We start from the raw sequence: 86,993 nt of genomic DNA, 5'->3' as shown, positions 1-86,993 counted from the left end.
TGTCGAATGCGCTGTTCCCTGATAAGGTGTGGCACGGGTAACCTCCTTCCTGGTTGGGTGGACGAGTTGGACGACCACCACTCTTCTACCACAGGGGGGAGTGTTACCCATGTATGATAACTCTACTATTCCGTTCCATTTTCCTGTTGACCCTCGGATGCTTTTTCTGTTATGGTGTTGTGCGCTTTTCGGCTCAGCGGCTGTCCCACCTGTGATCTGTCGAGGTTAGGATGTCGGGATCGACCCATCACCACTGGACACGAAGATCCTTCCTGAAGGCTTCTCTTGCTTCTGCCTTCTTGCTGGTCGGCAAGCCGGCGTGGGCGCAGGACCTGATCGTCCCGCCGGTCCCGGAGGGAAGGCTTGCCCTGTATAACACCCACACAAGTGAGCGGCTGGACATCACCTACAGGGATCCATCCGGTCAATATGACCCGGATGCTTTGAATGCCCTCAACCATCTCCTTCGCTGTCATTATACGAACCGGGCGACCGAGATGGACGTCCGGGTAATTGAGTTTGTGAACGCGGTGGATAAGCAGTTGGGTGGGGACAATGAAATCCACGTCATATCGGGTTTCAGGTCGCCTGAGTACAATCGACTGCTGGTCAGAAAAAGGAGGGGAGTGGCGAGGCATAGCCTCCATCTGGCTGGTAAAGCCATAGATTTCCGCATCCCGGGGGTTAGCCCGAATCTGATCAAGAAGGCTGCGCTCGATCTGAAATATGGTGGCGTGGGCTATTATCCCCGCAGAGGGTTTGTCCACCTGGATTCCGGAACATTCAGGCACTGGTGAGCGGCCGGTGTCGTTGGCGTGCTTCCGCTCTTATTTGCTTCTTCCTGTTTTCCGCGCCCGGTGAACTCTGGAGCGCAAGCTCCTCCGCACCCCCTTCCCGCTGTACTATTCAGTACCCCAGTGATGCCAAGGTAGAATGGGAGTGCCAACGTCTGCGCGCCCGCGAGACGCTGGAAACCCTCTTTGGAAGCCGGTGGGTGGATGTGGCCCGATTCAACCGGATCGACCGACGTCATGCGTATTCCGGTATCTCTCTGAAGGTCCCCAAGCGCCTCGAGGATGTGGCAGGCTTCACACCGATGCCTCAGGAGTACCCCGCAGCAGCCGGTGAAGCCAAGTTCATCCTGATCGATCTCGCAGAGCAGTTCCTTGCGGCATATGAATATGGTCGACTGGCGTTTTCGACGCCGATCGCCACAGGCGAGAAAAAAAATGAGACCCCGGCAGGCGAATTTGCCGTTACCGCGGCTCACCGTCACCACCATTCATCCCGCTATACCATCGAAAAGACCGACATCCCGTATCCGATGAACTACGCCCTTCGATTCCATATCAATAAGGAAGGCGTCGCGTTCTGGATTCATGGGCGCGATATTCCCGGATATCCAGCCTCGCACGGCTGCATCGGGCTGTATGACGAGCCAATGCAAAAAAAGTATTATGGGTACCCCCGCAAACCGATCCTTGAGGATGCCAGGACCCTCTACAACTGGGTTCTGGCGCCTCTGCCTGAGGACGAGAAGTATCGGATCCTGGACAATGGGCCACGGATGCTGATTGTCGGCCGAGCGCCGATTCCGCTGCGACGATCAAGCCGGACCCCCTCAGGAGTGAAGTCTCTCCTCCCTACCCCTCCTGAAGCGGCACATTAAGAGAGGGCTTCTTGGCGCTTGGAATCCGGCGCCCGTCCATGTAAGATACACCTCCGATGAAATACCGCTGGTTCGTCCGAGGCGACATCGACGGCTTCTTCGGCCTGTTTATCGATAACCTGCTTCAGCTCATGGTGATCAGTGTGCTGGGCCGGTTGGTGAGCGGGCTGCCCACCGAGCTGATCACCGGGCGGATCCTTCCAGGCGCTGCCGTCTCGATCCTGATCGGCAATCTCCTTTATGCCCGGCAGGCGAGGCGGCTGATGCGCGAGAGCGGCCGGACCGATGTGACCGCCCTGCCGTACGGAATCAATACCCCAAGCCTCCTCGCCTTTCTTTTTCTGATCATGGGACCCGTCTATCAAGAGACCGGCAATCCCACCCTGGCCTGGCAAGCCGGGTTACTGGCCTGCCTGCTCAGCGGAATCATGGAGACTGCGGGAGCCTTTGTCGGGGACTGGTTGAGACGCCATACACCACGGGCAGCGCTGCTGTCGGCGCTCGCGGGTGTGGCGATCACCTTCATCGCCATGGGCTTCACCTTCCAGATTTTTGCCGCCCCCGCAATCGCACTGCTCCCGATGCTCATGATCCTGATCTCATATGCCTCGCATGCCCGCCTGCCGCTTGGAATACCCGGAGGCCTGGCCGCCGTCCTCGTCGGGACCGGCCTAGCGTGGATCCTGCGCGCGGCGGGTCTGCCGTACTTCCAGCCCTCAGCGGAACCTTATCATCTGGCCCTCTATCCCCCCAGCCCTGCCATCGGGGATCTCCTTGTCGTGCTGCAAGGGCCGATGGGATGGCGGTTTCTCTCGGTCATCTTCCCGATGGGGCTGTTCAACGTGATCGGCTCACTTCAGAATCTGGAGAGCGCAGAGGCGGCCGGCGATCGATACCCGACGCGATCGTCGCTCCTGATCAACGGGATCGGCAGCGTGATGGCGGCCCTGTTCGGCAGCCCTTTTCCGACAACGATCTATATCGGGCATCCCGGCTGGAAAGCGATGGGCGCCAGAGCAGGCTACTCGATCCTGAACGGAACCATCATCGCCGCCCTGTGCCTGCTCGGAGGAGTTACCCTGATCCTCCACTATATTCCGATCGAGGCGACCCTCGGCATCCTGTTGTGGATCGGGATTATCATGACGGCCCAAGCCTTCCAAGAGGTGCCGAAACGACACGCCCTGGCCGTGGCCTTCGGCCTGGTCCCGTCACTTGCGGCCTGGGCGCTGACTTTGATCGAGACGAGCCTGCAGAAGGCAGGCCGGACTCTGTTCGAGGTAGCGCCAGCCTTTGGGCGCGACCTGCATATCCACGGCATCATCGCCCTAAGCCAGGGGTTCCTGCTCAGCTCAATGATTCTCTCGGCCATCCTGGTATCGGTGATAGAGCGGGAATTCCTGAGGGCGGCTGTCTGGACAACGATCGCTGCAGGGCTGTCGATGATCGGCCTAATCCATGCCTACAATCTGGTCCCATCAGGGGTACAGAACAGGTTCGGCGTGGCAGCGGCGCCGGAGTTTGCCCTCATGTACGGGCTGAGCGGCCTGTTCCTGTTAATGCTGCATCTGAGCAACAATCCGCGTCGCTCATAGCCGACGCCCCAATCTCTTGCGCTTTGCACATGGTTACATTAGTATGGGACTAATCACGCGGAACGGCCCTGTTGGACGTAATGGCCGTGTGGCGCGCGAGCGCCGGGAGAAGCGCCATGAACATCCTGCTGCTCTCCATGCCCGATTCATTCGAGCACATGCCGACGGTCACCATCCGGATGCCCAACGCCGCCCTCACGTCCCTCGCCGGCAATATCGATCCCCATCACCACGTTGCTGTAGCAGACCTGATTCTCGTCCAGCGGCGCGTCCGCGAGACCATCGAGCGTCTCGTGCGCGAGATCAACCCCGATCTGCTCGGGCTATCAGTGATGACCTTCCAGCGCAAGACCGCGAGGAAGATCATCGACCTCGTGCGTTCCCTCAGCCCCGATGCGCGCGTTGTCGTCGGCGGCTACGATCCGAGTATGGCCACAGAAGCATATACCGATATCTCTTGGGGTGGTGTTGACTTCATCGTGCGGGGCGAGGGCGAGATCACCTTTCGCGAGCTCCTGCGCGCCATCGAGAATCAGAGCGGGTACGATCGGATCTTGGGCCTATCGTACAGGAGCGGCGACCGCTTTTCTCACAATCCGGACCGGCCGGTCAACTCCCTTGAAGATGGCGAGATACGGCTGTCCAACCGCGACGCGAGGGTGCTGGCCGGGTACACCGTGCTCGGCCGGCAGGTCGATGTCATCGAAACATCACGCGGCTGCACGTTCGATTGCAGCTTCTGCTCGATTATCGCAATGCGCGGCCGCAATTTCCATACGTACCCGCTGGATCGGGTGATCGCGGACATCCGCGATGCACGCAACCACGGCGCGCGGGCGATCTTCATTGTCGATGACAATGTCATGCTCAATGTGCGGCGGTTCGAGGCGCTCTGCCAGGCCATCATCGATGCCGGGCTCCACGATATCGACTACACGGTGCAGGCCATGACCTCGGTCATCGCTAATCATGGCGAGCAACTCGCGCCGCTTATGCGCCAAGCCGGTTTCCGCTATGTCTTTCTCGGCATCGAGAACATCCTCGATGAGGACCTGACATTCCTACGTGCCCGCCGCAAAAATATCAAGCGCGAGGACGGTCACACGGCCGGCAATGCTGCGATCAAGGCGATCGACTTTCTGCACCGACATAAGATCTACGTGGTCGGCGGGCTGATCATCGGCAATCCAAACGATACCCGCGCCTCCCTCGAGGCCAACATCGAATTTGCCAGAGCGTATATTGACTGGCCGTACATCCAGCATCCGACACCGTATCCGCGCACGCCGATGACCAAGGAGTTTCGTGACCATGGGCTGATCATCAACGAACGGCTCGAAGAGTACGACGGCACGACCGCTATCGTACGAAGCGAGCACCTCTCGGCTGAGGAGATCGAGTTCAGGCGGTGGCGGGCCGACCGGTGGATGAAGCTTCGCCACCTGCCGGCCGTATTCTGGCACAGCCCACTCTTCGTGCTCCGCAATACGCCAAGGATGATCGCCCATACCTTTCGCGGCAGTACCCTCAAGTCGATCCTTGGTCTCGAAGACCCGCGCCAGGCCTTCGAGCGCTATCGCGCCATCCGCCAGGCCGAGCGCGAGTATCTGTGACCCTTTGGCGAATGTTCATCGCGGGGGTTGCCTGAAATCCCCACAATCTCCCCTGTCATGCCCTTGGTCCCGCTTTTTCCTTGACATCTCCGACGTGGCAATCACAATAACCATGTCACATGGTCACGTGACTGTGGGTGACGGACTACACATTCGAAAGAGAGAAAGTGAAACCGCTTATGAATGAACATGAGGAAATCCTGCCGGGACACGGACTGCAAATTGATAAGATGCCGGGACACTGGCTGCTGGCGCAGATGGGAAAGCGGGTGTTGCGTCCCGGTGGCCTTGAATTAACGCACCGGATGCTGGACGCACTCAATATCGCGCCAACGGATAGGGTGGTCGAATTTGCGCCAGGGCTGGGTGTGACGGCGCAACTGGTGTTGGCGAAATCCCCGTCCGGCTACACCGCGGTAGAAGCCGACGATGCCGCCGCGAAACGAGTACAGGGCTATCTGAAAGGCGATAATCAGCGTTGTGTCGTCGGGCAGGCAGAACACTCAGGCTTACCGGACGGTAGCGCCACGGTGGTGTACTGCGAAGCGATGTTGAGCATGAAAACCCCTGAGAATAAGGCCAAGATTATTCAAGAGGCCAAGCGTTTACTGACGCCAGGCGGGCGTTGTGGCATCCATGAACTATCTGTGGTTCCTGACGACATCGATAGTGTCACCAGAGACGCCATCAACCGCGCGCTCTCGCAGTCCATTCATGTGGGGGTGCGTCCGCTGACCGTATCGGAATGGAAAGCGCTGCTGCAACGTGAAGGGTTCATTATCAAGGCGCAGGCCACCACCCCGATGCACCTGCTTGAACCGTCCCAGATGATCCGAAATGAAGGGCTGGCCGGGATGGCGCGGATCGCCTGGAATGTTCTGCGAAATCAGGCGGCGCGCCAGCGGGTGCATGCCATGCGGCGCGTATTCCGTCAGTACGACCGAAACCTTGCGGCTGTTATGCTGGTTGCTGAAAAGGGAAATTAATGGCGCCCGGGATCAGGAAGCCGGGACCTTGGCCGCTTCTTTCGGAAGCAGGCGGTGCCCTTGAAACTGAAGCGTCGAGACCTCGATCTTCCCCCCTTGAGCAACGATAATCACACGGGACTTGGGAAGCCAGAACCCCTCCACCTCGACGTATTCATCAGTAAAGACGGTGCTGTTTGCAAGTGACCCCTTTTCGTCGAACTGAAAAACGGCCACCTGCTTGGGCAAGAAGCCGTGAAGCGTCGGAACGTACTCTAAGACGTTGAGGCTCAACCATCCTTTTTCTGTCTTCTGGTTGACCTGGAGAATCTGTCGATCCTTGATGCGGTACGTCGATGAGGAGCGGTCGCCTTTCTTCACCAGGCGTCCCAGTGGATGCTGATCCTCAGGGCCGAAGGCAACCGGCGCCTCCTCGTGCTTGTGTGTGTCCAGTTTCAGTCGATGGTTGACGATCGACTTCAGAATCCTGCTGGCCCATTCTGCTGACGCGCGGCCTTGAAGCGCAACCTCCACCTTTCCAGAAGGGAGAACCGTCAATTCACCACTCGATCGTTTTCCATCCTGGTCCACCTCCAGTTTCGCTTTAAAGCCTGGGAAGCGATCCCACACGACTACGCGCTGACGGGCCTCCTCCAGAAGGGTACGGGCCTCAGGATCGTCGTGAATCTCCTGAGCTTTCAGGGGATCGCCTGTAAAGGCGAGAAGAAGGATGGCAAAACACAGGCTTTGGATCTCGCGTGACCGTCTCTTCATGGCTCTCACCTCCTTTTCAGCAAAGAAACAATAAAAGGTTCATGGTGAAGTGTAGGCCAGGTGAGAACTCGCGTCAAGCCGTCCTCAAGCGTCTTCTGGGAACAGAGGGGTAAGTTGTATTTGAGCAATGAGTCTGCTAAGCTGAGACCAATAAAGGCGTAGAGCGTTATGGCCGAATGTGGGAAGGTTCTACTAAACGCTCTCGCATTTACCGTTACTAATAGAAGGTACATATCTGGGCGTATCGAACGGGGAACGGATCAAGGCGACAGCATTGCAGGGGGATACGATGCGTAATGGACGGTTTAACACCAGAACGTTGATAGCAGTGGCAGCGTCCTGTTTGATTCTTGGAGTTCTGATCACGGCCTCCTTGAATCTCGTCCCGCTCTCAAAGGCCACGACGTCTCAATTTTGGACTGAAAAACGAGAGAGCGGGGTGTTTAGCTCGAGTCCGATCTCAGATGGTAAGCTCTGGGTTCGGTTGGCGAAGGAGCTGACTCCGGCTGTGGTGAATATCAGCACCACCCAAGTCATCAAGGGAAGGGGCGTCCCGTCTCACGGCCCTTTCGGTGAAGACGACCCCTTCAACGAGTTCTTTAAACGGTACTTCGGTGAGAGTCCGCGGCAGTTCAAGGCGACCAGTCTTGGATCCGGATTTATTATCAACAAAGACGGCTACATATTGACGAATAACCACGTGGTCGAGAATGCCACGGATATTACCGTAAAGCTGGGTGACAGCCGAGAGTTCAAAGCGAAGGTAGTCGGGAGGGATCCGAAGACTGATATCGCCCTCATCAAAATCGAGGTCTCCAATCTGCCGGTGATCCCGTTTGGTGACTCGGATAAACTGGAGGTTGGTGAGCCGGTCATGGCGATCGGCAATCCCTTCGGCCTGAACCAGACGGTTACCACCGGCATCGTCAGCGCCAAGGGACGGTTCATCGGCGAAGGCCCGTATGACAACTTCATTCAAACCGATGCTTCTATTAATCGGGGCAATAGCGGCGGACCACTGCTCAACACCAACGGCGAGGCGGTGGGAGTCAACAGCGCCATCCTGAGCCCAACGGGCGGTTCGATCGGGATCGGTTTTGCGATTCCCATCGCGATGATTAAGGAAGTTCTACCGCAGTTGAAAGAGCGGGGGCAGGTCACCCGGGGATGGCTTGGCGTGGCGATCCAGTCGATTTCTCCGGAGTTGGGCAAGAAATTCTCCCTCAAGCAGGCGAATGGCGCCCTGGTGTCGGATGTCATGGAGGGATCACCAGCCGAACAGGCCGGAGTCAAACAAGGGGACGTCATTGTGGAGTTTGGAGACAAGAAAGTCAAGTCCTCTACCGAGTTGCCCCACATCGTCGCCAGCACCCCGGTGGGGAAAGAGGTCGCCATGAAGGTCATTCGCGACGGGGCCGAACTCACGTTGCAGGTCAAGGTTGGCGAACTCAAAGAGGAACAGGTAGCGGCCATGGCGTCGTCCTCTCCAAAGACGAAGTTGGGAATCGATATTCAGGAACTCAATCCGGCCCTCTCCCGCAAGTTTGGAATTAAGGGTGAGAAAGGCGTTGTGATCACGGAGGTTGAACCTGAGAGCCCTGGTGACGCGGCTGGGTTACAACCTGGAGATCTGATCCTGGAGATCAATCGTGTAAGGGTCACAACAGTGAACCAGGTCCGGCGGATCTTGGAGAAAACCAAGCCGAATGAACAGACCCTGCTCCTGGTCAAGCGGGAGGGTGGGACGCGGTATGTAGTGATCGGAGCCGAAGGGTAGACGCATCGGGCTTCTGGATTATCTGGTGGGCAGGCTTTCGCTTGGCATATGAGAGGAAGCCTGCCCATTGTATTTGTTGGTCGCATCCTAACGTCAGGGCGGTTATGAGCCTCCGCGTAAACGAGATCTTCTACAGCATCCAGGGGGAATCGACCTATGCCGGCCGGCCGTGTATCTTTGTCCGCCTGACCGGGTGTAACCTTCGGTGCCGGTGGTGCGATACGGCCTACGCGTTCCACGGGGGCGAGCAACGGTCGGTCGAACAGGTGCTGGAACAGGTACGAGCCTATAAGTGCCCGCTGATTGAGATCACCGGAGGGGAGCCGCTATTACAGGAAGAGGTGTATCCTCTGATTGGTCACTTACTTCATGATGGGTACGAAGTCCTGATTGAAACAGGGGGAAGCCTCAGCGTTGATCGCCTCGACCCCAGGGTAGTCAAGATCCTGGACCTCAAGGCCCCTGGAAGCGAGATGGATCCATGTAACAATCTTGAGAACCTCCGGTATCTCGATAGGAAAGACCAGATCAAATTCGTTGTCGCGGATCGCCAGGACTACGAGTGGGCGAAACGATTGATGGCGGAGCATGGCCTAGCTGACAAGGCTCAAGTCCTCTTCTCCCCGGTATTCGGTGAATTGCACCCTGGGACGCTGGCGGAATGGATCCTGACCGATCGACTTGACGCCAGACTCCAGATCCAGCTCCATAAGTACCTGTGGGATCCGAATCGGCGGGGGGTGTAGTGAGCAAGCGTGCTGTCGTCCTGCTGAGCGGTGGGCTTGACTCCGCGACGGCAGCCGCGATGGCAAAGGCCGAGGGGTATGAGCTTTATGCCCTCACCTTTCGCTATGGCCAGCGTCACGCGCGCGAGGTGGAGAGCGCGAAGAGGATCGCGGCCGCCCTCGGTGTCGTCCAGCACCTGATCCTTGACCTCGGCCTTCGGCAGATTGGCGGTTCGGCCCTGACTGCTGAAATTCCGGTGCCGAAGGGCCGCGGGGTTGAGGAGATCGGAGCCGGTATCCCTATCACCTACGTCCCCGCCCGCAACACGATCTTTCTCTCTTATGCGCTGGCCTGGGCAGAGGTGATCGGTTCGGAAGCCATTGTGCTCGGGGTCAACGCGATCGACTATAGCGGGTATCCGGATTGTCGGCCGGAATACATCGCGGCCTTCGAGCAGATGGCGAATCTGGCGACCCAGGCCGGCGTTGAAGGCAGATCCAAGTTGACCATCCACACCCCGCTGATCCACCTGACCAAGGCCGAGATCATCCGGCGAGGCGCTGTCCTTGGGGTCGATTTCCAACTCACCTGGAGTTGCTACGACCCGACCCCGGACGGACAGCCGTGCCGCGCCTGTGACAGTTGCATCCTGCGAGCAAAAGGCTTCGCCGAAGCCGGCATCCCGGACCCCGGCCCTACTGCCTCGTAGGCCGCCTTATAATGAGGGAAATCTGACCATCCCTTCTCGGGGAAGAACTCCGGGGACGCATGATGGTTCAAAGAGGAGTCGTCTTTCCGGCCGCGTGATCCCGAAGCGCCTTATCCGCCAAGACATCGAGTTTCCCGGCTGCAACGTCGCGATCGAACTGCTGATCCCAAAGCGTCCAATCGAATTCGAGAAACCACTCTCGAAGCGTCGCGACCTCTTCCGCCGACAGCGTCTTGATCTATTCTTCGATCGACTCCACTCTACTCATGGCTGACACCTCCGATTAGCCGCGTTTATGTGAGGAAGATATCCTTCCCTCAACGTGGCTTACCTCGCTATACTTCAAGTCCACAGAAAGCCTCGGACTTCAATAAGTCGATGTAGATTGCGTTGATCTTCCTCATACCATTTCTGTTCCAGTCGCGCCTCTTGTCTTAAGGCGCGATAATATGCTGCATACCTCTTCCTATCCGGTTCAACCATCTGATGCAGTTCGGAGTCAGGTATCTTCTTGAACCTGAGCGACGGGATAATCAGTTGCTTGTCGTCGAAAGGACTTCGCCGTGCGGGCCGCTTCTCTCTCCACCACTTGTACAGGTGCTTGATCTCGCGCCAGGCGTGTTTATGCAATGCGTTCGCGCTCCAGTCGATATATCGGTCGGGCTGTTCCTTCTCGATAAAGTCTGCCAGCACTTGGAAGGCGGCGTGAAGCAGAACTTCGTCCTTATCGTGCCATCTGTGGTCGAGTGAGTGTATCTTCAAGACCTGAGTTCGTCGTTTAGTCATCTGTGTACTTATACGCTACCGTAGGCCTGGTCTCCAGGGACCCGCCGGATAACAGCGTATTCGTCATATGACTCTCGCTAAGAGCTGAGGCGTGTTAGGCAGCTTCACCTGACACGCGCATGATCCATCGCGGTCCACGAGACGAAACCCTTCGCCCCGCCTGGATCTGATGGGCGCGTAACAGCTCGCACAACTTGTGAAGGTCATAATCGACCTCGACGAGTAATGCCTCGCGCGCGGCGCGCACCTCAGCCACAACCGGATCGACCCACGGCTCCTTGGTATCAAAGTTCTGAGCAGTCATAGTTCCTCTTCTGCCATCAGCTCGTCCGGAGTACAGAGAACAGGGGGCTCAAAACCCAAGCTGCGGCATACGCGCTCGACACGAGGTCGGATGAGCGCATTGGCGATGTGGGTGGCGTTCCGAGATCGGTGATTCAGCCAAATCCTATACGCTTATCTAGTGCTTAGCAAGAAAGTTCCAACGATCCGGTTGAAATGCTGGCCGCGAGCAATAGCAAGGCGATGAACTACCCCGTAGCTTGCTGCGGGGCAGTTCATTAAGCCTCGATCTACGCCACCCTTACGCGCCATACTGCCTCCCTACCGCCCGACCTTACCGAACCCGGCTCGACTTCCGTCAACGTTGAAGAACTCCGCCGTCCCGCCTTGCACCTTTCCATAGCCGAGATGCTTGCCACTGGCGTCGTAAAACTCGATGGTCTGCGAGGGTGCGCCTCCGGCTGGAACCTGCTCCGGGATCACATGCCAGCGCCCTTCGGCCACGTCTCGAAGCGCCTGGTCGCGCCACTGTGCGAATCCACACCCGGAGAGGATGTAGATCAAGAACGCGAGCGCCACCAGCCCCACGATCAGCCAAACGCGGGTATGACGGCGTGTCGGTGTGGACGGCTCCCCTCCCTCCTGGGGCATGGACACATCCCGCCGATAGCCGATCCCTGTTCCTGGAATCCCGATCTGCATCCTCGCCCGCTTGGGGTTGACCGAGAGCTTCGCGCCCGGAGGACCGACACTGAGCCCCAGCCCCGACTTGCTCACGTTCAGGGACAGCCACTTGCTGAGCCGTAAGCGCTTACGAAAAAGCAGGCCCATGCCGTTCTCTCCCTACGCCGCCAGATGTTCTTTGACCCACATCCGCAGCAGGGTGGTGTAGCTCAAGCCCTTGGCCTCTGCCATCGCCTCGACCTTCGCAATATCCTCGGGATCAAGGCGGATGCTGATTGCCCGCTTCGGTCGCCTGACAAACCGGATACCGGCTTCGGTGGTTTCCTGGGCGTGCTCCGCGAAGCTGTGCGTGTCCCAGTATGCCGCCGCCTCTCGATCTGTCGGGAGTGATGGAATTCGTTTCGTCTGCTTCTTCATTTCCCACGCCTCCGGTAATAGCCTCGCTCTTTGGTGTCCATGTCTCTCGCCGTCACGATCCGCACCTCACCATGCCGCATCTCGCGCACCACAATGAACAAATGCCACTCGCCTGCAGAACACTGGGACCCGCCAGTCCCCCCTACGCATGTGCGTGCGCTTGTTTTCGGCCCGCCGGTTTGGAGTCCGGCTCGTCTTCGGCGATACCGGACAGAGCGACCGGCGGGCGGTCAGGGAATTCCGCGACAAGCGACAGCGTCCCGCCCATTGCTTTAACGGTCTTCCGCAACGTGGAAATCATCAGATCAGCGCGTTTTTCAAGTTTGGACACGCCATCTTGTCCGATGCCGAGTTCCTTGGCCATGCGAACCTGCGTGAGCTTGCGTGCGCGCCGGAGTTCCTGTAATGTCATTTCCTCCGCGATGAGCTGGGCTGCGCGAGCCTCGATCTTCTTGCGCCGGGCCGGGCTTAATTCCTTCCTTATTCGTTCGAGGTGTGTCACGGTCTTTACTTCCTTTTCTTTTCCTTCTGCTTTTTGACTGTGGCCAGATGAGCGTCAAAACGCGCATCGGCCTTGTCGATCAGTTGACGGTAGAACCGCTTGTCGCTCACGCCGGACTTATCTCCGGCTACCAGAATAATGGCCTTGCGGTGTGGATCAAACGCGAAGGCTACACGCCAGACACCCTCAGCGGCGTCGAACCGCAATTCCTTCATATGTGCATGACGTGAGTCCTTCAGAGTGTCCGCATGGGGCCGCCCTAGCTGCGGGCCGAACTGTTCAAGCAGTTCGATGTGGGCCAGTAGTTCGTCCTGCACGTCCTTATGCAGACCGCGGTACTCGGGGACGAAATCGTCATGGAGATCAGCTTCCCACTTCACGTATGCAGTATGCACTATAATAACTATTCCGTCAAGTGCATGTACGTCACTATCGTCATCGGTGTGAAGGGCAAAACGAAGGAAGTGATCGGCACCACTGATCTGCTGCTAAACGAGGAGCAGCTGGCCGATGGTTTTGCTGACGGCATCCGCCCCGCCGCTGGTTCCCGATGGCCAAATCCATGCGTGGCGAAACCGATACCGGCGTTGCGTACCGCGCACATAACTGTGTATGGCTACGGGATTGTGTTGCGTTGCCGCAAGGTTAGAAAGAGGGTGGTGACCCGTCCGGGACTCGAACCCGGGACTCCCTGCTTAAAAGGCAGGAGCTCTGCCGACTGAGCTAACGGGTCGTCATAGTTGCTTAGTCCGCTTCCTATAAGCTGTAAGCAAGGCTGCGAGTCATTGATCAAGCTCCAGAATTTCGACACGTCTGCAGTATCGTCTGCAGTAACCGGCGACTCTCACCGCTTGCTGAGCCAAAGGCACCGCCTATGCTTTACCTTGCCGGTTCGCAGATATCAACTGGTTTGTCGAAGGCTCAAGAGCAAGATAGGGCACCAGGGTGCTCCAGAGCGCCTGAAGGGCATCAACCACCAGCGGCTCCCGTATATGCCGGTACCGCTCCATAGCGGCTGTCGAACGCCAGCCACCGATCCTCTTGATCATCCCCTCATCGTAACCCAGCTCGTAGAGTAGCGTAGCCCCCTGGTGCCGCAGGTCGTGGAAGCGGAAGTCCTTGATCTCTGCCCGGCAGCACGCCCGGCGCCAAGAGGCCTTTACCCCCGCGCTGGTATACGGTTTCATGGTGGCGGGATTGGTGAAGACCCACGGCCCCAGGTGGGGCAGCCGTGACAGCAGGCCGACAATCGGGGGGGTCAACGGCAGGCGTTTAAGCCGTCCGCCCTTCACCGGAACCTCCAACACGGAGCTATCGAACTGGTCCCAACGGACGCTCAAGAGTTCCGACAGCCGGAGAAGGGTAAGACAGGAGGCGAGCGCCAGCACCTGGAGCGGCAGCGTCAGTTCGGCCAGGATCGCCCGAAACTGAGCGGGCTCCAAATAGCGGACCCGTTCCGGGGGCTCCGGGAGCGGCTTGAAGCGGGCAAGGGGATTGCGAGGCAGCCACTCCCAGTCCACGGCGCGGTTCAGCATGGCTTTGAGGACCGAGACCTCTCGGTTAATCGTGGCATTCGAAACCCCCTCCTGACGCCGTGTGACGCGGTAGGTCTCCACCAACTGTCGGGTGATCCGATCTACGCGGGATGGCAGGAGGCGGAGCAGATGCGGAATGCGGCTCTCAAGGTATTCCACGCCGCGCGGCCTACAGCGGAGTTTGGCCGTCTGGAGATAGGCGTCTGCCAGGGCCTTAAGAGTCTGGCGCTGCGCCGAGGCCTCGCCCCGCTGAAGCTGAAGCTTGAGATGGGCTTCCAGGAGTCGGGCTTCCCGAGGCGGCGAGGAAGGATCGGGGCGGCTGCGGGGATCAGGGAGAAGCCGCGAGAGCCGCTGCCCTTGGGAGAAGACCTGGATCTCCCATTTTCCTCGGACCTTGTTCCAAAAGATGCTCATCGTCGTCTCACCAAAGCGAAGCTGCGCGTCAGCACATCGAGCGCAACTCTCTCCCGAATCAGGCCCTCCAGCCTGTCCCTCCCTTCAACACAGACGGTGATATCCCCGTATTCCTCCCGCAGGTAGCCTCTGATGGCCGTCCGGGACGGATAGCCCTTCTCCCGGATCAGCTGCTCCAAGGCTGGAGTGGGCAGGATCGCACAGAGCGCAAAAGCGTTCGCCTCCTGCTCGATCTTCCCCCGGCTGAAGAGGGTGCGCTTGAGCAGCGAGAGGTCGAGGCCAGGGTGAAAGAAGTGGTGTCCCAGCTCGTGGCCGAGGAGGATCGTCTCCAGGAAGGGTGGGAGTCCCTGCTTAACAAGGACAAAGGACCGTCCCCTGTACGAGCAGAGGCAGGAGAGGCAAGGGATCGGTTGCCGAAAGATCAGAAGGCCTTCATGGTCGGCGATCATCTCGAGATCTTCAAGGCGCAGGGGAGTCTGGTTGAAGGGCGGATACTGCTGCTCCAGCTCCCGAAGCAGGCGCCGCATGGGTCTCCCTAGAACCGTTTGATGATCTGAAGCAGCACCTCAGCCAACTGTCGCTTCTCTCCCGGATTGAGCTCCCGCTTCCGCTGGAGTTCGAAGTAGATCTTCGCGAACTCCGGGTCCTCCAGGAACCGCTGCTCTTCCTCGGAGATGACACCCGTCTCCTGGAGGAAGAACTGAAACGACTCGTCCAGGCCAGCTACGATCCGGCGGAGGAGCTCGAAATCGGCCTTCCGCCCCCGCTCGATCCAGAAAAGGGCGCTGTCGCTACACCCCGCTTTCTGAGCGAGCTTAGCCAGCGAGAGTTTCTTCGCCTTCCGCTTGACTTTGATCCATTCACCTACAGGCAGCGTCATGCGTCTATGCTATTTCCATTTGGCAACATTTGTCAACTGAAAATATATAAATAAAAAATATCTTGACAAATAGAAACGATATAATTAATAGTATTTCCTATTAGAAATGTATTGGAGCATGAAAATGCGATCTAAAGTGCGAGGAGATCGGATCCAGTCAAAGCGAAAAGCCCTCGGCTGGAGCCTACGGCGGCTGGCCGAGGAGGTTGGAGCGGATCCCGTGACGCTGTGGCGGATCGAACGAGGTCTCCGCACCCCCAAAGTGGACCTCTTCTACAAGCTTGCCCAGGCGCTCCGTCTCAAGCCGGAAGAGCTCCTTCGATAAAGGCTGTCCTCGTCGTGAGGTGGAATCATGGCCAGAGATTCCAGCCCTGCTGCTCTCGCCTGTCGCCTGATCCAGGGGGATTTCCCCTACCAGGAGTTCTTCTCCCTTTCGCCCGCCGAACGGAACGAGATCTACGCCTTTGCCCTAGCCTTGCTTCAAGCCAACATCGCGGAACTGAAGGCACAGCTCAAGGAACGGGATGGGATCGAGTCTGTTGGGGCAGTGAACGGAGGCGAACGACCGAGGGGATCCGCGGACTGAGCCTGGCGCATCCAGGTCTCGGCTTCGAGCAAGGGGACGACGATGCCGGAGGGAATAAGCACCCTGCATCCTGATCACCTGGCCGATCTCACACAGAGCGGCTTGACGGAAGCGACCATTTTCGCGCTCGGTCTGCACTCCGCCCGTCCCGGCGACATCGCGAGGCTCGTGGGTTTCGATCCCAACGGCGTGCGATCCGCGCTGGTCTTTCCGTATCCAGGAGAGAACGGATTCTGTCGAGTGAAGGTCTTTCCACCTTACGAAAAAGATGGGCATGCCGTGAAGTACCTGCAACGTCCGAAGAGCGGCGCTCGCCTGTACCGGCCCCCGTTGGCGGCGCAGGTCCTCCCGGATGCCACGGCACCTCTGGCCTGGACGGAGGGGGAGAAGAAGGCGGCCAAGGCGTGCCAGGAAGGTCTCCCGTGTCTGGGCCTGGGTGGACTCTGGAACTGGCTCGCGGACGGCCAGCCAATCGCCGGGCTCGACACCATCGCCCATGTCGAGCGGGAGGAGATGCTCTATCCCGACTCGGATGTTTGGAGCCGGCCGGAGTTGTTGAAGGCGGTCTATGCGTTGGGGAAGGAGCTGGAGGCCCGAGGCGCGATCGTACGCATCGCCATCCTCCCGGCCGGCCCGCATGGGGAGAAATGGGGGCTGGATGATTACCTGGTGGCGATGGAGCGAACAGGGACTCCGGCGCAACAATCGCTCGGGACGCTGAAGGGCATCCCCCTCAAACATCCCACCTTCTCCCGGGCGGCCCAGTGGTGGAAGGAGTGGACAGGGCGGCGAGAGGCCGAGGGCGGGCCTATCCCCGATGCCGTAGCCGTCCTGGAGCGGATCGGGCAGCCGCGCTTCATCCATCCGGCCCAGGACTTCCTCAACGGCGCACTCTCCTTCGGCATTCCGGCGGGGGATACTCTGCTCTTCGTCACGTCCGGGAGAAAACTCCTCAAGGCCGCCCAACTGCCGGACGGCGTGCAGGTCGATCACCGGGGGTTTGATCTCTGCCGGTTCAGCCGAGGGGGGATCATGCGTTTCCTCGCGGGGGAGACCGTCACCGGGTCCACCCTGTTACGGGAGCTGACGGCCTTCTTCCACCGGTTCGTCATCTTCCGGGATGGGCGTCTCCCCCTCCTCCTGGCCGCCTGGACCGTCGGAACGTACGTCTACCGGATCTTCCGGGTCTTCCCCTATCTCGTCCTGCGGTCACCGACGCGGCGCTGCGGCAAGTCGCGGGTGCTCGACCTCCTCGCCCTGGTGGCCTTCAACGCCTCTCCGCGCACCACCAACCCCACCGAAGCCCAGGTCTTCCGGGGACCCTCGAAGAACGGCGGAACGCTGCTGCTGGATGAGATCGAACATCTTCGGGGAGAGAAGGAGACGTTTCAGGGCCTGCTGGCGGTGTTGAACAGCGGCTTTGAACGGGGAGGCGTGGTCCAGCGGCTGGAGAAGCGCGGCGACCGCTTCATGGAGATCAGTTACCCGACCTACTGTCCGAGGGCGCTAGCCGGCATCGCCCACCTGGCCGAGACCCTCGAGGACCGGAGCATCATTGTCTTCATGTCGCGCAAGCTGAAGCAGGAACCGGTCGAACGGTTCAGCCCCGGCCGGCTGGAAGAGGAGGCCCAACGGCTGCGGGATGCCTGTTACACCTGGGCACTGACCCGGGCGGCGGATCTGACCGAGGCCTACGAGGGGGAGTTTCCGCAACTGCAGGCGTTGGACGACCGGGCCAGGGACCTGTGGGAGCCCCTCCTCGCAATCGCCCTGCTTGCCGATGCTGAAGCAGACCGCCTGGGTACGTCAGAGCGCCTGGCCTCGACCTTGGTGGCCCTGGCCCACCACCTCTCTGGGGTGCGGGATGAAGGGGACACCACGACCGTGAAGCTGATTGAAGCCTTGGAAGCCATCGTGGAGACCGAGGGGCGGGACGTCTTTGCCCCCTCAGAACTGCTCGAACTCCTCCGTGCGCACAACCTCGAGTGGGTAAAGTCCCCGAAGGCGTTAGCTGGACTCCTGAATCCCCTTGGGCTGGTTTCGACCTGGCGGTGGCATGGTGGGAAGAGTGCGCGGGCCTATGCGGTGACACCGACCCTCCTGATCGACCTCAAAGCCCGGTACGGAGGCGAGGCACCATCCCTTTCTTCCCCCATTGCAAAACGTGATGTGTAGAGAATGCAGGACCCATGCGGGCTCTCTACGGATCGGGAAGCGTGATGCATCACGGATTCCAATCCGTAGAGAAAGCAGGCCAGACGCGGGTTCTCTACACATCACAGATCAAAAACGAGGGGAATGAAAAAAGTGCGGAAGTTGAGCGATAGCACAACGCCGATGAGCATCAGCACGAAGAGAACTGAGTGGCGATGAGCTTGGACCAGTACACGCCCCCTGCTGGCCGGATCGAGGTGCCGGATCTCCCGGAGTGGGAACCCCTTTTCCGGCTGGTGGGCTCCGCCCTCTGTGCCCAGTTCATGGCAATGGGACAGGTCCGGCAGGGGGGGACGACCATCTTCCTCTACAAACATATCCGGACCCGTCGGTATCTGAACCTGGCCTGGCATGGTCAGGCCTACCGCTACACCCGGGAAGGGGCCTACACGCCGGTCACGCTTGCTGAGGCGATCCTCTGGGTGTGGGCGGAACACGGGGCTGAAGACCCCATGGGAGGGACAATGCGATGTTGACCTTGGCGCTCGATCCTAGTTTAGCCGAAACGGGAGTAGCCCTTGTGGACCAACAGACAGAGCGGGTCGTCACCACCCTGGCCATCAAGACCAACCCGGCGTACCCGGAGCAGGACCGGCTGCAGGTGCTCCAGGAGAGCCTGGCCAGACTGATCAAGAAGCTGAAGCCGGTGGACCTGGCTATCGAGTTGCCGTTTGTCGGGGTTAACCCTGACACGGCCCTCAAGCTGGGCGGGGTGCGAGGGATGATTCTCACCCTGGCGAATCTCCATCACCTCCGGGTCCATGAGTACACCACCTTCGAGGTGAAGCAGGCGGTGTCGGGCAACCGGACGGCGGACAAGGAGCAGGTCCGGCAGATGGTCAAACGGCTGACGGGAATCTACGTCGCCAACAACAACATCAGCGATGCCGTCGCCGTGGGCCTGTGCCATCTCCGTCATCAGCGGTTTGAGCAGGCACTGGCGACGGCGGAGAAACAATGATGCCGAGCAATAGCTCGATGAAACGCGGCACGATGCCCTTTCTCCTGCTGTGGCTCTGTCTCGCCCTGGTTCCCTGCGCCTTCGCTGCGGAGGCTCCCTCCGATCAGACGATCATCGCCTTCATCGTGCAGCACTCGCCCCGGATCCGGGAGGCCCAGGCCCTGCTCCCCACCCCGGGGAACCTGCTGAAGATCGAGGCCCGAGGCCGGGTGCTGCTCCCGAACGCCGGACTGGAGGGCCAGGGCGTGGGGGTTGTCGCCTCGCTGCCCCTCTTGGACCGGCGGGAGAAGGCCGAACGCACGCTGAAGGTGCTGGAGGTCGAGCGGGAGGTGCAGCGGGAGGCCGCCGCGCTGCTTCAGGAGCTTCGCGCGCTCCAGGCCCAGGTCAGACTTGGCGAGGAACTGCTGAAGGAGATGGACGAGCAGCTTCAGTGGACCGGCCGGCGGGTCCGGGAAGGGGTGGAGTATCAGAAGGAGGCGAACCACTTCCTTTTGGAGCTGTACGGCAAGAAGGTCGAGATCGAGCAACGGCGGGCGCAGATCGGCTCCCTCATCGAGAAGCTCGCGGGGCTGATTCCGCCAGCCCAGCAGCCGACGCTCCGGGCGATGCTGAACGGATCATGATCTGCCGGCGGTGTAGACAGGAGCCGGCCTATCCCGGCCAGAGGTGGGGACGGGCCTGCATGACGGCCTATGTCCAAGCCCGACGTAAGGGTTTGTCGTGTCCTCGGCCAGGACGACGCCGCTACCCGTTGTTTAACAGCCTGTTAAACCGGCTCACGAGGCAAGCGCCCAGGCCCCACGCGGGAGGCGCGGGTGCCCGCTTCGGCTTTCGGGTCCGGCGGCTCTATGGCGCCGCCCGTCTCATTCTCCGGGAACAGTGGGGAAGCGAGCGGCGGGAGAGCTACCTGAAGGATGGCCAGCCACTGATCATCGAGGGGGGACCCAACACAGGCAAGAGCCAACGGCTCCAGGCGCTGGCAAAACAGTTCGAGGCGAGCGGGGAGCGGGTGCTGATCGTGGACGCGCTCCTGCCGCTGGGCGACACCCTCGTCGATCTCCCTGGCAAGCGGCTCTCCGACCGGATTCCCCTCTTTCTCCGGCAGTGCGAGGGGTCGGTGCTCCTCCTGGACAATGCCCACCTCGCCGCCGCCCAGGGGCGGAAGCTGGATCTCCTGGTCCGGGCCGTCGAGCGGGCGAAGCGAGTGGTCGTCACCTGCTCCAGAGTGGGGGAGCTTCCGTGGAGGCTGAGAGCGAGGCTCGAGCCAAAGAACCCGAAGGCAGTCACACTGGGCGGTGGAGGAAGAACCTTCGATATCACCTATATTCTGGTGGCCGTGGTCGTCGTCTTCTTCATGCTGGCCGGCCTGCACTCCTTGGTCTTCCTGGCGGCTGCCATCCGGTATATCTTCTATGGCATCAATCGAGGGGGACGCACATGATCCCGTGGGCGTTCCTGATCCCCATGGCCAAGGCCTTGTGGGAACGGGCGCAGCGTGAGAGTCCCGAGGTGACGAACGTTACGGACGAGACCCCGGATCAAGACCAGGGTCTCCTGCTGGGCCAGGCGCTGGGCAGGGAGGTCCGGTGGGATCCCCAGGTCCTCCCCAACCCTCACTTTCTGGCCGTGGGCGGAAGCGGGGCGGGAAAGAGCCAGACCTTGAAGGCCCTGATCCACGAACTCAAGCGAGCGCTGCCCTGGGGCCTGATCCTGGACCTGCATGGAGATCTTCACGTGGGGGGAGTGAAAGATATGCCTCTCCACTTTCGCTCGCCCTGGGGCCTCTCTCTTTTCGCCTTCCCAAAGGATGAACGGGCCGGCGGCCCCAACGGGGCCATCGAAGTAATTCGAAGTCGCTTAAAACGGGCCTTCCCTCCCATGGGGAGCTACCAGCAGGGGGTGTTAACCGAGTTGCTTCAGACAGTTTATCAGGCGCAGGGTATCACGCAGGAGCCGCGGACGTGGAGGGAGCCGCTTCCAACCTTTCAAACCCTCTGGGCGCTCCTCACGATGCAGGAGGCAGAGGCCAAGGGCAGGGCGCGGGAGTCCCTCGCCTCCCTGCATGTCAAATTTCGGCCGCTCGTTGTTTGCGGTCTGTTCTCCCGGAATCGGCTTATCCCCCTCCCCCCGAAGGGCTGGATGCGGGTGGACCTGTCCGGCCTGCCCCATGAGCTGCAGTACCTGGCCGTGGATGTGCTTCTCCGGCAGCTCTTCTGGACGATGGTCTTAGCAGGACAGAAGCCCACGCTCCGGGGCGCCATTATCCTGGACGAGGCCAAGCTGATCCTGGCCAAGTCGAAGAGTGACCCCCTGGCCATCCTGAATCGCCTGGTATCGGAGGGGCGAAAGTTCGGGTTGATGGTCCTCCTGGCGGCGCAGGATCTCCGGCATTTCTCAAGCGATATCTTGGACAATGTGGCCACCAAACTGGTCCTGATGCATGCAGAGACAGCGATTCGCTCGACCACGTCAAAGCTCCTCTTGAGCGAAGGGAGCCTCCTGTTATTGAAGCAGCCCTTCGAGGGCTATCTGAGAAAGGGAGGCCGTGGCTGGGAGCCGGTCACGGTGACTCCCTACTTCGCGAGGGAACAATGATCTGGGCATCGCACCTGACAGTCGGCTATGCACTCGCTCATGTCACGGGGATGAACCCGGTCGCCGTGGGGATCGGCACGATCCTGCCTGATCTCGTGGAGAAGATACCAGGCACGAACCTCCGGCACCGTGGGATCTCCCACTCGTTGGCGCTGCACGCGGTCATCCTCACCCTCTTCGCGTCGATCCCGCCCCTTCGGGACGCCTGGATCGGGGTCGTGGTGGCGCATCTGCTCTGCGACGCCCTGTCGCCGACCGGCATTCCTGTCTTCCTGGAAGGGGGGCAGAACCTCGTGCTCTTCAGTGGGCGGCTCCGGGTTGGCTCACCGATGGAGCTGGCCCTGGCTGCCGGGATCCTGCTGCTCGCCCTCCTCGTGGTCCAACCGGGGAGCGAGGGAAGCTTCATTAGGCGACCATGGGGCAAGCTCTACGAGGAACAGGTGATCGATAAGCGGGAGTACCTGGAGCATCGGTTCTCGATGTTCTAGCACACGAGACCTGTCTGCGTGCGGAGACGCACAGGCAGGGCTGCGTACTATCCCCTCTACTATAAAGGCGATTTTTCTTCCTACTGATCATGTCAGCACGGCTGTCCACCGGACTGAGATTTGCCTTAATCGCCTATCGGCCCTGCTTGATACCTGAGTTCTCCGAACGCCCGCTCAGCTCGCCACTCTGGCGCTCCATCGGCGCGAGATGAGCCATATCCCGCCATCTTAAGGCGCGTCACGCCCCATGCATACCGCTGGCGGCATGGGCCGCGCCGCGCCGTCCCCGCATCCACCGCTTTGGTGTGCGATCCGAGCAGGGAGCCTACCGCAAGATTTCCACGTCGCCGGACCAATACATTTCGGAAGCGTCCTGAAGAGACCCTGTAGGATGTCGTAGAGGCGACGATCGTGATCGGGCCGGCCTCACATTCCCCTAATGCCATACCTCCTCTCTTCCTCTGGATAGTCGGACGCTGGTTGCCAGGGTGGGCCGCGCTGGGGCGCGGAGTGCCATGCGAAAAGCGGTGTCGATAGGCGGGGATCATATCCCTACAACACACCTACCGCCCGGGCCGTAGTCTTACGAGCTTGTTGGGATGACCGGACGCTGGTTGCCTTGTGATGGCGGCCTGGGGGCCGCGGTGGCCGGCGAAGAACGGTGTCGACTGGCCCACGTCTTGTGGCGGGGGGCTCGCCTCGCACGCAGCTTTTCTGATTGTACCGCCCCTTTCGCCTGCGTCAACCTCCGGCCCTCGTCACGGCGCTTGCGAAAAAGCAACCGCCGCGCCGACCGCCCCCTGCGGCATAAACGGCCTCCTCCCCAGCGGGTCCCCTCCATTTATTCCTCGGGGGCTGGGCCGGAGGTCCTCCACTTCGTTTCGGCCTTCGGTGACTCCGGCGAAACCATTCCGCAGCGGCCTTCCGATGGTTGCCGATCCCCACCAATCCGGCCTCCCTCTATCTGTTGCCATAGCATAACTCTCTCTTCCGAACATCGGCCTTGCTCCACCTGGGGCGGTCTCCTTTTTATACCTGCTTGCATTGGGCTTGCGGGTGGTGTCGGGGCTGGTCCCGGCCGTTGCTTCGGGAGGTGCGTCATGGCTGCTGGTCGTTACGTTGCGGTTGTTGGTTCGCGGTCGCTTCCGTCGTCGTGGGAACCCCGGGTTGCTTCGGTGGTCCGCTCCCTCCTGGGTCGTGGCCTCGGTGTCGGGTCGGGCGGGGCGGTCGGGGCTGATCTGTTCACGCTTCGGTCCCTTGTCAACGCGGGTGGCGGGGCCTGCGCCACGTCGGTCGTCACCCTTCCCGGCGATGTCTCCGTTGCGCCTCGGGATTGCCGTGGGTCCCTGGCCCGGTTCTCGGCGCTGGGGGGCTCGGTGGTGTCCGGGTCGCTCGTTCGCGGGGCTTCGCGGGATGTCGCCGTTGCCGCCCTTAAATCACGCACGGCGGCCTTGGTGGAATCGGCGGCGGGGGTCGTGGCCTTCCTGCACGGCCCGTCACGGGGCACTCACTTCACCCTCCGTTGTGCCCTGGCTCGGGGCCTTCGGGTGGTGGCGTTCGTCTGTGGCGGGGGCGCGGTCCTGCCGACGTTCGATGGGGGGCGCTGGGTTCCGCTGCGGTGTTCTTCGGACGCTTGGGCGGGTGGCTTCCGGTGGGTGCCGGATCCCCCCGAATCACCCTCGCCTTTCAAATCGTTGCCGGAGATCGTTCGTATCCCCGCCGAGGGCGGCTGCCCCATTCACGAAACCTTCGTCCATGTCGCGTCGCTGTCGCAAGGCGACCGGCTCTGGTTCGAGCGTTGCGAGGTGGCGGGTGACACGATCGTCGCGCCGCACTTGAATGACTCGGACGGTCGGCCCGCGTTCCTCTCGGTCCCGGCGCTCCGAAAACGGTTCGGCTGTGACGCCGCTACGGCGGTGGAACTGGGCGAACTCTTCCTTGCGCTCGATGCCGATGAACAGGTCGTTGCCTACTACGTGGCTGAGGCTCTCGAATGGGGCACTGAGACCGTCCGGCGTGGGCTCTTCCGCTTGGTGGTGCAACTGGCCATGCTGGAACAGGCCGACGATCCTATGGACGATGCCGAACCGTACCAGGAGGAGGGTGAGGCCGAAGAGGAGACCCCCGTGCTGTCCTCCGTCGGCTATCACGTGGTCGGGCATCTCGGCCCCGAACCCGATGTTACGCCATGGCTCGAGACCCAGCCGGCCTGGTTCCGTGACCTTGTCGGCCGGATCGATGCCTGCCCATCCCTCCCCGATCTGGCGGAACTGGGTCGGGCGCTCTACGGAATGTCCCTCACCCACGATCAGGCGGGCGCGGCCTGGACACGCTACCGACAGCGCAAGGACGAGCTTCACCGTGGGATGCGTCTCTCGACCCACGCCGCGGCGCTGCTCCGTCGGATCGCTCGGGCTCACGAGCACGACGTGCCGAAGCTTGGAACCGAGCTGCACCGGCGCCAGCGAAACGGTCTCGGATCGCTCCCTTCGCACGAATGGGCCGTCCTGTGGGGCGCTTACCAGAGCCGCAAGGCGGCCATGACCCCGGCGACCTGACCGGGGCCTTTTTTGTGCGGATGGTCCTCTTCCCCCGCCCTCCCGCCACCGCCCCCTTGGGGCTCCCCCTGCCGCCGATCGGGCGCTCCACCTGGGTACGGCGCGGCATCGGCTGCCGCGAGATCCTGACGGACCTCGCTCGGGCTGGGGGTCCTGCGCCTTGCACCTAAATACCGCAATGCTTGGCCGCCCCGCCTTCCCTCGCCGCGCCTCACGGAACAGGCTCCGCCTGATCCGTGCCCCCAGACTCCGCGCCCTGATCCCTCCCACTTTCCACTCTCCTTTAGTTCCCTATCGCTGGGGTCGTCCCCTCTCCGGCTTCGCCGGATGGGATCGGGTCTGTTGTGGGGTGAAAGGAGGTGAGGAGGCATGGGAAAGCACGTGCAATTAGCGCTCTTGCCAAGTGTAAGGTCTGAAGCCCCAGCGACCCGCTACAGGCTTAAGACCGCAACGGTGACACTGGAGGTCAGAGAGCCCGGGCTCGATGAGCGTTGCGGATCGGTAGGGGAGGCGGTTGCCATCCTTCAGGCCATCTACCGGCAGTTGGATGCCGACCAAGAGCATTTTGTGGTGCTCTGCCTAAACTCCCGCAGCCGGATCACGGGCTATAAGGTCGCTGCAAGCGGCGGCCAAGACCAAACCACTGTTGATTCAAAGATCGTCTTCCGATTCGCCCTGCTCTTTGGTGCAGCGGCGATCATCGTTGCCCACAACCACCCCTCCGGCAACACCCAGCCAAGCCAGCACGACCTCGATCTCACCCACTTGCTCGTACTTGCGGCCGAGACGCTGGCGCTGAAGCTCCACGATCACATCATCATCGAGCCGGCCGGAAGCTACTACTCCATGGCGCAGCATCAGCAGGTTTAGAACTGCTTTCCCCTCGCATGGTCGGGGCAGCGAGCGTCAGGCTCTTGTTGTCTGCGATGCCGTCAAGGAATGGGATCGGGTCTGTTGGGCTGGTGAAAGGAGGTGATGGTCATGTACAGCCCACGGATCGATGAGGCGCTCATCCCGCCCCTGTACCGACTGGCCAAGGCCAGGCGCGTTCCCATGACGCGCCTCGTGAGCGAGATCCTGCAGGAGGCATTGGCAAGCGTTGATGGCGAGCAGCCCCAGGCCGGTCATAACGGCGCTGGGACGGTGAAGGGAGGTGAGAGCGATGCCGGGTGATTACGAGGGGTATGACGAGTGGCTCGATCAACTTGAGGCCATGCCGTTGGACGAGGCGCTCGACCTCGCCCGCAGCCGCGAGATGGAGAGGCGGCTTGCCCATGCCCTTGATGCCGAACGCGAGCAAGAAGGAGGGAGAACATGATCGAAGAGAGCTTGGCGGACCCTGTCTGCGTCGCGCAGGCGACTGGCAGGGAGAATTCCACCGACAATGTTGAACCTTGCGGAGCCGTCGAGTACTGGGACACGGTACTGATCTGGATCTCCTTCGAGACCCCGGCTACTCGATGGCTCGCGAGCGTCAAGGTTCCGGATCCGGATTCAGAAACTGATAGCTGAACGCTGATTGGTTAAGAAAGGAGCTCACGATGAATCGCGAACTTTTGCAGAAACCCTTTGAACCTGCCCAGATCAAGCAGCGCAAGGGCAGGAACGGCATGCTGGACTACGTGGAGGGCCACTCCATCATCCAGCGCCTGAACGATGCCTTCGAGGGCGCCTGGTCCTTTGAGGTCCTCGATCACCAGATCGTCGAGGAGAAGGATGAGATCCTGGTTCTGGGGAAGCTGTCCGCGGAGGGAGTGGTCAAGATGCAGTTCGGCAGTACTCAGATCACCCGTGACCGTGACAGCAAGTCGATCATCTCCATCGGCGACGACCTGAAGGCGGCGGCGACCGATGCCCTCAAGAAGTGCGCCACGTTCCTGGGCGTAGGTCTTCACCTCTACGGGGAGCGCTCGGCTCGGTTGGCCGGGCGAGAGAACGGCGCCGGCCAATCGCAGGGGACGACCGCTCGCCGTACGAGCCGGGACGCTGGAACCAAAAAACCTGAGCCCACGAACGGTCAGTCCGACCAGCCAGAAGGATCGAACACCAATGGCCGCCTGACCAATGCCCAGCACAGCGCGATCCTGACTACCGCCAAACGGCGCGGGCTCTCCCCGATCGAGCTGAACCAGGATTCGCTCAACCGGTATGGCGTTCAGGTCCCGTACCTGACCTACCAAAGCGCCGCCGACTTCATCCAGCATCTGCAGTCGCCTGCATAACCATCAGGCCACCGGGGTGAGGAGCAGGGGGACCAGAAGGAAAAGCGCTTAACCCTTACTCCTCACCCTTCACTTCAGAACAGGAGGGATCACCCATGACCGTCAACGAGTTCAGCAACCATCTGCACACCTCCCACAGCCAGCTTGACACCTTCCTGGGGTGCCCCCAAAGGTACAACTACCAGTACGTTCAGGGGGCACCCTGGGAGCACCTGCCCGCCTCGCTCGCCTTTGGCCGGGCGATCCATGCTGCCGTCGCCCACTACTACCGGCACCTGAAGCAGTTCGGGGAGCCGCTCATTGTCGGGGTCCTGAAGGCTTGTTTTCATGCGGAGTTCAAGGAGGCTATCCCCAAAGACATCGAGGTCCTGTACAAGGATGGCGAGAGCGAGCGGTCAATGCGGGAGAAGGGCGACGGGCTCCTGGAGGTCTTTCACGCCAAGGCCCGTCCCCAGACCATTGAGGCGGTGGAGATGCCGTTCCTGGTGGACCTGATCGATCCCGCCACGGGCGAGATCCTCGAGACGAAGCTCGCAGGGATCTTCGACCTGATCGAGAGCGATGCCGACGGAACCATGACCATCGCGGATCTGAAGACCTCCGCACGTCGCTACACCGAGAACCAGGCCGACAACCACCTTCAGTCAACACTTTACGCCTATGCCCTCCGGCGCCTGGGTTACACCACGGACGGGCAGAACGTCCTGATCCGGTTCGACGTCCTGCTGAAGACCAAGGCGCCCGATATGGAGAGCTACTACGCCGTCAAGGCCGAGGAGGACGAGGCCTGGACCCTGGCGCTGATCCGACGCGTGCTGTATGCCATCGAGGCGGGAGCCTATTACCCTGTGCGGAGCTGGCGGTGTCCCGAGTGCCCCTTCCGCCGCCGATGCGCCGCTGACATCACCTGACCTGAACTCCTATTGCGAACGGGACCGGTCTGGTGGATACTGGGCCGGTCCCTTCACCACAACCCGTGAGTTTTAGGGAGGTTGCTATGTCTGAACGGATATTGTTTGATGAGAGCGCGGCGCTGGCCAAGGTCGGTCGGCGGATCAAAACCCTGGTCGAGTTCTCCGGCGTACCGAAGGATACCCTCGGCGAGGTCACCAGGGCCGATAAGAGCGGCGAGGGGTACACCCTCGCGATTCAGTGGGAGCTGCCAGAGCACTGCGAGAAGCCGTTGGTCGATTGGTTTACTAGGGGCGAGTATGAGCGGTATCTTGAGGAATTGTGAGCGCCGTCAAGCCATTGCTGACCGGGACGGAACCATGGTAGACCGACAGGGAATCCCGATGATATCACGTTCTGCGGCTCTATGTAGCCTAATCGGGGTAGAAAGGGGCCTCATGGCCCCTCTACCTATCAAATTCGGCCTCCAATACTTCTAATGCAAGTCCGAGTTGCCGTGCGGCTTCCTTCATCGCCTTCAATGCCGGATCGTTCTCGCTCAACGTCCCTCCCTCAGGAAGCTCCATTTCGAACTGCACGCCCAAGTGGAGCTTCTTGAGGTTCATCCGCGCAGCAGGCCCGACGAAGCATCGGAAGAGCTCCCCCCAGTTTTCGATCGGAACGTTACCGCGGACAACGAACCGCCGAACGGTGCTCTTGACCCCGCCCTTCGCCGCGATGGCCGTTCCCGAGGTGTCCCTGCTGGCCGCGTCTGGGCTTATTCCTCCTATAGCACCAGATTCTCCGGTACCGACTCTGGCGCCTGTAGCCTCTGCGCTCTCTGGATACTTCGCCGGCTCCGGTGTAAACGGCGGGATGATCCAGAGACCATCCTCGCTCGGGTCCAGTGAGACCGATTCCTTGCAGTACCGGGCGAGGAGCGTCGAGAGGCTCCCACCACGACCGACGCCTACCAGTCCATCAGCGCAGGCTTGCGCGAGCCCGGTCGTCACCGCTTCCCTAGTCGCGACCATCGGCTTGTCGGTAAACCGCAGGAAGGCCTCAACAGCATCCTTCAATCGTAATCCGCCTTCCTTCGGGATCAGGCCCGTACTCTCCAACGTCACCGAGCCGACGCTTCGCAGAATCCATTCCTCATCCTCGACGAGCGTCGTCCACAGATAGCCGAGGTGTTCCTGCAAGGTACGCCGCGCATCAGAAAGCGAACACGCCTCTACCTCGTGTCCGCGTACTCGCAGAGCAACCGTGTACGCGGGACCCAGCGCCTCCATGGTAGCCCGCCGTGCTGCGTCCAGACGCCTCCCGAGATCCTCGCGTTGCTCTTCGTCAAGCTGTCCCCAGTAGTCCGTCCGTACCCCATCCAGGGCTGTCCACTCTCGATGGACTTGCCGCAGCTTATTGAGCCCCCGAACAGTTCCCAGCAGAAAGAGAAGGGTGTTACGATAGATGCGATCCTTTGCTCCGCACCGGAGACTGATCGACTTGACATGTTCACGGATCGCCTCCTTGGTACCCCCGTTCTCGTCCCAGGCCAGCGACGGCGGTAAAATCAGAAGGGTCAGCGACTTCTGCTCCGGCAGATCCTTCGCTGGGTTGACGATCACACGCCATGTGGCCCCAGCCAATGCGCCCTTCTGTGCCTCGGCCCGCAGGTCTTCCAGGATCTCTTCCTCGAAGTTCTCCTTGGCCATCTGCTGGCGGTACTGAACCACCAACATGGTGAGTGCGGGTTTCGTACCGAACCAATAGCGTTTACCCAGGCTTCCGGCCGAAGTCGTGTGGAGGTAGAAGCTGCGGTTCTCCAACTCCAGCAAGGCCCCATCGACATAGTTCCAGTTCAGACCATGCCGGGAGCACGCCAGTTTCAGATCCTTGGAGCTAAACCCGCTCCGACCGCCCTGACCGCCGAAGGAGCCAAGGAGTATGGCGGATGCCAGCCCTTGCCCAATAGCCTCGCTCCGATAGTCGCCGCCACGCTCCTCATCGAAGATACCGGCATTCGACCGCTCCCCAATCACATCTGCAGCGGCAACGGATTGGTACGGCGGCCCCCATAGGCGTGTCAGAGCCGCCTGCAGAGCATCGACGGACCAATGGACATGACACGGCTGGATTAAGTGCTGCGTTTCGGTATTCCCCTGGCGGCGCTTCCAGAGGTCGCCGACGATACTCGCGAGCAGTCGCAATACGCCCCGCGTTCGCTGAAAGTCAGGATGGCTGCCCCAGCGGGTATACAGCGCATCGATGAGCAGCGGATGAAATGGATAAGCCCGCTGGAGCTGCTCGCGGTACGTGTTCCTCGCGACCTCCGAGGGCACCTCTCCGGCGTGGGCCGCGTACATCCCCTGATAGACCTGGGCGACCTTCTTCGGATAGTCCGACTCGCTGTCTGGCGCGATGGACTCGAACAGACGAGCGCGGACGACGTCGTAGATTTCCTCGTCGGAGACCGGTTTGATGTCGGCTCCGAGGCGCTGGAAGCGCTTCTCCAGCGTTACGAAGGCCTCCTGTCCTTTCTCACTCTGGGCGACCTCGTACTTGCTCGCCGGCAGCGTGGCGACCACGACCGCGCCCGGGACTTGCTGCACGGACTCGGTCAGTTGCTGGATAAAGGAGACGGTCTGATCCGCCAGGCTTGTATCGCCGACCGGTACCGCCGCCGCCCCCACGCAGTAGTCCGCCAACTCGTCGAGCAGGATCAGGCACGGGGAAGCGGCCTGCAGAACCTCGAAGAAGAGCCCCTGCGGCACGCGCTGGCTCTCATCGTTCGCCCGCACACGTTCGTAGAGAGCCTTTCCACCAAGCTGGAACGCCAACTCTCCCCACAACGTGCGTAGGTGAATGCCTTCTGGGGCCTTACGTCCCTGGGTGGCATCGCAGGTCTGGTTCGTAAAGACGGCAACGCCTTTCACCTTCTCCGGCAGTCGCCCGCCGACGGCCTTCCGAAGTCCCTCCGCGTGAGGTGACGCCTTCAACCGATCCGCATGTTTCGCCAGATGCCACAAGGCAACGAGCGTGTGCGTTTTGCCGCCGCCGAAGGCAGTCTGCAGACTGATAATGCGGTCTCCGGTCTCCCCGCCGCGTCGCAGCGCCCCCGCGACCCGATTCAGGACGGTGGACAGTCCGGTCGTCAGATACGTTTTGCGGAAGAACTCCTCGGGGTCAAGGTAAACCTCCGGCGCGGTGCCCTGGACGACCGCCCAGACGTTCGCGGCGAAGACGGCCTCTGCGAGACGTCCTTCGCGGATGTCCTCGTGAGGTGTCGCAACGGCGTACCAGGGTTTCAGGTTTTCGCTCATGATCGTTCTTCACCTCCTTCGTCGAAGGACAGATCCCGTTGCGCGTTTCTGAACGCCGTACGCTTGCCCTCAGCTCGCAGTGTCTGGCGCTCACCGAGCAGGGCGTTGACCAGTTTCCAGTCCTCCAAATCGCGGGGGAGGACCTCGAAGAGCGCCTGTGCCAGTTTCCAGAACGGGCCGTCCTCCAAGAGGTCACGCTCGGCGAGATAATCGACCAGCTCCCCGCGCTTTTCTTCCTTCCAGAAGAACATGCTCCGATGGAGCGCATCGATATGGGGCGGGTTCTGATCGATGCCCAGCCCTCGGCGGCTGGCACGGTCTTCGAGAAGGGCAAGTCGGCACCGGGAACCATCCACCACAAAGATCCCGTGCCCGCGGGCGATCTCCATGGCGTTATCTTCTTCTCCCCCAATCTGTACGACCAGCCTGGCGTCATCCCACGCTTGCTCCGCCGCGCCGTAAAGATTGGCCCAGACGTAGTAGAGCGTGGAGAGATTATCGCCACGGAACTCACCCGCGATGGCATCTCGTGCCGCCTGCTTAGCAAGCTCCAGAAGTTCGGGAATCCCTACGGGCGTACCGTCGGCCTTCTCCACCCGCTCGTACTTTCCGAAGACACCGACTGCGGGGCCGTAGCAGGCGACGATAAGGTCAGCGCCCCGAAAGCCGTAAGACCAGAACCGTTTCACGGAGCGCTTCACGACATCTTCGATCTCCACCCGAACCTGTTTGAAGGCAATTGCGCTCCCAACAACCCGCGGGCGGCAGGCAACGGTCACCGATGTCTCCAACGACGCGGTGCCCAAAGCGAGAGCAGTGTTGAGCATCTCCGTCGCAATCGGCCACGTCGCATCAGGCGAGAGCCCTGCGTCAAAGAGTGCGGACAGCAAAGCAGTCCAGGCATCCGTGGACTGGTGCGCGAACATGATCGTGACGAGTTTCGGATCCTTGGCCGCCCGCTTGCTTTCCCTGAAGCTCTCCGTGAGGAGACGTCGGTAGAACACGTTGGCGCGTTCTTGAGAACCATTGTGGCGGTGCTTGTGGCTCGTCGTCTCTTCGTCCTTCGGCGTCTGGGGTGTACGGAACAGGTCTGGCCATAGATCGCCGAGGCTGCGCTTCAACCACACGTAGAAGAAGTCAGCAAGATCAGCGTACGCGATCGAGTTTCCGTAGGGAGGATCGGTAACAACGCAGTCGGACGACAAGGACTCGACAGCGCCCATCTTCGCCGCTGACCCTAAGATAACGCGAGGGGTGGGCACGAAATCGTGCGTCTGCTCATGGGAGACAACCCTGAGCATATACGCGAGCTGTGTCGAGGCGGTACCGGAAGAGTCAGCAAACGGGTTTACCTCCGGGTAGTCCCACATCATCGGGATCGACTGACCGCTGAATGGCGTCTCACTCTTCTCGTGGCTTGCACGCCAGCGCGTAAACGTGTTTCCGAACGCGGCAATGCGGTCGATCCAAAGAGCTAAGTATGTGGCAACCGCACGCCGATACTCGAGGTCTGGAATCGTCCGCTCCATCTCCGCAACGGCCTGATGAAGGCCCTTCACCAAGTGGTCCAAGACCACGAGCTGGCGATGGCTGAAGAGCTGACCCCAGCGGGTAAAGCCGTAGAGCTGCACTCGAATGCTTGCGTGCCCGCCGGCATCGGCCGAGGCGTTCGGCCCCGTGATCTCAGGGATTACGTACTCCCCGGGGCCAGCCGTCTGAATTGTCTGCGCCGTGATCACCGCACGGAGGTCGGCGTCCTCGACCGCCCGATAGTGCTTCTCGCCCTTTCCCTGGACAACTACAGCCATCATCTGTTCGCCCATTCTGCCAGCCCGGCCCGCCGCGCGAATCTCCCCTTCAGAGGTCGGCTGCTCGCAGAACGGGCAGATCGCAGGGCCCCGTTCCCGCTTCGTTCCCTCCGTCCGCTTGATGGCCTTACCCTTGGCGACGCCGAAGCAGACCTCCTTTCGCGCCTTGTCCACGTTCATCGTGAGCGCGGTTTTGCTGCCCTTGCTGCACACGACAAGACTACGCATCAACGGGATCTGGCCCTGACACGAAGGATTGGAGCAGGGAGCCGTCCTCGCCCATAGGTAGGCAAGGGCGGGGCGGCCGTCCTTGCCAGCAGGGTACAGATGCTCGATCTTCCGCCGCGTGCTCTCCAGAACCCAGTTCGCCCATGTCTCCAAGTCATGTACGAGGACGTTCGGCACGTCGATTTCTCGCTCGACCTTCTTACCGAACTCCTCGACCAGTGCCTTCCTCTTGCCTGGCTTGCCGTACTTCTGCGGGAACTCACACGTGGCCCGCAAGATCAGATGCGCGACGGGGTTATAGTCATTGGCGAGGGCCCGGCAACCGAGCCGTCCTACTTCCAACGGAATCGCCCCGCCGCCGGCAAAGGGGTCCAGAACGCTTGGCGTCCTCCCGCCATGGGCGATCCTCACGAGGTCACGAGCAATCCGAAGAACTTCCTGACCCTGATTGTTCTCGGGATCAGAGGTCTCCCACTTCACCAGCGAGCGGTCGTCGAGGAGTTCCTTAGGCGGGGCAGCGTTCTGTCGCTTTCCGGCATCGAACGCCAGGGACTCCGGGGACCACTTGGCGATGAACATCAGGAGCCGGTTCCGCAGCGTATCCGGCATGCCGTCGTAGGGACGGTAAGGGTCCTCGTCCCGGCGGGTTTCTCGGCCACGCCGGTAGTGCTTCAGTTCCGAGGGCACATGCGTTTTGAGATGGCGCTCGACGGCCGCCCGGAAGTCCGCCTGGCACTGGGGATCGTCCGGATCGGGAACCAGAGAGGCGAACACCACCGCGCGTGAAGCCGCCAAGGGCCGGCGAGCCCACCAGATGTGCAAGTGGCTGATGTGGGCATGGTGAATGTTCTTGTCCCGCACGCTCTCAGCGGAGATCTCCCGAATCGGCAGCGCTACCTCAATCAGGCGCGGGCAAAATTCGGTCATGCATTCTTCCGTGATGACCATTCTCGCGCGAGCCGCGTCAAACATTCGGTAGCCCGTCTCAAACTGTCACATTGCTCGACGGCGACTTGCGGGCGCCAGTAATTCGCAGCGAACTCGATGAGTCGTGACGAGTAGGCGGGACCTACCGACCTGCCGCTGCCGGGACGAGGAACCATGTCTTCTCGCACGTCCCGTCGCCTCGATTGAAGCGCAAGGTTGACCATCGTCTCTTTGGGATTCTCCAAGCCTTCCGGGTCGGTTGGAATCCTTTGCCTGGCCACCCGTAGAAACGAGGCTATGCGCTCACCATCCGCGAGTAGCCATGCTTCCACAGCCCGGACCGCGACGCGGAAGCACATATAAGGTGCGGGGTGGGACAGCCAAGCGCGTCGCAATGGTGGTGCGCAGTCGGCATCGCGGTCAAGATCAACGAGAACGATCCAGGGCGCATGGCGTGCCGCGTTGTTGTAGCCTGGAATCCTCTGACACAAATGCGCCTTGCCGTTCTTTCCGTGGACATCTCCGGGAGTCACGCCGACATGGTTGAGTAGTGTGCGCACCACTGCTTCATCAACGATTCCCTCCACCGCAGCCGTGACGACGAACTCCCCGGCCATATCAAAGATCCCCAAAGAGCGACAGTTGCTCCGCCTTCTCCGGCCGGGTCTTGGGGATCACAGCCTCGGCAAGCGTCACCCCGCCCTCGAGAAGGTGGCGTATTTCGTCGAAGTCGCTTGCAGGCCTGACCGCAGTTCCCTCCAGGCTGGGGCTTAGCAATAGCACCTCGTCGAGCCCGATTCCCTCATCCCGGAGCAAGTCCGGCGAGTGGGTGCTCAGGATGATCTGTTTCCCCGTTCGTCGTTGAACGCGGGCGAACATCTGCGGAAGAAAATGCACGATTTCGGGATGGAGTGAAAGCTCGGGCTCCTCAAGCAAGACCGGACCACTACCTTCCATCACGGCCCAGAGAAGCCCCATCAGTCGTAGAGTACCGTCCGAGAACTGCTCCTCGGTCTGCCATGCTCCTTGGGGTCTCCAGTGCTCATACTTGCCGCGCAGATGCGGTGTGCCCCGAGCATCACGCCACAACTCGATCTCCTTGAGCTGCGGGACGGCCACACGAAGTGCATCCTGAATACGCCTTAGACGCGCCATTCTGGTGCGCTCCTGCGTTTTCGCCAACTGTTCCAGGAAGTCTCCACCATATGGGTCGTTGGGTCGCCCCACCGAGCGATCTGGTTCCCGCACGAGCTGCGGAACGATGTGCAGGTAACGTACCGACTCGAAGTAGCTCACAATCTCTCGAAATGATCGGTTCACGTTGACCTGCTCCAAGTGCGTCTGGGTTAAGCGCTCCGGGTCTTTCTTATCATCTTCGTCAGGGCGATTCAGCAGTACGTTCCCGTCCAGAATCACTTTCTCCTTGCGGACAAGCGGCCGGCGCTGATTATCTTGGTAAAACCTCAATTCGTATTCCCATCTCGCCGATCCGTCGCCCGCCTCAACGATTACGCTGACCGCAACGTCAGGATAGCGCCTCGCCGCCAGACACCGAATGGCGCTGACGCCACCGCGCCGCATGATGGCTTCTCGAAAACCTCCGCCTGGAGACGCCAGATGACCCAGGAATCGGAATACATCGAGAAAGTTTGATTTTCCTGAAGCGTTCGGCCCCACTAGAAAAACGCGCCGCTGGAGTGGTACTTCAACACGCGCAAAATTCTTCCAGTTCTCAAGCACAATCTTGGAAAACCGCTTTACGTCTTTCGACTTTTCGCTCACGGCACCTCCTGCACGACAATACCCTGTCGGCTCCGGTCTTCCTCTTCAACCAGGTACTGGACTTGCCGGTACAGCATCTCCAGGTTGAGCTTCGAGATGGGGTCCCGGATAATGCGCAACCGCGGCCGCCAAAGGTGTAATGCCGAGATGTGCCCACGCTGCGCCTTCCTCTGATGCACACTCTCCGCCGAGATCTCCCGCATCGGAAGCGCCACCTCGATCAGGTGGGGACAGTCGTTGTTCATGCCATTGTACTTGGACATTCCTTGATCATATCGTCAATAGCATTAATCGCTGTCCGTGCTTCCATTACAGATACATGTGGTTTTAGCGCATTGACGCGCTGGGCACGTGTCTCAGCATCCATCCCAGGATCTTCCTTCGTGACGTAGAGCGCCGTTGCTAGGCGCTCAAGCTCCGTCACTCTAAGTGGACCGAGACGATTTGCCACAAACTCGATCCGCTTATGATTTCGCTTCAGCGTCACTGGCCAGCGGCGCATAAGCTCCTCTCCATTGTTCGTTGGCTTCAACGAGGGACCATATGGCGGCTGTTGAATGCGCATTTGCAGTAACCCATCGGCCTGCATAGCCGTTAGCTCATCCCGCAAATCGAATGAGAACGGGCCATGTTTGTAGAGAATGAAATCCAGTTCCAGTGGAATTGCTGTGAGTTCTTTCAAAAAATAGGCCGCCTTCTGCACATGAGTCTCTCCGCACCAACTACCATGCTCACTCATGCCATTGACCAGTTGCAACAATACGGCTTGCCTTTGCCTCGGTTTCATGCTCATCCTTCCTCCTCCCCCTCCTGTTTCGCGAGGATATCGTCACGATTCCCTTCAAGCCACACCTTGGCCTTTTCTCGACAATCCCGGTTGATAAAGACGTAACCCGTTGCAACAACAGGTAGGTTCCTCAAGGGTTGCGACTCCGCCAGTGACGATACAATACGTCCGTCATTCTCTAGCACTGGGAACTCAGGTGCTCCTCCGCTCTGAGTATAAGTGTCTATTCTGACGTTCGCTTCACCAAAACGCTCGCTAACAGCTGTGTGAATGGTGGCAACTGCGTCGGGATTCTTTTGTGTGTCGTCTGGGTTCCTTGCGTATAGAACCTTGAAGTGTTTCCGGTGCAGGATGAGCTTTGCGTGCTTATGGCCCGCAATTGCCTCGTCACAACAAGCGCCGCGCAGAGCGTGCATGACTTCGATATCCGTCATGGCTAAGTGTTGTTCGATGTCTGTGCTGAAGGTACTGTGCGGTAGCCACTCTTTAAGGAAATCCCGTAGGTGGATATCATAGATGCGGCGTACCGGGTGGCAATAGACCTGCATAAACATAAAGTACCGCGCCAACAGAAGTGACTCGGCTGAATGTAGACCACCGACCTCTATCCCCAGCATTACTTCCTTGCTGTCGTCTGCTGATCGCCCTTCAGCCTCCATCCGCTCCGTTTTCTTAACTGGCGGCGGTGTAAGAATACGCAACGTATCGATCAAGCGATAGTGGTCAAACTTGCCATAGGTTACACCAGCGTGATACGAATCTCGAAGAAGATAGTCCATTCGGTCCACGCCGAAAGCATCCCCAACGATGATTTCAGCGAGAATTGCTTCCCAATCGGAGAACGCCTTAACCCCAACCTTAGCAGCTTTCTTCGGGCCGATTGCTAGCTTGACGATGTCCTCAGCCCGGAGCGGTGGCGTCATGTTCTGCCAGATATCCTGCATCTCTGCACTCTTGATGATCTCCGCCGTCAGGATTTCGTGAGTCCAGCCCGCTGGGAGAAGGTCTTCCGATGTATGCGAGAAAGGCAAGTGGCCAATGTCATGACAGAGAGCGGCCATCCGCAGAACACGTTTCCAGTAAGCAAGCGCATCCGTACAAGATATCTGGGGAAGCTGTTGCTTAATCTCATCGGTTATTGCGTCTTGTTGTGTAATGACATCGAAGACGCGACCGGCTAGCTCCATAACACCGAGCGAGTGTTCGAAACGCCTGTGTGTGCACCCCGGGTATACGAGGTGAGACAACGCTAGCTGGTGGATATGCCGAAGACGCTGGAACGGACGTGAGTCAAGGACCTGACGCTCGTGTGAATCCAGCCTCACAAATACGTGGATCGGGTCCCGAATCTCATGAATGTTCTTTGCCATTTCCTGCCTCGATCTCGTAGCGTTGCCAGTTGCTCTCGTCAACCAAGAACTGCAACTGCCGGTACAGCATCTCCGGGTTGAGCTTCGAGATGGGATCGTGGATCATACCTCTCCTCATCGGCCACGCCTCTCTTCCCTCAACACGTACGCACGGTACGGGTCCTTGGGACCGCTGCCAACCTCGACAAGCAGCCCGTCATCAACCAGTCGGCGCAGGCGCCTTCTTGCCGTACGGTCGGGAATCTTCCACAACTCTCCGGCCACCCGAGTGGAGATTCGATTTTTCTTCGCGAGGTACCCCAGCAACTCAGACTGCCACTCCGGCTGCGCTGGAGCCTTCACGCGCTCCCCGAACAAGGTGACCCGGAAGTTGGTGCCCAGTTCCTCGAATCGCGGGGCAGGCTGGCCGGCGTTTGCGCAGGCGACCGTGATCCGTCCGAGACCTGAGCCCCACTGCTCGATGAGTCCCAGTTCGCGGAACGTTCGGCCAATCACGCGGTTGCGGAGGCGTGAGACACCTGCCAGAGCGGCCTCCAGCGTCAGTCCAAACGGGAGCAAGCCAGGGTTCGTGATCTCGATCCGGTCGTCGAAGATGGCGATCTTCGTACCGGCCCCGCCAATGCTGTAGTCGGCGTGGACGATAGCATTGATGATCGCCTCGCGCACCGCCTCGACCGGGTACTCCGGCACGTCGCGCCGTCGAACGCGCCCAATCTCGATGCCCTGCCGCGTGTGGCGCTCGATGAACGCCACCGCGCTGTCCACGGACTTCGGCAGATACTCATCAATCTCGGTTTGATCCAGGAACTTGGCTGTGTCCTTCCCGAGGAATCGCGCGCAGCGTATCGTAGCCGAGGGGAACAGGCGCCCCCGCGTCTTGCCGAAGAGGAGTACGGCTCCGATACTCGGCACTGCTCGTGTACCTTGTCCCACCAGCAGCCCCAGGGACCGCTGTTTTGCCGGGCTCAGCGGTCTGGAGACGGCCGCGAAGAACTCGGACGCTGCTCGGACGTCAATATCGTCCGAGTTCGTTTCCGAGCAGGGTTGCTCGTCAAAGAACGTGTTTCGGGCCAGGCGTTGGAGTTCTGCGAGCAATTCCGGTCCCGCCGGGCGGTTGGTCGATCCGAGCCGGATATAGACACCGGCTTCAGACCCTTCGGAGCGGACGTAAAACGGTCCCACAGCATGCGGCACCGTCACAACAAGCAGTTGGCGCTTTCGCCAGGCGTGGATTTGGATGTCGGGAACCAGCAGCGGGCGGATGCCATCAGCAAAAGCATTGGCCAGCCGCTCCTCGTTCAGCAGAGGATCAGCGATGCCGATCACCTCTTTCGTTTTGTCCTTCACGCCGATGACAATAGTACCACCCGCAGTGTTGGCAAAGGCGACGGCAGTCCGCACGATACCCTGGAGCGGGCGGCAGTTCTCCTTGAACTCCAGCGTCTTACCCTCGTCACGGGCCAGGAATCCTTCGATCATTCCGACCATCCGTCCGGTGCGACTTCAACCCCCTGTCCCGCCCAGTCGTTCTCTTCAATGAGGTACTGGATCTGTCGGTACAGCATCTCCGGGGTGAGCTTCGAAATTGGGTCTTGGATAATCCGTAACCGCGGCCGCTCACCCTTGCAGAAGGTAATGACGTAGAGCCAAGCCCGCTCGCCGAGCTGACCCAACTTGTCCAATTCTGGACCCGTCAGGATGATAGCGCCCGACTGGGCTCGGCCTTTGACCTCGATGAACCGTTTCTCGCCACCCGGCCCCTCAGATCGAACGTCGTAGTGCTCTCCATCCCGGCTCACGTCTGTGGGCGTCCATCCACGACTGCGCTCGTAGCGCATAGCCACATCCATCGCGATGGCCTCGACTTCGTCGTCGCGGCGCATCGGGAAGCCTTTCGCCGGCGCCTCCTCCTCGCTTTCCACCGTCGCCACAGGAACCGGGGCGATCACAGCCTCCGTCAGAAGATCGGGAAGGTTGGCGGTCAACTTCATCATAAGCTCCAACTCCTTGAGCCGTTCCACCTTCCGAGCCTTCAGATCTTCAACTCGCTGTTGAAGTCGCTCACGTTCCTGAGCATCGTCGTCGCCGTACAGTAGTGCCTGCTGAAGGTCGTTCAGTTCTCCCTGCAGGTCGAGGATAAGATCCGTGAAGGCCGTGTTCAGGTATTCCCGGCGCAGGTCGCACTCCTCAGTGCGGATAGTTGTCACCTGGTCGAGCTGCCGCTCGGTGATCTGCTCGTAGGCCCATGCCTGAATCTCCTCGGCGGACTTCGATACCACATCGGGAACCGGGATGGCAGCCTCCGGAGCCGTACAGTTGAGCAAGTACGACGGTGAGGTCGTGCGAAGACCCATATGGTCGTGAACCACTATGGCCAGCCGCTCATGGGCCGGTGGCTTACGACGATCCTGACGCCATTGCCGACGTCCATCCTCAATGGTTGAACGGACGAGCCAGACTCGCTGTGGCTTGGCGATATTGGGGTCCACGAGGGTTGCCCCTTTGGCAAAGGCTTGACGCGCCTCACGAATCGCCCACTCGATTAGGGTATCGAACAGCGGGTGCCCGGGTCCCATGAGCTTCGTGCGCTCAGGGGTACGCACTTTGCTCGCGACGCTCACGAGCTGCTTGTCGAACACGAAGGGAGTACCGTAGTTCTCGGATAGAGCCTGTCGCTGCTCCCTGGCGAGTTCGAGCAGGGCGGTTGGCGTAGAGCCGATGTGCCAGACCGGACAGTGATCGTCCTTACGGACGGTGCCCCCACTTGCCGTCCACGCACGTTCAAAGAACCGCTGGATAAACAATGGCTGAAGTCGGCGCTCGTCCGATGCGTCGCGCAGCTCGCGGGCGGATCTCAAATCGAGGCGTGAAGCAAGCGAGATCTTCTTCTGGATAGCCATGAGCTGCTCGGCCCTCTCGCGTGATGCCGCCGCCAGCGCAACGTCGGTGTCTCTGGAACTCGCCGATTCATCGTCCGCATCAATGGCACTTTCAATCAGTCGTACCAGCGGCACATCCTCCAGCCACTCGTCGATCACGTCGTAGACTCGGTCAGACCCCATCTGTTCGCGCATGATGTCCAGTTTCGAGAGGATCTTCTGGAGGACCGATCCCTCCCGAGTATTGCTGGCAACCAAGTTGTAGACCCACACGTCATCGGCCTGGCCATACCGGTGGATGCGCCCCATCCGCTGTTCAAGTCTGTTGGGATTCCACGGGATGTCCCAATTGATGAGGTAGCGACAGAACTGAAGGTTAATGCCTTCACCTGCCGCGTCGGTGGCGACCATGATCTTGGCCCGCGCGCGAAACGTGCGCTGGGCCTGTTTGCGCGTATCCACGTCCATGCCGCCATGGATCGTAGCGACGGTGTACCCCTTTCCCTCGAGGCGCTTGGCAAGGCTGTTGAGCGTGTCGCGGTGTTCGGTAAAGATCAGGAGCTTTTCATCCTCTGCTCGGATCACATCGGAGGAATCCAAGACGGTGAGAAGCTCGACAAACTTCGCCTCCTTGTGGTGCTTTAGGCTGTCGGCCAGCCGGAAGAGCCGTTCGACTTCGTCGCGTTCTTCCTCGACCTTGTTCGGATCATCCGTTAGGACCTGGCGGAAGATCCGCCGGTCGACCCGCTCGCGTTCCTCCTCGGTCAGGTCCTCGTATTCTGTGATATCCCGCGGATCGCTTGGGTCTGGAGTCTCCCGGAACAGTCGCTTTTTCTCCGCCTCTGAACGGCTGGGATCTCTGAGTATGGAGAGGACCTCATTCAGAGCCCGGAGTCGGTTATCAAGGGTCCGCGTGATGGCGTAGAGGCTGCTGGCCAGGCGGCGCTGCATGACCATGAGGGTCAACTCGACGTTCCGGTTCTTCTTCGCCTTGGCCTCCTTGCGCTTTGAGCGAACGTAGCTTGTCACCTCGTTATAGAGGATCTTTTCCTCCGGTGTCAGATCATAGCCGGTCGTCTTCGTATGGCGATTCTTGAAGAGCGCTTGGTTGTCCCAATCAACCATCTCCTCTTTCAGGCGACGAAGGAAGAATCGATTCCGCGCCTTGCTGATCGGGCGCTCGGTGTCGAGGTTTTCTTCGCTGGATGCGCCGTAGGGTGCCGCCTGCTCGCGTACCCGGTCGGCAACATGCTCGTCCTTCTGGAAGAGGTCCTCATCGAGAAGCAGGAGTAGCCGGCGGAACGTGTCCTTTCTTCCGCGGTGCGGAGTCGCCGTAAGGAACAGGAGGTGGTCAGTTTTGCGAGTGAGCGCCTTCACCGCCTTGTACCGCTCGCTCTCTTCCAACTTCGTGCCGTACTCGTAGGCCGAGAGCTTATGGGCCTCGTCGACCACCACGAGATCCCACTGGGTTTCAGCGGCGGCCTTGAGACAGCCTTCATTACGGGCCAGGAAATCGATGGACGTGACGAAGATGCCGTCTTCATACCGGGAGAACTGGCCCGGTTCTGCTTCGAAGGACGCGCGGTTGACGAGCCGTGCGTAAAGCCCGAACTTCTCTTGGAGCTCCTCTTCCTTCCACTGCTTCGTCAGGCCGCCTGGAACAATGATCAGGACCTTCTGAAGCACTCCCCGGAATAGCAGCTCCTTGATCAAGAGCCCAGTCATGATCGTCTTACCCGCTCCTGTGTCGTCGGCCAACAGGAAACGGATTCTCGGCAAGGGGAGGAGGTACCGATAGACCGCCTCCACTTGATGCGGGAGTGGGTCAACGATGCTGGAGTTGACGGCGAAGAGCGGATCAAACTGGTGAGCGATGCGGATACGTTCTGCCTCGGCGCAGAGAAGGAAGAGGCTGGCATCGCCGTTGAACGTGTGCTGCCCGCCGCGTACCTTGACGAGTGCTGCAAGCTCTTCCGTGGCCAAGGGGCGCTTCACCAGTCGGCGGGACTGAAGCCCGACTCCCTCAAGGAGCGTCTTACCGCCGAAGGGGGCGACCCGCTGAATCTCGACGAGTTCGGACGCGTCCAGCCCCGCGACCACGTCACCAGGGGCGAAGTCTTTATCCAAGTTGCCTACCTCAATCCTACCTTCTTGATTCTGTCTCTTCACAGTACTCCAGAGGCCGTTGGTCGACGCATTCCGCAACTCATGTCCCCGCCACTGAGAGGATTGCTGCCAGGTTCAAGGTGTTGTAGCCACGTCACTCAGCCAAGTGCCCCTTTGCCGCCTGCCTGCCGCATTCAACTGCGCAAAAACACGTGTCGGTACAAGTGGACTGGAGTTTAAGCAGAATCGGTAGCGCTCCTGCTGAAGCTATGTTCCCTGGCCTGGGTTTCCGGCGCGATCATACGCCTCTGCGCGTTCCGATACTTTGCCAAGCTTAGTAAGTCGGGCAGCTATGGCGCCTTCAGTACGACCGTGCTTCAGAGCGAGATCCTTCAACGAGGCACTGCCGTCGAATGCTTCCGCGAGCAGGCGATCCTCCTCCTCGGTCCAGGGTTTTCCGGCATAAGGGGGGAGGGTGCGCTGGCGCCTTCCTCTCTCATTAAGGTGTTCCAGAGCTTGGAGGGCCTGAAACAGCGCCCTGATGACCTGTGGGTTATTATAGGGGCTCGATTCCGGTAGCAGTTCGCCGGTAACAGGGTCTGCACCATTGGCCAGCGCCTCAATGATCCTAATCGCCTCAGAGGTCTCCACTATCTCGCCCTGCTCCCTCTCATGACCGAACACTACCCGGGAACTTATCGAAAAACCCCCTGAAAGTCCAGGCTCTTGTGAAAAAGTAGGCCTATCGAATCGCGCATCCGTTGAGGTAAGGATCAGGGGATCTGGCCTCCTTCCCCGCGTTCGTGAACTTGAGGGTCAGGGGGAAGATGAGCGGGTCTATCAGACACGCAAGCATATCATGGCCGGAGCCCCGGTCCTATCACCCGCTCTTACGGGCCACCATCACCTTTGGCGGCATCGACTGCGAGGTGGTTGGGGCATCCGACTTTCATCGTCTCTGAGAACAGCCGTTACAGCTCCCCCAGAACGGACGCTCTCGGCCGATCCATAGCTGAAGAAGCATCCCTCTTGACGTTTCGCAACGTCAGGTCTAAATTTGCACCAACGAAAAAGCAGCCGCAAAGCCATCCCTTCCAATAAAGGAGGTTCTTATGGCCACCATCCGAATCGGCACCTTCAACGTCGAGAACCTCTTCGCCCGTTACAAGTTCAAGAAGAACATCGATCCCCAGAAGGCCGTCATCGACGGCTGGCGGGCCGATCAGCGCCACTTCGACATCTACGACGACACCAGCAAGAAGCTGACGGCCCAGGCGATCCTCGCCGCCAAGGAATCTCATTGCACACCTTCAACCATTTGACGTGTTGGTTGAACATCGAGTCCACGATGTGGATGAACGCCTCGTAGCAGGAGAAGAGGCCGTGGCGACCGGTGAGCAGGTACCCCTTAGCCACCCCTGGCAGGTATGCTCGCTCAGGATCTCCATCACGCGGCCGTCCGGCGCGAGGTGGTCGTCCTCTGGCAGCGTCTCGGCCATCCAGGTCCGATCAGTTGCCTCGAAGAGGTCGCCGAGGCGATTTGATGCGGTCTCGTCGGGACCGAATACCCGGAAGTTTCGGGCGTCCATGTTGAGTTTCATAACGTCGCGTAGGAAGCCCCCGAGGACGCGTGTCGCCTCGGCAACCAGCACACCCGGCTTGGTCACCTCCACAGCATAGTCATGGAAGTCGGGCAGCGTCAGACCCTTGAGCAGCAGGCCGTCGTTGGCGTGGGGATTAGCGCCCATGCGGCGTGCGCCCGTTGGCGCGAGGGTTGCCAACTCGGGCCTCAGTGCCCCGTTCCCGTCGAAGAGCTTCTCCGGCCGGTAGCGCTTCAGCCACTTCTCTAGGAGCCGGAGGTGTTCGGGGTTGTCGGCCATGTCGCCGAGCGGTACCTGATGCGAACGCCACGAGCCTTCGGTGTTCTGGCCGTCCGCCTCGATCCGCGAAAGGCCAAAGACGCCCGTCAACTCTCGGAGAAGATGTCGGACACCGCCCGCGTCGTCGTCCACGGCGATCGCCTTCCGCAGGTCACCCGCCTCGGTGCGCAGCACCATCACGGGATCCTCCGGAACGCCTCCGACCGAGCCCTCCGCCAACACTCGTACGGCTGCCGGTTGTTGGTGGTTCGTCGCGTCGAACACTCGACACTTCACGGACGAACTGCCGCAGTTCACCGTAAGGACGATCATTCCCGAATGCCTGCGGGGAGCCTACGCGTGATCCTCATCTTCCCGGATGCCTCACCGTTGAAGCGCCAACCGGTCGACGCCTTCCCTCGGGGTGCCATTATAACTATTCCGGCGCGTCCGCAGGGCGTCCACACCCGCAACGTTTCAGCTGACCGCCTTGGCCGCGTGCTCCTCATCGAACACTCACGTCATCGCTGACACGTGCCGGCCCAGCGCCTTACGTCGCCCGCTGCCGAAATCGGGCCCGACGTAGATGCAAACGCTGTAGACAGTGAAGGGTTTTCTGCTACTTGATCGAACCAGGCTTGTGGATCTGTTCCATAAGATCGTTATTCCATACCCCTTCTACTTTGATATGGGCGGCTGCGCCCAGCAACATCGCTTCGATCAGGTTATGATTGAGATAAACATACAGACCGGGCTGTCGAAACTGATACAGCGCGGCTACCGCAGAGCCGCCTGCCACGAACCATGTCTCCAGATTCGTCGCCGGCCTGTCCTTGAAAGAGCCGCCGCTCCACATCAGGTCAGCGTGCCCGCCGATCAGATGGGGGCGAGAGTCTCTATTGGCTTGAGCGTGGATGAACAACACCCTCTCCCCGACCTTAGCCGTTAGGGCATGCTCGCCTGTGAGGGCGCCCACGGCTCCGTTAAACACCACATGGGTGGGCGTCAGGGTCCTCATGACCTCGAGCATATCCTCCAGGCCGGCGATGGGCGTCGGGTACGCCTTGTACTTTCCGTTCGCGTCCTTGGGGATGTAAAAGTCTTGCTCACCTATATAGTAGGCTTTGTCGTATCGGACCGGCTTCCCTTCGGCATCTCGCAGGCCGTCTCGCGGGAGAACCATGATGGCTCCGTTCATCCCCGACACGACGTGCCATGGGATCATGGGTCCGCCAGGGGCGCAGTGATAGACAAAGACCCCCGCTTTGATCGCTTTGAATCGGAGGACAACCTCCTGCCCCGGGGCGACATGGGTCAGCTCTCCACCACCCAAGGCTCCGGTGGCTGCGTGAAAATCGATATTGTGCCGCAATGTGTTCGTTGTCGGGTTGACCAGTGTCAGTTCCACATAGTCGTCTTGATGAACCACGACGATCGGCCCTGGGACGCTCCCGTTGAAGGTCATGGCCCAGATCGTGGCGCCATCCGGGCTGATTGTCATGCGCTTCTCCTCGATTACCATGCGCACTTGCACGACCTTTGGCGGCCCCTGCGCCACTTGCTCATGGGCGGGCAGGAACGGCGGGGCGACAAGCCTCTGAGTGACGCGTTCCAGTGTCTTCACCTGGGAGGCGTTCTCCGCCCATGTATTCGCAAAGCAGCCCAGTAAGACACTGATGCCAAGAATGACAGTCAGTATCGTGCGCATACCTTCTCCTTTATGTTGAGAGCCTTGGCGCCCGGTAAGCCAACCATTGAGTAAACCGGGCAACGTAGTCGTCCCGTCCTAACGCTGTTCACAGGAGTGATTTCACCAGCGTGAGACCATCCCGCGCCAGCCGACGTCCGTCACGATCTCCTGCTACGCGTCCAGGTACGTGGATTGCGCATAGCAGTGCTGACCAATCGAGACCCGGTTCATTGCATCCCTCCCGCGTTCAACGCGCTCACTCCACGATTAGCTTGCCGCGAAACATCCCCATCTGACAGGCGAACTCGTACTCGCCCGGCTCCTTGGGCAGAAGCTCGATCGGGACGGTCTCACCCTCTGGAAGCCTGACGTTCTTGTCGAACGCGGGAATCAACACCATTTCCGAGCAGGATGCCGACTCCTGACGCACGAACTTGAGCCGGACCGGTTTCCCGCGCTCTACAACAATGACGTCGGGCGTGTAGCCACCCTTCACGAGTACGAGTTGTTCCTGATAGCCGCCGCTGGTCAGGGCGGCCTTTACTCCCTTGGCTTTGACGAGCCAGAAAAACCATACGATAAACCCGATCAGCCCGAGCCCGACGACATCCACGACGATCTTGTCCCAGGACATCAGAGAGCCTCCTTCACGCGGCGGCCGGCTTCCACCGCTTCAGCCGGTTGGCATTGGTGACGACGGTGACGGAGCTGAACGACATGGCGATGGCCGCCAGCATCGGGGAAAGCAGGATCCCGAAGAAGGGGTAGAGAATACCCAGGGCGATCGGCAGACCGAGGACATTATACAAGAAGGCTCCGGCAAGGTTCTGGTAGACGTTGCGCATGGTCGCCCGGCTGATCTGGATAGCCAGGACGACGCCTCGGAGGCTTCCCTTGATCAGCGTGATGTCCGATGCGGCAATAGCCACGTCGGTGCCCGTCCCGATGGCAAAGCCCACGTCCGCCTGGGCGAGGGCGGGGGCGTCGTTGATCCCATCACCGACCATTGCGACTTTCTTCCCTTCGAGTTGCAGCTTTTGAACATTGAAGGCCTTATCCTGCGGCAGCACTTCGGCCAGGACACGGTCGATGCCGACCAGCCGACCGATGGCCTGGGCCGTTCGCTCGTTATCGCCGGTGATCATGACCACCTCGAGTCCCATCGCTTTAAGGGTTTGAATCGCCACCTTGGAGTCGTCCTTCACGGTGTCGGCCACGGCAATGACGCCGGCCGCCCTCCCGTCGATGGCCACGTACATTGGCGTCTTCCCGTCGTCGGCGAGCGTGATGGCCGTTTGTTCCAGCCTATCCAGAGCCACCTGGCGATCCCGCATCAGTTTGAGATTCCCCAGGAGCAGTGTGCGCCCCTCGATGCCGGCCTCGATCCCGTGACCGGGGATCGCGTTGAAGGTATCCGCGTCGGGGAGCGCGAGGCCGCGCCCCTTGGCGCCCTCGACGATGGCGGCGGCCAGGGGGTGCTCTGACGACTTCTCGACGCCACCGGCCAGGCGCAGCAATTCCTCCTCCCTGAAAGATCCAGCCACCACGACGTTGGTCAATATGGGCTTGCCGTGCGTGATGGTGCCGGTCTTGTCCAGGATGATCGTCTGGAGGTTCTGCGCGGTCTGGAGGGACTCGCCGCCCCGGATCAGGATTCCGTTGAGCGCTCCGAGGCCGACGCCGGTCGTCAGCGACATCGGCGTCGCCATGCCAAGGGCGCATGGGCAGGCGATGATCAGCGTGGTCACCGCCACGATAAGCGCGTAGATCACCGCTGGCGGCGGCCCGAACGTGTACCAGATCATGAACCCCAGGATGGCGAGGATCGCCACGGAGGGCGTGAAGTAGCCCGAAACGACGTCCACGATCCGCTGGACCGGAACCTTCGAGCCCTGAGCGTCCTGCACCATCCGGATGATGTTGGCGAGCGCAGTATCCTTCCCGACTTTCGTAGCCCTAAACTTAAAAGCTCCGGTCTTGTTGATCGTGGCCCCGATCACCTCATCGCCAGCTTTCTTCTCGACCGGGAGCGACTCCCCGGTAACCATGGACTCATCGACTGCCGAGGAGCCCTCGGTGATCTCCCCGTCTACGGGGATCTTCTCTCCGGGGCGAACGACCACGAGGTCCCCGACCAGTACCTCCTCAACCGGGATGTCCACTTCCTGCCCGTCTCTCACCACGCGCGCGGTCCTCGCCTGCAAGCCGATCAGCTTCTTGATGGCTTCTGACGTCCGGCCTTTCGCCTTCAACTCCATGGCCAGCCCCAAGTCCACAAGGGCAATCACGACCACCGTCACGTCGTAGTAGACGTCGGCAAAGGCGGCAGAGGGGAAGAGTTGTGGGAAGAGGAGCGCGATCGTGGAGTAGACCCAAGCGACCCCGGTACCGAGGGCGATCAGTGTGTGCATGTTCGCGGCCCGATGCTTGAGTGCCCGCCAGGCGCCGGTGTAGAAGTGGCCTCCGCTGTACAGCATCACCGCCAGCGCCGCGACCCCCATTCCGGCCCAGATATACCAGAGCTGGGGGCTGTCGCGCGGGAACCACGTGTCGAGGATCGGGAAAAGCCACGGGTAGCTCATGGTCATCGTGAATGTCCCGACCGCCGCCCCGAACCACCATTTTCGCATGAGGCTCCGATACTCCTGCTCGCGAGCCTTGGCCTCTCGGTCCGTCGCTTCCGGACTCGCCAGCGGCGGCGCCTCGACAACCTCGTACCCGGCCGACCCGACTGCCCCCTTAACCGCCGCCAGGTCGGCCACACTCGGCAGGTACACCACCTCCGCCTCCTCTGTCCCCAGGTTCACGCTCGCTTTCAATACACCGGGAGTGGCGAGCAGCGCCTGTTCGATCTTCGTGACGCAGGAGGCGCAGGTAATCCCCCGTATGGCGAAACGCGTCTTGGCCGCGTCGACACGGTACCCCGCAGCCTTGATAGCCTCGTGCAGTGCGGGGAGACCCGTCTGCCCTGGGTCGTATTCCACGACAGCACGGCTGCTCACGAGATTGACGATTGCCGTGGCGACCCCTGGCACTGCGCGGAGGGCGCGCTCAACCGTCTGGACGCACTTATCGCAGGTCAGGCCACTCACGGGGAGCTCAACGCGCCGATTCCCCGACTTGTCAGACACCACGTAGGTCATAGTCCCGAAGTCTCGGTGACGGTGCGTCTCACCGAGGAGACAGGTTTTGGAAGCAGCCACAACAGGAGTAGGCTCCCTATCACCGCGCACAATGCCGAGCCGGACAGAATTCCTACCTTGGCGGCGTTGAGCAGCATACCCTCCAACGCCAAGCCTGCAATGAACAGCGCCATCGTGAAGCCAATACCTGCCAGTATGCCGCCTGCTGTAAGTATGCTCCAGTTCACACCCTCTGGCAGCTTGGCAATACCCAAACGCACCGCCAGCCAACTGAAGCTCACAATGCCTACAGGCTTGCCGACTCCTAAACCGACCATGACTGCCACTGCAACGGGTTCACGAAAGTCCATGACGTTGATCGATATCCCAGCATTTGCCAACGCAAAGAGGGGCATGATTACAAAACTCACCCACGGGTGCAGCGCGGTCTCAAGCCGTTCCAGGGGAGACAAGGTTTCTCGTGCCGCCACCTCGATGGCACGCAACGCCCCTCGGTCCTTCCCCTCATTGTTCCAGCGCTCCCCTTGTATATACGTAGCAAACTGCTGAACGATCGCATCCAGGCGGCCCGCACTGATCCAACCATGGGCTGGTGCAAGCAGACCCAAGATCACGCCGGCGATCGTGGCATGGACCCCGGATGTATGAAACATCAACCAGATCAGCACTCCAACGGTGCAATAGATCGGGACGCTACGTACCCCAAGGCGGGTCAGCCCTCTCACGACACCAAGACCCAGTAAGCCCAAGAGAAGCGCAGTAAGATTGAGGTGGCTTGTATAGCCGATAGCAATGACGAGAATGGCGCCGATATCGTCAGCGATCGCCAGCGACAGGAGGACAATACGCAAGCCCGGCGGGACACGTGTCCCCAGGACCGCCAAACAGCCGACGACAAACGCGATGTCGGTCGCCATCGGAATACCCCAGCCGCGCTCGCCTGGCTGTCCGAGTTGGCCCGCGAGGTAGAGACTAGCCGGTATGACCATGCCGCCCACTGCTGCGATGATGGGGAGCGAGGCCGTTCGAAGGTCTCTCAGCTCCCCAAGCACTAATTCGCGTTTGACCTCTAAGCCAACCACGAAAAAGAAAATCGTCATCAGACCCTCGTTGATCCAATACCTTAAGGAGTAGTTCATTTCAAAAGGACCAAGCGTGAACCCGAATGGGGTCTGCCACAGGCTCAGAAAGGCATTTGCGAAAGGCGAGTTGGCGAGGGCAAGCGCAATACATGTCACGAAAAGCAGGAGAACCCCGCTCGCTGCTTCGACACGCAAAAAGCGCGCGAGCGGCTCGATGATACGATCGACAGGTTTCGTGGGCAAGCGAGCCAGGTCGTTGGAATACTGTTGAGGTTGTTGCAACATACTGCCTACTCCTGCTGAATCGAACCCAGGTAGTCGGTGAGGGCTCGTGAGTGCAAAAGCGAGGTGTAGGCCGGGTAGCCTTCAGGTCGATGCTCGCCCTCGAACACCGCCCCCCAGACAGGCATCTCCCTGGTCCCATGCTCGGCCACTGTGCGCCTGCCGTCGATGATTTGCATCACATAGGCTTCATCAAATCGCCCGCCGTGGCGCTTCGTAATTACTCGAAGGTCGGATGGGGGTCGTCGTAAGGATGCTGCCAACGGACCGTTGCCGTCTCCGGACTCGCCGTGGCACGAGGCGCAATGCCGAAGATAGAGGGCCTGTCCGGTAGGCAGCTCCGGAGTACTACGGCATGACACGAGAATCAGACTCGCAGCGAACGTGAGGACAGCGACTCTCTTAGCGATCTTCGTCAGCTTGCCGATCATTTCGAGCCTCCCTTTGCGCCGGCCAGCCAAGCGACGATTGAGATTTACACCGGTTCTGTAAGCGCCTCTCCGACAAGATGCCGGTTCCGCAGCCTGTTCATCGTAACCGCCAGGTACCTCATGATCAACCGGATTTACGATCGCAACCGAACAAAATAAAAAACCGCCTCCGCTTCTCGCGGATGGCGGCCCGACCACCCAGTATCCTCCGGAAATTGACACTCGCATCTCCGGACCTCTTAGGACATATTCATCGCCGATCTTATACCATAGACATTAGTGCGATGACCAGTGAAAATCCCCAGTACGCTCACTCGCACATCGGATCGCAGTAAGGTTATTGCCTGGTAGAAACATCCTGCCGCACACACAGCCCTGCTAGAGGGGTCTTATGCCGATCCTCAGCGTAGTCGCTCGGTCGAAAACCTCATCGCGTGTTCCTCGATGGCGAATTCGTGTCCTCGGATGTGCCTATCCTCTCGTACCGATCAATTCATTCGCGCGAAGATACGCTGCCTCAAGATATTCACCTCAATGTCGGCCTTCCCTATCGTAGCGGTATCGACGGGCAGACGGTCCCTCCATAGCGACCGTGCGAAAATGGACTACCCACCCGTAACGCTGGAGCCCATATAGGTATGCCATCGGCTCGGAAAAGCTTGCAAGGTACCCATAGAGGTCGCTGAGTCACAGTCATCCGGCAACTGATCAATCATCCGAGATGGCATGATGAGCTCCAGTAGACCGCGTTACTTGGCGCAGCGGAACCCAAGGTCGCTGAAGCGGCGATAGACATGGCCGGCAGCGGTCCGCCGGGTCGTCCGCGCATGCCACTCGGGAGTGTACCACCCCCCGCCGCGCTCGACTCGACTACCTCTGGCGTTTGGATCCTCTCGACCGTCGTGTGGATCGTAGGGGTAGGGCTTGTACAGCGACGACGTCCACTCCCAGACATTGCCGGCCATGTCCATCACCCCGTAAGGGGAGGCCCCTTTTGGGTAGCTCCCCACAGGGGTGGCGGACCCGACCGAGTATCCGACGTTGGCCCGTTCAGCCTCGAAGGTATTACCCCATGGATAACGTCGGCCATCAGTGCCGCGAGCAGCCCTTTCCCACTCCGCTTCAGTCGGCAGGCGCTTGCCGACCCATCGGCAGTACGCCACCGCCTGCTGCCAACTCACGACCGTCACCGGCAGGTTGGCCCTGGTGGTCGCGTCATATCCCAGCGGGATAGGACGGGTGCAGGCTCCCGCCTCGATGCACCGGAGGTAGCGAGCGTTCGTCGCCTCGAACTTGTCAATCGAAAAGGGTCTGACGTAAACCTTCGTGGCCGGTTTCTCATTGTCATCGGCCTCTGGATCATCGGAGCCCATGATGAACTCGCCTGCCGGGACGGCCACCATCTCCACGTCGTCTTGAGCCGGCGGCGTTGCGGCAGCGTTCTGGAGAGCAAAGGTGAATACTGGAATCATGATTGCCATGAGAACCGTGAGCTTCATTTGTCGCCTCCTGTTTAAGGAAAATGTACAAACCGCCTCCGCTGATCTTGGGGTTGTTACCCGGTATCGGCATACCGCCGGACATGAAGCACTCCTAGAGAGGCCTTGGCCCGATTCTGAACTCAGTCGCTCGATCGAAAAACTTGATCGCGCTCTCCTCGATGGCGAATTCGTACCTTCGGCCTTGTAGGCAGGAAATCGTAATATCCGAGGGAAGCCTGACCAGTACATGGGCATTCCCAAACTTCTCCTCTAAGCAGCCATAGATGATTCGATCTGCCCCCAGATACTCCACTCGCGTGACGTTGAGCTGAAAGGACACCGGCTTGCCTTCTCCTCTATAGACCCCCTTCGGAAGCAGGTGCTCGGGGCGGAGGCCGATGATAGTATCCCCATGCGCAACCAGGTTCATGGGAGGTGATCCCAGGAAGCCGGCCACAAAGGTATCAGCCGGCTCATCGTAGATCTCCTGAGGCGTTCCAAGCTGCCTGACCCTCCCTGCATGCATCACCGCAATCCGGTCTGCAAGCCCCATGGCTTCCATCTGGTCATGGGTAACATAGAGGGTAGTGGTCCCGATCCGCCGTTGCAACTGCAAGAGCTCCTCTCGGGCTGCGGTTCGAAGTTTTGCGTCAAGGTTGGAGAGGGGCTCATCGAGAAGGAACACCGCCGGCTCTCGAACTAATGCCCTGGCCAGGGCTACCCGTTGCCGCTCGCCCCCTGACAGTTCGCGGGGCTTCCGATCGAGCAGGTGCTCGATCCCGAACATCGCGGCTGCCTTCTTCGCTTTCTGCCCGATAGCCTCCCGCCCAATTCCCTGGACCTCGAGGGGAAAGGCGATGTTTTTGAAGACCGTCATATGGGGGTAAAGGGCATAGCTCTGGAAGACCATGGCCACCTGCCTTGCCTGCGGCGGAAGATCGTTCACCACCCGTCCTCCTATCCGCACCTCTCCACACGTGGGTTGCTCTATGCCGGCGACGATCCGAAGAAGAGTGGACTTTCCGCACCCCGATGGCCCCAGGAGGACGAAGAATTCCCCGTCATTGACGAGCAGGTCCACGCCGTCCACAGCCCGAATGGTTCCGAACTGTTTAGTGATCCCTTTAATTTCAACCGTTGCCATACCTTACTCACCCGATACTGTGAGTCTGTTTCTCAACTCTACCCCTTCACTGAACCGGCCGTGAGACCGGAGACGATACGGCGTTGGAAGAAGAGGACGAGGAGGACCAACGGCGTGGTGACGACGATCGTGGCGGCCGCCATCTCTCCCCAGGGAACCTCGTGGAGACCCGGAAAGAGGGCGATGGCCACAGGGATCGTCCGCATCGCCTCACTTGAGGTGAAGGTCAGCGCATAGAGGAATTCATTCCAGGCAAAGATAAAGACTAGTATGGCGGCGGCCCCGATCCCCGGCGCGGCGAGGGGGAGGAAGATCCGAACGAAGACCTGAAACGGTGTACAGCCGTCTACCAGAGCCGCCAGGTACAACTCGTCCGGGATCTCCCTGAAGACGCTCCATAGGATCCAGATGGCCAGGGGGAGGGCAAAGGTGGTATAGGGGACAACAAGCCCGGCGTAGGTATCCCGCCATCCCAGGATTCGGATGATCAGATAGAGCGGACTCACCGCGGCAATGGGAGGGAACATGGAGATGGAGAGGGCCAGGAAGAGCAGGAGGTTCCTGCCTCGGAACTGAAGCTTGGCAATGGCGAATGCTGCAAGGGAGCCGATGGAGAGGCAGGACACGGTGGTCAGGGAGGCGACAATCACGCTGTTCAGGATAAATCGACCGAATGGACGGTCTTGAAAGACCGCGAGGTAATGGTCGAAGACCGGCCTTGTCGGTAAGAGCGGCGGCAGCGTACTGATCTCGGAAGTGGGCTTGAGCGATGTGAGCAGTTGCCACAGGAAGGGCAAGAGACAGAAGGTAGCCATCCCTGTTAAGAGCGCCCAAAAGATCGACCGTCTTGCGACCCGCCTTGTCCGGCTATCCATGATGCTGCCTTCTCAAGAGGGAGATGTACGCAGCGCTGATGAGCAGGACGGTGAGAAAGGTCGCTACGGCCACCGCAGAGCCGTAGCCGAACTGAAGGGTTTGGAAAAGGAGCTTATAGGCGTAGAGGCTTAACGTCTCGGTGGTGTTGGCCGGTCCGCCTCCTGTCAGCACATAGACCAGATCGAAGATCCGGAAGGCATCGAGCGTTCTGAAGAGAAGGGCGATGAGGATAAAGGGCAACAGAAGAGGAAAGGTAATCCGCCGGAAGATCTGCCACCTGCCTGCGCCGTCAACTCTCGCCGCCTCATACAACTCCTCAGGGATCATCTGGAGGCCGGTCAACAGGATGAGGGCTACGAAGGGGCTGGTCTTCCAGACGTCGGCCAGGATGAGCGCATGCATGGCCAGGACGCGATCCCCAAGCCAATTGAGCGGGGAGGACAGCAGGCCTATCTGCTGCAGAAGGTAATTCAGCAAGCCGAAGTCGGGGTTTAAGATCCATTCCCACATCCTGGCCGAGACCACGGTGGGGATAGCCCATGGGATGAGCACGACAGCCCTAAAGAGGCCCCGTCCTCGAAAAGACCCGTGAAGGAGTATGGCCAGGAGAAGGCCGAGAGCCAGCTCCAGGGAGACGGAGAGCAGGGAGAAGTATGCGGTATTCAAGAAGCTTTGCCAAAAGCGAGGGTCTTGGAGGAGGAAGCGGTAGTTGTCGAGACCCACGAAGTACGAGATACCAAATACAGGCATCCTCCGATCGAGACTGATCCTGAAGGCGTGAAGGATCGGGAAGATGGCCAGAGCCCCGATGAACAGGCAGGCCGGCAGAATCATAAGCAAGGCCGGCCTGATCTCGTCCTTTCTCATTGCACCTCCAGCTTCAAGATGTGCTCGATGAGTCGGGAGGCGTCCTCCAGGGCCCGCTCAGGCGGTTTCACCCCCATGATGGCCGCGCTCAGCTCCGGTTGGAGGACTTGAGAGATCATGAGGTAGAAGGGAGTGATGGGCCTTGGACGGGCCCGGCGCATCGCCTCGTACAGAGGCGAGATAAAGGGGTTCGCCATTTTGAGCTCTGCATCGTGATAGAGGGCATCGCGCGCCGGTGGAAACCCGAGCTTTATGGCCAGAGCCTTCTGAGCGGCCTGACTGGTCAGGAACTCGACGAGTTTCCGGGCCAGGTCCGGACGTGTTGAGAAACGGTTGACCCCGAGCAACCAGCCCCCCAGTGTCGGAGCGCTTTGATACCCCTCAAAGGAAGGGAGCGGGGCAATGCCGACCTTGCCCCGTACCTTCGAGCCTTCCTGCTCATACAGTGCCAGGGCATAGGGCCAGTTCCGCATGAAAATCGCCCGGCCGGCTCCGAAGAGGTGACGGGTGGCCTCCTCATCCGCCGATGTCACAAGGGGGGGAGACACCTTGTTGATAGCGATGAGGTCATGCATCAACTGGAGAGCCTCAACAGCCTGCTTATCCCGAAGGGCCGAGTGGTGCCCCTCCAGAACACTACCCCCATTTCCGTGGATGAACTCCAGGGCGACACAGATCAACCCCTCATACTGCTTCCCCTGCCAGACGAAACCCTTGAGATCCGGATCTTGTTCCCCTGCCAAGATGGTCACCGCTTGGTGGGACAGCTCTTTAAAGGTCCGTGGAGGCGCAAATCCGTACTTCGACAGCAGGTCCTTTCGAAAATACAGGATGCCCGCGTTCGCGAACCAAGGGACCGCATGGATGCGATCGTTGTAGGTCGCAGCCTCAACAGGGCCTGGCAGAAACTCTGCTAACCTCTCACCCCCCAATCTCGGGCTCAGATCCAGGAGCCACCCTGCTCTGGCGAACTCCTGCACCCAGATGACGTCCAGCGCGAATACGTCAAAGGCCGCGGACCGGCCTTCGAGAGCTGTCACGTAGAACTGATGCTGCTGGTCCGTAGAGGCAGGGAGGATCTCCTCGATGACCTTGACCCCAGGGTTCTGCCGCTCAAACGCCTCGATCAACCCCGAAAGGGTTTCAGGAGAGGGCACCTTGAAATGGGCGAACACGATTCGGGGCTCAGTTTTTCTCTCTGTCAGAGACCTTTCCTGGGTACACCCGAACCCGATGACAATAAAAAAAGCCAACGCCGTCGAAGCGGCCTTCCGCATCTCTAAGTCCCCTCGCTTAGGGGTGGACAGTACTGATCTCCCTTCACTCATTGCAGATTAAGAGCTTAAAGACTGAGAAAGAGCTATGGTCACAGCCCTCCGAGGTTCCTTCCCTGTCTCCACGATGATGCGTTTGGGGTCGATGTGCCAACGCTCCAGGAGCGATAGGCGGACCGCTATCGCGCGTTGTTCGGCCAGTTTCCCGTTTCGCTGCGACTCGTCCGACTCGGCGTTCCCGGCGAGATGCGCGGCGAGCGAGGGGTACTTGGCCAGCACACGACCAGCACGATCAATAGCTTCCGTGGCCCTCCTCCCTGGAGTGGCCGACCCGAATCCAAACGGTATGCGAAACCGCACTCCTCCGGCAATGCGCCGATAGGAGACATCGAGATCGGCGATGGCTGCCTCGCGTCCGATCACTTGGTTAATAACTGCCTGCGTGTCCGGAGCAAGATCCCGCTCCCCCAAATAGATTACCTCCATGCCTAGACGCCCCGTGCGGTCAGAAACGACCGTTCGCATCTCCGCGAGAACCGATTCGGGCGGGAAGGGCAGCACGGTTGTCATCTGATGGAGGCGATGGCTCAGGTCCAGCGTAAGCTGCATGAGTGTCTTAGATTTGCTCTGAGCCACCGACGCGCCGGGCTTCAGCAGCCGCGAGATCGTATCGCCTTCGCCGATGCTGGCCAGATTTTGCGTCAACTCCAGCTCAACCGGCGCCCCCAGGACAGCCGATGTCTCCCGCTCGAAGCGCTCCCGATCCGCTTGCCTATATAGCTCGGCGGTCGAAATTCGCAACAGAACGATGATCTTACCTTCGCTGATGATCGTGTCCTTCGCATCAATCGCCGAACGCCCACGCTGCGCAAACGCCTTCACGCGTTTATTGACCTCTTGGCGGATGGTCACCTCCCGCGTCACACGGGTCAAGGCTTGTTTCAGCGGAATGAAGATCAGGATCAGGAAGAGCAGGATGATCGTGAGCCGGCCAGGGAGAGACCCGACGCGTCTCACTCTCCGATAGAGAGGCACCCACTGCACCAGATGAGCAAACCTGCTGTCCGGCGTCGCTTGACTCTCTTCCCATTGGAAAGCGCACTCCTGCACCTCATCGGTATCCATGCGAACAGTAAAAAAGACGAGCGCCGAAGTCACAATAATAGCCACCAGATTTGCGAGGAATAACAGTCCACCGCCTTTCACAATGGGCCAGTCAAACCCGATGCCAACCCCGAATCCGACCACGCACAGCGGCGGCATCAGCGCAACCGCAATCGCAACACCAGGTGCGGCAGTTCCAACTTGGGTCCGGCTGAGACAACTGGCCACGGCTCCAGCCAACCCGCACAACAGTGCGACGGCCATATCGAGCACTGTCGGCTGAATCCTGGCGGCGATCTCTTCTGTGACCGCTGTGAACGGTAGGAACGCTACCAAGAGTGCGGAGATGCAGACCGCCATGAAGGAGCTGAGGAAGATGTTGACTAGCGACTTGAAACCCAGGTACACATCACCTACCACGAGCGAAAGACCGGTCGCCATGATAGGGCCCATCATGGGCGAAACCAGCATTGCGCCAATGACAACTGCCGGACTGTTGAGGACCAGCCCGAGTGTGGCGATACCACAAGAGAACACAAGTTGTAGCCAGTAGTTTAACTCCGCTAGGGATGCTGTCTGAGCCAGCCGAAGATAAATCTCCGGCTTTCTCTCCTCGCTCACGCCAAGGAGATAGGCCAGAGCCGTCCGCAGGACGTTCACTGTGGACCCAAGCAGTGCACGGATGTCAGCCCAAGCAGGGCGCTTCCAAGAAGACTTAGAGTCCACGGTTCTCTACCTCATTAGAGATGGGAGATCTCATTCTTCTCCTCCTGATCCTTCTCGTTGCGAAGGCGGCGTTCAAGCAGCTCTCTGGCCAGGTCCCTGCCGCCCAGGCCAAAGGCGAGCGCCAAGGCCAGTACCACGCCACCGAAGGCGATAGAGAATGCCGCCACCACCATCTCCTTGGCGATTCCTAATTGGGTGAGGACCGTCGCCGCCGTGAAGATTAGGACACCCCACCGAATCAGGGTAGCGATGAGGTGTGCTCCCCGCCACTGGGCATTAACTGCCGTAATAAGGGCCCCTTGAGCTAAAAAAATGGCCAAAAGCCATCCGGCCCAGAGGAGGAGAAGGGCGGTCAGTAGTTGGGGTAAGAAGTCCAGGGCGCCTGTAGTGAGGCGAGTGGCCGCCGCGAGATTCAGGGCGTCGATCCCCATGAAGGTAAAGACCAGGAAGACGGCCCAGAAGCTCAGGCGGCCGACGAGATAGGAGCAAGATCGCCTCACCCCCGCCTTAGTCAGGGACTGGCTCAATCCCCATCGCTCACAGAGCGGATCGAACTTCACGGCCAACAGGATCCGGTGGAGGAGGCTTTTCACGATCCACCCTGCCACAAGGCCGATCACGACGAGGGTCATCATAGCCAGGATGTTTGGTAGAAAGAGGGTCAGCCGTTTACCGGTGTTTTGAACGGCATCGAGCATAGCCTCTTGCCACAGCTCATTCATGGTTTCACCTCCAACGCGCCACCAGGTACGGCTTCATTGCCTCAAACTGTTCAGCCATCGTCTCGATGACCCCTTCGACCTGCTGATGGCCGCTCTCTCGCGTCTCCAGGACAAAGGAGGCGGTCCTGCCGAGGTAGAGCGGGGTCAGGGCCTTGAGTAGATGCTCCAGGTGCAGGGCCCGATGGTGGTAGGCGAGAGCGAAATCATAAACCACAGAGACCCAGACATCCATCGGAAATCGGAACTCCTCCGTCTCCAATGGAGCAATGAGCAGCAGTTCGGTCAAAGTCTCGGGTGCCAGAATGATCTCCCAGATGGGTAGCAGATCGCGAACTCCCTGCTTAAAGGCGTTCACCATCCGTTCGACGTTCACCGAGACGTGCTCAACCTCCACCTCGCGTAACGGTCCGAAGATGGGAACAGGACTCGACTCTTGCGTGGCTTGCCATACGCTCTGATACTCCTCCATGAGGCTGAAGAGCGAACCCACCACCTGCACTAGCATCCCGGAGAGATGCAGCCCGGGGTCCTTGTGCTCGTGAACTTTGGCCCCAAGGAACGCCTGACAGATCCGATATTTCTCAGCCGCCGCGGTGACCGTCATCCAGATATCGATCCCGAAGCGGGCCACATCGGTCCCCCATACCTGCTTGGTGAGATACAGGGCGGCCAGCTTCCCTGAAAAGCCAAAATCGCCACCGATAGGTTGTCGAATCTGTTGGGCATACAGGGCCCTAGTGAGGGGGTAGACGATGCTGTTGGTAATGGTCCCATCGTACTTATGGCGATGGTACAGCGGCGCCACATAATCGAATCCCCCCTCGTAGACGGGTCGGATCAACCGCTCCACCCACTCGGGCGAGATGGAACGAAGGTCTGAGTCGACAACCGCACAGGCCTGCACCTGAAGCGTTTCGGCAATCTTAAAGATCGTTCGAAAGGCACTCCCCTTTCCGGGAATGCCATGGTACGGGGTGATGATCTTGTGGATGGGAGGCACGGGATGCTGAACGAGAAGGAGGGAGGGGTCTTCAAGAGCGGCCTCAACAGCCTGCGAGGTCCCATCCTGAGAGCCCCCATCGGAGTTGACGATGACGGATCGAGCTTTGGGGAAGTATATGGTGAGTCCGGAGGCGATTGTCTTGACCACATCCCCGATCGTGCCGGCGTTGTTGTAGCTCGGAATCCCGATCAGGATGTCGGCCTTCCGGATCTCTTGCAGCCTCTCCACAACCGGTTCATAAAGGAACTGTTCCACCTTCTTCAGTCCTGACGAACCAATAGGTCCAGGACGGCCGTTCGCCAGCCCTGCGGCCCGATACCCCGAACACGGATAAGGTTAGGAACCCTGACCGTAGGGTCGTGTGTTTCGTCTGGCCGCTGGACGAGGATGGCGACATCCACAGTCCGAAGCATTGGAAGATCGTTCTGGCTGTCTCCGATTCCCACGGTACGCACCCTTCCCCATGCCTGCTGAAAAAGTCCGGTCAACGTTGAGACCGCCCTCCCCTTGTCGTTGCGTCCGGTGAGGTGGTCGAACCTCCCTCCCTGCGTGCACAGGAAACCCTGCTTCCTCAAAAGCACTTTCACCCGTTCCGCTTCTTCTTCTGACCCATGAACCAAGAAGGGTTCGTCGTACTCTCGCTCCTTCGCCAGGCGCGCCTCCTCCGGAAGAAGACCCGTGAGTCGAGCTACCTCTTCCGCGCTCAGATCCGAAAAGCCCACGACCTTGACGCCGCTTTCCTCTCTCGCCATGTTCAACGCCGCGACCAGTTGGGGGTAAGGGATTCCAGCTTCGATAACGTGGTACTCGGCGATCTCCTTCTGGTAAGGATAGGCAAAGGCGAAATAACCTTTAGGGATAAAGGTGGCGCCGCCGTTCTCCACGATAAACGGGTCGTGATTGTTCAGGAGTTGCCGGTACTGCTCTACCTCAGCCCTCGTCTTGCTCGTACAAAGGACGAGGGGGATTCCTCTCCGCTCGACCTCCTTCAGGGCCTCCTGGGCCAGACCGAAACTGTACGTCTCATGGTCCAGCAATGTCCCATCCAGATCTGTGTAGATGATAAGATGTGCCTCGCTGCCCATCACAACCTTTTTCCTCTTTACCTCCTGCTCTGCCTTGAGCTATGCGTTATCAGCATCCACCGCCTCCCGAAGCCTGGTCAAGAAGTCAGGAATCGCGGCCAGGACACGGTTCCAGTTGGGAATCAAAGGGACACCTAGTGGGTCAGCCAGAAATCCCTCAATCGCCAACTGGATTGCCTTCGCGAAGGCTTCTACGGCTTGCCCTTCTTGATGTTGGTCATACACAAGCCCGTTGATATACGCGTCATTCTGGTATCGGCTCAGCATATCACGGGCTGTTCTGATATAGGTGATCGGCAGGGTCTTTAAGAGCCCATCGGAAAGGACGGTCCCCTCTTCAGCCAATGTCCTGAGGATGCTCTTGGTGATGTCGATCGCCATCCGTGTGAGACCCTTGCTCGGATCGGTCGCGGAGAGAGCCTGATGCTTGTGTTCATAGGTGTCGGCGAGGTCGACCTGGCAGACCCTGCCCACGGCACAGTTCCGATAGACCTGAGCCAGCACCCCAACTTCCAGCCCCCAATCCGACGGGATCCTGTTCACCCGGGCCAGATCGGCGATCATGGAGAATTCGCCGGCTAAAGGGTATCTGAAGCTATCCAGGTAGGTCAAAAACGGTTGCTGGTCCAAGATCCGCTGGAGGGCTCGGATGAGGGGCACCACCAAGAGTCTGACAGCTCTCCCGTGGAGCCGATCCGTCACCCGGCTGTAGTAGCCTTTTGCAAACTCGAAGGCCAATCGGGGATTCGCCACCGGATAACACAGTCGAGCAAGCAGTTCTCGATGGTAGGTCAGGATGTCGCAGTCGTGGAGGGCGATGACGTCGCTTTGGCCACGAGCCAGGACGTAGCCGAACGTCATCCACGCCGACCTCCCTTTGCCATCAGGACCTGCAGAGATGCCGCGTTCCTCCAGTAGTTGGTAGAGGGCCTGGATCCTGGGTCCGTCGTTCCAGAGCAGAAGGGGCGCCTGAGGAAGAGGCGCAAAGAACGCCTTGGCCCTCAGGAACTCCTCTTTGCCGGCCCGTCCCAGGCCAACGACGATCTCTCGCAGATACCGGACCTGGGCCAGTTCATCGACGATCCTGGGTAGCGCCTGGCCCTCCAGTTCAGAGTAGAGACACGGCAGCACCAAGGCGATAGGCCGATACAGCAGTGTTTCTTCCAGTTCCTTCTCAAGCTGCTCCAGGTTTGGCTTTCCAAGCCGATGGAGTGTCGTGATCACGCCTGTCTGATGGAAATCACCCATTCGATTCCCTCCAATTGAACAGTCGTTACGCTTCGCCGATCTTCTGTTCGAGAACCTTCTTGACCATCTGAACCAAAACGGATATTCCGAAAGGCTTTGCGAGGTAGGCTGTCGCTCCCTTCCCTATGGCTTCCACACCCGTCTCCCGGTCGCCGAAGGCCGTAATGAGGATGACCTGAGCCCCAGGCTGGAGGCGCTTGATCTCGGGGAGGATTTCCAGTCCGCTCATGTCGGTCATGATCTTGTCGAGGACGATCACATTGTATGCGGTGCCTCGGATCGCAACAAGGGCCTCTGATCCATTCGCTGCCTGGGCGACATGGAATCCTTCCCGGGTCAGGACATCGTCCAGAAGTTGACGCATCTCCTGATCGTCATCAACGACCAGGATCTTCGGTCTGTACACTTCACATGAGGTCATTGACGAAACCTCCACTTATGCAATAGCCATTCTCCTGTCATGCGTGCTCACACTCAGTTCAGGCTTCACCATGCCAGCACGATCCTGAGATCACGAACATTGATACCCGTTGGTCCTGTCACAATTGCATCTCCAAGTCGGTCGAAGAATCCATTGGAATCGGATGCCTCGCGGGCCTTCGCCACAACCAGTCCAGCCGCGAGAGATCTACCGAGAGTCGTACTGTCTGCGAGAGCTCCCGCTGCATCTGAGTTTCCGTCAATTCCATCAGTCCCTGCACTGAGAACTGATATCCGTTTGCCTGCAATGACCTCTGCACATTCCAAGGCGAATGCCTGATTTCGACCCCCTCGTCCACGACCTCGGACCGGAGATACCAGTTCACCGCCGGATATTATCACAACGGGCTTTCCATCACCGCCATCGACTTCATTTTCAGCCCGCTCGGTTAGTGTCCTGGCCGCATCACGAACGGAGATATCGTCCGAAAGCTCGACTACAATAGGCTTCCATCCGGACTGTTCAGCGAATCTCACTGCCGCTGTGATGGCATCATCGTTGTCCAGAAGCTTGCACCAACGTGCCGTCCGGAAGGCTGGATGTCCAGATTTCGGTGTTTCGGGCACGATACCGCACCGGATGAGCATCTTAATGGAGTTCGGGAGTAGTGGTGTCAGCTTATGTCTCTGGATGAGCGTATCCATGTCCTGAATGGAGGAATCATCCGGCATCGACGGCCCTGACGCCACAAAGGAAGGATAACCGCGAGGTACATCGGAGATGTACAGCGTCAGTTGCTGTGCCGGCGCTGCAGCTATAGCGAGCCTTCCGCCCTTCACTTTGGATAGGTGCTTCCTCACCGTGTTGGTCTCGACGATGGTCAACTCCCCTGAAATCAGTACACGGTTTATCTCCACAAGGTCAGTGAGAGTAATAGCATCACTTATCGGCAACTCGAAGCATGCCGACCCCCCGCCGGACACCAGGAAGATCACTGCATCATTGCCGGTCAGTCCATTCATCATGGATAAGGTAGCCCTTGCGGCATCAATGCTCTCCTTGTTCGGCATTGGGTGCCCACCTTCGAAGGTCTGAAATCGAGGATGACTCCAGCCATTGAGCACAGGACTGGCTAACACGCCGGCAAATGGGGCAATGCCCGATCTCCTGAGAAGTTCCTCCGCCATGCCGGGTGCGCTCTTCCCTATCGCGACGACGTATATCCTTCCCTGGGTATGATGCGCAGACCCGATCACGTCCTCTACCCGACAACGATCGAACGCGCGACCGATATCGCAGAAATCCAGAATGAATCTGAATAGGTCAAGAAGCTTGCGCTGAGCCGTTGAAAAGTCCATCAAGTAGCCTCGCCTTATCTCCTTTGCAGGCTCATTGAGCCGCGTGTGATCCCTTGCCGTGGGAACCAGGATGTTGGGCTACGGGCGGTATACCGGAAAGGTGATCCGAAAGGTCGTTCCCACACCAGGCTCGCTCTTCGCCTCGATGGTTCCTCCATGATCCTTCACGATCCCGTAAACCACGGAGAGCCCCAGACCGGTCCCCTTCCCGACCTTCTTGGTGGTAAAGAATGGGTCGAAGATCCGGGGGAGGCTTTCAGAAGGGATACCGCATCCGGTATCTTCTACACGTACCTCAATCACGCCCTCATGAGCCTCAGCCGCCACCTGTACATCCCCGCCATCCGGCATAGCGTCAAGGGCATTTATCAGGAGATTGACGAAGACCTGCTGAAGCAAGTCAGGATCAGCGGCGACACTGGGAAGGGTTGCGGGAATCTTCAGCTCAACACGGATCCCTCCTCTGGTCAGCTCGTGGTCCAGCAGCGCCACGACATTCGAGAGGATGCTCGGCAGCGGCGTAGGGGCGATGTGGGGCGGGTGAACTCTGGCGTATCCGAGGAGCTGTTCGACGGTCCGCCTGATCCGCCCGATCTGCTCGACAATAATTTGCAGGCTCTTTGATCTGAGATCACCTCCAGAAAGCTCCGGGAGCAGATACTCCGCCCTCCCGGAGATGACGTTCAGAGGCGTCCCGATCTCGTGAGCCAGACCTGCGGCGAGCCGTCCCACCGCCGCCAGCTTCTCGGAATGCTGAAGCTGTCGTTCCAGTTCAAGCTTCTTGACCGTCTCCTCCAAAATCTGCTCCCTGGCCTGTTTCAGGTTTTCCGTCATCCGATTGAACTCAGCCGCCAATCGGCCCAATTCATCCCTACGTATAATAGGTATCCGTCGATCCAATTCCCCAGCCCCAATAGCGGCGGCTCCCTCAATCAGCGCTTGAATAGGCCTGGAGATGTTTCGTTTTGTCAGGTACCAGAACACCATGGCAATCGCCCCCATGATGGCGATCCCGGCTAAGACGATCTCGTCTCGGCGGCGAAGGTAGGCTCCCTCGATCTGCGAGGTCCGATACACAATCTCAAGAAGGGCCGGGCCTCTTTTGACCAGTCGGATGGGACGTAGGTAGTGGAGGGCCTGCTCCCCGTTCAACGTATGGAAGAAGCGCTTCGCCTTGTTCTGCTGGATAGCCTCTTGGAACTCCGCCTTGGCAGGCGTCACCTCGATCCCTTCCTGGTCCCCCCCAACAAGAGGAGTGCCGTCGGCCAGAAAGAGTGTCACGCGAGCGACTCCGGCGTATCCCTTCGCCTCCTCGAAGAGCTCTTGAACGTCCTCCCACTGGTCGCGGCGGACGGCATTCCGGACTGCCACCTCCAAGGTCCTGGCCATCACCAGAATTTCCCGCTCACGCTGCTCGATCAGCGCGTCCCGCTCCGCACTCAACTGTCGGTACAGATACAGACCCGTCACGATCGCTACCGCAATCGTCAGGGAGGTAACCAGCCTTGTCCCAATTCTCATGGAAAACCGCTTCACGTGTTGCTCTACATTGACTAAAGTTGATTGCCTATGTGCAGGAATACCATGCTCATCGGCTGCGCCGGCCATGAGGCCCGTCACTATCCCGCTGAGAAGGTTGCGCTATCCATCGGAGCAGCGCAATCACTTCCTTCACGTCCCGCACGTAATAGTGGGCCTTCGATCCCTCATGGGCGCCGACCCGTATCGTGATGCCCTCGGCCAGTGCTCTAAATGCATCTTCGTCAGTTCGATCGTCGCCGATATAAACCGGCAGGACCGAGCGTCGGCGGATGTGCTTCATCAACCTCAGTGCGGCATGACCCTTTGTCCAGTTGAGATTGGGGCGGAGTTCGATGACCTTCTTTCCGTGAAGGACTGTCAGTCCTGATGAGTACACACGGGGAAGCACGTCGCGCAGGACCACCGTCTTGAGCTGACTCTCCAGCCTGGTCGGCACCAACCGGTAATGCAGGCTGACCGACAGGCCTTTGTCCTCGATCAGCACACCAGGGATTTCTGCCACAAGACTGGTGAGCTGAGAGCGAATATGGGCGACGGCTTCCTGTAACGGCTGTGGCACGATCACTCCAACCTGCTGACCATCTTGCCACATCTCCAGTCCGTGATTGCCGATGTAGATTAAATCTCGCACCCTGACCAGCCGTCGCAGCTCATTGAGACGTCGGCCGCTGATCACGGCAACCGTCATTCGAGGACGGTGCGCGAGCTCCCGGAGCACCGACCGTGTCGAAGCAGAAAGCGTCGCCTGCTCCGGGGTGGGAGCGATCCGCGTCAATGTGCCGTCGTAATCCAGGAACAGCACTGTATGACTACTGCTCAAGATTTCCGCCGCGACCTGCGGCCATTGGGACCACAGCCATTCCATCGGGGCGTATCAGGTCAGGCCACTGGGACCTGCGCCTCCTCCACACGAACCTGCACGAGCTCAGTCATCAGATCGGCAGCCCATCGATACACGTTGTGCTCTTTCACTACGTCACGCATCCGTCGCATGCGAATAGTCTGCTCTTCCTTGGTCATGTTCACGGCCGCATAGACGGCGTCTGCCAGCTCTTCAATGTCGTAGGGGTTGACGATAAGGGCATCGCGCAACTCGCGAGACGCCCCTGTAAATCGACTCAATATCAGGACGCCTTGTTCATCCTCCCGAGCCGCCACGAACTCCTTCGCAACAAGGTTCATCCCATCGTGGAGCGATGTGACCAGGCAGGCATCGGCCGCCTTATAGAATCGCCGGATCGCCTGGCCGGTGTGGTGCCGTTTGAGGAGAAGAATGGGTTTCCAGTCGCTATTCTGGAAGCGCCAGTTGATGCGATCCGACTCGGCCTCGATGGCGGCGATCAGGTCCTGATACTGCTTGATGTGGGTGCGGCTCGGCGCCCCGAGCTCCACGAAGGTAAACTCCCCCTGGAACTTCGGGTATTTCTCCAAGAACCGCTCGATGCCTCGCAGACGTTCAAGCAGTCCTTTGGTATAGTCGAGGCGGTCGACGCCTACGGCAAGATAGGTTGTCCGAACGCCGAATTCCATGAGCAGCGCATCCTTGCCCTGTGGCTCCACGGTGCCTTCGCCCGGCGCTGTCGCGTCATCGGGGAAGGCGATACTGATCGGGAAGGGTTTGACATACGTTGTAGAGTTGCCACGCCTGACGGCAAAGTGCTCCCACTCGATGCGTGATTCCAGCGCCCGGTCTACCGTGTCCAGGAAATTGTTGCAATGGAACTGAATGTGGAATCCGATCAGGTCTGCACCCAGCATCCCATGCAGCAGTTCGCGCTGCCACGGACAGATACCGAACGATTCGGGATTGGGCCATGGGATATGCCAGAAGAGCCCCACGCGAGCATCAGGTCGCCTTTCCTTGATCAACCGTGGCAGGAGGGCAAAGTGATAATCCTGGATAAGCACACAGGGCTCTTCAACACCTTCGAGCTCCGCCAACGCAACCTGCGCAAACTTGCCGTTCACATCCCGATAGTATCGCCAGTCGTCGGCTCGAAAGACGGGCCGGGTATGAGCAATGTGGCAGAGGGGCCATAGTCCCTCATTGGCAAACCCATAGTAGTATCCCTTTTCTTCCGCCTTCGTCAGCCACACTCTCTTCAGGATGTATTTCGGGTCTGCAGGAGGGACCCTGAGCCTGTCTGCGTCATCCACGACCAGGCTATCGGCGTCACCGCTCCCATGGGCAATCCATGTACCTTCACAGGCGGCCAGCACAGGCTCCAGTGCGGTCACTAAGCCACTCGCCGGAACGAGGCATTCCACCTGCTTCCCATTGTTGACATGGATGTAAGGCTCACGATTGGAGATGACGAAGATCGATCTTCCCCGGAGTTTTAGCCGCAGGTGGTCTTTCAATGACCTGGGAGTCCAGAGCGCTTCCCCCGCTTGCCTGAGCGTGGCATCTTCGGCGGCGGCCTTTGCAGCCGACAGGCTCTTTGCCAAGTGCGTAACTTCCCTTACCAGCGGGTTCAGGAGGCCTTTACCGGAGAGTAGCGAGGCATCGATCAGCTCTCCTTTGCGCAATCGCTTGATCCACTCGGCTACTCGTACGATGGGCCCGATGAGGGTCAATCGCACAACGAGCAGCGTCGTCAATGAGATCAAGAGGGCCTGAATCAACAGTCGCAGGAAATTGTATTGCCATATCTCGCGAAGACGATGCTGGATATAGCTCGCATCATGGAAGAGCGCAAGAGCGCCGGCGACCTGCGCCTCAGGGTGAAGCGGCAGAACGAACACGTACATCAGCTTCTCACCGATGGTGATCACATCGCCTATTTGGTGATCTGCGGCTATTGCCTCGATCACGTGCTTTGGAGGCGTTGCGACATGGGCAGCGAGCGTGTGCGTGACGGCCAGCGGGAGCCCCTTCGTATCGTAGACAGCTACTCCGGCGAGCCGTTCCCGGTTCCCGAACTTCTCGACAATCCGCTGCAGCCGCGCTGACTGGCCTTGTCCAACCAAGGGCTCGACCGTCTCCCCCAGACTTTCAGCCAACAGCGAGGTCCGACGCTCAAGATCACTCATCTGCCTCAGCTTTTCCTGACGTACCTGCAGAAGAGTGAAAGCCAGTACGATCACGCTCACGACCGTCACGATTGCGAGAACCAGCCGCAGAGTAACCCGCATGTGCCCTTCCTCTCCTCCGATCAGTTCATTCGATCGAAGGTATGCTGCATAACGACCTCAACTTTGAGGTCAGCTTTGCCTGCCGTTTCTGAGTTCCTCACTCCGTGAGCACCATAAGTAGCGTCAAGTAGTCGGCCAGATGGCGAGTGATCAGGAACTCACGCCGAATATACTCCCGCCCCGCCTCCCCCATTCTGGCGATCAGGTCAGGATTGTTGAGGAGGTGCCTGACACGGAATGCCGCACCTTCGATCGAATGCACCGTGTAGCCGGTCACATCGTCGATCACCTGCACCGTGATTCCGCCGGCAGCACCCCCCACGACGGGTTTCCCCTTCCACATCGCTTCTGCTACGGTCAGCCCGAACCCTTCCCGGATCGACTTTTGTACAACAATCGTGGCCGCCCGCTGCAAGGCGTTGATCTCCAAGTGCGCGTCCGGTGGCAACTCGAGGACATGGATGTCCGGATCGTAGCCTGCCTCTTCTCTTACCTCGGCTAAAACCGCTGCTCCCTCCGGATCATCCTCCGCACCCCCACCCGCCAGGATCAGTCGGCAATCGTGGTGCTTCTTCACCAGCCGGTAGGCCCTGATGACCCCGACAGGGTCCTTGAAGCGGTCGAACCGGGATACCTGGAGAAGAATCGGCTTGTCCCTCGGGATTGCTAATCGGGCCAGGATCTCGTCTACCTCGGTCGTGCTGAGGTCGCAATTCTTCTTGCTGAGCGGGTCGATTGAGGGATACACAAGGTACTGCGGGAGAGGGAGTCGTTGCGCGAACTTCGGCAACGAGAAGACGGCTGCATTGTACCTCTTGACAAACCTTCGGAGCGCTCGCCAGGCCGGCCATTGCGGATGCGACAGATCGATATGGCAGCGCCAGACCCATTTCCCTTCCGGTAAGCGATATTGGATGAGCGGCGCAGGCTGAGGGTCGTGGATGAGCACCACGTCCCCTTCCAGCGACAGGTTTCTGGCGTTTTCTTGATTCGTCTCGATGTAGTCGCTGAGTATCTCTTTGGTGATCGACGCCTTCTGTCCCTGGAGGCTGTTGTGAAGAGCTTTCGTAGCAGAGAAGAAGGCAGAGTTGCCCTTCATCACCTCCCAGCGCGCATCGACCCCAAGGCCAACCATGATCGGAATCAGCCGATGGAGGATCTCGGCAACCCCCCCGCCATGACTGGTGGAATTCACATGCAGGAACCGTCGGCCCCGGACACGTTCCGCGAGCGATCGGAGGAAGCACATGGTCCCTTTTGACGTGACCCCCCGGTAGTCGTCAAGGCTCACGGCATTCATAAGTCTCGCCCTTGGATGAGCACCTGGTCGCAAGAGGCTAACATCTGTATCCTCACCCATTCCAGACCCCCAGTGAAGGGGTTCAAGGCCTCGATCCTGGCGGCCAGGGCCGGCAGGCTGAGGCGATCTCGCAACCAGGCGGAAAAGTCGTTTTGCCTGTGCTTGCGCCGCACTCGGGCTTCGAGAGTGTGGTAGTAAATGGTCCTGTCATCTATCTCACTGACGGCCTGCCGAAACTCCTCCAGGGTGTGAGCCACCATCCCTGCCGGCACCGCCACGATTCGAGATTGGACGAAGTTGAACGATTCCCCGTACACCACACGCGGAACCACGACGATGCTCTTCAGGTGACTGTCAATTATGGAAACGATCTCATCTCTCAGATCGACCAACGTATCGAAACTGAAGGGATCCAGCACTGCAAGGCGCTCGCCCAGCACTCGATCTCCCACCTGGACTGCCAGCCATGTCGCAAAGTCGTTGGAAAACGTCCCCGCCCTGTACCGGTGACGAATCAAGAGGCTGCACGTGTGGTAGTAGATCGAATCCAGCGGGACCTGTTGTATCAGGCCTGCCAGTTCCTTTTCGGTCTCCGCTTTCAGCCCCAGCATCTGGCGGAGCTCGATGCAACAGCAAAACTCGAAGGGCTCCTGTGCACGCTCAAGCATTCATCCCACCTCGGGTCTCTCTTTAGGAGGCTTATTGGGTGCCAGGGCGTCATGAAGCCTGGACATCTCGCATCCTGGCAATGCCTGTGTCAACAGGCAGGCGGCACCTCGACAGACGCCGCGTGGACGTGGACTACTCGCTGTGGAAAAGGGATCTCGATCCCCTCCTTCTGAAAGCGGGCGAAGATCCGTTTTCGCAGCTCATGCTGAACCAGGTACTGGTCCGCAACCTCGTTGATCTGCACGATTAAGGTGAAATCAAGAGACGACTCGCCGAACCCAGGAATGAACCGAACGAAGGGGGCAGGTTCAGCCAACAGCCCGGGGACGTGGTCCATGGCGGAAGCGACCTCCTCCATCAGGATCGCTTCGATCCTTGCGGGATCGCTCTGGTAACCAACACCGATGGGAATGAGGACCGACATCCGTTTCTCTGGAAGGTGGTAGTTAATCACGATGCTCTCAGCCAACTTGGCGTTCGGCACAATGACCATGTTATTGGGCAACATGCGGACCCGCGTGGTCCGCCAGCCGATATCGACCACGTACCCTTCCTGGCCCGACTCCAACTTGATGTAATCCCCTACGCGGATCGGTTTTTCCACTAGAATGTGGATCCCGGCGAACAGGTTCGCCAGCGAACCTTGAAGCGCTAAGGCTACGGCCAGGCCGCCGACACCCAAGGCGGTGAGGATAGGGGTAATCGATATTCCAAGCGTGTTCAGTAGGACGAGGGCGCCGCACAGGTAGACGACGCCTCTCACCAGGGCGGTGGTGAGCCCTGTCACGGCAATTGCGAGACCCAGACGGTCGGCATAGGACACGATGGAGGCTGCGAAGAACCGACCGACGGCGATAGTTACAGAGAGGATGAGCACGATCACCAGTACATCATTGACGAGTTGCCCGATCCTGGTGGGCATGGTAGGGGCGGCACTCAGGCCGATATAAACGCCAAGCACAAGACACCAAAGCAGTGAGGGAAGCCGAAACGCCGAGAGCGCCAGGTCGTCGAGTCTACTCTCAGTTGTGCGGGCCAATCTGGTGAGCGCGCGCAGTCCGATCCGCCGTAGCCACAGCAACCAGGCGCTCGACAAAAGCCCCACAGCGGCCGCAACTAGCAACTCTACAATTATCTGTTTTCCGATCATCCCCTCACCTCCACTCTTCCCGGAGCCATCAGCGGCTTTCCCGCTGGACCTCCTCCGGAAGGGTGGAGGTGTAAGAGTGCGACTTCACAATGCCCCGTTCGTTGAACTTGACATGAAGCTCCTTGGACAGGGTCCGGCCTATGGCCCCCGTCCTCACGTGGAGCCACGTCCAGGTCCGATCCCCGTCTTCGATGCCGACCTGGGTCGGCGACCCAAAGAGTTGAAGCAGCTCAGCCCGCGTGGTCACCCCGTTCTTGATCATCTCAGCAGTGGGCGTCCGAAATTCCTCACCCACCGAGACACATCCGACAAGCAGTAGGACGAAGCATCCAACGCCCAGGATACGACGATAGCGGAAGCGCATCTTGCCCTCCTTGTTGGAAAGGGTTACCGGAAGGTGCTGTGTTGTGTTAATCTCGCTGCCTGCCCCGTTTGATCACAATCACCTGCGCGATATCACCGTCGCTCACCCGCTCGAATTTCATCCAGACCCGATCACCAACGTTGAGCTCTTCCAACCTCTTCTTCGCCGTACCCTCCTTCATGACGGTTTGATCCGTCACCCGGGCGCCCACGACCAGGGCGTCGGTCGTCCCTCTTGGCACTGTAACCACCAAGGTCTTGGCATCCGGCACTACCGCGGTCACCGTACCGGAGATGGTGCGGATCAGGGGCGTTGTTCCCTGCGCGTTCTCAGCGGCCTTCGATGTGGCCACCTGCTCCTCAGCCGCCAGACCCGGTGTTGCGCCTCCCAATGCTGTCAGCGTCAAGATAGCCGTAATCGTTGCCAAATACTTCACGCGTTTCATCGCAGTCCCCCTCCTTTTGCAGCCATGTGCACAGACAAGCAACATGTGTACCCTGTCCATCGGTTCACGGCATCGCCTGGCCATTCCCTCCAATCCCTTCGAGGAAAAGGCGGGTAGGCACTTCGAGGTCTATAGCCTCATGCTTCTTTAACCCAAGAATCATTCGATAGGACAGATAACCCGTCACCAAGCCGGCCATCGAGCAGGCTATTTGCATCAGTCTTGTCCGGGAGTAATGCCTCCGATCTAATAAGGTCCCAAGCTCAGCGGTAAGGAACCGGATGTACCGGTCGTACTCCTTTTGGAGAGAGCGCACATCCCGCGGCTTCAGTTTAAGCAGCCCCCGGACTTGGTGAAACAGGACCAAGAGGTCAGTCCGCTCATCAAAAAATCGGAACTGAGCCGACAGGAGGCGTTTCACCCGGTCTTTATGGGTCTTAGCCAGCTGACTCTCACGGCGGCATCGGTCCAGGAGTTCACTCACCCCGTCGTGCAGGATGTGATGAATAATAGCGGTCTTGGAAGGAAAGTGCTGATAGAAGGTGCCCTTCCCGACATCAGCCGCTTCCGTAATGTCCTCCACGGTGGCATCATAGATCCCATGCGTCGCGAACAACGCCAGTGCTGTATTGACGAGCCTCTCTCGCGTTGTCGCCATTCGGCGTTCCACCCGCCGTTCGACTGCCATGTCTCCTCCTTCTCATAGGCACTGGTTGACTATATAGTCATTTATGACCATGTAGTCCATATATATATTTAATGCATTCCTTCACGGCTGTCAAGGTGGACTTACAACGCCAATCTCCGGGTGGGTATGGCGCCTCTTCAAGAATACGATGGGCCTCCATTCCATAGACTAGAACCGTCAGTTGACGCCGTCGAAATAACGCACACAAGAGAGGTGTTCAGCCGCCGCAACCCGATGTTCATGTTTCGTGAAATAAAAAAGCCGCCTCCGCTTCTCGCGGATGGCGGCCCGACCACCCTCTGTCCTCCGGAAAGAGCTGAACGCTATCCCCGGACCCTCCTAGAAGAACTTGTCACACTTTTATGTCATAAGAAGAAGTCATTATGATGATCGGCAGCAACCCCCAACACCCCGCGACCGGGCAAAATGACGCGAACATGCGGCACCAGCCGGCGTTTATTTCACATTGGTTAGCGGATCATACTTACTATATAGCATAGCCATAAATCGAGAGAAGTCAAGGTAAATCAGGCTGCGCGCTTGTCCGGAGGCTCACCAGAGCCGATTCTACTCTTAGCGGACAAATAGCCCATAGATTGAGGCTAAGGTTCCTCCCGGGAGCAGGAAGAGCGTCGAAGGCCAAAGGTGGAACAGCGCGTTCGCAACGGGTTCCGGGGTACCAGATGCCCTGAGGGGATTTTACAACGGGCACCTGGACCTTGGAACCGGAAACCGCTTGTCAATGCTGATGCCCACCGGCGGTCAAGCTCTTCATGTAGGCCACCACATCGATGAGTTGCTGGACCGTCATGGTCTCGTTATAGCTGGGCATCTTTGATTTACCATCAGCGCCGAGATATCCTTTTGTTTCAGCCTTATGGCGCTTGACCCGCCAGGACACGGAGGCATTCGGGTCGATGATCACCTCGGCGAAATACTCTGCCGGGTGCATCGCCCCCATCCCCGAGAGGACAGATCCCACATCCCCTTGTTCGGCTTTGGGTGCGGGAAAATCTTCACCACGCACTTCATGGCACTTGAAGCATTCGAAGTCGATAAAAACCTGCCGCCCCGCGTGATGATCTCCAGCCGGCAGAGCAAACCGCCACCCTTTAGGCGTTGCGAAACCTGACTGTTGCGTCGCCGGACCTCTCTGTTGCGTGAACTCCGGCGGAGGTCCCACCAGCCGATGATGGTGATGTCCACCCTCCTTGGGAGGTTCATCACTCCACCCATTCAGGACTGAGACCAATAGAAGACTACACGTCAGAACAGCTCCCCTGAGCAATACCCCGCCCTGAAGAAGAGAGTGCCCCTGGAGCCTTGCCGTTCGCGTCTTGCGCCTCACCTCGCTCCCCGTTGTCCGCAATGGTTCGCTCCTTTCCGTTCTCGACGATATCTCCTCGTTATATGCACCACTTTACGAAACAATGACCCGTGCTGTGCCTCTCTATCGCTCAAGCGACCGCTCGACGGCGAACTCAAGCCCCACCCGATAACGAACGAATCAGTTGTTACGGCCCCTCCAAGCGCTTCATGGTGATCTGATCCCCCAGCGCGCCAGGGCGCGATTATATGCTCTGATCACGTGTCGTCTGGAGATGATGCCAATCAGACGTTTCTGGTTGGTGGAATCCACCACCGGCAGGTGGCCCAGATCGCGCTCGTGGAATTTCATGAGGACCTCGCGGAGGCTGTCATCGGAAAAGGCACAGACCACGTCGCGCGTCGCGTACCCCAGCACCTGGTCTTCCAACCGGCCCTCGTCCACGGCCTTCGCCACGTCCCGATAGGTCACCACGCCCGCCAGTTCGTCATGGCCGTCGAGGACTGGGAACCACTCATGACCGGTCTTCGCGACGAGCCGCAACAACTCTTGGATGGTGGCCTCTCGAGGAATGGCCAGCAGCGGGTGGGTCAGGGCTTCCTGCACCGGGATCTCCGCCATCAGGTCCCGCTCAGGAGCAGCCCCATACTGGATCCCCTGACGCTCCAGCTTCAACGTATAGATCGACTTCGCGCTGAACTCCCGGTAGAGCAGAACGGCGATAATGGTTGTGGACATGAGAGGAAGAATGATGTGATAGTCGCCGGTCATTTCGAACAGGATGAGGATCGCGGTAATCGGCGCCTGGGCGGCCGCGCCGAACGTGGCACTCATGCCGACGAGGGCATACGCGCCATAGGAGGCGGTGAATGCAGGAAAGAGAGCGTGGACCAGCGAACCGAACGTGCCGCCCACCAGCCCCCCGATAAAGAGGCAGGGAGCAAACACCCCTCCCGAGCCTCCCGACCCTAACGTGAGCGAGGTCGCCAGGACCTTGGCCGGCTTCAAGGCGAGCATCGTGCCCACGGGGACCTGCATCACCAAGAGCTGCCCCATGGTCGGCAGCCCTGTGCCGAACACCTGGGGCAGGAAGAGCCCGATGCCGCCCACGGCGAGACCTCCAACCGCCGGCTGCAGGAATTCTGGTAAGCGGGAGCGGGCGAAGAGGTCCTCGAAAGCATAGAGGATTTTTACAAAGGCGGTGGCGGCCAGACCCGAGAAGACGCCCAGGAGGGGGTAGAAGAGCAGTTCCTTTTCGCTGATCAGGCCCCACGGGGGGATGGCGAACGCTGGGAAATCGCCCAGCATGGCCCTGGAGACGACCGCGGCGGCGAAGGCGGAGAGGACGACCAAGCTGAAGTCCGCGGTGAACTGCCCGAGGAGGACCTCCAGCGCGAACATCGCGCCGGCAATGGGGGCATTGAAGGTGGCCGCCACGCCCCCCGCCGCCCCGCAGGCGACGAGGGTTCGCACCCGCTCCGTTGGCATCCGCAGCCATTGCGCGACCGAGGAGCCGATGCTCGAGCCGATCTGGATCATCGGGCCTTCGCGGCCCGCGGAGCCGCCAGAGCCGATCGTGATGGCGGAGGCGAGGATCTTGACCAGGGCCACCCGCCTTCGGATCCGACCGCCTCGGAGCACCAGCGCGCTCATCACCTCCGGGACGCCATGCCCCTTGGCCTCCCTGGCGAAATGGACGATCAGCGGGCCCACCAGCAGGCCGCCGAGGACCGGGAGCACGAGGACATAATACCGACCGAGGCCGGAGAAAAGCCAGCGGCCGCCATCAAAGAAGAGGGCGGTACAAAGCTGCAAGAGCCGGATGAAGCCAACGGCGCCCAAGCCTGTCGCGATGCCAACCGAAATGGCCACAAGCACCTGGGTGGTGGGCTGTGGAAGCCTCAGACGCGCCAGGAGATCACCAGTCTTCAACTGGAGCCGACGCCTCCATGGCAGAGGCTGGACCATTTCGACGCCAGTCGGAGCATGATCGACCATCACACGACGACCTCCCTTACGATCTTCGCGAGACCTTCACCGAGTGTGCCGCTGCACCTCTTCCGGCAGATTTGAGATGTAAAAGTACGACTCGACGACCCCACATTCGGTGAACTTGACATACAGCTCCTTGGAGAGGGCCCGGCCATGTCGCCCGCACATACACCCACGTCCAGGTCTGATCCCTGTCCTCGATGCCGAACGTTCTTCCCTACTCCCTTTCCACGACGAAGTGGGCTCGCCGGTTCCACTTCCAAGCGGACTCATCGTGACCGAGAACAAAGGGTCGCTCCTTGCCGTAGCTCACTGTAGTCACACGTTTCGCGTTGATGCCTAAGGCCGCGAGATAGTCTTTGGCCGCTTGGGCACGGCGCTCCCCCAAGGCTACGTTATACTCGCTCGTCCCGCGCTCGTCGCAATGACCCTCAATGGTGATGGCAGCCTTCGCATGCACCCGAAGCCATTCAACGTCATCAGCTAAAGCCGCTTTCGCATCGGGGCGAACATTCGACCTGTCGAAATCAAAGAAGATGTCCTTCAGTGGCGACTCCTGGCGCGCGGCTTGAGCCTCCTGCTTGACCGGTTGCTCGGCGGGTACTACGGGCGGGGGCATCACCACCTCGCTGCGGGGCCCTCCAGTGTCGGGGGGTGGCGGTTGAATCGCGGTGACTCCGGATTGCTTCGCGCAGGCAGCCAGGAGCACCAACCCCCCGAGCGCGCCAATGCACAGCGCCTTCATGCGTTGGGCCCTGCGATGGCCCCTGATCTCGTTCCCCTCGGTGGAGCCTTCGATCTCACTCATCGCCTCCCTCCTTTTTTGCTAGACATTCTCACCCATTCTCCGATGCTCACAATGCCGTTCCCAGCCTCTCCGCGCCCTACTCCTGCTTCTCCACCCGTTTGACGACGATCGACTGTGCGATGTCGCCGGAGCTGACCCGCTCGAACCTCATCCAGACATGGTTCCCAACTTTGAGGCCTTCCAAGCGCTGCTTCGTTTTTCCCTCCTTAATGACGGCCTGGTCGGTCACTGAGGCGCCAATGACCAGTTTCAGGCCTCCTTTTTCCGCTTGCCGTTCATGTAGTATCGCACGCCGACGACCAGGCCCGAGATGCCGAGCAATGTGCCGGCCAGTTGAAACCCCAGATTTGAGAAATACCATGGCAGGTGCTTCTTCATCTGCAGACCCACCGTAAAGGGAAAGCGGTAGGTGGGATCAACAGCACGTATTTCTGCCTGTGTTGGATCATCGCTGCCGTGACTGTGAATGACCCGGTTCAACTCGCCGGGATCGGACGCGGGATGAGGGTGATGGGCAATGCCAGGTCCGACCTTTTCCAACTTCAGGATGGCCATATAGTGGCCGGCCTTTGGAATCTCAGTATAGACCCTCACCGTGCCGTCACGGTACACAGTCGGGGGCAAGGACACAATGGAGTGGTCGTGATTCCCCTCCCCAGCCGTGTGTTCGTGTCCCCCCTCCTCGGCTTCGACAATCCGGACAGAGACAGGCACCGTTCTGAGCTCTTCATTGTACAGGTCAAAGGCCATCCACATCTTTCCGGTTCTCGGGACACCTCCGCAATACGACTGAAATTCCTCTTTAAACTGCACCGACCCGACTTCTTGCAGCGTGCGAACCTCTGAGGCTTCACGTTTCTGCTGATAGGTAGTAAGGTGAACGATGTAGTGGCCCTTCTCTTGACTGCATGCATCCGCTTTGTCCCAGTCACCCATTGCATCGCTGCCACCGCCGTGGGCTAAGGCCTGGGATGCCCCGAAGGCCAGCAGCAGTATTGCACCACATAACGACATCAAGCGTTTCATTGCTCACTTCCTCCTTCATTGATCACTAGATCTCTACTTTCGGTGATCCAGTGACTCGCCTTGCATAGCAAACCACCTTCACAGCCGATTTCTCAGATACCTCGCTCCATCCGTCGCCTCCTTTCTGACCACCAGGTCTATTTCCACGGGTTCCTGCCAGCCGATTGATGCAATGAAACTCACACGAAGGAGAAATCCCTCATCCCAGACAACCCCATTATTGAGATGGTTCCACGATCCCTTTCAGGAACATTCTGGTAGAGATTTCCAGTTCTGTCCCTCGATCTGTTTTCAAGCCCAGGATCACAAGGTAGGACAGATAACCCGTCACGAGACCGGCCATGGCGCATGCCATCTGCTGTAAGCTCTCCTCCGAATAGCGCTTCCCGTCTAACGACGCCGCAAGTTGGGAGGCGAGAAAGCGAATGTACCGTTCGTACTCCTTTTTGAGGAAGCGGGCCTCCTTCGGTTGCAGTTTGATTAACCCGCGAACTTGATGAAACAGGATCAAGAGGTCGCGCCGTTTTCCGAAAAATCGGAACTGGGCCTCCAAAAGGCGTTCCACGCGCTCTTGCGCAGTCACAGCCGACTGCACCTCATGGCGGCACTGGTTCAGGAGTTCGCCAAACCCCTCGTGCAGCAGGTGTCGAATGATGGCGGTCTTGGAAGGGAAGTGCTGGTAGAAGGTCCCCTTTCCCACATCGGCCGCCTCCGTGACATCCTCCACGGTCGTGGCATAGATTCCCTGCTTGGCGAATAATGCCAGTGCTGTATTGACGAGCCTCTCTCGCGTTGCTGCCATTCGGCGTTCCACTCGCCGTTCGGTTGCCACCTTCCCCTCCTCTTGTAGGTTATTTCTGACTAATTGGTCATGGACGACTTTATAGTCACTAATATTGCACACTCGTAAACGGCTGTCAAGGTCGAGTGCCTTCCCTACTCTCTTGGTGGCGCTATGGGGGGGGCACCGTCATCACCCGGAGGTTGTCGATCGCCTCAATGAAGCGATGTGCCTCGGAGACCCTACGGGTTACCCTCACTTCCGCCCCTCGAGGCCCGCCGTCCGCATCAGCTGTGTTACGCGTTTCGTGCCGGCCCGTGTACTCCACCCTGCAGAACCCGTTGAATGCTCGGGCTTCTGTAGGTCCGGTGGAACCGGCGATAAATGACCTCGATGCGCTGCAAGCGCGCGGTATTGGCCCCTGCGCGTGCGCTCGGAGAACGGACCAACCGACCTGAGCACTTCAGCTATACGGATGCCTACAAGTAGCCCGCGACTCTCCGATTAACTCATAGTATCTAGCTCACAGCGCTTGCTGCAGTCGCGGATATCTTGCCTCAGCCTCGTCATGCAATACTTTGCATTTCCGCTGATGCTCTGCCATTCTTCAACGGAAATCAGAGCACGCTAAGGGCGCGATGGAGTAGCGAAAATGGGTATCGCTAGAGTGGCTAGACCGGGATGGCTGGAAAAACTGCTTGGTGGATTGAACGCGACGGAGACGGTTCACATAATCGGCCGGATCGCATCACAAGAACACAACCGGTGATGAGGGTGGGGCATGGCAACGATCACGTTTGATTTCGACCTGGCGATATTCGGCGCGCTACGTCTGGCACCGGATGAGTTCGCGCGCGAGATGCGAATCGCTGCGACGGTGTAGTGGTACGCCCAAGGCACGGTGTCCCAGGCCAAGGCTGCGGGGATCAAGCGTTTGAGCCGCGCCGAGTTCCTGGAGGAGTTTTACCGCCGCGAGACACCGGCCTACCAGTGACGTTTGACGAGATCCGAGAAGAGATCCATGCCGCCTAGGCACTGGATCGTCAATGCGTCGCCTTTAATCCTTAGTATCGCGGGGCGGTCAGTGCGGAGCAGCGGGTGGATAGAGGATGAGCCAGGCATCTCGTGGGGAGACGATGCGCATATTCCCTGAATGGCTCCGCGCCAGTACCTCTTTGTCGCCGGTTACGAAGAGATCGGCTCCTGCTGCGGCAGCGGCCGCGATGAGCCGTGAATCATTGTCCTCTCTTTCCGCCGGAGCATCTTCCACGGATTCAGCCGAGCACCACAACGAGCGGATCCGTTGCCATACAACGGGTGACGGTAACACCTTGCGCGTGAGTACCTCTGTAAGCTCCTCCCAGACCAGCGGACTGGTGAGCACCGATCCGTCTTCCAGCAAGCGCAATAGCAGCTCCTCGCAGACTCCACGCGCGGCAAAGGCGCTGACCCACACGTTGGTGTCGAGGAAGACCCTCACGAGACGTCCCGGAACACATCCTCATCAGTCAACCAACCAGCCGCCTGCGCCCTGGGCACGAGTTCCGCACGAATAGCGGCGAGTTCCACCCGAAGTTGCTCATGGCGCAGCGCCTCTCGGACGACCTCACTGCGGCTCTTGCCTGTCGCCGTGCATAGTTCCCGAAGCGCCTTCTCGCTTTTGTCGTCGAGACGGATAGTAAATGTAGTGCCCATGGGACCCCCCACAGAGGTGTCATTGAATACCGGACGAAGTATAACATGAGACAGCCGGAGGTACCAACATACGTGATCGACCCACAGCCATTTCGGAACTTATCCGGAAGCGAGTGATGTTCCCCGCCCGCAACGCGGCAGGCAAGACTATTTGAGGGTAGAATGGAAGCCTCAGCCATTTTCGTACGCCCTCCGCGAGCCAATCCGGTGGGCCGCCCACATCAGTGGGCAGTCCATCTGCACAACCGTCTGCACTATCCTACACCTTCTCCTGAAATCTGCAGGATGTCTGCATCGCTAAAACATCATGTCAACTCATCTAACTACTTGAAATTATGGTGACCCGTCCGGGACTCGAACCCGGGACTCCCTGCTTAAAAGGCAGGAGCTCTGCCAACTGAGCTAACGGGTCGTCATGCAGAAGGCTATAAACGCGGGCGTTTCAGAAGAAGCTTAGCGTGCCAGCCCCCACTGCCGCAAGGCCGGCGTCGAGCGAAGGATCGTCTGATCCCGCCGGGGCCCTGTGGAGATGAGCCCTGCCTTGACCCCTGTCAGCCCCTCAATTCGCTCGATATAGGCCCGGCAATTAGCCGGCAGGCGCTTGTATGAGGTGATGCCGGCAATACTCTCGTTCCAGCCTGGCACCTCTTCATAGATCGGCTCACACGCTTGTAAGAGACCGGTCTCGTTCGGAAATTCTCGAAGGGTCGCACCGTTGCAGCGGTAGCCCGTGCAGATCCGGATCGAGTCACAGGCATCCAGGACGTCCAGCTTCATGAGGGCAAGGGCCGAGAGGCCGTTGATCCTGGCGCTGTACCTGACGGCAACGGCATCGAACCAGCCACAGCGCCTCGGCCGCCCTGTTGTGGCTCCGAACTCCTGCCCGCGCGTCTGCAGCATCTGACCGGTTGCATCCGTCAGCTCCGTCGGCATTGGACCCTCGCCGACACGCGTCGTATAGGCTTTGGTAACGCCGAGGACGCCGTCGATCGTAAGCGGACTCACCCCAATCCCGGTGCAGGCGCCTCCGGCCGTGGCGCTCGATGAGGTAACGTAGGGGTAGGTCCCGAGATCGACGTCCAGGAGGGTTCCCTGCGCCCCCTCAAACAGGACGCTCTTCCCGGCTTTGATCAGATCGTAAATGACGAGGGAGCTGTCCACCACGAAGCCGCGAATGCGCTCGAACTGCTCAAGTTGCTCCGCCGCCATTTTTTCGTGATCGAGTTCCTGCAGCTCCCGATGCCTGGGGAACTGGGCTCGCTTCTCTTCAAGATTACTGCGGAGGCGCTCCTTGAAGAGGTCACGGTCGGTCAGATCGCCCACCCGGATTCCTGTCCTCGCCATCTTATCGACATAGGCCGGACCGATCCCGCGTCTCGTGGTCCCGATCTGCCGTCCCTCTCGGAGCCGTTCCAGTTCGGCGTCCAGGATCTGATGGTAGGGGAGCACCAGATGCGCGTTCTTGCTGATAAAGAAGTTCTCCTCGATCTTCACGCGCAGCCTGCCGAGCTGATCCATTTCCTGGATAAGGGCGGTCAGATCAATCACCACGCCGTTCCCCAGGATGCAAACCTTCCCTTTCCTCAGTACGCCAGACGGGACCAAGTGCAGGACGATCTTCTCCTCCCCCACCACGACCGTATGGCCGGCGTTGGACCCGCCCTGGTACCTGGCCACCGCATCGAAATACTCTGAGAGGAGATCAACGATCTTGCCCTTCCCTTCGTCGCCCCACTGCGTACCGACAACGATTACATTGGCCATCGTCGCTCTCCACGTTCGATCTCGCCGCAAAACCGCTCGACCGGGACCCGCTCCTCAGTTCCCGAGGCAAGATCCCTGATGAATAACTCGTCCTGAGGCAGATGAGGGAAGCCCAGCACGATTGCTCGGCCGATCCCGGATGCTACCGCATAGTCAAATGAGCCTTCCAGGTCCCGCGTGATGATATCTCTCGCTACCGAATAGCCCTGTTCTCGCAGAAGCCGGGCGATACGAAGGGCGTACCGCTTGTCGGGGTTAAAGTCGATAATCAGAAACCTCTGGCCGGGAAGGAGCGGAGGCCGCCCCTCGGCACCTACAGCCTCCAGGACCTTATCCAGGTCAAAGGCGAAGCCGGTGGCGGGGCAGGGATACCCGAACCCACCGATCAGGTCGTCATATCGGCCGCCGCGCGAGATCTCCGAACCCAGGCCCTGCGCAAAGGCCGCAAAGGTTACACCGGTGTGGTACTCGAAGGCCCTTACTTCGCCGAGATCGATGATCACCTGATCCGCCAGACCGTACTGCTCCAGCACCTCATAGACCTGGGTAAGATTTCTCAGAGCCTCCTGCGAGCGCCGGTTGGGCGCCAGATCACCCGCGCGGGCCAGGACCTCCTTCCCCCCATAGAGCAGCGGCAGATCCAGCACGGCCCGCTTGGACTTGTCGTCCGCGTCCAGACCTCGCAGGAGCAGCTCGAGCTCAGGGGTATCCTTCCTGTCGATAGCCGAGACAAGCGCCCGGCGTCGATCCGGTCCGAGCCCCAGGGCATCGACGAGCCCCCGGACGTACTCGATCTGGCCGACGTCGATTTGAAAGCGCTGCAGGCCGAGGGCCCGGCAGCCCTCCACCGCCATCGCCACCATTTCGGCATCGGCCTCCGGCCGCTCCAGCCCGATCAACTCCACGCCAAGCTGAACACGCTCGCGCTGCCGACCGGCCTGAGGGGCTTCGTAGCGAAAGATATTCGTCACATACGAGAGGCGCAACGGCAAGGGACGGTGCCGAAACGTAGTCGCCGCAAGGCGCGCCACCTGGGGGGTTGGGTCGTACCGCAGCGCCAGCAGGCGGCCGGTCTGTCGGTCGACGAACTTGAAGATCTTGTCTCCGCCCTCCCCCTCCGAGTCTCCCGAGAAGACCTCCAGGTATTCGAAGGTCGGAGTGATGACCTCTTGGAACCCCCATCGCTCAAAGACCGTAAGGATCCGGCGCTCAGCCCAGCGGCGCAGCGCGGTCTCCTCCGGCGGAAAGACTCGGACGCCTTTCGGAATAGCGGTCTTGGAGGAATATTCGAAGTCGCTCATTGAAGATCAGAAGATCAGCATTCAGCCATCAGCTCTCAGCCTTTTCTGACTGCTGATCGCTGACTGCTGATGGCTGTTTTTAGGCCTTCACAAGCTTAACGAAGACGATATTGGGGAGCCGCCGGATTTCGTCTATGACATGAGCGGGAACAGGGTTGTCGACATTCACCACTGACACAGCCCGGCCACCAGGCAACTCCCGTCCCAACTGCATTCCGGCGATGTTGACTCGGTTCTTTCCGAGCAGGGTGCCGATCGTCCCGATGACCCCAGGCACGTCCAGGTTGGAGAAGATCAGGAGGTACCCTTCGGGGATGGCTTCCAAGCGGAATTCGTTGATCCGGACGACCCTGGGCTCTCGGCGGCTGAAGAGCGTCCCCGCGACCTCACTCGTGCCACGGTCGCCCTTCACCGAGACGGTGATGAGGCTCGCATAGTCGGCCTCCTCCAGCACCTTGCTCTCAATGATCCGTATGCCGCGCCCTTTCGCCAGGGCCAAGGCGTTGACGTAGTTGACCTCATCGCCCAAAAAGGGGTCCAGCGTCCCCTTGACGACGGACGCGGTGAGCGGCGCCGGGTCGTAGCCCGCAATCTCGCCCCGGTAATCGATCCGAATCTGGCGCAGCCCCCCCTCGGCAAGCTGAGAGGCCAGGCGGCCCAGTTTCTCGGACAGGGTGAGATACGGCTGAAGTACCTTGTACAGCGCTGGATCGATCGACGGGGCATTCACAGCGTTCCTGATCAGCCCTTTCTGAAGGTACTCGACGACCTGCTGGGCGATCTCGACAGCGACATTCTCCTGCGCTTCCTCGCTCGCCGCGCCGATATGCGGGGTGCAGACAAAGTTGTTGAGTGTAAACAGCGACGAGTCGGTGGTCGGCTCCTGTTCAAACACATCCATCGCCGCGCCCGCAACCTTGCCGGCCTTCATCGCCTCATACAGGGCCGTCTCGTCGACGATCCCGCCCCTCGCGCAATTGATGATCCGAACCCCCGTCTTCATCTGCGCGATCGCGTCGCGATCGATGAGATGGTACGTCTCCGGGGTGATGGGGGTGTGGATCGTGATAAAATCCGACCGTTGGAACAGGTCTGGAAGTTCCACCAGTTCGACCCCCAGCGCTGTCGCGGTCTCCTCAGAGACAAAGGGATCAGCGACGATGACGCGCATGGCGAACCCCTTCGCGCGTCGAGCGACCTCACCTCCGATCCGACCCAAGCCGATGATCCCCAATGTCTTCCCCCCCACCTCGACACTGACGAACGCGCCCTTCTCCCACCGGCCGCCCTTCATCGAGGCGGTGGCCTGTGGGATATTCTTAGCGAGGGCCAGCAGGAGCGAGAAGGTATGTTCGGCGGTGGTCAGGGTATTACCGCTCGGGGCATTCATCACCAGGATTCCGCGAGCCGTTGCCGCCTCGACGTCGATATTGTCCACCCCGACGCCCGCCCTCCCGACCACCTTCAGTCGGTGCGCTGCCCGCAGGATCGGGGCGGTCACCTTGGTGGCACTTCGGACGATCAGGCCATCGTAGTGGTCGATACACTCCTGCAGCGCCTCGGGGCTCAACTTGCGCCGCTCATCAACCTCGAACGCCTCGGCTTGGCGCAGAATCTCAATGCCGCGTGGCGAGAGACCATCACTTACAAGAATTCGCATCCGTTCCCCTCTAAAAAACAGCTATCAGCGATCAGCTATCGGCTGAAAGCTATTTTCCCTCAGCCTGTCTGGCCCAGCACCTCCTGGGCCGCCCGCACCCCTTCGCCTAGCTTAACCGGATAGCCGAGGTCGGTGAGGGTTCGTTCCAGTGCCGCGAGGCAGATAACAACATCGGATTCATCAGCATATCCCAGGTGAGCCAGACGAAAGATCTTCCCCTTAAGCTGCGCCTGTCCGCCCGAGATGGTGATGCCGTGTGCCGTTCGAAGCCTCTTCACGATAGCACCGGCCTCGATACCCGACGGGGCAGTCACAGCGGTCAGCGCCGGGGTGGGCCGCTCCGTGAACAGTTCAAGCCCGAGCGCCCTGACACCGGCGCGGGTCGCCCGCGCAAGCCGGTCATGCCGCGCGAAGAGCGCGGTGAGACCCTCCGCCCTGATCGCGGCGAGGGACTCGTGAAGCGCCATGACCAACGAAACCGCCGGCGTAAAGGTATTCTG

86 protein-coding genes, 2 tRNA genes and 2 pseudogenes are annotated in these 86,993 nt (G+C 59.6%); 26 read left to right on the top strand and 64 right to left on the bottom strand.

Translation table 11 applies throughout. From position 1 onward, the window contains the following. The first annotated feature begins 230 nt into the window (after positions 1 to 230). From PHV01_RS05240 to PHV01_RS05220, 5 genes are all read left to right on the top strand, one after another. Positions 231 to 797 carry a DUF882 domain-containing protein gene (locus PHV01_RS05240; protein ID WP_337290091.1) on the top strand — a complete coding sequence of 189 codons (567 nt, stop codon included), beginning with the start codon at positions 231 to 233 and terminating at the stop codon, positions 795 to 797. A gap of 203 nt (positions 798 to 1,000) precedes the next feature. Then, the gene (locus PHV01_RS05235) at positions 1,001 to 1,669 is read left to right on the top strand and encodes a L,D-transpeptidase (protein ID WP_337290090.1); all 669 of its coding nucleotides are present in this window, start codon (positions 1,001 to 1,003) and stop codon (positions 1,667 to 1,669) included. 56 nt (positions 1,670 to 1,725) lie between these two features. Next, positions 1,726 to 3,264, top strand: a complete 1,539-nt coding sequence (locus PHV01_RS05230) for an NCS2 family permease (RefSeq protein WP_337290089.1) — start codon at positions 1,726 to 1,728, stop codon at positions 3,262 to 3,264. Positions 3,265 to 3,380: 116 nt separating this feature from the next. Beyond that, on the top strand, positions 3,381 to 4,877 hold the full coding sequence (locus PHV01_RS05225; protein ID WP_337290088.1) for a radical SAM protein: 1,497 nt from the start codon (positions 3,381 to 3,383) through the stop codon (positions 4,875 to 4,877). A 179-nt stretch (positions 4,878 to 5,056) separates the two neighbouring features. Further along, the gene (locus PHV01_RS05220; protein ID WP_337290087.1) at positions 5,057 to 5,863 is read left to right on the top strand and encodes a class I SAM-dependent methyltransferase; all 807 of its coding nucleotides are present in this window, start codon (positions 5,057 to 5,059) and stop codon (positions 5,861 to 5,863) included. A 12-nt stretch (positions 5,864 to 5,875) separates the two neighbouring features. On the opposite strand, the gene PHV01_RS05215 is transcribed toward PHV01_RS05220, so the two are convergent. After that, positions 5,876 to 6,616, bottom strand: a complete 741-nt coding sequence (locus tag PHV01_RS05215; protein ID WP_337290086.1) for a DUF3386 family protein — start codon at positions 6,614 to 6,616, stop codon at positions 5,876 to 5,878. Between the two features lie 439 nt (positions 6,617 to 7,055). On the opposite strand from PHV01_RS05215, the gene PHV01_RS05210 reads away from it, so the two are divergent. The 3 genes from PHV01_RS05210 (at position 7,056) to queC (ending at position 9,828) form a co-directional block, all read left to right on the top strand. After that, positions 7,056 to 8,393: a DegQ family serine endoprotease gene (locus PHV01_RS05210; RefSeq protein ID WP_337290085.1), complete on the top strand. Its 1,338-nt coding sequence runs from the start codon at positions 7,056 to 7,058 to the stop codon at positions 8,391 to 8,393. Positions 8,394 to 8,497: 104 nt separating this feature from the next. Beyond that, positions 8,498 to 9,139 (top strand): radical SAM protein, encoded by a 642-nt coding sequence (locus tag PHV01_RS05205; protein ID WP_337290084.1) that lies wholly within the window; start codon positions 8,498 to 8,500, stop codon positions 9,137 to 9,139. Positions 9,140 to 9,198: 59 nt separating this feature from the next. Continuing rightward, positions 9,199 to 9,828, top strand: a complete 630-nt coding sequence (gene queC, locus PHV01_RS05200; RefSeq protein ID WP_337290093.1) for a 7-cyano-7-deazaguanine synthase QueC — start codon at positions 9,199 to 9,201, stop codon at positions 9,826 to 9,828. 342 nt (positions 9,829 to 10,170) lie between these two features. On the opposite strand, the gene PHV01_RS05195 is transcribed toward queC, so the two are convergent. The 10 genes from PHV01_RS05195 to PHV01_RS05150 all read right to left on the bottom strand — a co-directional run bounded on the left by PHV01_RS05195 (position 10,171) and on the right by PHV01_RS05150 (position 15,328). After that, positions 10,171 to 10,614, bottom strand: coding sequence for a hypothetical protein (locus PHV01_RS05195; protein WP_337290083.1), 444 nt, complete (start codon positions 10,612 to 10,614; stop codon positions 10,171 to 10,173). Positions 10,615 to 10,708: 94 nt separating this feature from the next. Continuing rightward, the gene (locus PHV01_RS05190) at positions 10,709 to 10,918 is read right to left on the bottom strand and encodes a hypothetical protein (protein WP_337290082.1); all 210 of its coding nucleotides are present in this window, start codon (positions 10,916 to 10,918) and stop codon (positions 10,709 to 10,711) included. Positions 10,919 to 11,217: 299 nt separating this feature from the next. After that, a complete protein-coding gene (locus tag PHV01_RS05185; RefSeq protein WP_337290081.1) occupies positions 11,218 to 11,727 on the bottom strand; it encodes a DUF4236 domain-containing protein in 510 nt (169 codons plus the stop codon). Positions 11,728 to 11,739: 12 nt separating this feature from the next. Beyond that, positions 11,740 to 11,997: a CopG family antitoxin gene (locus PHV01_RS05180; protein ID WP_337290080.1), complete on the bottom strand. Its 258-nt coding sequence runs from the start codon at positions 11,995 to 11,997 to the stop codon at positions 11,740 to 11,742. Positions 11,998 to 12,139: 142 nt separating this feature from the next. Continuing rightward, entirely contained in the window at positions 12,140 to 12,499 is a 360-nt protein-coding gene (locus PHV01_RS05175) for a helix-turn-helix transcriptional regulator (protein ID WP_337290079.1), read from the bottom strand. Between the two features lie 5 nt (positions 12,500 to 12,504). Beyond that, complete coding sequence (locus tag PHV01_RS05170) at positions 12,505 to 12,879, bottom strand: type II toxin-antitoxin system RelE/ParE family toxin (protein WP_337290092.1); 375 nt, start codon at positions 12,877 to 12,879, stop codon at positions 12,505 to 12,507. Positions 12,880 to 13,156: 277 nt separating this feature from the next. After that, positions 13,157 to 13,232, bottom strand: a tRNA-Lys gene (locus PHV01_RS05165). Between the two features lie 139 nt (positions 13,233 to 13,371). Beyond that, complete coding sequence (locus PHV01_RS05160) at positions 13,372 to 14,448, bottom strand: tyrosine-type recombinase/integrase (protein WP_337290078.1); 1,077 nt, start codon at positions 14,446 to 14,448, stop codon at positions 13,372 to 13,374. Next, entirely contained in the window at positions 14,445 to 14,975 is a 531-nt protein-coding gene (locus PHV01_RS05155; RefSeq protein ID WP_337290077.1) for an ImmA/IrrE family metallo-endopeptidase, read from the bottom strand. Before PHV01_RS05155 ends, PHV01_RS05160 begins: the two co-directional genes overlap by 4 nt. Positions 14,976 to 14,983: 8 nt before the next feature. Next, positions 14,984 to 15,328 carry a helix-turn-helix transcriptional regulator gene (locus PHV01_RS05150; protein ID WP_337290076.1) on the bottom strand — a complete coding sequence of 115 codons (345 nt, stop codon included), beginning with the start codon at positions 15,326 to 15,328 and terminating at the stop codon, positions 14,984 to 14,986. A 124-nt stretch (positions 15,329 to 15,452) separates the two neighbouring features. Here PHV01_RS05150 and PHV01_RS05145 point away from each other — a divergent pair, with 124 nt between their 5' ends. The 9 genes from PHV01_RS05145 (at position 15,453) to PHV01_RS05105 (ending at position 22,172) form a co-directional block, all read left to right on the top strand. After that, a complete protein-coding gene (locus tag PHV01_RS05145) occupies positions 15,453 to 15,653 on the top strand; it encodes a helix-turn-helix transcriptional regulator (protein ID WP_337290075.1) in 201 nt (66 codons plus the stop codon). 27 nt (positions 15,654 to 15,680) lie between these two features. After that, positions 15,681 to 15,914: a hypothetical protein gene (locus tag PHV01_RS05140; protein ID WP_337290074.1), complete on the top strand. Its 234-nt coding sequence runs from the start codon at positions 15,681 to 15,683 to the stop codon at positions 15,912 to 15,914. 42 nt (positions 15,915 to 15,956) lie between these two features. Beyond that, positions 15,957 to 18,089, top strand: a complete 2,133-nt coding sequence (locus PHV01_RS05135) for a DUF3631 domain-containing protein (RefSeq protein WP_337290073.1) — start codon at positions 15,957 to 15,959, stop codon at positions 18,087 to 18,089. Positions 18,090 to 18,277: 188 nt separating this feature from the next. Next, the gene (locus PHV01_RS05130; protein WP_337290072.1) at positions 18,278 to 18,604 is read left to right on the top strand and encodes a hypothetical protein; all 327 of its coding nucleotides are present in this window, start codon (positions 18,278 to 18,280) and stop codon (positions 18,602 to 18,604) included. Continuing rightward, positions 18,598 to 19,089, top strand: a complete 492-nt coding sequence (locus tag PHV01_RS05125; RefSeq protein ID WP_337290071.1) for a crossover junction endodeoxyribonuclease RuvC — start codon at positions 18,598 to 18,600, stop codon at positions 19,087 to 19,089. The genes PHV01_RS05130 and PHV01_RS05125 overlap by 7 nt, the downstream gene beginning before the upstream one ends. Positions 19,090 to 19,106: 17 nt before the next feature. Beyond that, a complete protein-coding gene (locus tag PHV01_RS05120) occupies positions 19,107 to 19,712 on the top strand; it encodes a hypothetical protein (RefSeq protein WP_337290070.1) in 606 nt (201 codons plus the stop codon). A 59-nt stretch (positions 19,713 to 19,771) separates the two neighbouring features. Continuing rightward, positions 19,772 to 20,530 (top strand): hypothetical protein, encoded by a 759-nt coding sequence (locus PHV01_RS05115; RefSeq protein ID WP_337290069.1) that lies wholly within the window; start codon positions 19,772 to 19,774, stop codon positions 20,528 to 20,530. After that, on the top strand, positions 20,527 to 21,684 hold the full coding sequence (locus PHV01_RS05110) for a hypothetical protein (RefSeq protein WP_337290068.1): 1,158 nt from the start codon (positions 20,527 to 20,529) through the stop codon (positions 21,682 to 21,684). The genes PHV01_RS05115 and PHV01_RS05110 overlap by 4 nt, the downstream gene beginning before the upstream one ends. After that, entirely contained in the window at positions 21,681 to 22,172 is a 492-nt protein-coding gene (locus PHV01_RS05105) for a hypothetical protein (RefSeq protein WP_337290067.1), read from the top strand. The genes PHV01_RS05110 and PHV01_RS05105 overlap by 4 nt, the downstream gene beginning before the upstream one ends. A gap of 125 nt (positions 22,173 to 22,297) precedes the next feature. On the opposite strand, the gene PHV01_RS05100 is transcribed toward PHV01_RS05105, so the two are convergent. Then, positions 22,298 to 22,618, bottom strand: coding sequence for a hypothetical protein (locus PHV01_RS05100; RefSeq protein ID WP_337290066.1), 321 nt, complete (start codon positions 22,616 to 22,618; stop codon positions 22,298 to 22,300). 654 nt (positions 22,619 to 23,272) lie between these two features. Between PHV01_RS05100 and PHV01_RS05095 the strand changes: the two genes are divergently transcribed. The 8 genes from PHV01_RS05095 to PHV01_RS05060 all read left to right on the top strand — a co-directional run bounded on the left by PHV01_RS05095 (position 23,273) and on the right by PHV01_RS05060 (position 28,189). Beyond that, positions 23,273 to 24,730 carry a hypothetical protein gene (locus tag PHV01_RS05095; RefSeq protein ID WP_337290065.1) on the top strand — a complete coding sequence of 486 codons (1,458 nt, stop codon included), beginning with the start codon at positions 23,273 to 23,275 and terminating at the stop codon, positions 24,728 to 24,730. Positions 24,731 to 25,099: 369 nt separating this feature from the next. Continuing rightward, positions 25,100 to 25,600, top strand: a complete 501-nt coding sequence (locus PHV01_RS05090; RefSeq protein ID WP_337290064.1) for a JAB domain-containing protein — start codon at positions 25,100 to 25,102, stop codon at positions 25,598 to 25,600. Positions 25,601 to 25,705: 105 nt separating this feature from the next. Continuing rightward, positions 25,706 to 25,903: a hypothetical protein gene (locus tag PHV01_RS05085; protein WP_337290063.1), complete on the top strand. Its 198-nt coding sequence runs from the start codon at positions 25,706 to 25,708 to the stop codon at positions 25,901 to 25,903. Beyond that, positions 25,893 to 26,048: a hypothetical protein gene (locus tag PHV01_RS05080; protein WP_337290062.1), complete on the top strand. Its 156-nt coding sequence runs from the start codon at positions 25,893 to 25,895 to the stop codon at positions 26,046 to 26,048. Before PHV01_RS05085 ends, PHV01_RS05080 begins: the two co-directional genes overlap by 11 nt. Next, on the top strand, positions 26,045 to 26,242 hold the full coding sequence (locus tag PHV01_RS05075) for a hypothetical protein (RefSeq protein ID WP_337290061.1): 198 nt from the start codon (positions 26,045 to 26,047) through the stop codon (positions 26,240 to 26,242). The genes PHV01_RS05080 and PHV01_RS05075 overlap by 4 nt, the downstream gene beginning before the upstream one ends. A gap of 29 nt (positions 26,243 to 26,271) precedes the next feature. Next, positions 26,272 to 26,952 carry a Rad52/Rad22 family DNA repair protein gene (locus PHV01_RS05070; RefSeq protein ID WP_337290060.1) on the top strand — a complete coding sequence of 227 codons (681 nt, stop codon included), beginning with the start codon at positions 26,272 to 26,274 and terminating at the stop codon, positions 26,950 to 26,952. Positions 26,953 to 27,047: 95 nt separating this feature from the next. Continuing rightward, positions 27,048 to 27,863 (top strand): PD-(D/E)XK nuclease family protein, encoded by an 816-nt coding sequence (locus PHV01_RS05065; protein ID WP_337290059.1) that lies wholly within the window; start codon positions 27,048 to 27,050, stop codon positions 27,861 to 27,863. Between the two features lie 86 nt (positions 27,864 to 27,949). Next, positions 27,950 to 28,189 (top strand): hypothetical protein, encoded by a 240-nt coding sequence (locus PHV01_RS05060; protein ID WP_337290058.1) that lies wholly within the window; start codon positions 27,950 to 27,952, stop codon positions 28,187 to 28,189. 121 nt (positions 28,190 to 28,310) lie between these two features. Here PHV01_RS05060 and PHV01_RS05055 read toward each other — a convergent pair whose 3' ends face one another. The 11 genes from PHV01_RS05055 to PHV01_RS05005 form a co-directional block, all read right to left on the bottom strand. After that, positions 28,311 to 31,163: a DUF499 domain-containing protein gene (locus PHV01_RS05055; protein WP_337290057.1), complete on the bottom strand. Its 2,853-nt coding sequence runs from the start codon at positions 31,161 to 31,163 to the stop codon at positions 28,311 to 28,313. Further along, positions 31,160 to 34,126 carry a DUF1156 domain-containing protein gene (locus tag PHV01_RS05050; protein ID WP_337290056.1) on the bottom strand — a complete coding sequence of 989 codons (2,967 nt, stop codon included), beginning with the start codon at positions 34,124 to 34,126 and terminating at the stop codon, positions 31,160 to 31,162. Before PHV01_RS05050 ends, PHV01_RS05055 begins: the two co-directional genes overlap by 4 nt. Next, positions 34,123 to 34,743: a hypothetical protein gene (locus tag PHV01_RS05045; RefSeq protein WP_337290055.1), complete on the bottom strand. Its 621-nt coding sequence runs from the start codon at positions 34,741 to 34,743 to the stop codon at positions 34,123 to 34,125. The genes PHV01_RS05050 and PHV01_RS05045 overlap by 4 nt, the downstream gene beginning before the upstream one ends. A 1-nt stretch (position 34,744) precedes the next feature. After that, positions 34,745 to 35,908 carry an AAA family ATPase gene (locus PHV01_RS05040; RefSeq protein WP_337290054.1) on the bottom strand — a complete coding sequence of 388 codons (1,164 nt, stop codon included), beginning with the start codon at positions 35,906 to 35,908 and terminating at the stop codon, positions 34,745 to 34,747. Continuing rightward, complete coding sequence (locus PHV01_RS05035; protein ID WP_337290053.1) at positions 35,905 to 36,171, bottom strand: DUF1156 domain-containing protein; 267 nt, start codon at positions 36,169 to 36,171, stop codon at positions 35,905 to 35,907. Before PHV01_RS05035 ends, PHV01_RS05040 begins: the two co-directional genes overlap by 4 nt. After that, positions 36,150 to 36,701: a hypothetical protein gene (locus PHV01_RS05030; RefSeq protein WP_337290052.1), complete on the bottom strand. Its 552-nt coding sequence runs from the start codon at positions 36,699 to 36,701 to the stop codon at positions 36,150 to 36,152. The genes PHV01_RS05035 and PHV01_RS05030 overlap by 22 nt, the downstream gene beginning before the upstream one ends. Beyond that, positions 36,698 to 38,065 carry an HD domain-containing protein gene (locus PHV01_RS05025; protein WP_337290051.1) on the bottom strand — a complete coding sequence of 456 codons (1,368 nt, stop codon included), beginning with the start codon at positions 38,063 to 38,065 and terminating at the stop codon, positions 36,698 to 36,700. The genes PHV01_RS05030 and PHV01_RS05025 overlap by 4 nt, the downstream gene beginning before the upstream one ends. Next, positions 38,046 to 38,171 (bottom strand): hypothetical protein, encoded by a 126-nt coding sequence (locus PHV01_RS05020; RefSeq protein WP_337290050.1) that lies wholly within the window; start codon positions 38,169 to 38,171, stop codon positions 38,046 to 38,048. The genes PHV01_RS05025 and PHV01_RS05020 overlap by 20 nt, the downstream gene beginning before the upstream one ends. 8 nt (positions 38,172 to 38,179) lie before the next feature. Further along, positions 38,180 to 39,544, bottom strand: coding sequence for a helix-turn-helix domain-containing protein (locus PHV01_RS05015; protein WP_337290049.1), 1,365 nt, complete (start codon positions 39,542 to 39,544; stop codon positions 38,180 to 38,182). Next, complete coding sequence (locus PHV01_RS05010) at positions 39,541 to 43,071, bottom strand: helicase-related protein (RefSeq protein WP_337290048.1); 3,531 nt, start codon at positions 43,069 to 43,071, stop codon at positions 39,541 to 39,543. The genes PHV01_RS05015 and PHV01_RS05010 overlap by 4 nt, the downstream gene beginning before the upstream one ends. A gap of 246 nt (positions 43,072 to 43,317) precedes the next feature. Then, entirely contained in the window at positions 43,318 to 43,701 is a 384-nt protein-coding gene (locus PHV01_RS05005; RefSeq protein ID WP_337290047.1) for a hypothetical protein, read from the bottom strand. Positions 43,702 to 44,162: 461 nt separating this feature from the next. Between PHV01_RS05005 and PHV01_RS05000 the strand changes: the two genes are divergently transcribed. Next, positions 44,163 to 44,372, top strand: a complete 210-nt coding sequence (locus PHV01_RS05000; protein ID WP_337290094.1) for a hypothetical protein — start codon at positions 44,163 to 44,165, stop codon at positions 44,370 to 44,372. Here PHV01_RS05000 and PHV01_RS04995 read toward each other — a convergent pair. The 41 genes and pseudogenes from PHV01_RS04995 to PHV01_RS04795 form a co-directional block, all read right to left on the bottom strand. Continuing rightward, positions 44,332 to 44,990, bottom strand: a pseudogene (locus PHV01_RS04995) (phosphoketolase); the annotation flags it as partial. The gene PHV01_RS05000 and the pseudogene PHV01_RS04995 overlap by 41 nt on opposite strands. Positions 44,991 to 45,528: 538 nt before the next feature. Continuing rightward, positions 45,529 to 46,617: a copper-containing nitrite reductase gene (nirK, locus tag PHV01_RS04990; protein ID WP_337290046.1), complete on the bottom strand. Its 1,089-nt coding sequence runs from the start codon at positions 46,615 to 46,617 to the stop codon at positions 45,529 to 45,531. Between the two features lie 238 nt (positions 46,618 to 46,855). Then, positions 46,856 to 47,233, bottom strand: coding sequence for a cupredoxin domain-containing protein (locus PHV01_RS04985; RefSeq protein WP_337290045.1), 378 nt, complete (start codon positions 47,231 to 47,233; stop codon positions 46,856 to 46,858). Positions 47,234 to 47,246: 13 nt separating this feature from the next. Beyond that, positions 47,247 to 49,742, bottom strand: a complete 2,496-nt coding sequence (locus PHV01_RS04980; protein ID WP_337290044.1) for a heavy metal translocating P-type ATPase — start codon at positions 49,740 to 49,742, stop codon at positions 47,247 to 47,249. Then, entirely contained in the window at positions 49,739 to 51,109 is a 1,371-nt protein-coding gene (nhaA, locus tag PHV01_RS04975) for a Na+/H+ antiporter NhaA (protein ID WP_337290043.1), read from the bottom strand. The genes PHV01_RS04980 and nhaA overlap by 4 nt, the downstream gene beginning before the upstream one ends. A gap of 5 nt (positions 51,110 to 51,114) precedes the next feature. Next, positions 51,115 to 51,537 (bottom strand): c-type cytochrome, encoded by a 423-nt coding sequence (locus PHV01_RS04970; protein ID WP_337290042.1) that lies wholly within the window; start codon positions 51,535 to 51,537, stop codon positions 51,115 to 51,117. A gap of 749 nt (positions 51,538 to 52,286) precedes the next feature. Continuing rightward, on the bottom strand, positions 52,287 to 53,036 hold the full coding sequence (locus tag PHV01_RS04965) for a formylglycine-generating enzyme family protein (protein ID WP_337290041.1): 750 nt from the start codon (positions 53,034 to 53,036) through the stop codon (positions 52,287 to 52,289). A 94-nt stretch (positions 53,037 to 53,130) separates the two neighbouring features. Beyond that, positions 53,131 to 54,162 carry an ABC transporter ATP-binding protein gene (locus PHV01_RS04960; protein ID WP_337290040.1) on the bottom strand — a complete coding sequence of 344 codons (1,032 nt, stop codon included), beginning with the start codon at positions 54,160 to 54,162 and terminating at the stop codon, positions 53,131 to 53,133. Between the two features lie 38 nt (positions 54,163 to 54,200). After that, complete coding sequence (locus PHV01_RS04955) at positions 54,201 to 55,037, bottom strand: carbohydrate ABC transporter permease (protein WP_337290039.1); 837 nt, start codon at positions 55,035 to 55,037, stop codon at positions 54,201 to 54,203. Further along, positions 55,030 to 55,905 (bottom strand): sugar ABC transporter permease, encoded by an 876-nt coding sequence (locus PHV01_RS04950; protein WP_337290038.1) that lies wholly within the window; start codon positions 55,903 to 55,905, stop codon positions 55,030 to 55,032. Before PHV01_RS04950 ends, PHV01_RS04955 begins: the two co-directional genes overlap by 8 nt. Continuing rightward, a complete protein-coding gene (locus PHV01_RS04945) occupies positions 55,902 to 57,182 on the bottom strand; it encodes an ABC transporter substrate-binding protein (RefSeq protein WP_337290037.1) in 1,281 nt (426 codons plus the stop codon). Before PHV01_RS04945 ends, PHV01_RS04950 begins: the two co-directional genes overlap by 4 nt. A 57-nt stretch (positions 57,183 to 57,239) precedes the next feature. Next, positions 57,240 to 59,009: a DUF389 domain-containing protein gene (locus PHV01_RS04940; RefSeq protein ID WP_337290036.1), complete on the bottom strand. Its 1,770-nt coding sequence runs from the start codon at positions 59,007 to 59,009 to the stop codon at positions 57,240 to 57,242. 14 nt (positions 59,010 to 59,023) lie between these two features. After that, the gene (locus tag PHV01_RS04935) at positions 59,024 to 59,731 is read right to left on the bottom strand and encodes a hypothetical protein (RefSeq protein WP_337290035.1); all 708 of its coding nucleotides are present in this window, start codon (positions 59,729 to 59,731) and stop codon (positions 59,024 to 59,026) included. A gap of 4 nt (positions 59,732 to 59,735) precedes the next feature. Continuing rightward, the gene (locus PHV01_RS04930) at positions 59,736 to 60,989 is read right to left on the bottom strand and encodes a glycosyltransferase (RefSeq protein WP_337290034.1); all 1,254 of its coding nucleotides are present in this window, start codon (positions 60,987 to 60,989) and stop codon (positions 59,736 to 59,738) included. A 5-nt stretch (positions 60,990 to 60,994) separates the two neighbouring features. Next, positions 60,995 to 61,819: a mannosyl-3-phosphoglycerate phosphatase gene (gene mpgP, locus PHV01_RS04925; protein WP_337290033.1), complete on the bottom strand. Its 825-nt coding sequence runs from the start codon at positions 61,817 to 61,819 to the stop codon at positions 60,995 to 60,997. A 39-nt stretch (positions 61,820 to 61,858) separates the two neighbouring features. Continuing rightward, a complete protein-coding gene (locus PHV01_RS04920; RefSeq protein WP_337290032.1) occupies positions 61,859 to 63,067 on the bottom strand; it encodes a glycosyl transferase in 1,209 nt (402 codons plus the stop codon). A 25-nt stretch (positions 63,068 to 63,092) separates the two neighbouring features. Continuing rightward, positions 63,093 to 63,488, bottom strand: a complete 396-nt coding sequence (locus PHV01_RS04915; RefSeq protein WP_337290031.1) for a response regulator — start codon at positions 63,486 to 63,488, stop codon at positions 63,093 to 63,095. 65 nt (positions 63,489 to 63,553) lie between these two features. After that, positions 63,554 to 64,846, bottom strand: coding sequence for a DUF4147 domain-containing protein (locus tag PHV01_RS04910; RefSeq protein ID WP_337290030.1), 1,293 nt, complete (start codon positions 64,844 to 64,846; stop codon positions 63,554 to 63,556). A gap of 78 nt (positions 64,847 to 64,924) precedes the next feature. Then, a complete protein-coding gene (locus PHV01_RS04905; protein WP_337290029.1) occupies positions 64,925 to 66,367 on the bottom strand; it encodes an ATP-binding protein in 1,443 nt (480 codons plus the stop codon). A 67-nt stretch (positions 66,368 to 66,434) separates the two neighbouring features. Then, the gene (gene otsB / locus PHV01_RS04900) at positions 66,435 to 67,253 is read right to left on the bottom strand and encodes a trehalose-phosphatase (protein WP_337290028.1); all 819 of its coding nucleotides are present in this window, start codon (positions 67,251 to 67,253) and stop codon (positions 66,435 to 66,437) included. A gap of 14 nt (positions 67,254 to 67,267) precedes the next feature. Continuing rightward, entirely contained in the window at positions 67,268 to 69,523 is a 2,256-nt protein-coding gene (locus PHV01_RS04895) for a trehalose-6-phosphate synthase (RefSeq protein ID WP_337290027.1), read from the bottom strand. Positions 69,524 to 69,620: 97 nt separating this feature from the next. Then, positions 69,621 to 70,823, bottom strand: coding sequence for a glycosyltransferase (locus PHV01_RS04890; RefSeq protein WP_337290026.1), 1,203 nt, complete (start codon positions 70,821 to 70,823; stop codon positions 69,621 to 69,623). After that, positions 70,820 to 71,491 carry a DUF5752 family protein gene (locus PHV01_RS04885; RefSeq protein ID WP_337290025.1) on the bottom strand — a complete coding sequence of 224 codons (672 nt, stop codon included), beginning with the start codon at positions 71,489 to 71,491 and terminating at the stop codon, positions 70,820 to 70,822. Before PHV01_RS04885 ends, PHV01_RS04890 begins: the two co-directional genes overlap by 4 nt. An 89-nt stretch (positions 71,492 to 71,580) precedes the next feature. Next, positions 71,581 to 72,642 (bottom strand): mechanosensitive ion channel family protein, encoded by a 1,062-nt coding sequence (locus PHV01_RS04880; protein WP_337290024.1) that lies wholly within the window; start codon positions 72,640 to 72,642, stop codon positions 71,581 to 71,583. A gap of 28 nt (positions 72,643 to 72,670) precedes the next feature. After that, on the bottom strand, positions 72,671 to 73,006 hold the full coding sequence (locus PHV01_RS04875) for a hypothetical protein (protein ID WP_337290023.1): 336 nt from the start codon (positions 73,004 to 73,006) through the stop codon (positions 72,671 to 72,673). 46 nt (positions 73,007 to 73,052) lie between these two features. Beyond that, on the bottom strand, positions 73,053 to 73,451 hold the full coding sequence (locus PHV01_RS04870) for a hypothetical protein (protein ID WP_337290022.1): 399 nt from the start codon (positions 73,449 to 73,451) through the stop codon (positions 73,053 to 73,055). A gap of 64 nt (positions 73,452 to 73,515) precedes the next feature. Further along, positions 73,516 to 74,139 carry a TetR/AcrR family transcriptional regulator gene (locus PHV01_RS04865; protein ID WP_337290021.1) on the bottom strand — a complete coding sequence of 208 codons (624 nt, stop codon included), beginning with the start codon at positions 74,137 to 74,139 and terminating at the stop codon, positions 73,516 to 73,518. Between the two features lie 739 nt (positions 74,140 to 74,878). Next, a complete protein-coding gene (locus tag PHV01_RS04860; RefSeq protein ID WP_337290020.1) occupies positions 74,879 to 75,508 on the bottom strand; it encodes a c-type cytochrome in 630 nt (209 codons plus the stop codon). 165 nt (positions 75,509 to 75,673) lie between these two features. Then, entirely contained in the window at positions 75,674 to 77,464 is a 1,791-nt protein-coding gene (locus tag PHV01_RS04855) for a chloride channel protein (RefSeq protein WP_337290019.1), read from the bottom strand. A gap of 36 nt (positions 77,465 to 77,500) precedes the next feature. Then, positions 77,501 to 77,626, bottom strand: coding sequence for a hypothetical protein (locus tag PHV01_RS04850; protein ID WP_337290018.1), 126 nt, complete (start codon positions 77,624 to 77,626; stop codon positions 77,501 to 77,503). 49 nt (positions 77,627 to 77,675) lie between these two features. Then, positions 77,676 to 78,266, bottom strand: a complete 591-nt coding sequence (gene pal, locus PHV01_RS04845; protein ID WP_337290017.1) for a peptidoglycan-associated lipoprotein Pal — start codon at positions 78,264 to 78,266, stop codon at positions 77,676 to 77,678. 76 nt (positions 78,267 to 78,342) lie between these two features. Beyond that, a complete protein-coding gene (locus PHV01_RS04840) occupies positions 78,343 to 78,495 on the bottom strand; it encodes a hypothetical protein (protein ID WP_337290016.1) in 153 nt (50 codons plus the stop codon). Positions 78,496 to 78,515: 20 nt separating this feature from the next. Next, positions 78,516 to 79,292: a hypothetical protein gene (locus tag PHV01_RS04835; protein ID WP_337290015.1), complete on the bottom strand. Its 777-nt coding sequence runs from the start codon at positions 79,290 to 79,292 to the stop codon at positions 78,516 to 78,518. A gap of 217 nt (positions 79,293 to 79,509) precedes the next feature. Further along, entirely contained in the window at positions 79,510 to 80,124 is a 615-nt protein-coding gene (locus tag PHV01_RS04830) for a TetR/AcrR family transcriptional regulator (protein WP_337290014.1), read from the bottom strand. A gap of 1,030 nt (positions 80,125 to 81,154) precedes the next feature. Then, positions 81,155 to 81,553 carry a putative toxin-antitoxin system toxin component, PIN family gene (locus PHV01_RS04825; RefSeq protein ID WP_337290013.1) on the bottom strand — a complete coding sequence of 133 codons (399 nt, stop codon included), beginning with the start codon at positions 81,551 to 81,553 and terminating at the stop codon, positions 81,155 to 81,157. After that, positions 81,550 to 81,768 (bottom strand): ribbon-helix-helix protein, CopG family, encoded by a 219-nt coding sequence (locus tag PHV01_RS04820; protein ID WP_337290012.1) that lies wholly within the window; start codon positions 81,766 to 81,768, stop codon positions 81,550 to 81,552. Before PHV01_RS04820 ends, PHV01_RS04825 begins: the two co-directional genes overlap by 4 nt. Before the next feature lie 336 nt (positions 81,769 to 82,104). Continuing rightward, positions 82,105 to 82,180: transfer RNA gene (locus PHV01_RS04815), tRNA-Lys, on the bottom strand. Between the two features lie 41 nt (positions 82,181 to 82,221). After that, positions 82,222 to 83,532: an adenylosuccinate synthase gene (locus tag PHV01_RS04810; RefSeq protein WP_337290011.1), complete on the bottom strand. Its 1,311-nt coding sequence runs from the start codon at positions 83,530 to 83,532 to the stop codon at positions 82,222 to 82,224. Further along, the gene (hisZ, locus tag PHV01_RS04805) at positions 83,520 to 84,833 is read right to left on the bottom strand and encodes an ATP phosphoribosyltransferase regulatory subunit (RefSeq protein ID WP_337290010.1); all 1,314 of its coding nucleotides are present in this window, start codon (positions 84,831 to 84,833) and stop codon (positions 83,520 to 83,522) included. The genes PHV01_RS04810 and hisZ overlap by 13 nt, the downstream gene beginning before the upstream one ends. Positions 84,834 to 84,912: 79 nt before the next feature. Beyond that, positions 84,913 to 86,493: a phosphoglycerate dehydrogenase gene (gene serA / locus PHV01_RS04800; RefSeq protein ID WP_337290009.1), complete on the bottom strand. Its 1,581-nt coding sequence runs from the start codon at positions 86,491 to 86,493 to the stop codon at positions 84,913 to 84,915. Positions 86,494 to 86,552: 59 nt separating this feature from the next. Next, positions 86,553 to 86,993: pseudogene (locus PHV01_RS04795) on the bottom strand (alanine--glyoxylate aminotransferase family protein); the annotation flags it as partial.

Origin of the sequence: Candidatus Methylomirabilis sp. (assembly GCF_028716865.1) — a bacterium.
GTDB lineage: Bacteria > Methylomirabilota > Methylomirabilia > Methylomirabilales > Methylomirabilaceae > Methylomirabilis.
Note: the sequence above shows the minus strand (reverse complement) of the source record. Positions and strands in the feature narration are given on the sequence as shown.

Coding starts and splice junctions, on each gene's coding strand:
- PHV01_RS04890 (WP_337290026.1), bottom strand. CDS start 70,823: ATGAATGCCGTGAGCCTTGACGACTACCGGGGGGTCACGTCAAAAGGG.
- PHV01_RS05035 (WP_337290053.1), bottom strand. CDS start 36,171: ATGTCCAAGTACAATGGCATGAACAACGACTGTCCCCACCTGATCGAG.
- PHV01_RS05065 (WP_337290059.1), top strand. CDS start 27,048: ATGACCGTCAACGAGTTCAGCAACCATCTGCACACCTCCCACAGCCAG.
- PHV01_RS05000 (WP_337290094.1), top strand. CDS start 44,163: ATGGCCACCATCCGAATCGGCACCTTCAACGTCGAGAACCTCTTCGCC.
- PHV01_RS05190 (WP_337290082.1), bottom strand. CDS start 10,918: ATGACTGCTCAGAACTTTGATACCAAGGAGCCGTGGGTCGATCCGGTT.
- PHV01_RS04915 (WP_337290031.1), bottom strand. CDS start 63,488: ATGACCTCATGTGAAGTGTACAGACCGAAGATCCTGGTCGTTGATGAC.
- PHV01_RS05080 (WP_337290062.1), top strand. CDS start 25,893: ATGCCGGGTGATTACGAGGGGTATGACGAGTGGCTCGATCAACTTGAG.
- PHV01_RS04970 (WP_337290042.1), bottom strand. CDS start 51,537: ATGATCGGCAAGCTGACGAAGATCGCTAAGAGAGTCGCTGTCCTCACG.
- PHV01_RS05230 (WP_337290089.1), top strand. CDS start 1,726: ATGAAATACCGCTGGTTCGTCCGAGGCGACATCGACGGCTTCTTCGGC.
- PHV01_RS05075 (WP_337290061.1), top strand. CDS start 26,045: ATGATCGAAGAGAGCTTGGCGGACCCTGTCTGCGTCGCGCAGGCGACT.
- PHV01_RS05225 (WP_337290088.1), top strand. CDS start 3,381: ATGAACATCCTGCTGCTCTCCATGCCCGATTCATTCGAGCACATGCCG.
- PHV01_RS05085 (WP_337290063.1), top strand. CDS start 25,706: ATGGTCATGTACAGCCCACGGATCGATGAGGCGCTCATCCCGCCCCTG.
- PHV01_RS05240 (WP_337290091.1), top strand. CDS start 231: ATGTCGGGATCGACCCATCACCACTGGACACGAAGATCCTTCCTGAAG.
- PHV01_RS05105 (WP_337290067.1), top strand. CDS start 21,681: ATGATCTGGGCATCGCACCTGACAGTCGGCTATGCACTCGCTCATGTC.
- PHV01_RS05045 (WP_337290055.1), bottom strand. CDS start 34,743: ATGGCCGGGGAGTTCGTCGTCACGGCTGCGGTGGAGGGAATCGTTGAT.
- PHV01_RS05185 (WP_337290081.1), bottom strand. CDS start 11,727: ATGGGCCTGCTTTTTCGTAAGCGCTTACGGCTCAGCAAGTGGCTGTCC.
- PHV01_RS05030 (WP_337290052.1), bottom strand. CDS start 36,701: ATGAGCATGAAACCGAGGCAAAGGCAAGCCGTATTGTTGCAACTGGTC.
- PHV01_RS05070 (WP_337290060.1), top strand. CDS start 26,272: ATGAATCGCGAACTTTTGCAGAAACCCTTTGAACCTGCCCAGATCAAG.
- queC (WP_337290093.1), top strand. CDS start 9,199: ATGGCAAAGGCCGAGGGGTATGAGCTTTATGCCCTCACCTTTCGCTAT.
- PHV01_RS04880 (WP_337290024.1), bottom strand. CDS start 72,642: ATGATCGGAAAACAGATAATTGTAGAGTTGCTAGTTGCGGCCGCTGTG.
- PHV01_RS04935 (WP_337290035.1), bottom strand. CDS start 59,731: ATGAATGAGCTGTGGCAAGAGGCTATGCTCGATGCCGTTCAAAACACC.
- PHV01_RS05220 (WP_337290087.1), top strand. CDS start 5,057: ATGAATGAACATGAGGAAATCCTGCCGGGACACGGACTGCAAATTGAT.
- PHV01_RS05160 (WP_337290078.1), bottom strand. CDS start 14,448: ATGAGCATCTTTTGGAACAAGGTCCGAGGAAAATGGGAGATCCAGGTC.
- PHV01_RS04870 (WP_337290022.1), bottom strand. CDS start 73,451: ATGAAACGCGTGAAGTATTTGGCAACGATTACGGCTATCTTGACGCTG.
- PHV01_RS04820 (WP_337290012.1), bottom strand. CDS start 81,768: ATGGGCACTACATTTACTATCCGTCTCGACGACAAAAGCGAGAAGGCG.
- PHV01_RS05215 (WP_337290086.1), bottom strand. CDS start 6,616: ATGAAGAGACGGTCACGCGAGATCCAAAGCCTGTGTTTTGCCATCCTT.
- PHV01_RS05110 (WP_337290068.1), top strand. CDS start 20,527: ATGATCCCGTGGGCGTTCCTGATCCCCATGGCCAAGGCCTTGTGGGAA.
- PHV01_RS04850 (WP_337290018.1), bottom strand. CDS start 77,626: ATGTGCGGGCGACATGGCCGGGCCCTCTCCAAGGAGCTGTATGTCAAG.
- PHV01_RS05020 (WP_337290050.1), bottom strand. CDS start 38,171: ATGATCCACGATCCCATCTCGAAGCTCAACCCGGAGATGCTGTACCGG.
- PHV01_RS04920 (WP_337290032.1), bottom strand. CDS start 63,067: ATGGGTGATTTCCATCAGACAGGCGTGATCACGACACTCCATCGGCTT.
- PHV01_RS05050 (WP_337290056.1), bottom strand. CDS start 34,126: ATGACCGAATTTTGCCCGCGCCTGATTGAGGTAGCGCTGCCGATTCGG.
- PHV01_RS05140 (WP_337290074.1), top strand. CDS start 15,681: ATGGCCAGAGATTCCAGCCCTGCTGCTCTCGCCTGTCGCCTGATCCAG.
- PHV01_RS04810 (WP_337290011.1), bottom strand. CDS start 83,532: ATGGCCAATGTAATCGTTGTCGGTACGCAGTGGGGCGACGAAGGGAAG.
- PHV01_RS05055 (WP_337290057.1), bottom strand. CDS start 31,163: ATGAGCGAAAACCTGAAACCCTGGTACGCCGTTGCGACACCTCACGAG.
- PHV01_RS05135 (WP_337290073.1), top strand. CDS start 15,957: ATGCCGGAGGGAATAAGCACCCTGCATCCTGATCACCTGGCCGATCTC.
- PHV01_RS04960 (WP_337290040.1), bottom strand. CDS start 54,162: ATGGCAACGGTTGAAATTAAAGGGATCACTAAACAGTTCGGAACCATT.
- PHV01_RS05060 (WP_337290058.1), top strand. CDS start 27,950: ATGTCTGAACGGATATTGTTTGATGAGAGCGCGGCGCTGGCCAAGGTC.
- PHV01_RS04950 (WP_337290038.1), bottom strand. CDS start 55,905: ATGAGAAAGGACGAGATCAGGCCGGCCTTGCTTATGATTCTGCCGGCC.
- PHV01_RS05115 (WP_337290069.1), top strand. CDS start 19,772: ATGACGGCCTATGTCCAAGCCCGACGTAAGGGTTTGTCGTGTCCTCGG.
- PHV01_RS05145 (WP_337290075.1), top strand. CDS start 15,453: ATGCGATCTAAAGTGCGAGGAGATCGGATCCAGTCAAAGCGAAAAGCC.
- PHV01_RS04980 (WP_337290044.1), bottom strand. CDS start 49,742: ATGACCTACGTGGTGTCTGACAAGTCGGGGAATCGGCGCGTTGAGCTC.
- nhaA (WP_337290043.1), bottom strand. CDS start 51,109: ATGTTGCAACAACCTCAACAGTATTCCAACGACCTGGCTCGCTTGCCC.
- PHV01_RS05150 (WP_337290076.1), bottom strand. CDS start 15,328: ATGACGCTGCCTGTAGGTGAATGGATCAAAGTCAAGCGGAAGGCGAAG.
- PHV01_RS04945 (WP_337290037.1), bottom strand. CDS start 57,182: ATGCGGAAGGCCGCTTCGACGGCGTTGGCTTTTTTTATTGTCATCGGG.
- PHV01_RS05090 (WP_337290064.1), top strand. CDS start 25,100: ATGGGAAAGCACGTGCAATTAGCGCTCTTGCCAAGTGTAAGGTCTGAA.
- serA (WP_337290009.1), bottom strand. CDS start 86,493: ATGCGAATTCTTGTAAGTGATGGTCTCTCGCCACGCGGCATTGAGATT.
- PHV01_RS04965 (WP_337290041.1), bottom strand. CDS start 53,036: ATGAAGCTCACGGTTCTCATGGCAATCATGATTCCAGTATTCACCTTT.
- otsB (WP_337290028.1), bottom strand. CDS start 67,253: ATGGAATGGCTGTGGTCCCAATGGCCGCAGGTCGCGGCGGAAATCTTG.
- PHV01_RS04985 (WP_337290045.1), bottom strand. CDS start 47,233: ATGTCCTGGGACAAGATCGTCGTGGATGTCGTCGGGCTCGGGCTGATC.
- PHV01_RS05205 (WP_337290084.1), top strand. CDS start 8,498: ATGAGCCTCCGCGTAAACGAGATCTTCTACAGCATCCAGGGGGAATCG.
- nirK (WP_337290046.1), bottom strand. CDS start 46,617: ATGCGCACGATACTGACTGTCATTCTTGGCATCAGTGTCTTACTGGGC.
- PHV01_RS04835 (WP_337290015.1), bottom strand. CDS start 79,292: ATGAAACGCTTGATGTCGTTATGTGGTGCAATACTGCTGCTGGCCTTC.
- PHV01_RS05100 (WP_337290066.1), bottom strand. CDS start 22,618: ATGGCATTAGGGGAATGTGAGGCCGGCCCGATCACGATCGTCGCCTCT.
- PHV01_RS05095 (WP_337290065.1), top strand. CDS start 23,273: ATGGCTGCTGGTCGTTACGTTGCGGTTGTTGGTTCGCGGTCGCTTCCG.
- PHV01_RS05015 (WP_337290049.1), bottom strand. CDS start 39,544: ATGATCGAAGGATTCCTGGCCCGTGACGAGGGTAAGACGCTGGAGTTC.
- PHV01_RS04910 (WP_337290030.1), bottom strand. CDS start 64,846: ATGGACTTTTCAACGGCTCAGCGCAAGCTTCTTGACCTATTCAGATTC.
- hisZ (WP_337290010.1), bottom strand. CDS start 84,833: ATGAGCGACTTCGAATATTCCTCCAAGACCGCTATTCCGAAAGGCGTC.
- pal (WP_337290017.1), bottom strand. CDS start 78,266: ATGAGTGAGATCGAAGGCTCCACCGAGGGGAACGAGATCAGGGGCCAT.
- PHV01_RS05125 (WP_337290071.1), top strand. CDS start 18,598: ATGTTGACCTTGGCGCTCGATCCTAGTTTAGCCGAAACGGGAGTAGCC.
- PHV01_RS05120 (WP_337290070.1), top strand. CDS start 19,107: ATGAAACGCGGCACGATGCCCTTTCTCCTGCTGTGGCTCTGTCTCGCC.
- PHV01_RS04955 (WP_337290039.1), bottom strand. CDS start 55,037: ATGGATAGCCGGACAAGGCGGGTCGCAAGACGGTCGATCTTTTGGGCG.
- PHV01_RS04905 (WP_337290029.1), bottom strand. CDS start 66,367: ATGAGAATTGGGACAAGGCTGGTTACCTCCCTGACGATTGCGGTAGCG.
- PHV01_RS04855 (WP_337290019.1), bottom strand. CDS start 77,464: ATGGTCGATCATGCTCCGACTGGCGTCGAAATGGTCCAGCCTCTGCCA.
- PHV01_RS04875 (WP_337290023.1), bottom strand. CDS start 73,006: ATGCGCTTCCGCTATCGTCGTATCCTGGGCGTTGGATGCTTCGTCCTA.
- PHV01_RS04885 (WP_337290025.1), bottom strand. CDS start 71,491: ATGCTTGAGCGTGCACAGGAGCCCTTCGAGTTTTGCTGTTGCATCGAG.
- PHV01_RS04865 (WP_337290021.1), bottom strand. CDS start 74,139: ATGGCAGTCGAACGGCGGGTGGAACGCCGAATGGCGACAACGCGAGAG.
- PHV01_RS05195 (WP_337290083.1), bottom strand. CDS start 10,614: ATGACTAAACGACGAACTCAGGTCTTGAAGATACACTCACTCGACCAC.
- mpgP (WP_337290033.1), bottom strand. CDS start 61,819: ATGGGCAGCGAGGCACATCTTATCATCTACACAGATCTGGATGGGACA.
- PHV01_RS05155 (WP_337290077.1), bottom strand. CDS start 14,975: ATGCGGCGCCTGCTTCGGGAGCTGGAGCAGCAGTATCCGCCCTTCAAC.
- PHV01_RS05025 (WP_337290051.1), bottom strand. CDS start 38,065: ATGGCAAAGAACATTCATGAGATTCGGGACCCGATCCACGTATTTGTG.
- PHV01_RS04895 (WP_337290027.1), bottom strand. CDS start 69,523: ATGCGGGTTACTCTGCGGCTGGTTCTCGCAATCGTGACGGTCGTGAGC.
- PHV01_RS05180 (WP_337290080.1), bottom strand. CDS start 11,997: ATGAAGAAGCAGACGAAACGAATTCCATCACTCCCGACAGATCGAGAG.